The sequence below is a fragment of the uncultured Stenotrophomonas sp. genome, assembly GCF_963519125.1.
GTDB lineage: Bacteria > Pseudomonadota > Gammaproteobacteria > Xanthomonadales > Xanthomonadaceae > Stenotrophomonas.
This window is the reverse complement of the sequence record NZ_CAUQLJ010000006.1, coordinates 1-115,343: the sequence shown is the minus strand read 5'-3', so window position 1 is coordinate 115,343 and position 115,343 is coordinate 1. Positions and strand designations below refer to the sequence as shown.

At 66.2% G+C, this 115,343-nt stretch carries 92 protein-coding genes, 1 pseudogene and 1 riboswitch (1 of these 94 running past the window's edge); of the genes and pseudogenes, 43 read left to right on the top strand and 50 right to left on the bottom strand.

The features are described 5' to 3' along the window. Together RYM47_RS06850 and RYM47_RS06845 are read right to left on the bottom strand one after the other, a co-directional pair. A protein-coding gene (locus RYM47_RS06850; protein ID WP_315386786.1) for a multifunctional CCA addition/repair protein crosses the window boundary here: on the bottom strand, positions 1–1,183 show its 5' portion. It extends 38 nt beyond the left edge of the window; 1,183 of the gene's 1,221 nt are visible here — the first part of the coding sequence; the start codon lies at positions 1,181–1,183; the stop codon falls past the left edge of the window. A 22-nt stretch (positions 1,184–1,205) separates the two neighbouring features. Next, positions 1,206–3,185: a transglycosylase SLT domain-containing protein gene (locus RYM47_RS06845; RefSeq protein ID WP_315386785.1), complete on the bottom strand. Its 1,980-nt coding sequence runs from the start codon at positions 3,183–3,185 to the stop codon at positions 1,206–1,208. A 176-nt stretch (positions 3,186–3,361) separates the two neighbouring features. Here RYM47_RS06845 and RYM47_RS06840 point away from each other — a divergent pair, with 176 nt between their 5' ends. Both RYM47_RS06840 and RYM47_RS06835 read left to right on the top strand, forming a co-directional pair. Further along, positions 3,362–3,769: a biopolymer transporter ExbD gene (locus RYM47_RS06840; protein ID WP_315386784.1), complete on the top strand. Its 408-nt coding sequence runs from the start codon at positions 3,362–3,364 to the stop codon at positions 3,767–3,769. A gap of 250 nt (positions 3,770–4,019) precedes the next feature. Continuing rightward, positions 4,020–6,890: a TonB-dependent receptor gene (locus tag RYM47_RS06835; protein ID WP_315386783.1), complete on the top strand. Its 2,871-nt coding sequence runs from the start codon at positions 4,020–4,022 to the stop codon at positions 6,888–6,890. 108 nt (positions 6,891–6,998) lie between these two features. On the opposite strand, the gene fhuE is transcribed toward RYM47_RS06835, so the two are convergent. Beyond that, complete coding sequence (fhuE, locus tag RYM47_RS06830) at positions 6,999–9,149, bottom strand: ferric-rhodotorulic acid/ferric-coprogen receptor FhuE (RefSeq protein WP_315386782.1); 2,151 nt, start codon at positions 9,147–9,149, stop codon at positions 6,999–7,001. Between the two features lie 283 nt (positions 9,150–9,432). On the opposite strand from fhuE, the gene RYM47_RS06825 reads away from it, so the two are divergent. Together RYM47_RS06825 and RYM47_RS06820 are read left to right on the top strand one after the other, a co-directional pair. Then, positions 9,433–9,912: a VOC family protein gene (locus RYM47_RS06825; protein WP_315386781.1), complete on the top strand. Its 480-nt coding sequence runs from the start codon at positions 9,433–9,435 to the stop codon at positions 9,910–9,912. A 21-nt stretch (positions 9,913–9,933) separates the two neighbouring features. Then, positions 9,934–10,812 (top strand): EamA family transporter, encoded by an 879-nt coding sequence (locus RYM47_RS06820; protein ID WP_315386780.1) that lies wholly within the window; start codon positions 9,934–9,936, stop codon positions 10,810–10,812. A gap of 48 nt (positions 10,813–10,860) precedes the next feature. Here the strand turns inward: RYM47_RS06820 and RYM47_RS06815 are convergent, their stop codons facing one another. The 4 genes from RYM47_RS06815 to RYM47_RS06800 form a co-directional block, all read right to left on the bottom strand. Further along, positions 10,861–11,598, bottom strand: coding sequence for an endonuclease/exonuclease/phosphatase family protein (locus tag RYM47_RS06815; RefSeq protein WP_315386878.1), 738 nt, complete (start codon positions 11,596–11,598; stop codon positions 10,861–10,863). 53 nt (positions 11,599–11,651) lie between these two features. Beyond that, positions 11,652–12,497 (bottom strand): thiol:disulfide interchange protein DsbA/DsbL, encoded by an 846-nt coding sequence (locus tag RYM47_RS06810; protein ID WP_315386779.1) that lies wholly within the window; start codon positions 12,495–12,497, stop codon positions 11,652–11,654. Positions 12,498–12,604: 107 nt separating this feature from the next. Next, complete coding sequence (locus tag RYM47_RS06805; RefSeq protein ID WP_315386778.1) at positions 12,605–13,252, bottom strand: thiol:disulfide interchange protein DsbA/DsbL; 648 nt, start codon at positions 13,250–13,252, stop codon at positions 12,605–12,607. 114 nt (positions 13,253–13,366) lie between these two features. Then, on the bottom strand, positions 13,367–14,158 hold the full coding sequence (locus RYM47_RS06800; RefSeq protein WP_315386777.1) for a c-type cytochrome: 792 nt from the start codon (positions 14,156–14,158) through the stop codon (positions 13,367–13,369). 131 nt (positions 14,159–14,289) lie between these two features. Here RYM47_RS06800 and yihA point away from each other — a divergent pair, with 131 nt between their 5' ends. After that, on the top strand, positions 14,290–14,922 hold the full coding sequence (gene yihA / locus RYM47_RS06795) for a ribosome biogenesis GTP-binding protein YihA/YsxC (RefSeq protein WP_315386776.1): 633 nt from the start codon (positions 14,290–14,292) through the stop codon (positions 14,920–14,922). Here yihA and RYM47_RS06790 read toward each other — a convergent pair whose 3' ends face one another. Together RYM47_RS06790 and RYM47_RS06785 are read right to left on the bottom strand one after the other, a co-directional pair. Further along, positions 14,923–15,897 (bottom strand): MBL fold metallo-hydrolase, encoded by a 975-nt coding sequence (locus tag RYM47_RS06790; RefSeq protein ID WP_315386775.1) that lies wholly within the window; start codon positions 15,895–15,897, stop codon positions 14,923–14,925. It lies immediately after the preceding gene. A gap of 101 nt (positions 15,898–15,998) precedes the next feature. Then, positions 15,999–16,823 carry an AraC family transcriptional regulator gene (locus RYM47_RS06785; protein ID WP_315386774.1) on the bottom strand — a complete coding sequence of 275 codons (825 nt, stop codon included), beginning with the start codon at positions 16,821–16,823 and terminating at the stop codon, positions 15,999–16,001. A gap of 181 nt (positions 16,824–17,004) precedes the next feature. On the opposite strand from RYM47_RS06785, the gene RYM47_RS06780 reads away from it, so the two are divergent. Beyond that, entirely contained in the window at positions 17,005–18,369 is a 1,365-nt protein-coding gene (locus RYM47_RS06780; protein ID WP_315386773.1) for a glutamate--cysteine ligase, read from the top strand. A gap of 52 nt (positions 18,370–18,421) precedes the next feature. On the opposite strand, the gene RYM47_RS06775 is transcribed toward RYM47_RS06780, so the two are convergent. Next, a complete protein-coding gene (locus RYM47_RS06775) occupies positions 18,422–19,474 on the bottom strand; it encodes an NAD(P)-dependent alcohol dehydrogenase (RefSeq protein WP_315386772.1) in 1,053 nt (350 codons plus the stop codon). A gap of 103 nt (positions 19,475–19,577) precedes the next feature. Between RYM47_RS06775 and RYM47_RS06770 the strand changes: the two genes are divergently transcribed. Continuing rightward, positions 19,578–20,486 carry a LysR family transcriptional regulator gene (locus RYM47_RS06770; RefSeq protein ID WP_315386771.1) on the top strand — a complete coding sequence of 303 codons (909 nt, stop codon included), beginning with the start codon at positions 19,578–19,580 and terminating at the stop codon, positions 20,484–20,486. Here the strand turns inward: RYM47_RS06770 and RYM47_RS06765 are convergent. After that, positions 20,462–20,869, bottom strand: a complete 408-nt coding sequence (locus RYM47_RS06765; RefSeq protein WP_315386770.1) for a VOC family protein — start codon at positions 20,867–20,869, stop codon at positions 20,462–20,464. The genes RYM47_RS06770 and RYM47_RS06765 overlap by 25 nt on opposite strands. A gap of 153 nt (positions 20,870–21,022) precedes the next feature. On the opposite strand from RYM47_RS06765, the gene RYM47_RS06760 reads away from it, so the two are divergent. From RYM47_RS06760 to RYM47_RS06745, 4 genes are all read left to right on the top strand, one after another. Further along, entirely contained in the window at positions 21,023–21,862 is an 840-nt protein-coding gene (locus tag RYM47_RS06760) for a hypothetical protein (RefSeq protein WP_315386769.1), read from the top strand. Positions 21,863–21,935: 73 nt separating this feature from the next. Continuing rightward, a complete protein-coding gene (locus RYM47_RS06755) occupies positions 21,936–22,940 on the top strand; it encodes a glycoside hydrolase family 43 protein (RefSeq protein ID WP_315386768.1) in 1,005 nt (334 codons plus the stop codon). A gap of 88 nt (positions 22,941–23,028) precedes the next feature. Next, positions 23,029–23,301 (top strand): DUF2845 domain-containing protein, encoded by a 273-nt coding sequence (locus tag RYM47_RS06750; protein WP_315386767.1) that lies wholly within the window; start codon positions 23,029–23,031, stop codon positions 23,299–23,301. Between the two features lie 97 nt (positions 23,302–23,398). Then, complete coding sequence (locus tag RYM47_RS06745) at positions 23,399–24,346, top strand: helix-turn-helix domain-containing protein (RefSeq protein ID WP_315386766.1); 948 nt, start codon at positions 23,399–23,401, stop codon at positions 24,344–24,346. 25 nt (positions 24,347–24,371) lie between these two features. Here the strand turns inward: RYM47_RS06745 and RYM47_RS06740 are convergent, their stop codons facing one another. The 3 genes from RYM47_RS06740 to RYM47_RS06730 form a co-directional block, all read right to left on the bottom strand. After that, positions 24,372–27,164, bottom strand: a complete 2,793-nt coding sequence (locus RYM47_RS06740; protein WP_315386765.1) for a PAS domain-containing protein — start codon at positions 27,162–27,164, stop codon at positions 24,372–24,374. A 105-nt stretch (positions 27,165–27,269) separates the two neighbouring features. Beyond that, positions 27,270–28,220, bottom strand: coding sequence for a cation diffusion facilitator family transporter (locus RYM47_RS06735; RefSeq protein ID WP_315386764.1), 951 nt, complete (start codon positions 28,218–28,220; stop codon positions 27,270–27,272). Between the two features lie 5 nt (positions 28,221–28,225). Further along, positions 28,226–28,522 (bottom strand): hypothetical protein, encoded by a 297-nt coding sequence (locus RYM47_RS06730; protein WP_315386763.1) that lies wholly within the window; start codon positions 28,520–28,522, stop codon positions 28,226–28,228. 121 nt (positions 28,523–28,643) lie between these two features. On the opposite strand from RYM47_RS06730, the gene frmR reads away from it, so the two are divergent. Genes frmR through fghA form a run of 3 tightly spaced genes read left to right on the top strand, consistent with a single transcriptional unit; the run spans position 28,644 to position 30,908 of the window. Continuing rightward, positions 28,644–28,919, top strand: a complete 276-nt coding sequence (frmR, locus tag RYM47_RS06725; RefSeq protein WP_315386762.1) for a formaldehyde-responsive transcriptional repressor FrmR — start codon at positions 28,644–28,646, stop codon at positions 28,917–28,919. A 31-nt stretch (positions 28,920–28,950) separates the two neighbouring features. Further along, the gene (locus RYM47_RS06720) at positions 28,951–30,060 is read left to right on the top strand and encodes an S-(hydroxymethyl)glutathione dehydrogenase/class III alcohol dehydrogenase (RefSeq protein WP_315386761.1); all 1,110 of its coding nucleotides are present in this window, start codon (positions 28,951–28,953) and stop codon (positions 30,058–30,060) included. 17 nt (positions 30,061–30,077) lie between these two features. Continuing rightward, positions 30,078–30,908, top strand: a complete 831-nt coding sequence (gene fghA / locus RYM47_RS06715; RefSeq protein WP_315386760.1) for an S-formylglutathione hydrolase — start codon at positions 30,078–30,080, stop codon at positions 30,906–30,908. Positions 30,909–30,952: 44 nt separating this feature from the next. On the opposite strand, the gene RYM47_RS06710 is transcribed toward fghA, so the two are convergent. The 7 genes from RYM47_RS06710 to RYM47_RS06680 all read right to left on the bottom strand — a co-directional run bounded on the left by RYM47_RS06710 (position 30,953) and on the right by RYM47_RS06680 (position 37,923). Then, positions 30,953–31,813 carry a PA4780 family RIO1-like protein kinase gene (locus RYM47_RS06710; protein ID WP_315386759.1) on the bottom strand — a complete coding sequence of 287 codons (861 nt, stop codon included), beginning with the start codon at positions 31,811–31,813 and terminating at the stop codon, positions 30,953–30,955. Between the two features lie 131 nt (positions 31,814–31,944). Then, complete coding sequence (locus RYM47_RS06705) at positions 31,945–32,667, bottom strand: M23 family metallopeptidase (protein ID WP_315386758.1); 723 nt, start codon at positions 32,665–32,667, stop codon at positions 31,945–31,947. A gap of 6 nt (positions 32,668–32,673) precedes the next feature. Beyond that, positions 32,674–33,639, bottom strand: a complete 966-nt coding sequence (locus RYM47_RS06700; protein WP_315386757.1) for a L,D-transpeptidase family protein — start codon at positions 33,637–33,639, stop codon at positions 32,674–32,676. 98 nt (positions 33,640–33,737) lie between these two features. Next, positions 33,738–34,073: a hypothetical protein gene (locus RYM47_RS06695; protein WP_315386756.1), complete on the bottom strand. Its 336-nt coding sequence runs from the start codon at positions 34,071–34,073 to the stop codon at positions 33,738–33,740. 105 nt (positions 34,074–34,178) lie between these two features. Further along, complete coding sequence (locus RYM47_RS06690; protein ID WP_315386755.1) at positions 34,179–35,123, bottom strand: DegV family protein; 945 nt, start codon at positions 35,121–35,123, stop codon at positions 34,179–34,181. 128 nt (positions 35,124–35,251) lie between these two features. After that, the gene (locus tag RYM47_RS06685; RefSeq protein WP_315386754.1) at positions 35,252–36,517 is read right to left on the bottom strand and encodes an amidohydrolase family protein; all 1,266 of its coding nucleotides are present in this window, start codon (positions 36,515–36,517) and stop codon (positions 35,252–35,254) included. Beyond that, complete coding sequence (locus RYM47_RS06680; protein WP_315386753.1) at positions 36,514–37,923, bottom strand: amidohydrolase; 1,410 nt, start codon at positions 37,921–37,923, stop codon at positions 36,514–36,516. The genes RYM47_RS06685 and RYM47_RS06680 overlap by 4 nt, the downstream gene beginning before the upstream one ends. Before the next feature lie 160 nt (positions 37,924–38,083). Between RYM47_RS06680 and RYM47_RS06675 the strand changes: the two genes are divergently transcribed. Beyond that, positions 38,084–38,860, top strand: a complete 777-nt coding sequence (locus RYM47_RS06675; protein WP_315386752.1) for an AMP nucleosidase — start codon at positions 38,084–38,086, stop codon at positions 38,858–38,860. Positions 38,861–38,913: 53 nt separating this feature from the next. Next, positions 38,914–39,453, top strand: coding sequence for a DUF924 family protein (locus RYM47_RS06670; RefSeq protein ID WP_315386751.1), 540 nt, complete (start codon positions 38,914–38,916; stop codon positions 39,451–39,453). 89 nt (positions 39,454–39,542) lie between these two features. Here the strand turns inward: RYM47_RS06670 and grxD are convergent, their stop codons facing one another. Next, positions 39,543–40,469, bottom strand: coding sequence for a Grx4 family monothiol glutaredoxin (grxD, locus tag RYM47_RS06665; RefSeq protein WP_315386750.1), 927 nt, complete (start codon positions 40,467–40,469; stop codon positions 39,543–39,545). Positions 40,470–40,527: 58 nt separating this feature from the next. On the opposite strand from grxD, the gene RYM47_RS06660 reads away from it, so the two are divergent. Next, positions 40,528–41,364 (top strand): polysaccharide deacetylase family protein, encoded by an 837-nt coding sequence (locus RYM47_RS06660; protein WP_315386749.1) that lies wholly within the window; start codon positions 40,528–40,530, stop codon positions 41,362–41,364. 258 nt (positions 41,365–41,622) lie between these two features. Here the strand turns inward: RYM47_RS06660 and RYM47_RS06655 are convergent, their stop codons facing one another. The 3 genes from RYM47_RS06655 to RYM47_RS06645 are packed head-to-tail and all read right to left on the bottom strand — an operon-like array spanning position 41,623 to position 44,220. After that, the gene (locus RYM47_RS06655; RefSeq protein WP_315386748.1) at positions 41,623–42,381 is read right to left on the bottom strand and encodes a class I SAM-dependent methyltransferase; all 759 of its coding nucleotides are present in this window, start codon (positions 42,379–42,381) and stop codon (positions 41,623–41,625) included. Further along, positions 42,321–42,944 carry an SGNH/GDSL hydrolase family protein gene (locus tag RYM47_RS06650; protein ID WP_315386877.1) on the bottom strand — a complete coding sequence of 208 codons (624 nt, stop codon included), beginning with the start codon at positions 42,942–42,944 and terminating at the stop codon, positions 42,321–42,323. Before RYM47_RS06650 ends, RYM47_RS06655 begins: the two co-directional genes overlap by 61 nt. A gap of 1 nt (position 42,945) precedes the next feature. Beyond that, positions 42,946–44,220 carry a pyridoxal phosphate-dependent aminotransferase gene (locus RYM47_RS06645; RefSeq protein WP_315386747.1) on the bottom strand — a complete coding sequence of 425 codons (1,275 nt, stop codon included), beginning with the start codon at positions 44,218–44,220 and terminating at the stop codon, positions 42,946–42,948. Between the two features lie 85 nt (positions 44,221–44,305). On the opposite strand from RYM47_RS06645, the gene rsgA reads away from it, so the two are divergent. Both rsgA and RYM47_RS06635 read left to right on the top strand, forming a co-directional pair. Beyond that, entirely contained in the window at positions 44,306–45,397 is a 1,092-nt protein-coding gene (rsgA, locus tag RYM47_RS06640) for a ribosome small subunit-dependent GTPase A (RefSeq protein WP_315386746.1), read from the top strand. 170 nt (positions 45,398–45,567) lie between these two features. Then, positions 45,568–46,809, top strand: coding sequence for a flavohemoglobin expression-modulating QEGLA motif protein (locus RYM47_RS06635; protein ID WP_315386876.1), 1,242 nt, complete (start codon positions 45,568–45,570; stop codon positions 46,807–46,809). Between the two features lie 182 nt (positions 46,810–46,991). Here the strand turns inward: RYM47_RS06635 and RYM47_RS06630 are convergent, their stop codons facing one another. Beyond that, entirely contained in the window at positions 46,992–47,708 is a 717-nt protein-coding gene (locus RYM47_RS06630; RefSeq protein WP_315386745.1) for a hypothetical protein, read from the bottom strand. 777 nt (positions 47,709–48,485) lie between these two features. Between RYM47_RS06630 and RYM47_RS06625 the strand changes: the two genes are divergently transcribed. After that, entirely contained in the window at positions 48,486–48,710 is a 225-nt protein-coding gene (locus RYM47_RS06625; RefSeq protein WP_315386744.1) for a hypothetical protein, read from the top strand. 308 nt (positions 48,711–49,018) lie between these two features. On the opposite strand, the gene RYM47_RS06620 is transcribed toward RYM47_RS06625, so the two are convergent. After that, on the bottom strand, positions 49,019–49,168 hold the full coding sequence (locus RYM47_RS06620; RefSeq protein WP_315386743.1) for a class IIb bacteriocin, lactobin A/cerein 7B family: 150 nt from the start codon (positions 49,166–49,168) through the stop codon (positions 49,019–49,021). A 64-nt stretch (positions 49,169–49,232) separates the two neighbouring features. Next, the gene (locus tag RYM47_RS06615; protein WP_315386742.1) at positions 49,233–49,382 is read right to left on the bottom strand and encodes a hypothetical protein; all 150 of its coding nucleotides are present in this window, start codon (positions 49,380–49,382) and stop codon (positions 49,233–49,235) included. A gap of 328 nt (positions 49,383–49,710) precedes the next feature. On the opposite strand from RYM47_RS06615, the gene RYM47_RS06610 reads away from it, so the two are divergent. The 3 genes from RYM47_RS06610 (at position 49,711) to RYM47_RS06600 (ending at position 56,513) form a co-directional block, all read left to right on the top strand. Continuing rightward, complete coding sequence (locus RYM47_RS06610; protein WP_315386741.1) at positions 49,711–51,831, top strand: peptidase domain-containing ABC transporter; 2,121 nt, start codon at positions 49,711–49,713, stop codon at positions 51,829–51,831. After that, positions 51,828–53,078 (top strand): HlyD family efflux transporter periplasmic adaptor subunit, encoded by a 1,251-nt coding sequence (locus RYM47_RS06605; protein WP_315386740.1) that lies wholly within the window; start codon positions 51,828–51,830, stop codon positions 53,076–53,078. The genes RYM47_RS06610 and RYM47_RS06605 overlap by 4 nt, the downstream gene beginning before the upstream one ends. A gap of 1,140 nt (positions 53,079–54,218) precedes the next feature. After that, positions 54,219–56,513 carry a TonB-dependent receptor gene (locus RYM47_RS06600; protein ID WP_315386739.1) on the top strand — a complete coding sequence of 765 codons (2,295 nt, stop codon included), beginning with the start codon at positions 54,219–54,221 and terminating at the stop codon, positions 56,511–56,513. A gap of 240 nt (positions 56,514–56,753) precedes the next feature. On the opposite strand, the gene phbB is transcribed toward RYM47_RS06600, so the two are convergent. Genes phbB through RYM47_RS06585 form a run of 3 tightly spaced genes read right to left on the bottom strand, consistent with a single transcriptional unit; the run spans position 56,754 to position 60,063 of the window. After that, a complete protein-coding gene (gene phbB, locus RYM47_RS06595; protein WP_315386738.1) occupies positions 56,754–57,494 on the bottom strand; it encodes an acetoacetyl-CoA reductase in 741 nt (246 codons plus the stop codon). 16 nt (positions 57,495–57,510) lie between these two features. Continuing rightward, a complete protein-coding gene (locus RYM47_RS06590) occupies positions 57,511–58,836 on the bottom strand; it encodes a CitMHS family transporter (protein WP_315386875.1) in 1,326 nt (441 codons plus the stop codon). Between the two features lie 27 nt (positions 58,837–58,863). After that, positions 58,864–60,063, bottom strand: coding sequence for a porin (locus RYM47_RS06585; protein WP_315386874.1), 1,200 nt, complete (start codon positions 60,061–60,063; stop codon positions 58,864–58,866). A gap of 168 nt (positions 60,064–60,231) precedes the next feature. Between RYM47_RS06585 and RYM47_RS06580 the strand changes: the two genes are divergently transcribed. The 6 genes from RYM47_RS06580 to RYM47_RS06555 all read left to right on the top strand — a co-directional run bounded on the left by RYM47_RS06580 (position 60,232) and on the right by RYM47_RS06555 (position 65,623). Then, positions 60,232–60,921, top strand: coding sequence for a response regulator transcription factor (locus RYM47_RS06580; RefSeq protein WP_102945101.1), 690 nt, complete (start codon positions 60,232–60,234; stop codon positions 60,919–60,921). After that, positions 60,908–62,293, top strand: a complete 1,386-nt coding sequence (locus tag RYM47_RS06575; RefSeq protein WP_315386737.1) for a sensor histidine kinase — start codon at positions 60,908–60,910, stop codon at positions 62,291–62,293. Before RYM47_RS06580 ends, RYM47_RS06575 begins: the two co-directional genes overlap by 14 nt. Before the next feature lie 38 nt (positions 62,294–62,331). Then, complete coding sequence (locus RYM47_RS06570) at positions 62,332–63,369, top strand: ABC transporter substrate-binding protein (RefSeq protein WP_315386873.1); 1,038 nt, start codon at positions 62,332–62,334, stop codon at positions 63,367–63,369. A gap of 84 nt (positions 63,370–63,453) precedes the next feature. Then, the gene (locus RYM47_RS06565; RefSeq protein WP_311182766.1) at positions 63,454–64,107 is read left to right on the top strand and encodes a response regulator transcription factor; all 654 of its coding nucleotides are present in this window, start codon (positions 63,454–63,456) and stop codon (positions 64,105–64,107) included. 250 nt (positions 64,108–64,357) lie between these two features. Beyond that, entirely contained in the window at positions 64,358–64,885 is a 528-nt protein-coding gene (locus RYM47_RS06560) for a hypothetical protein (protein WP_315386736.1), read from the top strand. A 411-nt stretch (positions 64,886–65,296) separates the two neighbouring features. After that, the gene (locus RYM47_RS06555; RefSeq protein WP_315386735.1) at positions 65,297–65,623 is read left to right on the top strand and encodes a hypothetical protein; all 327 of its coding nucleotides are present in this window, start codon (positions 65,297–65,299) and stop codon (positions 65,621–65,623) included. Between the two features lie 178 nt (positions 65,624–65,801). Here RYM47_RS06555 and RYM47_RS06550 read toward each other — a convergent pair whose 3' ends face one another. Together RYM47_RS06550 and RYM47_RS06545 are read right to left on the bottom strand one after the other, a co-directional pair. Beyond that, entirely contained in the window at positions 65,802–68,450 is a 2,649-nt protein-coding gene (locus tag RYM47_RS06550) for a PAS-domain containing protein (RefSeq protein WP_315386734.1), read from the bottom strand. 56 nt (positions 68,451–68,506) lie between these two features. Further along, positions 68,507–69,673 carry a porin gene (locus tag RYM47_RS06545; RefSeq protein WP_315386733.1) on the bottom strand — a complete coding sequence of 389 codons (1,167 nt, stop codon included), beginning with the start codon at positions 69,671–69,673 and terminating at the stop codon, positions 68,507–68,509. Between the two features lie 260 nt (positions 69,674–69,933). Here RYM47_RS06545 and RYM47_RS06540 point away from each other — a divergent pair, with 260 nt between their 5' ends. After that, on the top strand, positions 69,934–71,289 hold the full coding sequence (locus tag RYM47_RS06540; RefSeq protein WP_315386732.1) for a dicarboxylate/amino acid:cation symporter: 1,356 nt from the start codon (positions 69,934–69,936) through the stop codon (positions 71,287–71,289). A 229-nt stretch (positions 71,290–71,518) separates the two neighbouring features. After that, on the top strand, positions 71,519–73,807 hold the full coding sequence (locus tag RYM47_RS06535; protein WP_315386731.1) for an NADP-dependent malic enzyme: 2,289 nt from the start codon (positions 71,519–71,521) through the stop codon (positions 73,805–73,807). Positions 73,808–74,268: 461 nt separating this feature from the next. Here the strand turns inward: RYM47_RS06535 and RYM47_RS06530 are convergent, their stop codons facing one another. Next, positions 74,269–77,598, bottom strand: a complete 3,330-nt coding sequence (locus RYM47_RS06530; protein ID WP_315386872.1) for a GH92 family glycosyl hydrolase — start codon at positions 77,596–77,598, stop codon at positions 74,269–74,271. Positions 77,599–77,923: 325 nt separating this feature from the next. Between RYM47_RS06530 and RYM47_RS06525 the strand changes: the two genes are divergently transcribed. Genes RYM47_RS06525 through RYM47_RS06515 form a run of 3 tightly spaced genes read left to right on the top strand, consistent with a single transcriptional unit; the run spans position 77,924 to position 80,557 of the window. Further along, entirely contained in the window at positions 77,924–78,121 is a 198-nt protein-coding gene (locus RYM47_RS06525; RefSeq protein ID WP_315386730.1) for a zinc-finger domain-containing protein, read from the top strand. A 14-nt stretch (positions 78,122–78,135) separates the two neighbouring features. After that, positions 78,136–79,248 carry a glycosyltransferase gene (locus tag RYM47_RS06520; protein WP_315386729.1) on the top strand — a complete coding sequence of 371 codons (1,113 nt, stop codon included), beginning with the start codon at positions 78,136–78,138 and terminating at the stop codon, positions 79,246–79,248. 4 nt (positions 79,249–79,252) lie between these two features. Then, positions 79,253–80,557 carry an O-antigen ligase family protein gene (locus tag RYM47_RS06515; protein ID WP_315386871.1) on the top strand — a complete coding sequence of 435 codons (1,305 nt, stop codon included), beginning with the start codon at positions 79,253–79,255 and terminating at the stop codon, positions 80,555–80,557. A 19-nt stretch (positions 80,558–80,576) separates the two neighbouring features. Here RYM47_RS06515 and waaA read toward each other — a convergent pair whose 3' ends face one another. Next, positions 80,577–81,875, bottom strand: a complete 1,299-nt coding sequence (gene waaA / locus RYM47_RS06510; RefSeq protein ID WP_315386728.1) for a lipid IV(A) 3-deoxy-D-manno-octulosonic acid transferase — start codon at positions 81,873–81,875, stop codon at positions 80,577–80,579. Positions 81,876–81,943: 68 nt separating this feature from the next. Between waaA and RYM47_RS06505 the strand changes: the two genes are divergently transcribed. Further along, entirely contained in the window at positions 81,944–82,864 is a 921-nt protein-coding gene (locus RYM47_RS06505) for an LpxL/LpxP family Kdo(2)-lipid IV(A) lauroyl/palmitoleoyl acyltransferase (protein WP_315386727.1), read from the top strand. Between the two features lie 63 nt (positions 82,865–82,927). Here RYM47_RS06505 and RYM47_RS06500 read toward each other — a convergent pair whose 3' ends face one another. The 3 genes from RYM47_RS06500 to RYM47_RS06490 form a co-directional block, all read right to left on the bottom strand. After that, positions 82,928–84,292, bottom strand: a complete 1,365-nt coding sequence (locus RYM47_RS06500; protein WP_315386726.1) for a TolC family outer membrane protein — start codon at positions 84,290–84,292, stop codon at positions 82,928–82,930. Positions 84,293–84,308: 16 nt separating this feature from the next. Continuing rightward, on the bottom strand, positions 84,309–84,956 hold the full coding sequence (locus RYM47_RS06495) for a protein-L-isoaspartate O-methyltransferase (protein ID WP_315386725.1): 648 nt from the start codon (positions 84,954–84,956) through the stop codon (positions 84,309–84,311). 135 nt (positions 84,957–85,091) lie between these two features. Next, positions 85,092–85,763, bottom strand: a complete 672-nt coding sequence (locus tag RYM47_RS06490; protein ID WP_315386724.1) for a TetR/AcrR family transcriptional regulator — start codon at positions 85,761–85,763, stop codon at positions 85,092–85,094. Positions 85,764–85,889: 126 nt separating this feature from the next. On the opposite strand from RYM47_RS06490, the gene RYM47_RS06485 reads away from it, so the two are divergent. Together RYM47_RS06485 and RYM47_RS06480 are read left to right on the top strand one after the other, a co-directional pair. Beyond that, positions 85,890–87,020 carry an efflux RND transporter periplasmic adaptor subunit gene (locus RYM47_RS06485; RefSeq protein WP_315386723.1) on the top strand — a complete coding sequence of 377 codons (1,131 nt, stop codon included), beginning with the start codon at positions 85,890–85,892 and terminating at the stop codon, positions 87,018–87,020. 3 nt (positions 87,021–87,023) lie between these two features. Continuing rightward, on the top strand, positions 87,024–90,191 hold the full coding sequence (locus RYM47_RS06480; protein WP_315386722.1) for an efflux RND transporter permease subunit: 3,168 nt from the start codon (positions 87,024–87,026) through the stop codon (positions 90,189–90,191). Positions 90,192–90,545: 354 nt separating this feature from the next. Here RYM47_RS06480 and leuB read toward each other — a convergent pair whose 3' ends face one another. The 9 genes from leuB to ilvC all read right to left on the bottom strand — a co-directional run bounded on the left by leuB (position 90,546) and on the right by ilvC (position 100,170). Beyond that, positions 90,546–91,607 carry a 3-isopropylmalate dehydrogenase gene (gene leuB / locus RYM47_RS06475; RefSeq protein ID WP_315386721.1) on the bottom strand — a complete coding sequence of 354 codons (1,062 nt, stop codon included), beginning with the start codon at positions 91,605–91,607 and terminating at the stop codon, positions 90,546–90,548. Next, positions 91,597–92,175 (bottom strand): 3-isopropylmalate dehydratase small subunit, encoded by a 579-nt coding sequence (leuD, locus tag RYM47_RS06470; protein ID WP_315386720.1) that lies wholly within the window; start codon positions 92,173–92,175, stop codon positions 91,597–91,599. Before leuD ends, leuB begins: the two co-directional genes overlap by 11 nt. After that, positions 92,175–93,596, bottom strand: coding sequence for a 3-isopropylmalate dehydratase large subunit (gene leuC / locus RYM47_RS06465; protein ID WP_315386719.1), 1,422 nt, complete (start codon positions 93,594–93,596; stop codon positions 92,175–92,177). Before leuC ends, leuD begins: the two co-directional genes overlap by 1 nt. A 46-nt stretch (positions 93,597–93,642) precedes the next feature. Further along, positions 93,643–94,425: a methyltransferase domain-containing protein gene (locus tag RYM47_RS06460; protein WP_315386718.1), complete on the bottom strand. Its 783-nt coding sequence runs from the start codon at positions 94,423–94,425 to the stop codon at positions 93,643–93,645. A 10-nt stretch (positions 94,426–94,435) separates the two neighbouring features. Then, the gene (locus RYM47_RS06455; RefSeq protein WP_315386870.1) at positions 94,436–95,992 is read right to left on the bottom strand and encodes a 2-isopropylmalate synthase; all 1,557 of its coding nucleotides are present in this window, start codon (positions 95,990–95,992) and stop codon (positions 94,436–94,438) included. Continuing rightward, positions 95,986–97,083 (bottom strand): threonine dehydratase, encoded by a 1,098-nt coding sequence (locus tag RYM47_RS06450; protein ID WP_315386869.1) that lies wholly within the window; start codon positions 97,081–97,083, stop codon positions 95,986–95,988. Before RYM47_RS06450 ends, RYM47_RS06455 begins: the two co-directional genes overlap by 7 nt. Before the next feature lie 93 nt (positions 97,084–97,176). Next, a complete protein-coding gene (locus tag RYM47_RS06445) occupies positions 97,177–97,437 on the bottom strand; it encodes an ACT domain-containing protein (RefSeq protein ID WP_070208854.1) in 261 nt (86 codons plus the stop codon). Beyond that, positions 97,421–99,157, bottom strand: a complete 1,737-nt coding sequence (ilvG, locus tag RYM47_RS06440) for an acetolactate synthase 2 catalytic subunit (RefSeq protein WP_315386717.1) — start codon at positions 99,155–99,157, stop codon at positions 97,421–97,423. Before ilvG ends, RYM47_RS06445 begins: the two co-directional genes overlap by 17 nt. Before the next feature lie 38 nt (positions 99,158–99,195). Continuing rightward, positions 99,196–100,170 carry a ketol-acid reductoisomerase gene (gene ilvC, locus RYM47_RS06435; RefSeq protein ID WP_315386716.1) on the bottom strand — a complete coding sequence of 325 codons (975 nt, stop codon included), beginning with the start codon at positions 100,168–100,170 and terminating at the stop codon, positions 99,196–99,198. Positions 100,171–100,665: 495 nt separating this feature from the next. Between ilvC and ggt the strand changes: the two genes are divergently transcribed. Next, positions 100,666–102,384 (top strand): gamma-glutamyltransferase, encoded by a 1,719-nt coding sequence (gene ggt, locus RYM47_RS06430; RefSeq protein ID WP_315386715.1) that lies wholly within the window; start codon positions 100,666–100,668, stop codon positions 102,382–102,384. A gap of 576 nt (positions 102,385–102,960) precedes the next feature. Here ggt and RYM47_RS06425 read toward each other — a convergent pair. Next, positions 102,961–104,532, bottom strand: coding sequence for a BCCT family transporter (locus RYM47_RS06425; RefSeq protein WP_315386714.1), 1,572 nt, complete (start codon positions 104,530–104,532; stop codon positions 102,961–102,963). A gap of 67 nt (positions 104,533–104,599) precedes the next feature. Continuing rightward, positions 104,600–104,701: riboswitch (TPP riboswitch) on the top strand. Positions 104,702–104,799: 98 nt separating this feature from the next. Between RYM47_RS06425 and thiC the strand changes: the two are divergent. The 5 genes and pseudogenes from thiC to RYM47_RS06400 form a co-directional block, all read left to right on the top strand. Continuing rightward, positions 104,800–106,554 (top strand): annotated as a pseudogene (thiC, locus tag RYM47_RS06420) (phosphomethylpyrimidine synthase ThiC); the annotation flags it as partial. Positions 106,555–106,606: 52 nt separating this feature from the next. Continuing rightward, positions 106,607–107,284 carry an ion channel gene (locus RYM47_RS06415; RefSeq protein WP_315386713.1) on the top strand — a complete coding sequence of 226 codons (678 nt, stop codon included), beginning with the start codon at positions 106,607–106,609 and terminating at the stop codon, positions 107,282–107,284. 250 nt (positions 107,285–107,534) lie between these two features. Next, positions 107,535–109,847 (top strand): winged helix-turn-helix domain-containing protein, encoded by a 2,313-nt coding sequence (locus RYM47_RS06410; RefSeq protein ID WP_315386712.1) that lies wholly within the window; start codon positions 107,535–107,537, stop codon positions 109,845–109,847. Between the two features lie 123 nt (positions 109,848–109,970). Further along, positions 109,971–110,852, top strand: coding sequence for a helix-turn-helix transcriptional regulator (locus RYM47_RS06405; protein ID WP_315386711.1), 882 nt, complete (start codon positions 109,971–109,973; stop codon positions 110,850–110,852). A 68-nt stretch (positions 110,853–110,920) separates the two neighbouring features. Beyond that, the gene (locus RYM47_RS06400; RefSeq protein ID WP_315386710.1) at positions 110,921–113,764 is read left to right on the top strand and encodes a TonB-dependent receptor; all 2,844 of its coding nucleotides are present in this window, start codon (positions 110,921–110,923) and stop codon (positions 113,762–113,764) included. Between the two features lie 149 nt (positions 113,765–113,913). Here the strand turns inward: RYM47_RS06400 and RYM47_RS06395 are convergent, their stop codons facing one another. Both RYM47_RS06395 and RYM47_RS06390 read right to left on the bottom strand, forming a co-directional pair. After that, entirely contained in the window at positions 113,914–115,035 is a 1,122-nt protein-coding gene (locus RYM47_RS06395; protein WP_315386709.1) for an HDOD domain-containing protein, read from the bottom strand. 153 nt (positions 115,036–115,188) lie between these two features. Beyond that, positions 115,189–115,343, bottom strand: a 155-nt coding sequence (locus tag RYM47_RS06390) for an inorganic diphosphatase (protein ID WP_315386868.1), incomplete at its 5' end; no start/stop codon positions are given.

The following is a 115,343-nucleotide window of genomic DNA, read 5'->3' as shown; positions in this document are numbered from 1 at the left end:
CCAGGGCCTCGCCGATGGCGGGGCCTTTCAGATGCGTCACGTCCAGGTCGCGCGCCTGCACCGACAACGCAGCCTGGTGCAGGCGCTTCAACGTCTCGCCCTGCGGGTAGGGACGGTCTTCGAATCCCAGCCGGCCACGGGCGTCGGCTTCGCAGCACAAAGCGATGCGCGCAATGCGCTCGGGGCGGCGGAAGCCGTCGAAGCGGCCGAGCAGCTCCAGCACAGTCGCGTCGCGCAGTTCGTCGATGCGGTGCACATTGAGGTGGTCCCGGCACACCGCTTCGGCCAGCTGGCGGTGATCCAGCGGCACTTTCAACCGCTCGCAGAGCGCCCGCAGCGGGGCTAGTCCGCGCTGTTCGTGCATCACGTGGCGCGGCCACTCTTCCTGCGGCGTCAGCGCCTTGCCGAGGTCGTGGGTGAGCGCGGCGAAGCCGACCTGGTCATCGCCCGGGGCCAGCAGCGCGGCCCGGTCGCTGACCATTTCCTGGTGCACGCCGGTGTCCACTTCCGGGTGGTATTCAGCCCGCTGCGGCACGCCATACAGCGCCTCCAGTTCCGGCAGCACCGCGCCGAGTGCACCCGCGTCGTGCAGGGTGCGCAGGAATGCCGACGGCTGGGCCGAGCCGAGTACGCGGCGCAGTTCCTGCCACACGCGTTCGGGCACCAGCGCATCCAGTTCGCCGCTCTCGGCGATCTGCCGCATCAGCTGCAGCGTCTCCGGCGCAACGGTGAAGCCGAGCGGGGCGAAACGCGCCATGAAGCGGGCCGCACGCAGCACGCGCAGCGGATCTTCAACGAAAGCCGGGCCGACATGCCGGAGCACGCGCTGTTCGATATCGCGCACGCCGCCGTAGGGGTCGACCAGCGTGCCAGTGGCCTCATCGCAGGCAATCGCGTTGATGGTGAAGTCGCGGCGCTGCAGGTCCTCTTCCAGCGTCACCGACGGGTCGGCGTCGACCACGAAGCCGCGGTAGCCGCGACCGGACTTGCGCTCCGTGCGCGCAAGCGCGTACTCCTCACCGCTGTCGGGGTGCAGGAACACGGGGAAATCCTTGCCGACCGCCTTGTAGCCCTGCGCTTCCATCTCCGCCTGGGTGGCACCGACCACCACCCAGTCGCGGTCGCCGGGCGGGCGCTGCAGCAGGCGGTCGCGCACGGCGCCGCCAACGAGATAGATCTTCATGGCCGCAATGATGCCACGCCGGTCATTCGCCGGTTTTGTCTGCATCGGCCGGGCAGGTGAGGGCTTTGCGCTTGGCCTGCAGCCGCCCGTTCATGCGGTCGGTCACCGGCAGCGCGTCGCCGTTCAAGCGCCAGTCGTAGATCACGCTGAAAGCCAGGATCCGCGCCACGTACTCGCGGGTTTCCTTGTAGCTGATGGTCTCGATCCAGATGTCCGGGTCGAAGCCCGGGCGCTGCGCCTGCCAGCGTGCGGTCGGGGTCGGACCCGCGTTGTATGCGGCGATGGTGACGTAGGGCAGGCCCTCGTACTTGTTCATCAGCTGGCGCAGGTACGCAGTGCCCAGCGCGATGTTGGTGTCCGGGTCGTACAGGCTGGCGGCGCCGCCGTAGCCGGACAGCCCGATGTTCTTGGCGACGCTGGCCCCGGTCGCCGGCAGCACCTGCATCAGGCCCATCGCATTGGCCGGCGAACGCGCCTTCGGATTGAAGATGCTTTCGGCGCGGATTTCCGCGGCTACCCAGGCCGGGTCGATCGCGTTGCGCGCCGACTCGCGGCGGATCGCATCGTCGTGGTGCAGCGGGAAGCGCAGGCTGTACAGGCGCTGCTCCTCCGGGGTCTTGCCCAGCGAGAACACCGCGCGGTCGAACCAGCCGTTGTCGCGCGCCACTTCCACCGCGATGCGGCGCTGGGTGGTGTCGAAGCGGGTCAGCGCATCGTTCCACTCGGCCACCGCCCAGCCGGAACGTTCGATCTTGAACAGCTCCATCGCGCGCACGATGGCCGGGTCGCGGGCGACCGCAGGCTGCGCCTGCGCGCTGTCGTTCGGCTCCAGCGGGCACAGCGTGTACGTGTTCTGGCCCAGCTGGTCGGCGGCCAGGAAGCCGTGGAAGGTGGCCGAGCGGGCGGCTTCGCGGAACAGCGGCAATGCCTCGTTGCGCTTGCCGGTCTTGTCCAGCATGCGCGCCTCGAAATAGCGCCAGCGCGAGTCGCTGCGCTGCTTCGGGCCCATCTTGCGGATCGCGGCCAGCGTGGCCGGCCAGTCGCCCCGCGACATCGCCTCGCGCGCGCGCCACTCGTGCAGGCGCTCGTCGTAGGCCGAGTCGGGAACCGCGTTGAGCCGGCGCGCCGAATCCGGCCCGTACGAGGCCACCGTCCACAGCGCGATCTGGTACTTCACCTCGGCCTGCTGGGCGGCGCTGAGCTGCAGGGCATCGGCATACTGTGGCAGCTGCCGCTCGGTGGCATCCGGGTCAGCCTTGGCCAGCTTGGCCAGGCCGTCGGTGGCGATGCGTCGGCTGCGCTCGTTGCGCGGCCAGTTCAGCGCGCTGGCGTTGGGCGTGTCCACGAACGCGGCATAGGTGTTGGCCAGGGCCAGGTCGGCGGCGGGCAGGCCGCGCGCGGCGCTGCGCATCACCGCCGGCTGCTGCGCGTCGGCGGCCGCATCGATCCGCGCCCAGCGCAGCTCCGCACTCAGCCCACCCTTCGCATCCAGTACCGCGAACACGGGATCGCAGGCATCGGGCAGCGACTTGCCGGTGCTGCGCCAGATGGCCTGGGCGTCGCTGACCCACTGCGCATCGGCCTTGCCGGTGGCCTGGCGCGCGTTGAGCTGCGCGCAGCGCAGGCCGACGTTGTCGGTCGGCGCCCAGTTGGCGAGCAGGGTCGGCCAGTCCTCGCGGCGGGCCACGGCTGGCAGCCACACACTGCGGAAACTGCTGGCCACGGCCTGGCCGTTGTAGCGCTTCAGGAAGTCCTGCGCCTGCGCGGTGGTCACCGTGTCGATGTTGCGGCGCAGGTTGGCGTACTCCAGCCACGGGTACAGCGGGTGCTTGACCAGCGCGGCGGCCTGGGCCGGATCGAACTGGCCGCGCTCGGCGTTGTCGATGGCCGTCTTCATCTGCGCGCGCTGCGCGTCCAGGTTCTGGGCACCGGCAACGGCGCTCAGCCCGAGACAGGCGAGCAGAGTGGCTGAGCTGACGATATGCAGGGGGAATCGGTTCATGCCGAAAGGATAGCGGGCGCCAGTGAACGTCGGTGAGGGCAAGCCCACTCAAAGATGAACGACACCGATCACCCGCCTGAATGGGTGCAACCAACCGGCGTCCTGTCGGAGTCGCAACAGCCCGGTAGCGCCGGCCGTTGGCCGGCCCACGCATTGTCACCGACAAGGAGCACAGCATGGCCTTCACCGCAGCAGGCAAATCCGGCCCCTTGGCCGAAATCAACGTCACCCCGCTCGTCGACGTAATGCTGGTGTTGTTGATCATATTCATCGTGACCGCCCCGATGGTCTCGATGCCCATTCCGGTCAACCTCCCTCAACCGACCACGATCGCGCCGCCGACCGCGCCGCCACCGCCGATCGAACTGCGCGTGGACGCCAGCAACCAAGTCAGCTGGAACGGCCAGGTGGTCGCGGTGTCCTCCCTGCAGCAGCGCATGCAGGACGCCGCCCAGGCCAACACCGGTAACCTGCCGGAGCTGCGCATCGCCACCGACCCGAACGCCGAATACGACGTGATGGCGAAGGTGCTGGCAGCCGCCAACAACGCGCACATGGAAAAGATCGCGTTCGTGCGGCCATAAGACACCCATCCGGGCCGGTGTCATCCCGGCCCGGTAGAGCCACGCCCTGCGTGGCTGCGATACCAAACGAAGAGGTTGAACCGCCCAGCCACGCAGGGCGTGGCTCTACAGACGCCTTCCAAACATTTGTTTGAAAGTGAAGATTTCATCACACCTTCACCTTTACAGAATGTTTACAAAGGAGACGCTGCCGCGCTTCAAGGGGGAGGCGGGGCGGTCCCAGCTAGCCATTCCTTTGGAGAGAGAGCGAATGAACACCTTGCATTACCGCCCATTGGCGGCTGCCGTAGCGCTGTGCCTGCTGTCCGTCCCCACCCTTGCCACCGCGCAGGATGCTCCCCGCACCACCACCGACCTGGACCGGGTGGAAGTCACCGGTACCCGCATCAAGCGCGCCGAGGTCGAAGGCCAGGTGCCGATCCAGACCCTGACCCGCAGCGAGATCGAACGCACCGGTCTGAACTCCATCGGCGAAGTCCTGCAGCAGCTCACCGGCTCCGGTTCGGCGCTCAACGCCAAGTTCAATTCGTCCGGCAACTTCGGCTTCCCGCCTGACGGCAGTGGCGTCGGCGCCGGTTCGGCCCAGGTCGACCTGCGTCACCTCGGCGCCAAGCGCGTACTGGTGCTGGTCGACGGCATCCGCTGGGTCAACGAATCCTCCGCCTCCGGCGTGGGCGCGGCCACCGACCTCAACACCATTCCGCTGGCGATCGTCGAGCGCATCGAAGTGCTCGAAGACGGCGCGTCCTCGCTGTACGGCTCGGATGCCATCGCCGGCGTGGTCAACATCATCACCCGCCGTGAGTTCGATGGCGGCCAGGTCACCCTGAACTACGGTGAGTACACCAAGGGCGACGGCACCCAGAAGGGCGTCGACCTGGCCTGGGGCACCAGCGGCGACCGTTACACCCTGTTCCTGGGTGCGAGCTGGACCAAGCAGGACGACGTCAAGGCCAGCACCCGCGAACAGTCGCGCTACCCGATCCCGGGCACCGGGCTGTCGTTCGGCAGCTCGGCCACGCCGACCGGGCGCTTCATGTTCACCGACCCGAACACCGGCATTGCCTACAACATCACGCCGAACAACGGCGCGACCAATCCGACCTTCAACGGCGTGGGCGGCTGCGACCGCACCGACGATTACCACTGTTTCACCACGGCGGACCGCTTCAACTTCGCCGAGTACAACCTGCTGCTGACCCCGTCCGAGCGCAAGGGCATCTTCGGTCAGTTCCGCTTCGACATCACCGACAACGTGCAGTGGTACATCAAGGCGCTGGCCAACCGCCGCGAGTCCACCAACCAGGCCGGTCCGGAACCGCTGTTCTTCGGGCCTGACGGCGCTACCGGCAATCCGCTGGCCGACAACATCGTCATTTCCGCGCTCAACCCGTACAACCCGTTCGGCTTCGACCTGGACTCGGGCAGCAACCTGAGCATGATCGGGCGCCGCCCGGTGGAAGGCGGGCCGCGCATCTTCGAGCAGGAAGTGAACACCACGTACTTCGCCACCGGTTTGACTGGCCTGTTCCAGGCGGCCGACCGCAGCTGGTCGTGGGACGTCAACGGCATGTACAGCAAGAACAAGGCCGAGCAGACCAACTTCGGCAGCTACAACATCTACAACGCGAACATCGCGCTGGGCGATCCTGCCGTCTGTGCGGCCACGCCCGGGTGCGTGCCGCTGAACATCTTCGGTGGCCCCGGCACCATCACCCGCCCGATGCTGGACTGGATCCAGCCGGTGGTGCGCGACCGCAGCCAGAACGAACTGAGCCTGTTCACCGCCAACCTGAGCAGCGACCTGTTCACCCTGCCGGCCGGCCCGGTATCGTTCGCCACGGGTTACGAGTACCGCAAGTACGAAGGCGAATACCAGCCGGACCCGATCACGGTGCGCGGGCATTACAACGGCGTGCCGTCGCTGCCCACTTCCGGGTCGTACGACGTCAACGAAGCCTACCTGGAACTGGCGGTGCCGATCTTCGCCAACAGTGCGCTGGGTGACCGCCTCGACCTGAGCCTGGCCGGCCGCTATTCGGACTATTCCACCTTTGGTGGCGAGTTCACGCCGAAGTACGGCCTGCGCTGGCAGGTGACCAACGACTTCGTGCTGCGTACGAGCTATGCCGAAGGCTTCCGTGCACCGTCCATCGGTGAGCTGTACGGGTCCGCCGCGCGTGCAGACCTGCAGCTGTTCGACCCGTGCTCGGTCGGCCTGGGCGGCACCCCGCCACGCGGGAGTGCGGCCAACTGCGCGGCGCTGGGCGTGCCGGTCGGCTTCCAGCAGGCCAACTCGCAGATCTCGGTCACCACCGGCGGCAACGACCAGCTCGACCCGGAAACCTCGCGCAGCTTCAGCGCTGGCTTCGTGTGGAGCCCGTGGTTCGGCAACAACGCGTCCTGGTCGGAGCGCTTCGACGTGGAAGTGACCTTCTACCGCCACAACATCGAAGGCGCGATCCAGGCGATCAACGCGCAGACCCAGCTCGACCTGTGCGTGGACACGCTGGACCCGCTGTACTGCGGCGGCATCACCCGCGCGTCCACCGGTGCGGTCAGCGGCTTCAACAACCGCCTGACCAACCTGGGTTCGATCAAGACCGACGGCTGGGACGTGGACCTGTTCTGGACCCTGCCGCAGAGCGAGATCGGCCAGTTCAAGCTCGGTTGGCAGAACACTTTCGTCGGCCGTTATGAGGCCGTGGGTGCGGCGGGCCAGCGCCAGCCGCAGGAACCGGGCGTGGAAGTCACCGACAGCTCCATTCCGGAATGGACCAGCAACGCCTCGCTGAGCTGGACCCTGGGCAACTGGAACGCGTCGTGGACGGTGCGGCACATTTCCAAGCTCACCGAAGAGTGCGGCGATGCGGCGGCATTCCCGGTGTGCAGCGACCAGGCTGCCGGTACCAATGAGCTTGCCGCCACCACGTACAACGATTTCCAGGTGGGCTACAAGTTCGACTGGATGAAGGGCCTGCAGCTCAGCGCCGGCTTGAACAACGCGTTCGACAAGGATCCGCCGATCTGCCTGTCGTGCTCGTTGAACGGGTATGACGCGTCGACGTATGACATCCCGCGGGGCCGTTACTGGTACGTGCGCGCGGATCTGCGGTTCTAAGGCTGAAAAGCACAGGGGCGCCGATGGCGCCCCTGTTTTGCCGGGCAGGGCCCGGCACTACCGTTGGCTTACGCCTGACGTAGAGCCGGGCTCTGCCCGGCTCACGCTTCAGAACGACCAGGTGAAGCTGATCGATCCGTTGCGACCGTCGCCGAACGCACCGTAGCCGTTGATCTGCGACAGGTACTTCTTGTCCAGCAGGTTGTTGAGGTTGGCCTGCACGCTGAACTGCGGGGCCAGGCGGTAGCGCACGAATGCGCTCACCAGGGCGTAGCCCTCCTGCTCGAAACGGCCGAGCCCCGGGATCGGATAATAGATGCGGTTCTGCCAGTTGACGCCGCCGCCCACGGTGAGCTCCTGCAGCGTTTGCGGCGTGTAGCTGGTGAACAGCTTGATCGACGTCTGCGGCAGGTTGGTATTGATGTCCGCACCGTCGATATCCTTCGCCACGTAGCGCGATGCACCGAAAGTAGCATTCCAGCCCTGGGTCAGCTCACCGTTGACTTCAAGCTCGAAACCCCGGCTGACCGTGCCCCGTGCGGCGATATAGGCGAACTCGTTCTCACTGCCTTCCACAAGCTCGGTGGTGGCTTGGCCAACGTTGTCCTGTTCAATTCGGAACACGGCCGCCGATGCATTCAAGCGGTTGTCGAACCAAGCGGCCTTCACGCCGACTTCGTAGCTCTTGCCGTCCACCGGATCCAGGTAGCTTCCATCTCGCTGCTTGAGCGTCTGCGGCTGGAAGATCTCGGTATAGGCGGCATAGGTCGACCACGTGTCATTGATGTCGAACACCAGGCCTGCATACGGGGTGGTGACCTTGTGGCCAAACCTGCTGACGACAGTGCCTTCGGTCCCGTCGAGCTCCCAGTCACTGTAGCGTGCACCCAGGATCAGCTTCAGCGGGTCAGCCAACGACAGGCGGGTGGCTGCATAGCCTGCCTTCTGCGTGATGGTGCCTTCGCTGGCAAGCGTCAGTGCGTTCCAGTTGGGTTCCGGAAAATCCCCGGTCCAGGCGAGATAGTTATCCAAGGGTGCCCAACCACTTTGGAAATCACCGTAGTTGGCGTACTCGCGCTTGTTGTAGCTCACGCCGGCCATGACTTCATGCTGGCGACCGAACAGCTGGAATGGACCTTCCACGTAGCCGTCCAAAGCGTTGACCTCGCGCTGGGTCTCGTACAGCCCGGCCATGGGCGTGATGCCGGAGCCGTCGTTTTTGTCGAACGCCGCGTAGAACGGGTAGAACAGCTTGTCATCTGCATTGGTTTTGTCGTGCGTCGCGCCAAGACGCACTTTCCAGTCATTGGCGAAACCGTGCTCCAGCGTGGCAAACAGGCGCTTGCTGGTGGTGTCCCAATAGGTCCAGCCGGGATTGGCGGCGAACGATTCGTCGAACGGGGTGCGCGTCCCGTCCGAGAAGAACATCGGGAAGCCGCCCCAGGTGGCGCCGTTGGCACGCTTCTGCTGGTAGTCGTAGCCCACGCTGAGCTGGGTGTCCGGGGTCAGGTCGGCGTCGATCACCGCATAGCCCAGCGTCTTGTGCTGGTCGTACCGGTCCATCTGCGATTCGGTGTCCAGGTAACTGCCGATCACGCGTGCGCGCACCGATCCGCTGGCGTTGAGCGGGGTGGTCACGTCCACGGTGCTGCGGGTGCGGCCCCAGCTGCCCACGTTGACCGAGACGCTGCCGGTGAGCTCGGCACTGTCGGCATGCTTGCGGATCAGGTTGACCGAGGCCGACGGGTTGCCCGCGCCGGTGAGCAGGCCGGTGGCGCCACGCACTACTTCCACGCGGTCATACAGGGCCAGGTCCAGGCCGGAATCGCCGTAGCTCCAGTTCTGCACCATCTGGGTGGGCAGGTTGTCGTACTGGTAGCTGTCGATATAGAAACCGCGCGAGTAGAACTCGGTACGCTCGGTGTCGGACTGGGTGCTGCTCACGCCGGTGGTGTTGGCCAGCACGTCGATGATGTCGTCGAGGTTCTGGTCCTCGATGCGCTGGTGGCTGATGATGCTGATCGACTGCGGGATCTCGCGCGGGGCCAGGTCGAAGCGGGTACCGGCCGAGGTGCGGCGCACCGAATAGCCTTCAGCGCGCTCGCCCTTGACCACGATCTTGTCCAGCGTGGTGGCGTCGGCAGTGGCGTCCTGGGCGAAGGCGGGGGCGGCGGCCAGGGTGGCCAGCGCGATCAGCAGCGCCTGCGGCAGGCGGCCTTGCGGCAAGGTGCGGGACAGCACAGCGGAAGTACGGGTCATCAGCGGTTCCTGAGGCAACGGCGCGCACCAGGCGGCGATCCTCGGATGCCGGGCGCTGCGAAAAGTGGGGGCAGTCAGCGTCTGGCGGGTGCGATGCAACGGCACGGGCGGTGGCAACTGATTGCCGAGGCGCCTCCCTGGCGCAAACGGCATTCAGTAATGGTAATGCGAATCAGTCCCATCCGCAATGTCTACCGGGCGTAGAGGCTGGCCTACCGGGGGTTAACACGGTGCGTCCTACCTTGGCGGCACCCGGGTTCGGCCCGATTCCAGGAATGCCCCGATGATCGCCAAGAACACCCTGTGCCTCTGGTATGACGGCACCGCCGAGGAAGCGGCCGCCTTCTACGCTGCTACCTTCCCCGACAGCGCGGTCACCGCCGTGCACCGTGCGCCGTCGGATTTCCCCTCGGGGAAGAAGGGCGACGTGCTGACCGTGGAGTTCACCGTGGTCGGCATTCCCTGCATCGGCTTGAACGGCGGTCCTGCGTTCAAGCACAGCGAAGCGTTCTCGTTCCAGATCGCCACCGACGACCAGGCCGAGACCGACCGTCTGTGGAACGCCATCGTCGGCAACGGCGGGCAGGAGAGCGACTGCGGCTGGTGCAAGGACAAGTGGGGGCTGTCCTGGCAGATCACCCCGCGCGTGCTGACTGAAGCGTTCAACAGCAGCGACCCGGCGGTGGCCAAGCGTGCCTTCGAAGCGATGATGACGATGAAGAAGATCGATGTGGCAACGATCGAGGCGGCGGTAAAAGGCTGACGACGCGCGTATGCTCGCGCGATGTCCATCTCGCGCTTCTCCACCCTGCTTCCCGTCCTGGCCGTGCTCGGCTCGGTCACATCCCTCGCCGTGGGGACCTCGTTTGCCAAGCAGCTGTTCCCGCTGATCGGCGCGCAGGGCACCAGCGCGTTGCGCGTAGGGTTCTCCGCGCTGGTGCTGCTGGCGGTGTTCCGGCCGTGGCGCCGGGCCACCTCGCGTGCGGATGCCGGCGCGATCCTGCGCTACGGCATCACCCTGGGGGTGATGAACCTGCTGTTCTACATGGCGCTGCGGACCATTCCATTCGGCATTGCCGTAGCCATCGAATTCTGCGGCCCGCTGGCGGTGGCGATGTGGTCCTCACGCCGACCCATCGACTTCGTCTGGGTCGGATGCGCCGCGGCTGGCTTGTTGCTGCTGTTGCCGCTGGGCCACGGCGAGCCATTGGACCTGGTCGGCGTGCTGTACGCGCTGGGCGCGGCGGTGTGCTGGGCGCTGTACATCATCTTCGGCAAGCGCGCCGGCCACCTGCCGGCCGGGCACACCGTTTCGCTGGGACTGTGCGCCGCCGCGCTGGTAGTAGTGCCGGTGGGCGTGGCGCATGCGGGCATGGCGCTGCTGGACCCGAAGATCCTGCTGTTCGGGCTGGGCGTGGCGATCGTGTCCAGCTCCATTCCGATGTGGCTGGAAATGGCCGCATTGAAGCGGCTGCCCAAGGAGACCTTCGGCATTCTGATCAGCATGGAGCCGGCGGTGGCTGCGTTGCTGGCGATGGGGCTGCTGGCCGAGCACCTGACCCCGCTGCAATGGGCAGCAATCGGGTGCACGGTGGTGGCTTCCATCGGCAGCACGGTCACCGCGAAAAGATCGCCCGCGCCCGTTCCAGGCGCTCCCGCTTAGCGCCGGGCTCTGCCCGGCTGCACGCAAGGCCTGCGATCGTCCAGGCGCTCAGCGCAGCGCGCTGCCCGGCACGTCGATCGCCATGGCCAGGGCCAGGTGGTCGGAGAACGCCGCCGGCACCGCTTCGGCGCTGCGCTGCTGCAGGCCGTTGCTGAGCAGGATGTGGTCGATGGCCCGGTCGGGGCGCCAGCTGGGGAAGGTCGGCACCGCGCAACCCGGTGGCTGCAGGGTAGTCTTCTTGTACAGCACCTGCATTTCCGGACGCTCGGCCAGGCAGTTGAAGTCGCCCATCAGCACCGCGTTGGGGTGGTCGGACAGCAGGTCGGCGATGAAGGCCAATTGCGACATGCGCGAGTTGGTCCCCAGCGACAGGTGCGCCACGGCCACCGCCAGCCCCTCGGCGCCTTCGCCGAACTTGGCCAGCAGCACGCCGCGCCCGCCGATGCGGCCGGGCAGGGCGTGGTCCTGTACTTCCACCGGTTCCAGCCGGCTCAGCAGGCCGTTGGCGCTGGAGGCCACCCCGCCCATCCGGCGGTTGGGCTGATGGCTCCAGTAATTGAAGCCAGCGCGCTCGGCCAGGTAGTGGGTCTGGTTGGTGAAGCCCGAGCGCAGGCTGCCGGGGTCGGCCTCCTGCAGGCCGACGATGTCATGGCCGCGGGCCAGCTGGGCGATGGCGTCCAGGCTGGTCCGCTTGCGCCCCGCCGGCAGCGCATGCGACCAGCTGCGGGTCACATAGTCGCTGTAGCGGCGGGTGCTCGAGCCGGCCTGGATGTTGGCCGTGAGCAGGCGCAGGGTCCGCGTGTTGGGGGAAGTCACGACGGTTGCAGGTTCCTGGAAACTCAGTTGCCCTTGGCGGCGCGTTCGCGGGCGATCAGGTGATCGGCGATGCGCAGCATGTCGGGGAAGCTCTTGCCCTTGACCAGGTACTTGCCGTTGACGATCACCGACGGCGTGCCGGAGATCTGGCTGTCCTGGGCGAACTTCTTGGCCTTGTTGGTCTTGTTGGTCACGTTGAAGCCGGACATTTCGGCCAGGAACTGCTTCTGGTCAGCGCCGTGCTTGGCGTAGAAGGCGGCGATCTCTTCCGGGGTATCGCGGCCGCGTTCGCCCTTCAGGCTCTGGTCCACGTGGATCGCCTTGTACAGCGCTTCATGGGTCTTGTCTTCCAGGCCCAGCGCCTGGGCGGCGTAGAACGCCTTGGCGTAGTTGTCCCAGGTACCGCCGAACATGGCCGGCACATAGACGAAGTTCACATCGCTCGGCAGGCCGGCCTTCCACGGCCCGATCAGCGGCTGGAACGCGGCGCAGGCCGGGCAGACGAAGCCGAACACTTCGGCCACTTCGATCTTGCCGGTGGCCGGCTCGAACGGCTTGCCGTTGGCGATCACCACGTAGTCGGTGCCTTCGACCGGGGCCGGGCCGACGGGCTGCGAAGAGGCGGGCGCCGGGGCCGGGGTGGTGGCTTCGGCGGCAGCGGTTTCGGCGGCGGCGGTCTCGCCACTGGCGGCCGGGGCGGTGTCGGTCGGGGTCGCTTCGGTCTGGCCCGGTGCGGTTTCGGCGGCCGGAGCGGTGGCCGGGGTTGCCGGTTCGGTCGGGGCGGCGGTATTGGCGCTGCCGTCCTGGGCCTTGCAGGCGGCAAGGATGGGCAGCAGGGCCATCAGCATGAGGGCGAAACGGGTCTTCATCGAAGCGTCTCCAGCAGGTGCATGGTGGGGCCGGCGCATCGGGCGCCAGCCAGGGGGGAATGATGACACGCGGTCGCCGGGGCGCCGCGTGCAGGGGGTGTGACGGTTCAGCGAGCCTTCGCGGCGCGCTCGCGGGCGATCAGCGCGTCGGCGTTGCGCAGCATGTCGTCGAACGAGGTGCCCTTGACCAGGTACTTGCCGTTGACCAGCAGCGCGGGGGTTCCCGGCACCTTGGTGCGCTGGGCGAAGGCGCGGGCGTACTTGATCTTCTGCTCCACCGCGTCGCTCTTCAGCGCGGCAGTGTAGGCATCGGCCTTGACGCCGTAGGTGGCGTAGAAGCCCGCCAACTCGTCCGGGGACACGTTCTGCATCGGCAGCGAGCTCTGTTCATGCAGGGCCTTGAACATGGCTGCATGGCTGCGCTTGGCCACGCCCAGCTGGTCGGCGGCGTAGTAGGCGCGGGCGAACGAGTCCCAGACGCCGCCGAAAGCGGCCGGCACCGGGGTGAAGCGCACGTCCTTGGGCAGTTTCTTCGTCCAGGCTTCCAGGGTCGGCTCGAAGTGCGCGCAGTGCGGGCAGGTGTAGCCGAACATCTCCACCACCTCGATCTTGCCGGCCAGCGGTGCGAACGGACCGGGCTGCTCGATGACCTCGTAGTCTTCGCCTTCCACCAGCGCGGCGGGGGCGGGCGCGGCCAGGGCCGACAGGGGGCTCAGGGCGAGCAGCAACAGCATCAAACGGGGCATCAGCGACATCTACATCCCTCTTCATCGGAAAAAACAACGCCGGCCCAGTGCCGGCGTGGAGGTGAACATAACCCGCCACCGGGGCGGGGTGCATCTGTCATCGGTCCCGGCAACGGTCCAGGGTTACTGCCGCGCGCCGGTCCGCGGGGTCGCCGCGGCGACGTCGTCCGCACGGTTGTGCAGACCCTGCAGATAGCTGCCCAATGCCTGGATCTCCTGCTCGGTCAGCGACTTGGCGATGCTGGCCATGATCTGGAAGTGCGCCTTGTCGGTTTCCTGGGTCACCCCGGCCTGGTACTCCTGCAGCCGCCGCGCCACGTACGACGCATGCTGGCCGCCGATGTGCGGGTAGGCCGGGCCCGGGTTGCCTGCGCCGGTGGGCCCATGGCAGGCCATGCACGCCGGAATGCCGCGCTGGGCATCGCCGCCGCGATAGAGCTGCTGGCCGATCTCGAAGAACTTCATTCCCTTGTACGGACCTTCGCCGACCGCGCTGTCATCGGCAAGCCCGGCACTGGCCTTCTGCGTTGCGAAATACGCACCGATGTCGCGCATGTCCTGCGGGGTGAGGTCCTGCACGAACGGCACCATCGCGGCCGAAGCGCCGGAGGTGCGCTGCCCGTTGGCGATCAGCGCGATCTGCTGGGCCACGTAGCGTTCGCTCTGCCCGGCGATGCTCGGGTACATCTCCACCGTGGCGTTGCCGTCGGCCGAGTGGCAGGCCGCACAGGCGGCGGCCTTGGCCTGGCCCGCCTTGGGGTCGCCCCAGGTGGTCTTGCTGAAATCGACTTCAAGCGACGCCGTGCGCACCGGTGCGTTGTCCGGCAGCGGGGTCACGGCGGTCTGGGCGACCGCAACAGCGGCCAACAGCGATACAGCAACAGCGGAAACGGCAAGAACGCGAGCATGGCGCATGCGGAAGCTCCGTGTGGACCGGCCTGGCATGTGCAGGATGCACACGCGGGGATCGCCCGATTATCCATGCGCTTTCACGCCAGGGTCAACGCGGCAGTGCGGCAAAACCGGCGGCGTGCGATCCTATGCGCATGTCATTGCTCCTCGAACGCGCCCATTACCTGCTCTCGGCCCACAATATCCGGCAACTTCCGGACGACGTGGGGGCCGAAGTGGCCTTTGCCGGCCGCTCCAACGCCGGCAAATCCAGTGCCCTCAACGCCCTGACCCGCCAGAACAGCCTGGCCCGGGTCTCCAAGACCCCCGGCCGCACCCAGCAGCTGGTGTTCTTCGAGGTCACCCCCGACGCCAAGCTGGTCGACCTGCCCGGGTACGGCTACGCCAAGGTGCCGCTGGACCTGCAGGCGCACTGGCAGGCTTTCATCGACCAGTACTTCCGCACCCGCGAAGCGCTGCGCGGCCTGGTGGTGGTGATGGACATCCGCCACCCGCTCAAGGACTACGACCGCCAGATGCTGGCCTATGCGGTCCGGCGCGGGCTGCCGGCGCACGCGCTGCTGACCAAGGCCGACAAGCTCGGCCGTGGCCAGCAGGGCATCGCCCTGCAGAAAGTGCGCAAGGAACTGCAGTCCGCCTTCGGCGACACGGTCAGCGTGCAGACCTTCTCCGGCCCGGCCCGCCAGGGCGTGGACGAAGCGCGCGCCATCATCGGCGGCTGGCTGGGGCTGAACCCGCCCGCGCCGGACGCGCCCGCCGCCGCCTGATCATCGCGCCGGCAACGGCGCGAACTCGCCCGGCACCCAGGCGAACGCCTCGCCTTCGCGGCGTACGTGGCCCAGGCCCGGGAAGGGCAGGTGGGCACCCGCCACCCACCAGCCGCCGTCGGCCGCCTGCGCCATCATCGCGCGGCGGCTGGCAATCGCCGCATCTCTGTCGCTATCGGCCTCATAGGCCGCCTGTGGCTGCGCGAACTGCACGGCGTGGAAGTGCACGATGTCGCCCCACACCAGCAGCGACTGCCCTTGGCCACCGTCCAGTTTCCAGGACACGTGGCCCGGGGTGTGGCCGTGGCTGTCGAGTGCACTGACCCCGTCGGGCAGCGCCTGGCCTTCGCCGAAGCGACGCAACCGGCCTGCTGCGGCATACGGCGCCACCGCCTTGCGCGCCAGCGCGAAGGCAAAGCGCACGCCCTGTGGTGCCTTGGCTTCGCTGGCAGGGGCCAGCCAGTACGCAGCGTCGGCGTCGGACAGCCACACCGTGGCATTGGGGTAGGCCACCTGGTCCTGTGCGTCGAGCAGTCCGCACAGATGGTCAGGGTGGGCATGGGTGAGCAGCACGTCGTCCACCTCGCCCGGGTCGTAGCCGGCCTTGCGCAGGTTGCCCAGCACCTGGCCCAGGCCCGGACCGAAACACCCGGCGGTGCCGGTGTCGACCAGGGTCAGGTGGTTGCCGCGCTGGATCAGGTAGGCATTGACCGCCGTCTGCAAGCCTTTGCCGTCTTCGGGCACATAGCGATGGTCGAGCAGGCGGGTGACCGCGCCGGGCGCGATGCCGACCAGTTCGCCGCGACCCAGCGCCACGGTGCCGTCGAACAGCGCGGTCACCTCCAGCTCGCCGATCTGCTGGTGGTAGACGCCCGGGACCTGCGCCTCGGGATGGTGCGCGGTGGTCGCGAAGGCGGGAGCGGCAGCAGCCAGCAACAGGGCAGCGAGCAACGGGCGCACGCGGGGGAAGGACATGGCAGTTTCCATACAAAGCGGCAGTGCCGCGGTGCGCTCATGGTGCGCGCGGCGGCCGCTGCGATCCGCTCAGAATGCCGCGCGATCCGCTCGCGCCACGCTCAGCTGTTGCCGATCGCCGTCGGTTCCAGCCCGTAACGCGCGGCGAAGCGCTTGCTGAAACTGCCGAGCGAGCGGTAGCCCACACGCGCCGCGACGGTCTTCAGGGGCAGCCGGGTGGTGTACAGCAGGTTCATTGCATGGGCCAGCCGCGCGTCGACGATCAGCTCGCGCACGCTGGCCTGCTCGTGCGCCAGGCGGCGGCGCAGGGTCGCCCCGCTCAGGCCGAGCTCGGCTTCGAAATCGCGGGACTGCCAGTCGCGCTCGGGCTGTGCGGCGATCAGGTCGCGGATGCGCTCGCCCAGGCTGGGTTCGGGCGGCAGCAGCAGGCTGCCGTGGCCACGCCGGCACAGCGCCAGCACCAGCGAGGCCAGCGCCAGCCGCGCTTCGCTGTACTGCGCATGCTCCAGCGCGGCGCGCCACTGGCGCAGGGTGTCGGCATGCTCGGCCAGCGGCAGCTGTGCGAGTGGATCGCCTGCGTCCGGCAGCGGCTCGTTCCAGAGTACCCGCGCTGCCGCCAGGGCTTCGTTGCACAACGGCACGATCGCGCTCAGGTACAGCCCGGTATGCGGGTCGGGCGTGTTGACCACGTCGATCCGGCAGCGCCGGGTGATCAGGAACAGGTCGCCCGGTGCCAGCTGCAGGGTCTGGTGCGCGGTGGAGACCTGCTTGCGTCCCTGCAGGATGATCGCGAACTGCGGTTGCGGGATCTCCACCGACTGCGCACCATGCTCGCGGCGCGCGGTGATGCAGGCGTAACCGTCTGCACGCTGGCAGTCGGCCAGGCTGGCCATTTCGGCCAGGAGCGGGTCTTGATGCAGGGGCATGTCCATTACCGTGCAGTATCGGGCATCCGCTCCCCACGGGTGGTCAAGTCCCAGCCAATAGGATGCAGAAAACCGTCACGGTGACACGACGGGCGGAACCGCCACGATATAGTGCGCCCTTGCGATGCGGGGTGCCGAGCCCCACATCCCCGTCCAGACCAGAATCCCTGCGAGCCCCCCCTTGTCGAGCCCCAGCCACGTCGCCGAGACGCCGATCACCGACCGCAACGAACTGGTCGCCACATTGGCCTCCGGTGAAAAGCCCAAGGCGCAGTGGCGCATCGGCACCGAGCACGAGAAGTTCGGTTTCCGCCTGGACGACCTGCGCCCGCCCACCTTCGACGGCGAGCGCGGCATCGAAGCGCTGCTGACCGGGCTGACCCGCTTCGGCTGGGCGCCTGTGCAGGAAAACGGCCGCACCATCGCACTGCTGCGCGACAACGCCTCGGTCACGCTGGAACCGGCCGGCCAACTGGAGCTGTCTGGCGCGGCGCTCGAGACCATCCACCAGACCTGCGTGGAAACCGGCACCCATCTCAATGAAGTGGCGCAGGTGGCGTCGGAGCTGCAGCTGGGTTTCCTCGGCATGGGCTTCCAGCCGAAGTGGACGCGCGCGGACATGCCGTGGATGCCCAAGGGCCGCTACCGGATCATGCGCGAGTACATGCCCAAGGTCGGTTCGCTGGGTCTGGACATGATGACCCGCACCTGCACGGTGCAGGTCAACCTGGATTACGCGACCGAAGCGGACATGGTGAAGAAGTTCCGTGTCTCGCTTGCGCTGCAGCCGATCGCCACCGCACTGTTCGCCGATTCGCCCTTCACCGAAGGCAAGCCGAACGGCTACCTGAGCTACCGCTCGCACATCTGGACCGACACGGACGCCGACCGCACCGGCATGCTCGACTTCGTGTTCGAAGACGGCTTCGGGTATGAGCGTTACGTGGATTACCTGCTCGACGTGCCGATGTACTTCTCGTACCGCGACGGCGTGTACCACGACGCCAGCGGGCAGAGCTTCCGCGCTTTCATGGAAGGAAAAATGCCGGTGCTGCCGGGCCAGCTGCCGACCCTGCGCGACTGGTCGGACCACATGACCACCGCGTTCCCGGAAGTGCGCCTGAAGAAGTACCTGGAAATGCGCGGCGCCGATGCCGGCCCGTGGAGCCGCCTGTGCGCGCTGCCGGCGTTCTGGGTCGGCCTGCTGTACGACGACGCGGCGCTGGATGCGGCCTGGGACCTGGTGCGCGATTTCAGCCTGGTCGAGCGCCACGCGCTGCGTGACGGCGTGCCGAAGCAGGCATTGAACCTGCCGTTCCGCAACGGCACCGTGCGCGACCTGGCGCGTGAAGCGCTGAAGATTGCGGTGGCGGGCCTGCAGCGCCGTGCGGCGCGCAATGCCGATGGCCAGGATGAAAGTCATTTCCTGGACGTGCTGCAGGAAATCGTGGACTCGGGCCTGACCCCGGCCGAGCGCAAGCTGGCGCTGTACCGCGGGGAGTGGGGCCAGGACGTGGACCCGGTGTTCAAACAGTTCGCGTATTGAAAAAAACCCCGGCAATGCCGGGGTTTTTTCTTGATGGGTCACGCCGCCGGAATCAGGCCGCCAGCGTCGCCATGTCGATGACGAAGCGATAGCGCACGTCGTTCTTCGCCATGCGCTCCCACGCTTCGTTGACGGTCTTGATGTCGATCACTTCGACGTCGCTGACGATGTTGTGCTCGGCACAGAAGTCCATCATTTCCTGGGTCTCGGCCATGCCGCCGATCGCCGAGCCGGTGATGTGCTTGCGACCGAACATCACGCTGGCGCCCATCAGCGGCGGGTCCAGTTCGGTCAACACGCCCACCAGGCACATGGTCGCGTCGCGCTTGAGCAGCGACATGTACGGGTTGGTGTCATGGCTGACCGGAATGGTGTTGAGCAGGAAGTCGAAGCTGCCGGCGTGGGCCTTCATCTGCGCCGGGTCGCGCGACACCAGCACTTCGTCGGCGCCCAGGCGCTTGGCGTCGGCACCCTTTTCCGGCGTGGTGGTGATCATCACCACGGTGGCGCCCATCGCCTTGGCGAACTTCACGCCCATGTGGCCCAGGCCGCCCAGGCCGATCACGCCGACCTTCTGGCCGGGGCCGACCTTCCAGTGGCGCAGCGGCGAATAGGTGGTGATGCCGGCACACAGCAGCGGGGCGGCCGCCTTCAGGTCCAGCTTCTCAGAGACCTTCACCACGAAGCGCTGCTCGACCACGATGTGGTCCGAGTAGCCGCCAAAGGTCGGCTGGCCGCTTTCGCGCTCGGTGCTGTTGTAGGTGAAGGTGGCGCCGTTGTGGCAGTACTGCTCCAGGTCCTGGTCGCAGGCTTCGCAGTGGCGGCAGGAGTCGACCATGCAGCCGACGCCGGCGAAGTCGCCGACCTTCAGACCGGTCACGCCGGTACCGACCTCGGTCACGCGGCCGATGATTTCATGGCCCGGCACCATCGGGAACTTCGAGCCGCCCCAATCGTCGCGGGCCTGGTGCAGGTCGGAATGGCAGATGCCGCTGTAGAGGATCTGGATGCGGACGTCGCCGGCACCGACCGGGCGGCGCTCGAAGGAGAACGGCACCAGCGGCGCGGTCTGGTCGTGTACGGCATAGCCGTGGGCGAGGGACATGGGGGATCCTGGGATTTATGGAAAGGCGCTTTACAATACGCCCCAATCCGATAGGTATACAGTCCGGATATCGGCATGATTCATCAAGGCAGACTGCACAATCGTGGCCACTGACAATCTCACGCATCTGGCCGCCTTCGCTGCGGTGGCGCGACACCGCAGCTTCCGCCGCGCCGGAGCCGAGCTGGCGCTTTCAACCTCGGCGGTGAGCTATGCGATCCGCGCGCTGGAAGAACGCCTCGGGGTAGGGCTGTTCCATCGCACCACCCGCAGCGTGGCCCTGACCGAGGCCGGCCAGCGCCTGCTCGACCGGCTGCAGCCGGCGCTGGGCCAGGTGCACGACGCGCTGGAGGAAATGAACCACTTCCGCGCTGCGCCGGCCGGCCTGCTGCGCATCAATGCGACCCGTGCCGCCGTGCACACGCAGCTGGGTCCGCGCCTGGCCAGCTTCCTGCGCGCACACCCGGACGTGCGGCTGGAAGTGGCGCAGGACGACGGGCTGGTGGATATCGTCGCCGAAGGCTACGACGCTGGCGTGCGCCTGCACGAGTTCGTGCCTGAAGACATGGTTGCGGTGCCGTTGGGCCCGCCGCTGCGCGGCCTGATCGTCGCCTCGCCGGCGTACCTGCGCGATCGCGCGGTGCCGCAACATCCACGAGACCTGGTCGACCACGAATGCGTGCGCTTCCGCTTCGCCGGCGGGCATCTGTACAAGTGGCAGTTCGAGCGCGACGGCCAGGCGCTCGACATCGATGTGCCGGGGCGACTGACGCTCGGCGACCAGCACACCGTCCTGCAGGCCGTTCTGGATGGGCTGGGGCTGGCGTACGTGCTGGAAGACGCGGCGCGGCCCTACCTGGACGATGGCCGCCTGGTGGCGGTGCTGCAGGACTGGAGCGAACCGTTCGCCGGGTGGGTGCTGTACTACCCGCGCCAGCGGCAGATGTCCTCGGCATTGCGTGCGTTCGTGGACATGCTGCGCGACGCCTACGCCTCGCAGATCTCGTCGTAGCCGCGACCCAGGAACTGCAGCAGGCAGAAGCCGTGGCCGAACGGATCGGCCAGCAGGGCGATGCGGCCCCAGGCATGCGTTGCCGGCGCCTTCTCGACCCGTGCGCCGACCGCAACCGCACGCGCCAGCGTGGCATCCAGGTCATCCACGACCCAGTCCAGGTGTACGGGCGTCCAGTGCCGGCGGTAATCGCGGCGGTCGCGCACCTGCGGCGTGGCGGCGCTGCCCGCAGCCTTCACCAGCAGGTAGATCGGCGCCGGCCCGCCCAGCAGTTCCACCCCGTCGTTCCCGAAGCGCCTGCCCGGATGCAGGTCGAAGGCGCGCGTGTAGAACGACAGCGCGGCATCGAGATCGTCGACATCGATGTTGACCAGGAAGTCCATGCCCTCACCATACCCCACCCCTTGGGGCTACGTAGATTTACTGCCGCCTACTGCACGAATTCATCTTTCAAATCCACGGCAACGGAGCAACCATGGCGTTACCGGGCGGACGCCGAGTATGCGGTCCGAGACCGGCCTACCCGGAGATCCACCATGTTGCTCTCCCTGCCGCTCCGCAGAACCGCCATCGCCTTCTGCGCCTCCGTCACCGGCCTGCTCGCGTTCGCATCGCATGCCCATGCGGTAGAACCGCTGGACACCTTCAGCGCGCACATCAGCGGTTACATCACTTCGTTCGATACCGAGATCCGCGCCGACGGCGAAGGCAAGCGCGGCACCGAGATCGACCTGCATCGCGACCTGGGCCTGGGTGACGACAACCTTGTCGCCAACGTAGGGTTCACCTGGCGCCCGTGGGAGAACCACGAGTTTGCGGTGTCCTGGTACACCCAGAGCGCCGATGCCACGCGCACGATCGAGCGCGACATCGAGTTCGACGGCACCCTGTACGAAGCGTCCAGCCGGATCCGTACCGACGTGGACATCGACGCCTACGAAGCCTCGTATACCTGGTGGGCGGCCAACGAAGACCAATGGGCGCTGGGCCCGCGCGTCGGCCTGATCTGGTACCGCATGGAACTGGGCATCGACCTCGACGTGGACGCGGGCGGCAACCAGGGCGGGGCGTCCGCGAAAAGCAAAGTGTCAGCCGATGTGCCCGCGCCGATGATCGGCGGCGGCTGGCGCTGGACCCCGGCGGACGACTGGCGCCTGTCCGCCGACGTGGGCTACTTCACCATCAGCGTCGACGACATCGACGGCGACATCTACTTCGGTCGAGCGGGTGTCGAGTGGTTTCCGTGGGAACGCGCCGGCTTCAGCCTGGACTACACCTACACCCGCATCGAAGCGAACGCGGAAAAGGAAAGTTTCACCGGCAACGTTGACTTCACCGACGCCGGGCTGCGGCTGGGCTTCGTGTATCGCTTTTGATCACCGGGTCACCCCGCCGGCGATTAAATCGATCTAAACTCAACCCTCATCGACCAGTTCGGGAGGGCAGGGCATGACGTTTCGTAGCACGATGATCGCCGCAGCAGTGGTGGCAGCCGTTTCATTCGGGGCCGCAGCGGCCCCTGCAGCACCGGCCGCCGCGCCGGCCATGTCGGGCAATCCGATCCTGCCGGGCTGGTACGCGGACCCGGAAGCGGCCGTGTTCAACAACCAGTACTGGATATTCCCCACCAGTTCGCGCGAGTACGCCGACCAGACCTCGTTCGACGCGTTCTCCTCGTCGGACCTGGTGACCTGGAAAAAGCACCCCGACGTGCTGAAGATCGAAGCGGTGTCTTGGGCGCGTGAGGCGATGTGGGCGCCTTCGGTGGTCGAGAAGGGCGGCAAGTACTACTTCTTCTTCTCCGCCAACGACATCAAGAACGACCAGGAGCTCGGCGGCATCGGCGTTGCCGTGGCCGACAAGCCGGAAGGCCCGTACCGCGACCTGCTCGGCAAGCCGCTGGTCGGCGCGTTCCACAACGGGGCGCAGCCGATCGACCAGTTCGTGTTCAAGGACGACGACGGCAGCTGGTACATGCTCTATGGCGGCTGGAAGCACGCCAACATCGTGCGGCTGAAGGATGATTTCACCGGCGTGCTGCCCTTCGCCGACGGCACCGTGTTCAAGGAAATCACCCCCGCGCCCGAGTACGTGGAAGGCTCGCTGATGTTCAAGCGCGACGGCCGCTATTACTTCATGTGGTCCGAAGGCGGTTGGGGTGGGCCGGACTATTCGGTGGCCTACGCCATCGCCGATGCGCCTACCGGCCCGTTCAAACGCATTGGTCGCATCCTGCAGCAGGACCCGGCCATCGCTACCAGCGCGGGTCATCATTCGGTGATCCATGCCCCGGGCAGCGACAACTGGTACATCGTCTATCACCGCCGTCCGTTGGGGGACAAAGCGCGTGACCATCGGGTCACCGCCATCGAGCGCATGTCTTTCGACGCGCAGGGACATGTCCTCCCGGTGAGGATCAGCCATGAGGGCGTTCCTGCCGATCCGCTGCGTTGATGCTTGAGCCACGCACGATACCCCCGGGGGGCTGGTTGTGGCACAGTCGGCCCCGGGGCGTGCCTGCCCCGGCACAAGGAGTATCAGGATGATCAACCGCAACGCATGGCTGCTGGCGCTGTGCCTGCTGGCCGCCCCGGCACTGGCCGACAACGTACGCTTCGACCGTGGCCTGGTGAATTCCGGCGACGACGCCGGCAAGGTCAGCCAGGTAGCGGGACAGCCGGACCGGGTGGTGCAGCTGGAAAGCAACGAGGGCGGCAACATCGGCGAGCGCTGGGAGTACTACCAGCCGCGCAAGACCGTCCAGATCACCTTCCGCGAAGGCAGGGTTTCCTCGATCCGGGAAATCTTCAACTAGCGGAACGTAGACGTCGGGCAGCGTCCTTCACGGGGGGGATCGCCGCAGCCTGGCAACAAGCACGTGCAGGACCTCCCCTCCGATCACGGCGACGCCCATGCCGCTGCTGAGATTCACCGATTTCGAAGCCTACACGGACGCGCTCGCCGGCGTGGATGGGGTCATGCGTGTGGTGGGCCCCGGACGGGCCGAGTGGACGCTCGAGCTGCTTGACGCCGGTGAAGTTGTTGCGATGCTGGGCAGCGACGGAGCGCCGGTGTTGTACAACGGCCTGAACCAGCAGGACCGTTACCTCGTCTATATCTCGCTGTCGGGCAGCGATGCCGCCATGCAGGGCCTGGATACCTCCGACGAGCAGTTCATCTGGTACCCGCCTGGCGCCGAAGTGCACGGGTACTCGCGCAGGTCATCGCGCTTCATCGCCCTGAGCATGGAGGTGGCAGCGGTAGTGCAGCGTGCGCGCGCAGTCGCCGGGCTGTTCGATGACCATGTGGCGTGCATCACGCCGGTGAACATCGGGCGCGTGGAAGTTACCCAGATCATCACCCTGGTCACGCGCGCACTGAAGATCGACCGCGATGCCCCCTCCCTGTTCGAAGCACCCAGTGTGCGCAAGGCCTTCAGCGGCCAGATCATCCACGCGCTGCTGCGCTGCATGGTGCTGGACAACCCTGACGCGGTGCAGCGCTCGCGCGGGCGACCGCCGGTCCCGCGCAATGAAATCATCCGCCGCAGCCTGGACCATATCCACAAGGCGATCCGTGGCGAGGCGGTGATCGGCGATCTGGTGCTCAGCGCAGGCACCTCGCAGCGTTCGCTGAACCGCGCCTTCGACGAAGCCTTTGGCATGGGCCCGCAGCAGTACTACATGCTCGAACGCCTGCACGTGATCCGCAAGGCGCTGCGCGAGGCCAGTCCCGGTGACACGGTCACCAGCATCTGCACCCGGTTCGGTGTCTGGGACCAGGGCCGTTTCGCCGGCATGTACCACCGCACCTTCGGCCTGCTGCCGTCCATCGAACTGGCGGCAGCGCTTTCCCGGTAGTGCCACGCCCTGCGTGGCAGAAACCCTACTGCGCCTCCAGCACGGCCCGCACCCGCGACGCCAGCGTCTCGACACTGAACGGTTTGCCGATCACCTGTACCCCCGGGTCGATCACCCCGTCGCGCTCCAATGCGTTGCGGCTGTAGCCGGTGGTGAACAGCACTTTCAGATCCGGTCGCCGCCGCAGCGCTTCATCAGCCAGCTGGCGGCCGTTGACCTCCGGCATCACCACGTCGGTGAACAGCAACGCGATATCCGGATGGCCGTCCAGCAGCGCCAACGCCGGCGCCGCGCCTTCGGCGGACAACACGTCGTAGCCCAGGGCGGTCAGCGCCTCGACCGAGAACTGGCGCACCGTAGGCTCATCTTCCACCACCAGCACCAGTTCGCGGCCGCCATCGGGCACGGCCGGAACCGCGGCAACGGGCGCATCCACCGCTGCGGCATCGGTCAACAGGCGAGGCAGATACAGCTTCACAGTCGTGCCCTCGCCAAGCTCCGAGCACAGTTTCACGTGTCCGGAAGACTGCTTCACGAAGCCATACACCTGCGACAGACCCAGGCCGGTGCCCTGGCCGACCTGCTTGGTGGTGAAGAATGGATCGAACGCCTTGGCGATCACCTCCGGCGACATGCCCGCGCCGTTGTCGGCCACGGTGACCAGGATGTACTCGCCACGCGGAACGCCCGGATGCGTCCCGGTGCTGGCTGCGTCCACCGTGCAGTTGGACGTTTCCACCACGAGCCGCCCGCCACCGTGCATCGCGTCGCGCGCGTTCACGGCCAGGTTGAGGATGACGTTCTCCAGCTGGTTGGCATCGGCGAACGTCAGCCACAGAGTGGAGGCCAGCGTGGTTTCCAGTCGGATGCTGGCGCCAAGGGAATGCGCGAACAGTTCTGCCATGCCCGCCACCAGCCGGTTGGCATCCACCGGCACCGGCTGCAGCGGCTGCTGCCGCGAGAACGCCAGCAGCCGCTGGGTCAGCTGTGCGGCACGGTTGGCGCCATCAATGGCCATGTCGATATACCGGGTGAGCAGCGGGTCGCGCTCGCCCAGGCGCATGGCGAGCAGGTCCAGCGGGCCGATCACTGCCGCCAACATGTTGTTGAAGTCGTGTGCGATGCCGCCGGTGAGTTGCCCCACCGCTTCCATCTTCTGGCTCTGCCGCAATGCGTCTTCCACCCGGGTGCGCTCGGCCACTTCTTCAGCCACGCGGCTTTCCAGATGTTCGTTCAATTCCTGCAGGCGCGCTTCGGCCTGCTTGCGCGCGGTGATGTCGATCGCCACGCCAACCAGCCGCACGCAGCGTCCGCCTTCGAAATGACCGCGACCGGTGGCGGCCACCCAACGCACCACGCCGTCTTCCTTGCCCACTGCGCGATATTCGACGTCGTAGAGCGCGCGTTGCGCGGGGTCTGCCGCCGCGCCCAGTGCTGCGTGTACGGCATCGCGATCCAGCGGATGCAGGCCGGCATCGAAATCCTGCATGCTCACCTCGACCTGTGGCGAAATGCCGAACATCGCCTTGGTGCGTGGCGGCCAGATCAGGACGTCATTGACCAGGTCCACGTCCCAGAAGCCCATGTCGCCGGCGTCGGTTGCAAAGCGCAGGCGCTCCTCGCTTTCGGCCAGTGCCGCTTCGGCGGACTTGCGGGCGGTCAGATCCAGCATTGCCCCGATCATGCGCAGCGGTTCGCCCTCCGCGCCGCGCAGCACCGCACCACGGTCCAGCACCGAGGCGTAGCTGCCGTCGGCACGGCGGAAGCGGTACTCGCCGGACCAGGTCGTGCCGTCGCCGTCGATCACCTGGTGGATGTCGGCATCGATCCGGGCGCGGTCGTCGGGGTGGATGTGGTCCAACCACCACTGCGCATCGGTTTCCATGGTGGTGTGGCCGAACAGGGTGGCCAGAGCCTCGTTCCAGATCACCTGGCCGTCGGACATGCGCCAGTCCCAGATCGCATCGTTGGTGGCGCGCGCGGCCAGCCGGTAGCGTTCCTCGATCTCCTGGTGGCGCGCCTCGGCATCCTTGCGCGCGGTGATGTCCAGCGAGGTGCCGATCAAGCCGACCACGTTGCCATCGGCATCGCGCAGCGGTGCCTTGGTCGAGAGCCAGTGCGCGCGCCGGCCGTCCGGGAAGCTGACCGCTTCCTCCAGCTGCTCGGACTGGCCGGTGGACATGATGCGTTCGTCGGCAGCCATCACCGCCGCTGCCTGTACCGGGTCCTTGAGCAGCTCGGCATCGGTACGGCCCACGTAAGATTCCGGTGGAACGCCGATCAGCTCGGTGGTGCCCCGGTTGCCGATGAGCAGCCGGCCCTGGCGATCCTTGGCGTACACCACGCCAGGTGCGGCTTCCACGAACGAGCGCAGCAGTGCCTGCGCCTCGTTGCGCTCGGCTTCGACCTTGAGGCGCTCGTCGATGTCGATCAACACGCCGTGGAATCCGAGCGGCTGTCCTGCCGGACCCATGTCGACGCGGCCAATCGCTTCCAGCCAGCGGTACTGCCCGTCGGCATTGCGGGTGCGGTACTGGTGCGCGTAGCGACCGCCGCGCGCCATGGCGCCATTGATCGCCTCCACCAGTCCGTCATGGTCGTCAGGGTGCACCGAGCGCAGGATCTGGCCCAGCGGCAGCTCGCGCTGGTTGGTACCGATCTCCAGGCCAAAGGCGTGGGCGAGACCGTCGTCCACGGTGACGCGGTCGTTGGCGATATCCCAGAACCAGGTTCCCACGATGGCGCCGGCAGCCAGCGCCATTTCCACGCGTTCGGTGTCGCGCCGGCGGTGGTGATCGGTGGGGTCCGTTACGTTCAAGGGGAGCTCGTGGGCCGAGGGCAGGCGGAGGCCGGCTAGATTATCTGATCGTGCGTCAGGCGCATGAACACGTTCTTCGCTGCGGGGCCGCGCGAGCTGAAGGCTTCATCCCGGATCGCCCAGTGCCGCGCGGCGCGCGCGGAACACCTCGGGCGTCTGCGGCTTCACGAACAGCGCCACCAGTTCCGGGTACTCGGCCTTCACCGCCTGCTCGATGCGGGTGATGCACGCCTCGATCTGTGGGGTGCTGCGATCGTCCTCGAACTCGGCACTCAGCATGGCCACCACCTGCTCCGGCCCCATCTGCATGGTGGTCACGCCGTTGGCATTGCGCAGGTCGGGGTCGGTATTGGCCACGGCCATGATCCGCCGGGCCACACTCGGATGGGCCGGCTCGCCGACCAGCAGGCCCTTGGTCTCCCGGGCCAGCAGGAACGCGGTCATCGCCAGTACGCCGGCGATGCACAGCGAGGCCACGCCATCCAGTTCGGGCATGTCGAACCACTGCGCGGCGGCCAGGCCCGCGGCGGCGAACGCCAAGCCGAGCAGCGCGGCGCTGTCTTCCAGCAGCACGGTGAAGGTGGCCGGGTCCTTGCTGCGCCGGAACGCCTCGAAGTAGCCCATGCTGCCCTTGGTGACGCGGAACTCGCGCAGCGCCACCCACCAGGAGATGCCTTCGAACACGAAGGCGACGCCGAGCACCGCATAGCTCAACGCGTGGTTGGTGGCCGGTTCCGGATTGCGGATATGCAGGACGCCTTCATACGCAGACACGCCGGCACCGGCCGCGAACACCAGCAGTGCGACGATGAAACTCCAGAAGTAGAGCTCGCGACCGTAACCGAACGGGTGCACCGTGTCCGGCTTCTTGTCGGCCCGATGCAGCCCGTACAGGAGCAGAACTTCATTGAGCGTATCCACCAGCGAATGCACGCCCTCGCTGAGCATCGCCGAGCTGCCTGAGATGCCGGCGGCGATGAACTTGGCGATGGCGATGCACAGGTTGCCGACCAGGGCGGCGTAGACAACCAGGCGCGAACCGGACGGTGCAGCCATGGTGCTCAGGAACGGAGCGTGACCACCGGCGTGCGGCTGCGCATCTGGCCCAGGGGCGCGCGCGCAGGGGCAGGTGCGGCGCTGGCATCCAGGCGTGCGTGGCTGATCGCCTGGTGCGAACCGCAGCTTTCGCAGCGGAACAGGGCGCCGCCGGGCAGGTGGATCAACTGGCTGCCGCCGCACGAGGAGGTTGTGCCGCATTGGCCGCAGCCGACGGTAAGCGCCAGGATGCGTTCGACGGCGCCTGCAGCGGAATAATTGGCCTCGAAGGCGCGGACAACGAAGGTGGGGGCGTCAGGCATCGTCGGTCCGCGAGGTGGTGGGGTGGAACGAGCATCCATGGTCCGCCGTGACGGCCTCGTGCAGCACCGCCCAGCAGGCTGTGTATACTATCCCCCAGTATAGTTCTCTGGCCGTTCTGCCGTGCCTCATTCCCCGGAAGAAAAGAAGAAGGTCCTCGCCCGCGTGCGCCGCATCCGCGGCCAGTGCGATGCGTTGGACCGCGCGCTTGAGGCCGGCGCAGACTGCGGCCCGGTGCTGCAGCAGATCGCCGCGATCCGCGGGGCGGTCAACGGGCTGATGTCCGAAGTGATGGAAGCCCACCTGCGCGAAGAATTCGGCCAGCCGGCCCAGTCCGACGACCAGCGCGCCGAGCGCGTACGCGACATGAGCGCGTTGATCCGTTCCTACCTGAAATAAGCATCCTGTTCCCTGTATTGGAGTGTTTCCGATGAAATCCCGTGCCGCTGTTGCCTTCGCCGCTGGCGAACCGCTGAAGATCGTCGAGATCGACGTTGCCCCGCCGCAGAAGGGCGAAGTACTGGTGCGCATCACCCACACCGGGGTCTGCCATACCGATGCCTTCACCCTGTCCGGCGACGACCCGGAAGGTCTGTTCCCGGCCGTTCTGGGCCATGAAGGCGCGGGCATCGTGGTGGAAGTGGGCGAGGGCGTGACCAGCGTAAAGCCGGGCGACCACGTCATTCCGCTGTACACCGCCGAATGCGGTGAGTGCCTGTTCTGTACCTCGGGCAAGACCAACCTGTGCGTGGCCGTGCGCGCCACCCAGGGCAAGGGCGTGATGCCCGACGGCACCACCCGCTTCAGCTACAACGGTGAGCCGATCTACCACTACATGGGCTGCTCCACCTTCAGTGAGTACACGGTTGTTGCCGAAGTCTCGCTGGCGAAGATCAATCCGGAAGCCAACCCGGAACACGTGTGCCTGCTGGGCTGCGGCGTGACCACCGGCATCGGCGCGGTGCACAACACCGCCAAGGTGCAGGAAGGCGATTCGGTGGCGGTGTTCGGCCTCGGCGGCATCGGCCTGGCCGTGATCCAGGGTGCGCGCCAGGCCAAGGCCGGCCGTATCTTCGCCATCGACACCAACCCGTCCAAGTTCGAGCTGGCCAAACAGTTCGGTGCCACCGACTGCATCAACCCCAAGGATTTCGACAAACCGATCCAGCAGGTGATCGTCGAGCAGACCACCTGGGGCGTGGACCACACCTTCGAATGCATCGGCAACGTCAACGTGATGCGTGCGGCACTGGAATGCGCACACCGCGGCTGGGGCCAGTCGGTGATCATCGGCGTGGCCGGTTCGGGCCAGGAGATCTCCACCCGTCCATTCCAGCTGGTGACCGGTCGCTCCTGGAAGGGCACCGCGTTCGGCGGCGTGAAGGGGCGAAGCCAGCTGCCGGGCATGGTCGAGGACGCGATGAAGGGCGACATCGAGCTGGCGCCGTTCGTCACCCACACCATGGACCTGGAGCAGATCAACGAGGCCTTCGACCTGATGCATGAAGGCAAGTCGATCCGTTCGGTCGTCCACTTCTGATCACGGCGGAGCCTTCCATGGAACGCATTGAACACCGCGCCGCCTTTGGCGGCTGGCAGGACGTGTACCAGCACCGCTCGGCGGTGCTCGGGTGCGAGATGAAGGTGGCGGTGTACCTGCCGCCGCAGGCGGCCAGCCAGAAGCTGCCGGTGCTGTACTGGCTGAGCGGGCTGACCTGCACCGAGCAGAACTTCATCACCAAGGCCGGCGCGCAGCGCTATGCCGCCGAGCATGGGGTGATCCTGGTCGCGCCGGACACCAGTCCGCGCGGTGACGATGTGGCCGATGCGGAGGGCTACGACCTGGGCAAGGGCGCGGGGTTCTACCTCAATGCCACCGAGCAGCCGTGGGCGGCGCACTACCGCATGTACGACTACATCGTGGACGAGCTACCCGCGCTGATCGAAGCCCACCTGCCGGCCACCGATGCACGCAGCATCAGCGGGCATTCGATGGGCGGGCATGGCGCACTGGTGATCGCGCTGCGCAATCCGGGACGCTACCGCAGCGTGTCGGCGTTCTCGCCGATCGTGGCCCCGACCCGGGTGCCGTGGGGAAAGAAGGCGTTCCTGGCGTATCTGGGCGAAGATCGTGCTGGCTGGGCGCAGTGGGATGCCAGCGAGCTGGTGGCCACGGCGACCGAGAAGCTGCCGCTGCTGGTCGACCAGGGCGGTGGGGATGAGTTCCTCGACAGCCAGCTGCAGCCGCAGTGGTTGCAGGCGGCGTGCACGGCGGCGGGGCATCCGCTGCAGTTGCGACTGCAGCCGGGGTATGACCACAGCTATTACTTCATCAGCAGCTTTATCGGTGAGCATGTCGCGCACCATGCGAAGGCGTTGTACGGCTGATTCTGCGCGTACCGGGCAGCCACGCCCTGCGTGGCTGCAACCCATCAATCGTCCATTTCTTCCGCAGCTTCCCGCCCCTGCTGCCGGATCAACGCTTCCTCGCGCGCGTCATTGATCGCATGGCGCACGCTGTCCAGGTCGATGGTCGATTCGTCATGCACGAAGGTCCCAGTCAGCTCGCTGTCCGGCCGCAGGTCACCCCCCTCGAACAGCGCCCACATCTCTTCCCCGTACCAGGTGTCCAGCAACTCCGGCGCCGAACGCCCCAGGTAAGCGGTCAGGTTGTTCACATCGCGCAGCAGCATGCTGCGCGCGGCGTTGTTGCCACCGGCGCTGACCACCTGCGGGAAGTCGATCACCACCGGGCCATCCGGCCCCACCAGCACGTTGTACGGCGACAGATCGCCGTGGATCAGGCCGCAGCACAGCATCAGCACCACCTGCCGCACCAGGATCTGGTGGAATTCCCGTGCCTGGTCGGGCTCAAGCTCCACTTCGCCCAGCCGCGCGGCAGAGAAGCCCTCGGCGTCGGTCACCAGCTCCATCACCAGCACGCCATGGAAGTAGCCATACGGCACCGGCACGCGTACCCCGGCGTCGCGCAGCTGGTACAGCGCGTCCACTTCGGTGTTCTTCCAGGCCGTTTCCTGCTGCCTGCGGCCGTACTTGCTGGCCTTGCCCACCGCACGCGCCTCGCGGCTGCCACGCACCTTGCGGCCTTCCTGGTACTGCACGCGCTGCTGGAAGCTACGCTGCGCCATGTCCTTGTAGACCTTCGCACAGCGCACATCGTCGCCGCTGCGCACCACGTACACGGCCGCTTCCTTGCCGCTCTTCAGCGGCCGCAGTACCTCGTCGATGACGCCGTCTTCGATCAGCGCCTGCAGGCTTTCGGGTGTCTTCACGTAGTCTCGGTCAGGGGGCGGCGCCAGCGCGCCAGCCAGCAAGGGAAGGGGCGGGGATTCTCGCACCTTCGTGGCGGCCGGGCCAATCGACGGGGCCCCCGCCGGTTCAGCCAGGCCCTGCGGACGTGGGCTCAGGGCAGGGCCTGGCCGCCGTGCAGCACGGGATAGGGGTTGAGCGACTCGCCCTTCCACCACTGCTTCTCCGGCCCCAGCCGGTGGATCTCGAAGTGCAGGTGCGGGGCGTCCGGGCTGGCATTGCCGGTGTGGCCCACGTAGCCGATCACCTCGCCGCGCTTTATGGTTTTCTTCTCGGCCAGCCCATCGGCATAGCGCTGCAGATGGGCGTAGTAGTAGCAGTATTTCCCGCTGGGCTCGAACTGGTAGACGGTCAGGCCGCCGCGTTCGCTGTCGAACAGCTTTTCGACCGTGCCGTCGGCCACCGCCAGCACGGGGGTGCCCTCGGCGGCGAGGATATCGATGGCGTCATGCACCCGCCCTTCGCTGCGCGCGTCGGTGAAGGTGTCCTGCAGCTGCGCGGCGGTGATGCCTTGGACAGGCAGCAGCAGCGCCGAGGGCGCTGCGGAGGCGGCGGCGGCGGTAGAGCCAGGCCCTGCCTGGCTGTCTTTCGGCACCTCAGGCGTTCCCGCCAGCCCGGCAGGGCCCGGCGCTACCGGGTGGGGGTCAGGCGTTACGGGCAGCCGGGCAGGGCCCGGATCTACCGCCGGGGTAGGCTCCGACGCCACCGGGCCCACCGAGGTAGCGGAATCCTGGCGCGTTTCACCACTGCCCGAAGCCAGCAACCACCATCCGGCCACCCCGATCACCACGCCCAGCGCCAGCAATCGCGTCAGCATCGTCGTTTACTCCTGCATGATGACGGGCACCGACGCGTCCACCGCGTCAGCGACCCGAAGGGCGTCCCAGTTGGTCATGCGCACGCAGCCGTGCGATTCGGTCTTGCCAACATGGCCCGGCTCCGGCGTGCCGTGCAGCCCGTAATGCGGCTTGGAAATGTCGATCCAGACCTGGCCGACCGGATTGTTCGGCCCCGGCGGAATCGTCGCCTTCCTGTCACCCTTCTTCGCATCCCAGAACAGCTTGGGGTTGTAGTGGAAAGTCGGTTCGCGCGAGATGCCCAGGATCTTCCACTCACCGATCGGCAGGGGATCATGCTTGCTGCCGGACGACACCGGCACCTGCGCGTATACCTTGCCCGCCGCGTCATACAGGCGCAGGGTCGAGTCGGATTTGTCGATGACCAGCTTGGCCGCCTTCGGCAGCGCCGTCGGCGCGATGTTCGGCACCTGGATCTGGCTGCCGGCCTTGCCCAGGTCCACCCCCGGGTTGAGGGTCTGCAGCAGCTTGGGATCGGCATGGAAACGCTCGCCCAGCGACTCGGCCACCGAGGTAAACCCAAGGGCTTTCAGCTTGGCCTGGTCGGCCGGCTTCTTCGGCACCGGCTGGAATGGCCCGGCTACGTCTTCGGCCGTGAGCGTATACGTGGCGAGAGGCCCGGCAGCATCGGGCTGCAGCGCCTGCCAGGTGGCATCGTCCAGCTCGCCGGTCACCTTCAACCCCTTCGCGGCCTGGAATCCAGCCACTGCGCGCTTCTGGTTGGAGCCCAGCAGCCCGTCGATCTGTCCCGGGGAGAACTGCGCCCTGTCCAGCAGCACCTGCGCGTGCAGGTCCGAGCGTGGTCCCGTGGCGACGGTGTTGCTTTCGGCGATTGGCGCGGGAAGCGTGGCTGACGCCTGCGCCATGACCGGCGATGCGGCAGCGAGGGCCAGGGCAAGCAGGGAAACGGAAGCAGGCAGTCGCGGCAGCATCGGGTAATCCGGAATGGGTTCATCATCACCATGCCGGAGCGCGCTGCGCAGAATCCGTGAAAAGCCTGACGGAACGCTGACCGTCAGGCGGTGACCCATCAACGAACGTCGCGCAGTTCCCAATGATGCCCGGCGAGCAGGCGCAGGCGCTCCTTGAACACGTCGCTGTTGATCGTGGTGGTGACGACCAGATTGATGCGCAGGTCCTTCTGTTCGCCGGTCACGGTGGCGGCAGGATCGGTCGCGCCCCACTGCGATTCGACCGCATCCGGGTCGGGCTGCTTGGCGCGCCAGCGATCGAACAGGGTCGTGTTGCGCAGGGCATCCTGCAGCTCCTCGGCGAAGCCGGCAGCGCTCTGCGAGTGGAAGGAAAGATCGGAATCGTTGCCGCGGGCCTTGGATGGGTCCGGCAGGCTGATGTAGTACTGCGACATGGTGGCCTCCGTTGAATGCGGGAAGATTCGCAGAATCCGGGTGCATCCGGCGTGCAGAAACGGCCGACGTGGCGGACCTTCGCAGGGAAGGTCCGGCCGCCTGGCTCAGGCAGTAAACGTATGCGGCTCGTCAGCAAACCCCACCGTGACCGCGCCCTTGCCCACGTTGACCATGCCGGTCAGGCTCATCACCGATTCGTACAGGTCCACGCCGTGTGCCTTGCAGGTCTCGCGCAGGCTGGCGTAGCCCGGCAGCGCCTGCAGGTCGGCCAGTTCGCCGCCGTAGCTCACGCACACCGTGGGCGACAGCAGCCCGCCCTTGACCCGCTGGCCGACGAAGTCGAACAGCTTCTGCACCGCGTTGTCGAAGCCCTTGATCTTGGCCACCGGCCCGGTGGTGCCGCGGTAACCGTGCAGCACCGGCTTGATGTCCAGTGCGCTGCCCAGCGCTGCGCTGATCAGGCCCACGCTGCGGTCGCCCTTGTGGCGGGCGCGGGCGCGCATGTAGTACAGGTCGCGGGTGACCATGTAGCCGTGCACGTTCTGCGACAGCTGCTCCAGGCGCTCGCGGATCTGCTGCACGCCGGCACCGCTGTCGCGCAGGCGCACCGCTTCCACCGCGGTGATGCCCTGGGCCGCGAACAGGTTCTGGGTGTCCAGCACGCGCAGTGCGAACGGCGAGTTGTAGCCTGCCGCCTGGCGCACCGGCTTGTAGTCGTTGAGGATCGCGAAGCTGGCCTGCATCGCGTTGTCGTAGATCGGACTGCGGGTCTTGGTGATCGTCATGCAGAACACATGGTCGTAGTCGATCACCAGCTTGCCCAGGAACAGGTCGCGGATCTGCGCGACGCTGAAGGGAATGGTTTCAGCCTCGGCGCCGTTCTCGGCAACGTGGGCGTGCAGGAAACTCAGGGTGGCCTGCTCGTCGCGGTGGTCGGCCAGCACGGCCTCGCCAATCCGGACGGTAATGGGCAGCACCACGATGTTGTGTTGCTGGATGAAGTCCTGCGGTAGATCACAGGCAGAGTCGACCACGATTCCGATGCGCATCCTGTTTGCCCCCTCCAGGCAGGGTGTCCGTTCGAAAATGTGAAAGCTATCTCAAAACGCGTCCGCTTACCTGACCGCGCGGGTCAGCTTGGGCGATGCCGGCTGGGGGCCGGCATCGCCACCCCACCTTACCGCGAGTACGCCCGCGGTTCGCTGCCGGCCGGCGCCACATAGCGGTCGCGCAGCTCGGTCTGGCGCGACCGCATCGGCACCGCCCGGCCACCCAGCCAGACCTGCTCGGCGTAGTGGCCCACGTCCAGCGGGTCGCCTTCCCACAGCACCAGGTCGGCCAGCTTGCCCGGCTCGATACTGCCCAGCTTGTCGCCCACCCCCAGCGCCTGTGCCGGCACCCGGGTCAGACCGGCCAGGCCGTCCTGCCAGGGCAGCCCGTTGGCAACCGCGTTCCCCGCCAGCTGGCGCATCTTGCGCGCATTGTGCGAAGGGTCGTCGCGCTGGGTGAAGCTGACGGGCACGCCGGCGGCGCGCAGGCGTGCGGCGTTTTCCAGCGTGGCGCCGAGCTGGTCGAAGCTGGCCGGCAGGTTGCCGAGTGCATCGACGAACACCGGGACCCCGGCCTGCGCCAGCTGCGGCGCCACCCGCCAGGCTTCCGCGCCGCCGGCGATGGCGATCTTCACCTTCTCGCGCGCGGCCCAGCGCAGCAGCTGGCGGATGTCGGCGGCGCGGTCCACTTCGACCACCAGGCGCCCCTGGCCGGCCAGGTAGCGGGCCAGCGTGGCGCGCCCGGCCGGGGTCAGCAGGGCATGCGGCGAATCCACCGGCACCCGGCCACGCGCTTCGCTGATCATCTGCTCCAGCAGCATCCACTGCGCGGCACGCGAGTTACCGGTGAGTTCGGCGGCGGCCGAGCCCAGCCGCAGGTACAGCGCCAGCGGCCCGATCGGGTCGGCGCTGCCATCCAGCCGCATCACCCCGCCCTGGCCGGCGACGAAGCCACCGCCGCTGTTGGCGCCCAGCGCGGTGAAGCCGATGCCGTCCAGCCGCGCCACCGGGATCAGCACCGATGACGGGTTGTAGGCCAGGGTCACGTCGAATTCCGGGCGCAGCGGCTGGTCTTCCAGCTTCAGCGTGCTGTCCACCGTGGTCGACTCGCCGGACACCTCTTCGATACCGATGTCGGTGATCCCACCAAACAGCGCCGGGGTCAGCGGGCGACCGTTGGCCTCCACCACGGTCGCCCCGGCCGGTGCGGCCAGGCCGGGGCCGACCGCGCGGATCACTCCGCCCTGGACCAGCACGTCGGCATGTTCCAGGCTGCCGCGCGCGCTGGCGGTGTGTACCGTGGCGTTGCGGACCAGCAGGTCCTGCGCCCAGCTGGACGGCGCGGCGGCGAGCAGCGCCAGCGCGAGTAGTGACGCCTTCGAACGCGCGGTCATGGGCGAGCCTCCTGGCCGAGCATGAAGTCCGACAGCGGCTGCCGGCGCGCGTCCTGGCGGTCATAGACCTGGTGGCCGTCGATATAGACCTTCTCGGCCAGCGCGTAGGAACTGAAGGGGCTGCCGTTCCAGATCACCACGTCGCCCATCTTGCCCACCTCCAGGCTGCCGGTCTGTTGCTCGATGCCCATCGACCTGGCCGGGTTCATGGTCAGCCAGGCGATGGCGTGCTCGGGCGTGATCGGCATGCCGGCGCGGCGCGCATTGGCGATCACCTTGGCGGCTTCCTGGTTGAGGCGCTGGATGCCTTCGGGCGAATCGGAGTGGACGATCGCGCAGCTGTTGGCCGGACGATCGACCAGTGCGATGTTGTCCTGGATGCCGTCGAAGGCTTCCATCTTGAAGCCCCACCAGTCCGCCCAAAGCGCACCGCACACGCCTTCGGCGGCGAGCCGGTCGGCCAGCTTGTAGGCCTCGGTGGCGTGGTGGAACGCGGCGACCTTGAAGCCGAATTCCTTGGCCAGATCCAGCATGGTGGCCATTTCATCGGCGCGGTAGCAGTGGATGTGCACGCGGATGTCGCCGTCGATCACGCCGGCCAGCGTGTCCAGCTTGAGGTCGCGCTTGCCGCCGGAATCGCCGGCGCTGTCGCCCTTGTCGCTGCCACTGAACCAGCGCTTCTTCTTGACCGTCTTCGGCGAGTTCTTGGCCAGGTATTCGCTGGCGTCGATGAAGGCCGCACGGTATCCGGCCACGCTGCCCATGCGGGTCTGCGGTGCCACGCCCTTGCCGCTGCCGTAGACGCGCTTGGGGTTCTCGCCGCAGGCCATCTTCATGCCCCACGGCGCGCCCGGGAACTTCATCGCCTGGTAGGTGGTGGCTGGCACGTTCTTCAAGGTCACCCCGCGCCCGCCGACCAGGTTGGCCGAGCCGGGCAGGATCTGCAGCGAGGTCACCCCGCCGGCCAGCGCCGCGGCAAAGCCGGGGTCCTGTGGCCACACCGAATGCTCGGCCCAGACGTTGGCGGTGACCGGTGCGGTCATTTCATTGCCGTCGGCATGCGCGCCCACGCTGGGACTGGGGTACACGCCGAGGTGCGAATGCACGTCGATGATGCCGGGCGTGACCCACTTGCCGCTGGCGTCCACCTGCACCGCCCCGGCGGGGGCTTCCAGCGCGGTGCCCAGCGCCGCCACGCGGCCATCGCGCAGCAGCAGGTCGGTGCGTTCCAGGCGCTGCCCGGTGCCGGTCAGCACGGTGGCATTGCGGATCAGCACCGGCGCCGAGGGTATCGGCGCATAGGTGCTGGGGTAGGGGTCCTGGGTGAAGCGCGATGCGGCCGGCGCCGAAGGCGCAGCCAGTGCAAACAGCGCCAGGCCCAGCCCGACGGTCAATCGTGTACGCATGTTGTCCCCGATGCGGCGTGGAATTTCCTCCGTGGACGCTAGCGGCTGGGCGTGGCCTTGCCAAGTGACCAAGCGCACGGTGCGACCGTTTCCAGCTTGCTTATTCGTTCGAGCGCATGACAATTGGCGCACGAAAGTAGAGACGGAACGGAACCGGGCAATGAAGAACAAACAGGAAATCGTCGAAAACTGGCTGCCGCGCTATACCGGCGTGCCCTTGGACCAGTTCGGCCCGCACGTACTGCTGACCAACTTCAGCGGCTACCTGCACGTGTTCTCCCACCTCACCGGCGCGCCGGTGCAGGGCATGGACCGGCCGATGGCCAGCGTGACCCACGACGGCATCACCCTGATCAACTTCGGCATGGGCAGCCCCAATGCCGCCATCGTGATGGACCTGCTGTCGGCGGTGATGCCCAAGGCGGTGCTGTTCCTGGGCAAGTGCGGTGGCCTGAAGCGCAAGAACCAGCTGGGCGACCTGATCCTGCCGATCGCGGCGATCCGCGGCGAGGGCACCTCCAGCGACTACCTGCCGCCGGAAGTGCCGGCGCTGCCGGCCTTCGCGCTGCAGCGGGCGGTGTCCACCACCATCCGCGACCTGGGCCACGACTACTGGACCGGCACCGTCTACACGACCAACCGGCGGGTCTGGGAGCACGACGAGGCCTTCAAGGAGCGGCTGCGGCTGATGCGCTGCATGGCCATCGACATGGAAACGGCCACCCTGTTCGCGGCCGGCTTCGCCAACCACATCCCGATCGGGGCGTTGCTGCTGGTCTCGGACCAGCCGATGATTCCCGACGGGGTCAAGACCGAGGCCTCCGACGCCAAGGTCAGCTCGCAGTTCGTCGAAAACCATATCCAGATCGGTATCGAGGCGCTTAAGCTTATACGGCGCAACGGCAAGTCGGTCCGACACCTGCGCTTTGACGAGTGATGGCATTGGCAGGGGTGGGCGCCGGGATGGCGCGCCGCCCGCAGGGGCAGTGAATGGACGTTGCAGCGAAAGTGGTGGAATTCTGGCGCGACGCGGGACCGGAAAAATGGTTCGCGCGCGATGACGCGTTCGATGCGCGTTTCCGCGGGATGTTCCTGGAGGAACACTTCGCGGCGGCCAAGCGTGCGCGCGAGCACTGGTTGGCGTCGTCCGAGGGCGCGCTGGCGCTGATGATCCTGCTCGACCAGTTCCCGCGCAACTGCTTCCGCGACACCGCCCATTCCTATGCCACCGACGGGCTGGCCCGCCACTACGCCATGCGCGCGGTGGAAGAGGGGCTGGACCTGGAGCTGGTGCCGAAGCTGCGTGCTTTCATCTACCTGCCGTTCGAGCATTCCGAAGACCCGCAGGACCAGGAGCGGTCGGTGGCGATGTTCGATGTGCTGGGCGATGTGGAATACCTGAAGTACGCCGAGCTGCACCGCGACATCATCCGGCGCTTTGGGCGTTTTCCGCATCGCAATGCGGTGCTGGGGCGGATGCCTACGGCGGAGGAGTTGGATTTCCTGGCCGAGGGTGGGTTTGCCGGGTGATTCAAATTCACGCATGACACGCGTGGCGTGTCACTACGAAAAACGCCGGCACTTCTGCCGGCGTTTTTGTTTAGCGCTTCAAGCGTCGATCAATACTTCGGCACGCTGTTGTCCACCGCATCCGACCAGGCGTCGATGCCGCCGGTGATGTTGTGGACCTTGCTGAAGCCCAGGGCGCGGAACTGCTCTGCGGCCTGCGCGCTGCGGCCACCGTGGTGGCACAGGAAGGCCAGCGGGGTGTCCTTGGGCAGGGCTTCCAGACGGGCACGGGTGTCGCCGTCGAAGGTTTCGAACGCACCGTCGATGGCGGCGATGGCGCGCTCGTCGGCCGGGCGCACGTCCACGATGGTCACGCTGCCGGCGCGGCGCTGGTCATCGGCGTCGCGCACCGACAGTTCCTGCACGGCCTTCGGCGCATTCGGGTTGTCGATGGCCAGGCCCTTGCCGCGGATATCGTCCACCCAGTCGATGGTGATGCCGTCGGCGCGGCGCGCGCTGGCCAGGTCGAACTGCACGCGCAGGCCGTTGGACTCGGCGGCAATGGCGTTGTCGTCGTGCGGGGCCAGCTGGAAGTTGGGCTGGAAGCTGGCGTCGATGCCCAGCTGCAGCGAAGCACCCGGGGCGTCGGCCAGCGCGCCACGCAGCATTTCCACGGCAGCCGGAGTCACCGTGATGCGCGGCGGGGTACGGTCCGGCGCGGCCAGGCCGAGCACGCTGCTCAGCTCACCGCTGCTGGCCATCTGCAGGATGATGTCGCTGCCGCCGACCAGTTCGCCTTCGATGTACAGCTGCGGGATGGTCGGCCAGTCGCCGTAGGCCTTGATGCCTTCGCGGATCTCGGCGTCGGCCAGCACGTTGACGTGCGCGAACTCCACGCCCAGGTCCTGCAGGGCGCCCACGGCCTTGGCCGAGAACCCGCACTGCGGCATGGTCGGCTGGCCCTTCATGAACAGCACGACGCGGTTGGCGGTGAGGATGGATTCGATGCGCGAGCGCAGGGCGGGATCAAGGGACATGGCGTTCAGGGTCCGGAGTTTCGAACCGCTCATTCTACGCCGCATGGCATCATGGGGCATGACTGTCCCGGAAACGTTGCATCGCATTCCCCGCCGCCCGTGGCGCTGGCTGCCCTGGCTGGTGCTGTCCCAGCTGGCCGTGGTGCTGGCCTGGTGGGCCTGGGGCTGGGCCGTGGGCCTGGCGCTGATGGTGGCCTCGCATGCGCTGTTCCTGGTGCCGGTGTTCCTGCCCAACAGCCGCTTCTACGCACCGGTGCTGAGCCGCCTGCCCGGGCCGACTCAGCAGGTGTGGCTGACCATCGACGACGGCCCCTCGGCCGAGACGCCGGCGGTGCTGGACCTGCTCGACCGCTACCAGGCCAAGGCCACCTTTTTCATGGTCGGCGAGCGCGCCGCCGCCGAGCCGGCGCTGGTGCGCCAGGTGCTGGCGCGCGGCCATGACCTGGGCAACCACAGCCACAGCCACCCGCAGACCCGGTTCTGGCGGCTGGGGCCGGCGACCATGGCCGGGGAGATCGCGCAGTGCCAGCAGGCCCTGGCCGGGATCGCCGGCCACCCACCGCGCTGGTATCGCTCGGTGGTGGGCATGACCAACCCGTTCGTGGCCCCGGCACTGAAGCGCTGGAACCTGACCCGGGTCGGCTGGAGTGCGCGCGGCTTCGACGGCGTGGACTGCGAACCCCAGCAGGTGGTCGACCGTGTCGTGGCCGACCTGCGTCCCGGCGCGATCGTGCTGCTGCACGAAGGCGCCGCGCACGGTCACAACCTGGCGATCATTGAAGCGGTGTTGCAGGCCGTGCAGGCACGGGGTCTGCAGGCGGTGCTGCCGGATGCGCCTGCTCCCACTGCTGGTGAACCCAGCTCCCCAGTGAGGCCTGCGCCCACAGCAGCGTGATCGACAGGCCCAGCGCCAGCACCCCGGTGACCCGGCGCCGCTGGTGCTGCAGCGCGCTGCCGATGCCCAGCAGCAGGCCCACGGTGGTCACGCCCAGGCCGACGAACAGCATCACCAGCACCGCCACAGGCACCTCCTGCATGTCCGCGTAGCGGGGCAGGTGGGCCACATGCGCGATGACGCCGAAGAACACCAGCGCCACCAGGCTCACCACCAGCGCCGCGATGCCCAGCGCGGAATGCCGTGGCCCGGAAGCGGTCACGCCGCGTCTCCGCGCACGCCAACCACCAGCCAGTTGTTGAACGGCGTGTTGCCGTACAGCGGCGTCATCTGCAACTGCAGCCCGGCCGCTTCCAGCGGTGCGCGCACGCTGGCGGCATCCGGGTAATGGCGCGGGCGCGTGCCCATCCAGCCCACCATATGGGCCAGCATGTCGGTGACACGGGTGGTGCGATCACGGCCGCTGTTGTCGGCCAGCGTGGTGCGGATCACCAATCGGCCGCCCGGCGCTACCCGCGCTGCCGCATCGCGCAGCAGCACCGGTTGGGCCTCGGCCGGCAGATACTGCAGCACGTCCAGCAGGGCCACGCTGCCGTGGTGATCGGGCAGGGCAGCGCTGGCATCCACGCATTCGAAACGCGCATCGGCCAGCGTGGCGCGTGCACCCGCGCGCTGTGCGCGGGCAATCTTGTCGGCGTCGATATCCACGCCGAGGTACGGCTGGTCGCGTCCGTGCTGGCGCAGCACATGCGCCAACAGCCCCAGCCCGCAGCCGATGTCCAGCAGCGGTCGCGAACACGGCGCCAGCGCCGCCAGCACGCCCGGGTACAGCGGGTCGCTGCCGAGCTTGCCGCGGCTGTAGTAGTAATCGCGGCGGTTGCCGAAACGTTGCGCCGGGCGGTACGCCTCGGCGATGCGGTGGGCCTGTTCCCTGGCCAGTGGTGATGCGTCCGTGCTCAGCGTGCTGCCCCGTCGTCCAGGAGAGTGCGCGCCACCGGCAAGGCCAGGCGCGTCCATTCGGTATACATCGCGGCCGAGGGATGCAGGCCATCTTCGACCAGCATCGCCGGTTCCGCGCCGCGCTCGCGACTGACCGCGGTGATGTCCACGAAGGCGACACCGTGGTCGGTGCAGATCGCCTGCGCGGCCGCGTTGTAGGCATCCAGCTCGCGCGCGATCTGCGCGGGATCGCGCTTGTTCTCGCGCGCGAACGGCGTTACGCCCCAGTCGGGAATCGCCAGCACGAGCACACGCTTCGGGCGGTTGTCGGCAAACGCGATCGCGCGCTGCAGAAGCGCAGTGAAGCGCGGGCGATATTCGTCCACGCTGCGCCCACGGTACTGGTCATTGACCCCGATCAGCAGGCTGACGAAACCGAACGGACCTTGCGGTGCGACGGCATCGATCCCAGCGTCCAGTTCGTCGGTAGTCCAGCCGGTGGTGGCTATGATCTGCGGCTCGGCCACCACGTGGCCGGCCTCCTGCAGCGCCGTGGCCAGCTGCACCGGCCAACGCCCGGCCGGGGCCACGCCTTCACCGATGGTGTACGAATCGCCGAGCGCCAGGTAAGACACCGCCACCTCAGGCCACCGCACTGCGCGGCTTGAGCGGCACTACTTTGGTATTGGCTTCAGCGCGACGCGCCAGCGCCCGGTCGATGCGCGCGAACACATCGCGCATCACCTCGGCCTCGGGCAGCAGGGTCACTCGGAAGTGGTGGCGGTAGGGCACGTTGAAGCTCGAGCCCGGCACCACCAGCACGCCTTCCTGGTTCATCAGGTCCAGCGCGAAATCATGGTCGTCGAAGCTGCGTGCCGCGTCGCCCACCACCGCCGGGAACGCATACAGTGCACCGGCCGGGGCCACCAGCGAAAGGTGCTCGCTGGCGTTGCAGGCCTCGATCACCGCACGGCGGGTTTCATACAGGCGGCCACCGGGCGCGCACAGCGCCGACACGGTGTCCGGCCCGTTCACCGCCGCATCGATGGCGTACTGGCCCGGCACGTTGGCGCACAGGCGCAGCGCGCTCAGCAGGTCCATCGCCGCGCGGAACTCGCCCAGGCGCTCGGCGGCGCCGGACAGCATCGCCCAGCCCACCCGCCAGCCGCAGGCGCGGTGCACCTTGCTCAGGCCGCTGAAGGTGATGCACGGGTGGTCACCGGCCAGCGGGGCCACCGGCTGGAACTGCGCGCCGTCGTACAGGATCTGGTCGTAGATCTCATCGACCATCAGCAGCAGGTTGTGTTTGGCCGCCACCGCCACGATGCGCTCCAGCAGCTCGCGCGGGTAGCTGGCGCCGCTGGGGTTGTTCGGATTGATCAGCACGATCGCGCGGGTACGCGAAGACACCAGCGACTCGATCTCCACCGGGTCGGGCTGGAAGCCATTCTCCGGCGCGCAGCGGTAGTACACCGGTCGGCCATCGTTGAGGATGGTCGCCGCCGACCACAACGGGTAGTCGGGCGAAGGCACCAGCACTTCGTCGCCCGGGTTGAGCAGGGCGCGCAGGGAAAGGTCGATCAGCTCGCTCACCCCGTTGCCGATGAACACCCGGTCCGGGTGCGCGTCGGGGGCGCCACGACGGGCATACGCGGCGGCAATCGCCTCGCGTGCCTCGGGCAGGCCCTGCTGATGGGTGTAAGGGTCGGTACGGCCCATGTCGTCGGCAATGGCGCGCTGCAGGTGTTCCGGCGCGCGGAACCCGAAGTTGCCCGGGTTGCCGATGTTCAGCTTGATCAGCTTGCGTCCCTGCGCCTCCAGCTCCCGCGCTCGCCGCGCCAGTTCGCCCCGGATCTCGTAGCGGACTTCGGACAGGCGCTCGCGGGTGGCAAGCGGCTTCAGCGGGGGCGTGGACATGACTGGGCCGTGGTTTCGGGCATGGAAATCGCATGGTAGCGGAAATGCTGCGGTGCGGTTGCGGCCCTTCGCCTAGAATGGGGGCATGAGCGAACCGATCGACTTCCACGCCCTGCAGACCATGGGCTGGCCCTGGGCAGGCGCCCCCGAGCTGCCGGCCTGGCAGGCCCTGTTCGACGCCCACCCGCAGGCCCGCCCGGGCCGGGTGGTCGAACAGCACCGCACCGGCTACGTGGTGGCCGACGCCCCCGGCGCAGCGATCAAGACCGAATCGCCCGCCGAATGGCAGCGCCCGCGCTTCCCCAGCCACGAACGTGCAGCGGTGGGCGACTGGGTGCTGCTGGAAGGCAACCTGATCGTGGCACTGCTGCCCCGGCGCACTGCGATCAAGCGCGGCGCGGCCGGCGAGCACTACCACCAGCAGGTGATCGCGGCCAACATCGATACCGTCTTCATCGTCTGCGGGCTGGATTCGGACTTCAACCCGCGCCGGATCGAGCGCTATCTGATGCTGGTCGGCGGCGGTGGCGCGCGTCCGGTGGTGGTGCTGACCAAGGCCGACCAGACCGAATACAGCGAAGACGCCCTGGCCGTGCTCGAAGAACTGGCCGCCCAGGACATCCCGCTGCTGGCCATCAACGGCCGCGACCCGGCCAGCGCCAGCGCGCTGCTGCCGTGGCTGGGCGCTGGCCAGACTGTGGTGCTGGTCGGTTCCTCCGGCGCCGGCAAGTCGACCCTGACCAATACGCTGCTCGGCTACGAGCTGATGAAAACCGCCGAAGTGCGCGGCAACGACTCCAAGGGCCGCCACACCACCACCCACCGCGCGCTGATTCCGATGCCGTCCGGCGCCTGTCTGATCGACACCCCCGGCATGCGCGAGCTCAAGCCCACCGGTGAAGAAGCGCTGGGCGAAGTGGGCTTTGCCGACGTCGAAGCGCTGGCCGAACAGTGCCGCTTCCGCGATTGCGCCCACCAGCGCGAGCCCGGCTGTGCCGTGCGTGCGGCCATCGACTCGGGTGAGCTGGACGAAGAGCGGCTGCTGAACTACTTCAAGCTGAAGGAAGAAGTGGCCGCGGCCGCCGCCAAGCTGGCGGTGCGCCAGGCGCAGCAGGCGCTGGAGCGCAAGCATGTAAGCAAAGGCGCACAGTGGCGCCCGCCAGGCAAAAAACGCTGACGATCTTCCGGTAGAGCCACGCCCTGCGTGGCTGCTGTTCGCGGACCCACTGCCGCTTTGGGTGTGCCATGCAGCCACGCAGGGCGTAGCTCTACGCAAGGGAGGGGCCGACATCGCCGGTCGACCCTGCTAATGTCCGCGTCATGAGCATCGCTCCTCACCGCCCGCCGATGACCGTGGACCGGGATGTGGCCCACCACACGGCGCTGGACGCCCGGCTGGTGGAGGCAGTTGGCGGCATCCGCCTGCTGACCCTGACCAGCTGGCCGGCGGCGCTGCAGGCCCCGTTTCTAGCCAGCGTGGCGCGTGGGCAGCCGGTCCTGCCGGTGCTGGAATATCCGAAGCTCGATTTCACCGACACCCGCCGCGAATTGGCAGCGCTCAGTGCCCAGTGCGACCTGAGCCACCCGCTGGGCCTGTACATCCAGCGTTCGGCACACAGCTGGGACCTGGCAGCCGGGCTGCTCGAATCGCTGGGTACCGCTGAGGTGGACCGCTACTCAGTGGAGCTGTTCGGCTCGCCCGAGCAGCCGCTTCCCGGCAATGGTCCCAGCACCCGTGAAGCCGCCCGCCATTTCATCCAGATCGCGCAGGAACTCGATCATGAGCTTCTGGCTCCGGAAGAGCAGGTGCCGGTGTCGGCCACCGCATTGCAGCTCCAGCTGCAGAGCGACCTGGACGCTTTCTTCGAATCGCGCATCATCAGCGTGCAGCTGGACCCGGAACTGATCTCCAAGGCCGCCGCCGGCCCCACCCGTATCCGCCTGCGCACCAGTGCGCGCTTCAGCGCCTACGACCGTGCGCAGCTGTTCCACCATGAGGCGCTGGTGCATTCACTCACCGCGCTCAATGGGCGCGAGCAGCCGCACCTCCCCAGCCTGGCGCTGTCCTCGCCGCGCGTGACCGCGACCCAGGAAGGGTTGGCCACGTTCGCCGAGCAGATCACCGGCAGCATCGACATTGAACGGCTCAAACGCATCAGTCTTCGCACCGAAGCCATCGCCATGGCGCGCGAAGGTGCGGACTTCATCCAGGTGTTCCGTTACTTTTGCGACGCGGGCCAGAGCAACGAAGAGAGCTTCGCCTCTGCGCAGCGCGTGTTCCGAGGCGTGCCGGCGACCGGCGGTGCAGCTTTTACCAAAGACACCGTTTACCTGCGTGGCCTAGTGTCGGTGCACACATTCTTCCGCCACATGCTGGCCGAAGACCGCCTGCAGAATTGCCGCTGGCTGTTCGCGGGGAAGATGTCGCTGACCGATGCGATTGATTTCGCGCCGCTGTTCGAAGAAGGCATCCTGCGCCCGCCACGCTGGTTGCCGCATTGGATGAGCCGGGCGAATGGGTTGGCGGGGATGCTGGCGTTCTCGTTGTTTGCTAATCGCATCCGGATGGATCAGCTGGCGGCGGAATGAGCCGCCGCTACGCGCAATGCTGCACCCCTTCGTTTCGATGTCCGCTCTTGGCCGAAAGCAGACATGCGCGCTTGGCACGCTTCTGGTCCGGCCGACAAACCTTTGCGTCGACCGGTTCGATCCAGTGCCAGCTGTGAACATTCGGCCAGAGGCCGAATGTTCGCTAGCTTCGGCTCAGATCCTTAGGGACGCGGATTGGGCTGACCGCTCTTGGCCATTGTACGATAGAGCGACATTGCCCTCTCGTCGATATTCACCTGATCGATCCTGCCCAGGTCGGGATACCGACGGTGCATTTCGACCGACGCCTTCGTGTCGCCCAGTATGTAGGCAACTCGAAGGTATGCAGCAGAGTCGATCATGTCCTCCAGCCCGGGCGTGTTCTGAAAGATGCTCGACATGCCGTAGTAGCCATAGATGCTCCCGTTGCGAATGGCGTCGTGGACATACTGAGTGCCGGTTTTGGTGTCACCCGCCGCAGCCATTCTTTGTCCAAACGATACCATTGCGGCGAGATCACCCGCATCCGCTTCACGGCGGAGCTGATCGTCGGAAAGACCCTTGAAGTGCTTAAGCTGCTCGGAAGAGGGGTATCCGTTAGCACGGAGCCAATCTGCCTCTTCTTTGTTGCGAGCACCGAGCATTTCAAATGCGCAGGCTGCGCCGACACAACGGTAGGCCAGATCAGCAGCCAGCCACTCCGATTCAGGAGAAGCCTTGGCCTGTACAGATGCGGTAGCGTTAGCCTCCTTTTTAACAGCCGGCGCTGCTTGCTTCGGCACTTCAATAGCCCGGTCGTCAATGGGCTTGCTACATCCTGCTGCCAACATCACAATTGCTACAACACCGGCCAGTCGAGCTTTGCGATTCGGCTCTCTTGTGGATTTCTTCGTCGTCATGGCGCCATACAATGATTCTGTTCCATTTGCTACAACCAGGGAGAGCAGGTGGTGTCTGTTTAGTAATATTTGACTTGAGGATGCGCACAGACCAAAGTTGGTTATTTTTACTCAAGGCTGAGATAGAGGTCGAGTTCTATGCAGTGGGTAGAGTGTAGAAAGTGATTATACGTGTCTCTTCATCATGCCCGCTTCTAGCCGGAAGCGTTCAACGATATCGAAATGCAATTGCCCACAGACGCCTGGGCGATTCACCTCAACTTACGTCGCCATAGCCAAAGTAGGCCGAAGAGAAGCGCAAGAGCGAGTAAGTAGACTCCGAAGTTCCCAACTAGCCATCCTACGTAGGATCCAAGTTTGAACATCGAGCTGTGCTCGGTTGCGGAAGGAGGCCGAGCCGCAAGTAGCCACGGAATGAAAGACCAAAACGCGTTGATAGCTGAAGCTGACAAAGTCATAGGTTCCGTTCTTGCGTTGAGTATAGGTTGCAGTTGTTACGCTAATGGCCTCTCCAGCTGTTAAGGCCATGCTGAGGACAGCCTCGTTCTTTGGCACTTCGACACAAGGGGGTTGGGAGGGATCCAAGGGGGACTTTGTCGAACCGTAGATGTTGCAACCCTTAAGAGGTTCCACAACCGGTTGCGACCGGCGCGAGATCCGGTCGCTTGCCGAGCTCCCTCCGACTGCATATGATCAGTCTCGCATCGACTGAAGCGCCACCCTGGTTGGCGGCAAGCTTGGCGAGCTTCCATAACGCACCGATAGAAGGATCTACCAATGAATGCAGTCTCTCGATCTAAAACGACACCCATCCTTGTGCTGCTTGCCGTGCTAGCAGTTGCGAATGCAGTTGACTTCATTTTCTACGGTCAGCACTTTTACAACCTTGCAGCACTGATCGGCCTGTCAGTAGCCGCCCTCGGCGTCGCGAAGGACCGTAAGGTGCTCGTTAACTGCGGTGCATTAGTGGCCATTGCAGCGATAGCGGCAAAGTACATCTGATTCTGCCGTGAGCAACGCGCGGTCAACCGCGCGGCCTAATATTCATGGAATCGCCCAAGTTAGCGGACAAGACCCCTCGGGCGTTGGTGCGCGTTCGCTTAGAATCGCACCGACGCTTAGAAAGGGTATCTTCGGCCTCGCAGAATGCCGGGATTTCTCTGATCCGAAGCGCCAGGATATCTGGCTGAAAAATCTAAGGCTAAGACGGAAAGGAGCGATGCAGGCTTCAGGCGGGCGTTGCGCGAAAAAGCCTAGATTTCAGAGCGGGACAGCCGCGTCTCGAGTCGCGACCGCCCCGCAACTATCGGTTACAGCTTACGCGGCTCCGCGTTCTCGTAACCTTCCTTGAAGCCTTCAACGAAGTCGGTCGCCGCGTCATACACAGCGATAGCCGCCAGGACGTGGGCCCAGATGCCGCCCGAAACCTGCTCGATTTCGTTGTTCTCAAGAGTACGCATTGCTCATTTCCTTATGCAAAGTAGGTAGTCGAAAGGTGCTGACGGTTAGCCGCCGCACCGCAAATCACATGCGAGACTTGGTCAAGTTGCCCGCATGGATTGCCTCGATATTGGCCTCATACCAAGCGTAGGCCTCACCGGCCTTTTCGCCCAGATCGCTCCAGAAGCCAGCACCAGAGATCTCTTCCATTTCGACTTCAGTAATCTCACGCATACACATTTCCTTATTGGTGATTGATTGAAAAGCTTGGCAATCGCACCTCCAGGTGCGATTGAGAGATCAAGCCGCTAGGCGGCAAGTTCATCAAGCTCAGAGCAAGCACTGCGGCGCACGCCGTACTCTAGGTAGGACAGAGGAGGCGCACAGAACGCTTCTACGCCTATCGTGCGGGACGACGAGCAGTCGAGTACTCGCAGCGCCCTTATCGCACGTGCAGTTTTGGACTGTCAACAGTGTAGGTGGGTTGATGTGTGGATCTCTTGCCCCTCGCCATGGAGCCATCGTATATTCGGCCGACTGACAAGGAAGACAGTAGTACGCAATGGAACCCATCATCCAGTCTGAGTCTGCGGAATGCGGGCTCGCCTGCTTGGCGATGATCGCAGATCATCACGGCAACGGAATTGGCCTTCGCGAGTTGCGCCGCCAGCATCCATCCTCTCTGAAGGGCGCAACGCTTGCGCACGTCATGAAGGTGGCTGAGCGCATTGGATTAGGAGCGCGAGCACTGCGTCTCGATCTTGAGCAACTGGATCAGCTAAGGCTTCCTGCAGTCCTCCACTGGGATCTCAATCACTTCGTCGTACTGAAGAGCGTTGGCCGAGGGCGGGCTGTGGTGTTCGACCCAGCGTTTGGAAGGAAGACGCTCAAGCTTGAGGAGCTTTCCAAGCACTTCACGGGCATTGCGCTGGAACTTGCACCGGCAGCAAGCTTTAGGAAGATGCCGGCGGCCCCATCCATTGCGATCTCAGATCTCACGGGAAAGATTGACGGCCTCTGGCGATCCCTCTCATTGGTACTGCTTCTCTCGTGCGCATTGCAGGTGTTCGTTCTGCTGGCACCATTCTTCATGCAGTGGACTGTGGACCAAGTCCTGATCGCGGCTGACAGCAGCTTGTTGACGGTGCTCGGGATAGGCTTTGGGCTTGCGCTTCTCTTACAGATGCTTATTGCGTTCGTTCGCGGCTCAGCGGTGATCTACCTCTCGAATCGTCTTGGAGTCCAGTGGGCCTCGAATGTCTTTTCGCACCTCATCAAGCTGCCAATAGACTTCTTTCAAAGGCGGCATCTGGGCGACGTCACTTCGCGGATGAGCAGCGTTCAAGCTATTCAGAAGACAATTACAACGAGCTTCGTCGAGGCCATCGTTGACGGATTAATGGCCGTAGTGACGCTTGCCATGATGTTCCTCTACAGCTGGAAGCTTGCGCTCGTCACGCTCTTGGCAGTGGCCATGTACCTTGGCGCCAGGTCAGCTGCGTTCAAGGCGCTTAGAAATGGCTCCGAGCAACAACTTATGGCGTCTGCGCAGCAGCAAAGCTACTTGATGGAATCGATTCGCGGTATTCAATCGATAAAGATTGGGGGCAATGAGGTATCGCGAAAGGTGAGCTACGCCAACTTACTGCATAAGACCACTAACAGTGAGGTTTGGCTCGCTCGATATGCCCTTGCGTTCAATACGTCAAGTCAGCTCATCTTCGGCCTTGAGCGCATTGCGGTGATCTGGATAGGCGCACTGCTCGCCATGCAGAACGTATTCTCGGTAGGCATGCTCATCGCATACTTGGCGTACAAGGACATGTTCGCCCAGCGGGTTTCCGGCCTGATCGACAAGTTCATTGAGTTTAGGATGCTGAGACTGCATGGCGAGCGTTTAGGCGAGATCGCGCTGACGCCTCCGGAGCTCGAGCAAGGTGACCTGGGTACATGCGATCCTCCAGGCGTCATGTCGATCGAATGCATTGACCTAGGTTTCAGGTATTCGCCGGACGAACCTTGGATCTTTAGAGGGTGCAACTTCCGCATCGACCATGGACAATCGGTAGCTATTACTGGTCCATCTGGGTGCGGAAAGACAACTCTCCTGAAGGTAATGCTAGGTCTACTGACGCCAACCGAGGGGACTGTTCTTATTGGGGGTATTCCTCTTCACAAGATCAGCCAGCAACGCTATCGCAGTACTGTTGCCGCTGTCATGCAGGATGACCAACTCTTCGCTGGAAGTGTGGCGGAGAATGTTGCGTTTGGCGAAGATGGCTTGGATCAGCCAGGGATTTCCCGTGCGTGCAATCTTGCCGCAATTCACGAGGAGATTGTGGCAATGCCTATGGGTTACCATACTTTGATCGGCGATATGGGTACGAGTCTCTCAGGTGGACAGAAGCAGCGTGTAATTCTGGCGAGGGCTCTTTACAGCAACCCGAGGATCCTCTTCCTCGACGAAGCCACGAGCCATCTCGATGTGACCAGAGAGCGTTCTGTGAGTCTTTCCATTCATCGCTTGGATCTCACTAGGGTCATCATCGCCCATCGCCCCGAAACGATAGCCACTGCGGATCGGGTACTTGTCATGAGCGAAGGCATGGTCGTAGACGCGCCGGCTACACCTGCCAAGGAAGAGTTCAAGGGTGCCGAATCCCCTCTGGAGCTCGCCGTATGAGTGGTCTTTTTCGAAAGGAAATATTCGAAGCACGTCGCGCAGGCTGGCTCGGCGGGATATCGCTAGTTCAGCCGGTCCGGGCATGGATCGTTGCGGGAATGGCGGCGATTGCTGCTTGTTTGGTTTTGAGCTTCCTGTCCTTCGGTGAGTACACACGACGATCGCGCGTTGTCGGCGAACTAACCCCTGACCTTGGTCTTTCTACCGTGGTGGCGCAGGCCGCAGGCGTTGTAACTGAGCTAAAGGTTGATGAGGGCGACCAGGTTTCTGCACACTCCCCGCTGCTGCTACTAACCGCATCGAGGGTTACGGCCTCCGGGCAGGATGCCTTGGACACGCTACGCTCTCAGCAGGACGTCCAGCGGAGAAGTGTTGTCGCTGGTCTTGAATCTCAAAGCGAGCAGCTCCGCGTTCAAACTGCTGGCCTGGTAAGGCAGCGCGATGCGCTCCGGCTTGAGCTGAATCAGATTGCCAGCGAAGTGGAGTCTAGAAGAGCGCAAGTACGGATCGCCCAGGATATCGTAGCGAGGTACAAGAAGGTCTCCGACGAACGTTACGTCAGCGTTCTTCAACTGAACCAACAGGAGCAATCTGTTCTCGAGCTTGTGAATGCGCAAAAATCGCTTGAAAGGCAGGGTACGACTATTGGTCGTACACTTGCGCAGGTAGAGCAGACGTTAGCTGAGGTGCCGCAGCAACAAGGGGCAGCAAGCGCTCGAGCGGCGGGAGAACTGGCTGTTCTAGCGAAAGAGGCCTTCCAGGTGGAGGCAAGTGGAGAGATGCTTATCCGCGCGCCTGTTAGAGGCCTTATCGCAAATCGTTTGGTGGAGGTCGGACACGCCGTGGAAGCGGGACAGCCTGTGATCAGTGTCCTGCCTCACGGTTCCAAGCTGCGGGCCCAACTGATGGTTCCAAGCTCCGCGATCGGCTTCATCAAGGTAGGGGACAAGGTGTTGCTTCGCTATCAAGCTTACCCGTACCAAAAGTTCGGCAGTCACGTAGGACACGTATATCGAATCTCCCGAAGTGCTGTTCTTGCAAAAAAGGGACAGGGCGAGGAGGGTGAAGCTGTCTATCGGGTTCTTGTGTCGCTCGATCAACAAAGCGTCCTAGCATACGGGAAGCCAGAGTTGCTTCGACCCGGGATGCGATTGGAGGCCGATGTTATGGGTGAGCGCAGGCGGCTGTACGAGTGGGTTTTGGAGCCTCTGTATTCCGTTGCAGGGCGGACCAACGAATCTGGCTGAGGCCGAACGGCAGTGCTGCGTGGTTCATCGGCGCGGCCCTGAACGCTGCCTTGGCGCGCCACAACTCACTCACCGCTCTGTTGTGCAGCCTCCGATGCTGGAGCCGCCAAACGATTGTGCCGGGTGAATAGTCCATCATTGTCTAACTCCAAAGCTTCGAGTGTCCGCTTCTGGCCGAAAGCGGACGAGCGCGGGAGGAGCGGGATGATGTCTAGCGCGCCGGATCAGCCAACGCGCGGTGAGCATGGCCGCGCGCAGCGACAGGGGCCAGCTTGGCGGCGCTGTTTAGCAACGTCCGAAATTGAGTCGTGCCGGACTGACACTCCGGCATGACTGATGAGGAAGGGTGGCCCCCGATCAAGATCGGCTTCTGGCCACACTCAACACACACTCCCGAGGTGTTCCATCGACCTGTACAACCAGCGATGTCTGACCATTCTCCGCTCGATAAAGTAGTCTGTTGCCCCCCTTTTGGCCGGCAGGTGCGTGCGGGTTGGGTGGGGCAAAGAACGCCTTCATCCCGTACTTTTTCCGAAGGCCGGAAAGCGGATAGCAACTGGTTTGCGCCAATTGGACATAGAGGAAGTTTGTCCCGGCCGTCAGGTAAGGGGCAATCCTGAACTCCACAAACTCTATTTCAATCCCGTCACTGCTCAATATTGGAGCGGATCGAAATGCAATGTTCGCAGAGTCGCTACGGCCCTCCTGCTGGAACTGCGACGCACCTATTCCAGCGAATAGCGAGAACCCAACGGGGAACGGCTCTTCCACAATCCTCTGTATAAGCACATCCATCCGCTGACTGCTCCTGTGCGAGTGGGTCTCTGCCGCAGATCCGGACAGAGGCAACATCACCATTGCCGCAAGCAGGAGCAAGCTACGCAGGTCGTTTCCATCTTTGATCATCATTTACGTCCGTTATAACCCTGATTGAGGATGTTAGCGAGGATGGTTGGTGTGCCACCAATTCTCATCCCTTATCCACATTGCCAGCCTCCACGGCCAACGGTTCGCCATTCCATGATCAAGGTCGCACTTTGGATTACCCGAGTCGGAACGTAAGAATCCCTTAATCTTCCCCTAGCACCATGGCGACGCACCTGCACCATGCAGGCCATCTCCATCTTGCAACGGACCCCCATGCTCAACCGACCCCTGACGATCGCCGTAGCGATCGCGCTGTGCGCTGCCAATGCAAATGCTGCCGACGTAGATGCCTCGCTCAGCGCCGACTCGGCCGCTACCGCCCGCACCTTGGACGCCGTTTCTGTCATCGGCCAGGGCGAAACCCGCCAGGTGCAGCGCATCACCATCGCTGACAAGCAGGTGTTGCCGCCCGGTACCAGTGCACAGAAGATCCTCGACCGCCTGCCCGGCGTGTCGGTGCAGTCGAATGACGCCTTCGGCGCCAACGAGGAGTCCCAGACCATCAGCCTGCGCGGCTTCGACAAGAGCCGCCTGGGATACACGCTGGATGGCCTGCCGCTGGGCGACAACAGCTACGGAAACTACAACGGCCTGAGCATCGCGCGTGCGCTGATCGCCGAAAACCTGGCCGGCGCCGAGCTCTCGCAGGGCATCGGCTCGCTGGGCGTCGCCTCCACCAGCAACCTGGGCGGCACCATTCAGTACTTCTCGCAGGACCCGTCCACCGAGTTCGGCGGCCGTGCCAGCGTCACCTTGGGTGACGACAACCAGCGCCGTGGCTACCTGCGCGTCGACACCGGCGACCTCAACGGCTTCTCGGGGTATGTCTCCGGCGTGCACCAGGACGCTGACATGTGGGCCGAGCCGAACCAGAACCAGACCACTCGCCAGTTCAACGCCAAGGCGGTGTGGCAGGTTGGCGACCACCGTTTTGGCGCCTTCGCGGCCACCTCGCGGGTCAGCCAGGCCAACTACGCCTATCTGTCCAAGAGCATGCTGGAGCGCGGCCTCGGTTGGGACTGGAACATCTACGCACCGGACTGGGACCGCGCACTGGCTGCCGCATACTGCGCGCCGGCGACCTACAACGCGCAGCGCTGCGCCTTCAGCGGCGGCGTCAACAGCATCGACGATGCCTACTACCAGAGCCGCGCCTTGCGCGACGACAACCTGTACTCGCTCGATGCCGACTTCGCACTGGGCGACACGGCCCGCCTGAAGCTGCTCGGGTACCACCATGAGAACCGCGGCCAGGGTCACTGGTGGGCGCCGGGCCAGCCGTCCAACCCGGGCACGCCGCAGGCGCTGCCGATCTCCATCCGCAGCACCAACTACACCATCAACCGGCAGGGCATCACCGCCGCGCTGAGCTGGCAGTGGGGTCTGCATGAGCTGGAAGCAGGGCTGTGGTATGAGCGCAACGACCACAACGTGGAGCGCAACTTTTACTACATCACCGGCCCGTTCCTGGACGATGGGTACCTGAACTACCCGAACCGCCGCCTGTTCGACCAGGACTACGACATCCGCACGCGCCAGTTCTACGTACAGGACCGCATGCGCTTCATGGATGACCGTCTGACCGTGGATGTGGGCATCAAGAGCCCGAATACCCGCATGACGGCGGTCTCAAAGCCGGGCACCGAAGCCAACTATGCCTCGGGCACGCTCACTGCGAAGGAATCGGTGCTGCCGCAGGCAGGTATCGGTTTCAAGCTTAGCGAGCGCAATGAGGTGTTCGCCTCTTATGCGGAGAACATCGCCGCGTTCGTCGGCGGCGGCAGTGGCGGCCCGCTGCAGGTCTCGCCGGAATCCTTCGCCGCCAGTGTGGACGACCTGGAGCCGGAGAAGTCGCGCACCCTGGAAGCAGGCTTCCGTACGTTCGGTGAGAAATACCAGGCGTCCATTGCGGCTTACCACGTGATGTTCGACAACCGCCTGCTGTCACTCAACCCGTGCACGAGCATTGAGGTAGGCACGCGGCCAGAGTGCATCACGCGCTTCATCAACGTCGGTTCGGTGAAGAGCCAGGGTGCGGAGCTGACCTTCATCCTGAAGCCGGTCGAGGGGCTCCAGTGGTACAACGCGGTGTCGTGGAACAAGACCACCTATAAGGATGATTACATCTCGGGTGGCGTGGTGGTGCCGGTGGCCGGGAAGATCACTGTGGATACGCCGCAGCAGATGGTGTCCAGCGAGATCAGCTGGAACCGGGACGGCTTCTTCGCCAGCCTGCGGGGGAAGTACACCGGCAAGCGGTATTACACGTATACCAACGACCAGTCGGTGCCGGGTGTGACCACGTTTGACGCGGGCATGGGGTATTCGTTCGGGCCGGGGATGGGGCTGCGGGATGTCAAGGTGGCGCTCAATGCCACCAACCTGACCAACAAGCGATATGCGGGGCAATTGAGTTCGTTCGCGCCGACCGACCCGAATGGCACCCGGTACGCGATCCACGCCAGCGCGCCGCGACAGTTGTTCATGACCTTAAGCGCGGAATTCTGATGACGCCAATGGGCACGTAACAACGGGTACCCACGTAACCCGCTTCAAATCCCAATGGGCCCGTAACAACTCGTAGAGACACGCCATGCGTGTCCACCGCGCGCAGCGCGGCCCAAGCATCCGAAGACGCGGCACCGCCGGTTGGGACAATCCAACCGGCGTTTAGCCCGTCCGAAGACGCCCATCAGGCGTTCATGTCGCCTGAACGAAGCGCGGACACGCATGGCGTGTCCCTACGCTTCAGAACATGTGCAGCCCACCGTTCACGGCATAGTCCGCCCCGGTCACATACGCGGCGTCATCCGATGCCAGCCACGCGCACAGGCTCGCCACCTCTTCAGGCTTGCCCAACCGCCGGATCGGCACCGATCCAGCCAAGCGGTCCAGCACATCCGGCGGGAAGCTGCTGATCGATTGGCTGGCGATATACCCGGGCGAGATGGTGTTAACGGTCACCCCACGCGTGGCCACTTCATTGGCCAGCGCCCGGCTGAAGCCATGCATCGCCGCTTTCGCAGTAGCAAAGTTCACCTGGCCGATCTGGCCCTTGTGCGCGCTCACCGAACCGATGTTCACGATCCGGCCCCAGCCGCGCGAGGCCATGCCATCAATCACCTGCTTGGTGATGTTGAACAGCGCATGCAGGTTCGAGCCCATCACCGCATTCCAGTCATCCTGGCTCATCTGCCGGAACAGCACATCGCGGCTGCCACCGGCATTGTTGACCAGCACGTCGATCTCACCGACTTCGGCCTTCACCTTGGCGAAGGCGGCCACCGTGGACTGCCAGTCGGCCGCGTTGCCTTCCGAGGCGATGAAGTCGAAGCCCAGCTCGCGCTGTTCGCGCAGCCAGCCGGCCATGCGTGGCGAGTTCGGCGCGCAGCCGGCAACCACCGTGTGGCCGCTGCGGGAAAGCTTCTGGCAGATGGCGGTACCCACGCTGCCCATGCCACTGGTGACGTATGCAATGCGAAGAGTCATTTCAATAGCTCCAGGATCAGGCCGCGAAGGGATACAGCGCACACAGCAGGCTGCCGAACATCAGCACCAGCGAGACCATCACCGCCCACTTCAACGTGAACTTCTGGTGGTCGGCGAACTCAACCTTTGCCAAGCCAACCAGCAGGTAGGTCGAAGGCACCAGCGGGCTGAGCAGATGCACCGGCTGGCCGGCCAGCGAGGCGCGCGCCATTTCCACCGGGGTGATGCCGTAGTTGCCGGCGGCCTCGGACAGGATCGGCAGCACGCCGAAGTAGAAGGCGTCGTTGGACATGAAGAACGTGAATGGCATCGAGGCCAGCGCGGTGATCACCGCCAGGTACGGGCCCCACGCATCCGGAATGACTGCCAGGAAGCTGTGCGACATCGCCTCCACCATGCCGGTGTTGTTGAGGATGCCGGTGAAGATGCCCGCCGCGAAGATCAGCGACACCACTGACAGCACGTTGCCGGCGTGGTTGACCACGCGGCGGCGCTGCTCGGCCAGGTTCGGGTAGTTGATCACCAGCGCGATCGCGAAGCCGACCATGAACAGCACCGGCATCGGCAGCACGCCCATCACCAGCGCGGTCATCAGCGCCAGGGTCAGGGCCAGGTTCACCCACAGCAGCTTCGGACGCTTGGTGTCTTCGGCATCTTCCACGGTCGGCAGCGAACCGTCATCGGACACGCTCGAATCCATCCAGCTGCCACCGCTCGGCAGCTTCACCACGCCGAGGCGGCGGCGTTCCTTCAGACCCAGATACCAGGCCAGCAGCAGCACCGAAGCACACGCCAGCACCATCGCCGGGATCAGCGGCACGAACACATCGGCCGGGTCCACGTGCAGCGCGGTGGCCGCGCGCGCGGTCGGCCCGCCCCACGGGGTGAGGTTCATTACGCCGCCGGCCAGGATGGTCACGCAGGTCATGTTCAACGCGTTCATGCCCAGGCGCTGGTACAGCGGCAGCATGGCGGACACGGTGATCATGTAGGTGGTGGAGCCATCGCCATCCAGCGAGATCAGCATCGCCAGCGCGGCCGTGCCCAGCACGATCTTCATCGGGTCGCCCTTGACCAGGCGCAGGATGATGCGCACCAGCGGGTCGAACAGGCCGGCGTCGATCATCACGCCGAAGTACAGGATGGCGAACATCAGCATCACGCCGGTGGGCGCGATCTTCTTGATGCCGTCCAGCATCATCTGGTCGATGCCCGCCCCGAACCCGCCCAGCAGCGCGAACAGGATGGGAATGGTGATCAGCGCGACCAGCGGCGACAGTCGTTTGCTCATGATCAAATACATGAACGTAATGACCATGCCAAAACCGAGGATGCTCAGCATCATCTGCGGGTTTCCTTGCAAGGGGGGTTAGAAATCGAACTGCAGGCGGCCGGTGACCGCACGGGTGTGGTCCACGGTGGCTGCGGCCAGGTGGTCGCGGTTGCGGCTGTCGATCAGGTTCAGCATGAAGCGCAGGTTCGGGCGCATGTACCAGTTGCCGCCCAGCGTCCACGCCTCGGTGCGTGCGTCGATCAGGTCCGGCTGGCCGAACAGGTACTGCTCGCCGCGCATCTGGTCATAGCGCAGCGCCAGCTCGAACGCGCCGGCCTTGTGCCGGATGTCCTTGATGCGCGCGAACCGCCCGGTCTTGCGGTCGTAGCCGCGCGACTCGCCGGTCACGAACCAGCTCACCATCCCGTAGCCGGCAACCACGGTGCCGCGTTGGCTGCCGTCATCGAAGGTGGCGCCACTGAACTCGCCCTGCCAGCTGAGCGGGCCTTGCACCTGCGCGTACTCCAGCGACCACTTGTTCACGTCGGTGTCGCGGCCGGACGAGAAGTCGATCAGGGTCAGGCGGCTGTTGTCGGAGAGGTGCCCGGCCGGGCGCGGGCGTATCCGCAGGGCCGGCACGCCGTTGGCGCCGGGCGTGTCGTAGCGCTCGTGGGCCAGCGAAAGGCCCAGGTGCAGCACGTCGCCCGCCGTGGCGCCGGGCGCCCAGGTGGCGCGGCCACCCGCGGCACGGCCCTTCACCTGCCACGCGTCGATGCTTTCCAGGCTGTAGGCGCTGGCCGCCCAGGTCATGTCGCCCTTGGCGGCCTGCCAGGACGCGCCCAGCCGGTACAGCGGCGCCAGCGTGGTGCCGGCGTTGCCGCGCTCCAGGAAGCTGCCGTAGTTGGAGCCGGTGCGGTCGTCCAGCGAGAAGAACTGCTTGAACTGGCCAATGCTGAGCTTGCCGCCGCTGAAGTCGCGGCTGACGTAGACGTCCTTGGCTTCCACCTGGTCGCCGGAGAAGTCCGCTTCCAGCTTGTAGTCCACCACGAAGAACTTGCCGGAGACGTCCAGCCAGGCGCGGCGGATCTCGGTGTCGTCCTTGTTCGGGGTGCCTCGTGAATCGTTGTCGAAGTCGGCGAAATCCAGGTGCAGGCGGCCGCCAAGGGTGGCGGTGACCGGGCGGTCTTCGCCGGTGTCGTCGGCCGCCCAGACCGGGGTTGCGGCCAACAGCAGGGTGCAGGCGGCCAGCCCGCGGCAGCGCAGGAGTTGGTGGTGCATGAACCCTCCCAGGTACATGGCGTGGGAGGGCAGGGCACCAGTGCCGCGCATTCCCGCAGGTTGTCGATGGCGCAGCCTAGATCGGGGAAGCTGTCATCCACCTGTCGGCGCCTGTTGCAGCGCAGCGCAACCCACGAAACACGCCGCTCGCGCTAGGATTCCCGCACCGTTCCCCATTCCTGCCCCATGCGCATCCTGCTGGTCGAAGACAACCCGGACCTGGCCGACGCCATCGTTCGCCGCATGCGCCGCAGCGGCCACGCGGTGGATTGGCAGAGCGACGGCCTGGCCGCCGCCAGCGTGCTGCGCTACCAGAGTTTCGACCTGGTGGTGCTGGACATCGGCCTGCCCAAGCTTGATGGCCTGCGCGTGCTGGCCGGCATGCGCGAGCGCGGCGACGCCACGCCGGTGCTGATGCTCACCGCGCGCGACGGCATTGAAGACCGCGTGCAGGCGCTGGACGTGGGCGCGGATGATTACCTGGGGAAGCCGTTCGACTTCCGCGAATTCGAAGCCCGCTGCCGCGTGCTGCTGCGGCGCACGCGCGGGCAGGCCAGCGAAGTGGTGCAGATTGGCGGCTTCCAGTTCGACAACGCTTCGCACCGGGTAAGCCTTGATGGGCAGCCGATTGAACTGCCCAACCGTGAGTACCGCCTTCTGGAAATCCTGATGGGCCGGTTGGGCCATGTAGTGGGCAAGGATGAGATCGGCAACGGCCTGTTCGGCTTCGACGACGAGGCCGGTCCTAATGCCATCGAGCTTTACGTCGGCCGCCTGCGGAAGAAGCTGGCTGATGCGCCGCTGCGCATCGTGACCGTGCGCGGCAGCGGCTACCTGCTCGAAGCCATCGACGGCGCGCCTGATGCCCAAGGCTGACACCCGCGCGCCCAGCTCGCTGCGGCGCACGCTCACCCTGTACCTGGGTGTGCTGCTGGCAGTGTTTGCAGTGGCGTTGTTGTTCGCCGCGCGCGACTACGGCCAGCGTGCCGCCAATCGTTCCTACGACCATCTGCTGGTTTCTTCCGCGCTGTCCATCATCGATTCGGTGGCGCTGGTGGACGCGCAGTGGCAGGTGGATCTGCCGTATGCCTCGCTCGATCTGCTCGCGATGGCGTCGGATGACCGGGTGTTCTACCGCGTGTATGACGCGCGTGGCCGCACCGTTACCGGGTACCCAGACCTGCCGCCACCGCCGCGCACGCCCACCGACGAACCCCAGTTGTTCGACGCGCAGTACAGCGGGGAAACCGTTCGGTTCGTGGTGGTGTCGCGGCGTGTTTCCTCGCCCTCGGCCCAGGCTGAAGTGCGGGTGCAGGTTGGCCAGACACGCTTGGCGCGTGAAGCGGTGGCGCAGGAGATCGTCAACCGCGCGTTGATCGCCATCGTCGTGCTCTCGCTGCTGTCGCTGGCACTGGTGGCCTTCGGCGTACATCGTGCATTCCGCCCACTGGTGAAGGTGGAGCGCGAACTCTCTCGCCGCGAGCCGTCCGACCTGAGCCCGTTGGACGCCCGCGTACCGCGCGAAATGGACCAGATGGTCGCCGCCTTGAACCGCTTCATGGCGCGCCTGTCCACCAGCAATGAAACCCTGCGCGCCTTCATGGCCGAGGCCGCCCACCAGATGCGCACCCCGTTGGCCGCGCTGCGTGCACAGGCGCAGCTCGCACTGGACGACGAAGACCCCGAAGACATGCACCGCAGCCTGGTCGCCATCGACCGCAACGCCACCCACATGAGCCGCCTGCTCAACCAGCTGCTCAGCGACGCCAGCGTCATCCACCGTTCCAACCTGCAGCGCTTCGCCCCGGTGGACATGGTGGAAACCGTGCATCAGGCCCTGCATGAAGCCCTGCCACAGGCGCTGCCGACCCCGCGCGTGCAACTGGCGGTGGGCGTGGCGTCCAGCCGTGTGCAGGGCGATGCGCTGCTGCTGCGCGAAGCGATCAAGAACCTGATCGACAACGCCATCAAGTACGGCGGCGATGGCCCGCTGCAGGTGGCGCTCACGGAAGAAGCGCAGCACTGCGTCATCACCATTGCCGACCATGGCCCGGGTATTCCGCCCGGCGACGCCGAGCGCGTGTTCGAGCGCTTTGCTCGCGGCGAAGAAGCCCCGGCCGGCGGGGCAGGGCTCGGCCTGGCGATCGTCAAGCGCGTGGTGGACAGCCACGGCGGCCATATCGACCTGAGTAACCGCCCCGGTGGCGGGCTGGTCGCCACGATTCGTTTGCCGAGGCTGCACGCATGATGCGCACTACCCTCATTCCTGGCGCGTTTGCGCGGGTGATGCTCCCGTTGGGCATGGCGCTGCTGCTCATCAGTGGCCATGCGTGGGCTGCACCCGGAGACATCCAGCGCTTCCCGGCCAACGGCACCGCCACGTCGGAACTGCGCATCCACGGTTCGACAGACATCGAAGTCTTCAGCACCGTCATCGCCGATTACCAACGCCTGTACCCGGGTACCGAGATCGTCTACGAAGACGTCATCACCCAGGACATGTACGCCCAGTACCTGCGCGAGAAGAACCGCCCGGACGGCCCGGACATGCTGATCAGCAGCGGCATGGACCTGCAGGCCAAGCTTGTCAACGACGGCTACGCCCTCTCGCACCGTTCGCCGCAGACTGAAGCGCTGCCTTCGTGGGCACAGTGGCGGCATGAAGCCTTCGGCATCAGCTACGAACCGGTGGCGATGGTCTACAACACCCGTACCCTGCCAGCCGCCCGCGTCCCACGCACCCGCAGTCAGCTGCTTGAACTGTTGCGCGCCCCGGACGCCCCGCTGGCAGGCAAGGTGGGAACTTACGACGTAGAGCGCAGCAGCGTGGGCTACCTGCTCGCCACGCAGGACGGTCAGCGCGGCAGCATGGCGGGTGCGCTGCTTGGGGCACTCGGCGACAACCAGGTGCAGCTGGAGGAGCGCACCGGCGTTCTGCTGGACAAGGTAAGCAGCGGCCAGCTCTCGCTGGTCTACAACGTGCTGGGCTCGTACGCGCAGGCGCGCATTGATGCCGGTGCCCCGCTCGGCATCGTCGAACCGGAGGACTACACGCTGGTGGTGCTGCGCACCGCTGTGATCCCGCGCACGGCCCACAACGCCACCGAAGCACGGCGCTTCCTCGATTACCTGCTCTCACCACGTGGCCAGCAGGTGCTCTCGCGCGAAGCCAGGCTGATGTCGATCATCCCCGACCAGCGCAGCCCGACGCCCGGTCGTAGCTACCGCCCGATCCTGCTGGGCCCGGGGTTGCTGGTCTATCTGGATGGTCTGAAGCGGCGGCAGTTCCTGGACGCCTGGAAGGGCAGCACGCAGCCCCGCTGAAACTCCACGCGCAACACCCCGGTAGATCCACGCGCTGCGTGGATGCTCTTCGCGCCAACCCAAAGCGCCCCCTACAATGCCCCCATGAGCGAAATCACCATCCTCGTGGCCGACGACCACCCGCTACTCCGCGCCGCCGTGGTCCACTCCCTGCGGCAGGCCCTCCCGGCCGTCCAGGTCATCGAGGTCGCCAGCGCCCAGGCTTTAGAGGCTGCCCTCAATCAGCACCCGGAAATTGAACTGGTCCTCCTCGACCTCACCATGCCCGGCGCCCGGGGCTTCTCCTCACTCCTGCACGTACGCGGCTCGCACCCGGACATCCCGGTGGTCATCGTCTCCTCCAACGACCACCCCCGCGTCATCCGCCGCGCCCAGCAGTTCGGCGCCGCTGGCTTCATCCCAAAATCCGCCCCGGCAGAAACCATCGGCCAGGCCGTAGCCGCCGTCCTCGACGGCAGCCTCTGGTTCCCCGCCATGGCCGCAGAGCGCTCCGAATCCGACGCCCTGCTCGCAGCCCGCCTCGCCCAGCTCACGCCGCAGCAGTTCCGCGTCCTGCTCTCCCTCGCAGACGGCCTGCTCAACAAGCAGATCGCCTACGAACTGGGCCTGGCCGAAAACACCGTAAAGGTGCACGTAACGGCCATCCTCAAAAAGCTCGAATGCCACAGCCGCACCCAGGCCGCCGTGCTGGTAAAGGCGCTGGAACCGGAAGGCGACGCAGGCGCAGACCTGACGTAGAGCGCAGCTGTATTCTGCGGTTAGTTGCGTCGTCACACCCTTGGTAGAGCCGGCCTCTGCCCGGCCACTTCCGGCGCCGGTAGCCCCGACAACGGCCCCGGAATCGGCACCGGTGGGGTAGCACCGGTAGGGTCGCACCCCAGTCGACCGCCGACCCTGCACCCCGCCGCGATAGGGCATGATCCAAACCGAAGACAGGCTTCTCTGTCTGCGATCAAACAAAGCCGCAACGACCTCAAGGAAGAGCCCCATGCCGCTAACCGGCGAACAGATCTTCGTAAAATGCCTCCGGACCGCCCTGCTGGCTGGTACGGTCTACATCCTGTTCGCCCTGGGCGAGCTAATGCTCACCATGACCTGCAACCAGGAACAGTACCCAGGCGCTTTCCTCTGGCCATGGCTGCTCTCCCTGCTGGTCCTGGCGATCTACTCGAAGTTCGATTTCATGCGGACAGGGCTGTTCAAAGCCAACGTGATTGCCGTTCGCGTGGCAGCAGCCGTCCTGCTGTCAACCGAGCTGGTCGTAATCGCACACCTAAGCACCCAGCTCTCAACATGCCAAGGCGCCGATGACGGCATGATCGTGGCCCCGGGCTTCTTTCTGCTGGTCTATACGGCGATAGCGCTGTCACTGTTGTTCGGAGATGCCTGGCTGGGCGTAATTCGCAACATCATCCGCCTTGGCAAAAGGCCATTCGATCTATCGTCGGCGGATGACGAAGACCCGGTAGAAGTAATTCGCAACGCTTCGCGGCGCGGGAGAAGGCGCAAGCGTTGACGGGCAAGCGCTCTTCTTCTGTATGGGTGGAGCGCGGGTTCGCTACTCCACGTGGGTGAAAAATGTGCTGTCGTCCGTTGAAGGCGACTTGAACTCTTGAGGGCGTTCGACCTTCGAAGCATTGCCACGCGTTACGTCGATTGAGTGTCGATCACGACGTTCAGTAGTGCGTGCCTATCGAAACCTCAATATCATTCCAAACAAGCAATTTCACTTTGCGTACGGCGTGGCGCATGGTGTTGCCTCGGAGCCTGAACACTCCTCGAAAACAACAGTGTGGACGTCCCATGTCGGGAGGGTGGCGGAATACAACACCTTCGCGGGAATACGTCATGCCGTGTGTTTTCGAGCGGTTTCAGCCTCCCGACTCCCTCGCCATTCCGGCGAGGGGGACTTCCACGGAGGTGGCAAATGCGTCGTTCGAATTCCGAAGTTCCCTCAACCGAGCAACCCCAGACCCGCATCGGCATGTATGTGCCGGATACGCTGCGAATTGGATCGCTTAGTCATCCAGGCGGTGTGCCAATGCCCGACGGTGGGCGCATTCCGTGCCTGATGTTGCGTGGCATGTGGATGGAGCGGTTTGAGCTGCCGGTGGGCGGGAAGGTGATCGTGGAGGTGGAGCCGAAGCGGATCACGTTGACGTTGGATGAAACGCCGATTCCGGTGCCGTACCGGTATCGGGATCATGTGCCGAAGAGGCAGCGTCGGGCGACGGATGCCGATGGGCAGGCGTGATCGGTAGGGTCGCATCCCAATCGACCGCCGACGATGGTTGTGCGATCGATAGGGCATGACCTGCGGCGGAGAGGCGCGTTTTTGATTTTAGGTCATGCCTTCGTCGCACGTATCACCGTTACGTGCAGTCGACTGGGGTGCGACCCTACCAATGCAGTGCCACGGTTGCTTTGATCCCTTATGCCCTGTGCCGCACCAGCAACTGCGTCATCAACGCCCGCAAGGCCGGCGGGCGGACAGGCTTGGACAGGAAGCCCCAACCGTTTTCCGCTGCATGTGCCTTCAGCGCGTCGTCGCGTTCGGCGGTGACCAGGATCACCGGCGGGCGCGCCTGCCACAGTTCGCACAGTTGTTCGTACAGGTCCGGCCCGTGCCACTGGCCCATGCGTACGTCCAGCAGCAACAGCTGCGGCACGTTGAAGGTAGAGGCGATTTCCAGCGCAGCCTGCGGGCCGTCCGCCAGTTCCACCACACAACCCCAGCGTTCCAGTAGCGCGCGGGTGGCGGCGCACACGCGCGGGTCGTCGTCGATGCTCCATACCCGGCACTGGCGCAGCGGGCTGTCATCGCCAGCGTCGACCGGGGCCACGGCCGCGGGTGCTGGCGCAGGAATCGCCGCCGCATCGCCCAGCGCCACGGTTACCGCGAACACGCTGCCCTGACCCAAGGTAGAGCGCAGGCTGATGCGGTGGCCGAGCAGGCGGCCGATGCGCTCCACAATCGCCAACCCCAGCCCAGCGCCGCGCTCCTGATCCACGCCATCGTCGAGCCGGCGGAACTCTTCGAAGATCTCACCCTGCAGGCTCTCTGGAATGCCCGGACCCTGGTCGTGCACTTCAATCCGCAGCTGGTCGCCCACGCGCCGGCAGCCGATCAATACACGCCCGCGTGGGGTGTAGCGCAGTGCGTTGGAAAGGAAGTTCTGCAGGATGCGGCGCAGCAGCGCTTCATCGCTGATCACCACGGCGCGCGTGTCCACCCAGTCCAGCTGCAGGCCTCGGCTTTGCGCCGCGATGCCGAACTCGCGGGCCAGAGTTTCCAGCAGGGGCGAGAGCGCAAACGCGCGCACATGCGTCTGCAGCGTGCCCGATTCCAGCCGGGAGATATCCAGCAGGCTGTTGAGGATGGAATCCTGCGCGGCCAGAGCGGCGTCCACATGCTCGCTCAGCTCGCGCGCGTCGCCACTTAACTTGCCGCGCAGCACCGAAACAAACATGCGTGCAGCATTCAACGGCTGCAGCAGGTCATGCACGGCCGAGGCCACGAAGCGGCTCTTGTAGCGGTTGGCCCGTTCGGCTTCACGGCGCGCTTCGTCCAGGTCGCGGGTGCGTTCGGCCACGCGGTGTTCCAGCGCGTCGGCCAGCGAGCGCAGTTCGCGTGCGGTGTTCTTGTAGGCGGTGATGTCGGCGTAGCTGGTGACGAAGCCGCCATCCGGCAGCGGATTGCCGCGGATCTCCAGCACGGTGCCGTCGTCTTTCTCGCTCTCGCGCATGTGCGGGCGGCCGCTGCGCAGGTGGTTCAGACGACGCTCGATGGCTTCGTCGATCGGCCCTGGGCCGAGCAGGCCGCGGCGGGCGTTGAAGCGGAACGCTTCTTCAATCGGGCGGCCCACCTGGATGAGGTCCGGCGGGAAACGGAACAGTTCCAGGTACCGCACATTCCACGCCACCAACCGTTGCTCGCTGTCGATCACCACCACGCCCTGCGGCAGGTGGGCGAGGCTGCGGGCCAGGCCGCTGTCGGCCTGCTGGGCGGCCTGCAGGATGCCGTCCTGCGCGGTGCGGAGTTCCTGCGCATGCTGCTGCAGCACCGCTTCCAGTTCCAGGCGGCTGCGCTGGCGGTGCGATGCAAGGCGGCGGCGCTGCTGCACGAACAAGGTAAGGAAGCACAGCGCCAGCCAGATACCACCGGCTGCCAGTGCGGTGCTGCGGCCCACGGCGGCGCTGGCGCCGGCGTCGTGCAGCAGGTGCAGCTTCCAGTGCGGGTCGATCAGTACATAGGTCTGCCACAGCACCGGGCGGGGCAGGGAGGGTTGTTCCAGCCGCACCATGCGGCCGCCGTCCTCCAGCAGATTCAACGTGCGCGCACGCAGCGGCTGCAGCGTGCGGTCGGCGTACTGGCGGGTGGCGAGCATTTCGCGGCGCTCGGCCGGCGCCAGCGGGCGCAGCAGGCGGTAGCGCCAGTCATCGTGGTTGGACAGGAACACCACGTCGTGCGCGTCGCTGGCCATCACGATGTCGGGGCTCTGCAGCCATTCCTGCTCAAGCGCGCGCAGTTCGATCTTGATCGCGATCACGCCGAGCACGCTGCCGTCGGTGTCGCGGATCGCCTGCGAGAGGAAGTATCCCGGCACGGCGGTGGTCATGCCGATGCCGTAGAAGCGTCCGCTGCCCTTGGCCATGGCCTGCTGGAAATAGGGCCGGTAGCTGTAGTCTTCGCCCACGTTGGTGGTGGGCTGGTCCCAGTTGCTGGCGGCCACCGCTACGCCATGGCGGTCGATCAGCGTGAGGGTGGAGGCACGGGTTACGTTGTTGGCCTGCTGCAGTTTCAGGTTGAGACGCTGGCGCGCCGCATCATCCAGCGGCTGGCGCAATGCCTGCTGCAGGTCCGGGTCCAGCGCCATCACCTGCGGCAGGGTGCCGAAGCGGTCGATGCGCTGCTGCAGGGTCTGGGCGTAGAGGTCGAGCTGGCGGCGCACCTGCGTGCTTTCGGCCGCAAGGGCGCGCTCTTGCGCGTAACGGCCGGCAACAAGGCCGGCCAGCAGCGTCCCGCCCACCATGACCAGCAGGGTCAGCAGCAGCGGGCGGTAGCGGGAGACGCGATACATGGCGTCAGTTTACGGTGTACCGGCGGGTGCACGTTGCGTGCACCCGCCGCGCGACATCAGAAGTGAACCTGCGCCCGAAGTTCGAAGATTTCCGGCTTGGTCCGCACGCCGCGACGGCTGGCATCAGCCCACACGTAGTTCGCCTGGAACTTGAAGTGGCTGGTCAGGTACCAGTTCGCACCCACGGTCCAGTCGTGCTGGCGGCCACCGAACACGTCGGCGTCGTCCAGGTCGATGCGGCTGTAGCGGGCCAGCAGTTCCACCGCGCCGTAGTTGTGGGCGGGCTTCACGTTGGCCACGGCGCCGGCGTTGTACGGCCGCGATTCGCCGGTGACGATCCAGCTGGCCATGGCGTACTGGCCGTCGCCGGTGTAGTCCGGCTTGCCGTCACGGGTGACGGTGGTGCGCAGCGCTTCGGCCTGCACCGAGAACGGACCACGGATCCAGATACCTTCCACGCCGGTACGGCGGATCTGGTCGGCGGTGACCAGCGCGCCGGAATCGACCAGGCGGATGTCGGTCAGGCCGGCTTCCGGGCGGGCGCGCAGGCGGGCGCTGGCTTCATGGTGCACATCGCGGCCGTCGCTGTAACCGCGCGGGTTTTCCTGCGAATAGGCCAGGCCGAGGTGGATCACGTCGCCGGGTGCCTTCACCGGGGTCCACACGCCGCGCACGGCCTGGGTGGTGCCCGGGTTGTCGCCCTGCAGATCCTTGCCACCGTAGGCGCCGACCTGCATCAGGTAGGCCGGGCGCTCCAGCACCCATTCGGCACCGGTGCGGCGGCCGGCGTAGAACGCCTGCACGGGCAGGGCGGTTTCCACGAAGCTGCCGGCGCGCGAGGAGGTGTTGGCGTCCAGGCCGACCGGGGTCTTCATGTAGCCGAAGCGGAAGCGGCCGACGTCCTTGCCGAACAGCGCCTTGCTCTCGAAGCGGAAGAACACGTCCAGCCAGGTGTCGGACTGGAAGTCGTAATACACCATGGCGTCGTACACGCCCTTCTTCTTCAGGGTGGCGCCGAATTCCTTGCGGCGCACGGCGTCGTCGTCTTCAAAGGCGTTGTTGCCGGAGAAGTCGTTGAGGTCGTAGGCGATATTGCCGGTGGCGGCCAGTTCGGTGCCGTCGCTGAAGGCTACCTTGGTGGGCCAGTTGTCCCAGTCTGCGGCGGACGCAGCGAGTGGGGCGGAAAGGGCGGTCAGTGCAACAAACAGGGGGGTCAGGCGCATGGAGTGGGTCTGGCTTCAAAAAAGTGGGGCAGTACAAGAACGGCCGCGAGCGGGAAAACTGAGGGGCCACAAGGCCCGGAACGACACGGCCACCCGCCGCCGTGGGGGCGCGGTGCCGTTGCAGTGTAGGCACTGGGACTAGCTGAACAGGGGGGCTAGTACCAATAGGTTATCTGCGTGGCGATGCAGCCGGCGTAAAAAGACCACGCCCGATGCCGCCCCCTGCGGCCGGCATCCCCGTGACACTGCCGGAGTTTCCCATGCACATTCCCACCGCTGCCCCCCTGGCAGCCAAGCCGTTGCCGTTCTATCGCCAGCTGTATTTCCAGGTGGTGGTGGCGATCGTGCTGGGCGCCATCCTTGGCCATTACGAGCCGGCCTTCGCCGAATCGCTCAAGCCGCTGGGCGATGGCTTCATCAAGCTGGTGAAGATGATCATCGCCCCGGTGATCTTCCTGACCATCGTCACCGGCATTGCCGGCATGACCCACCTGCGTACCGTGGGCCGGGTGTTTGCCAAGTCGATGGCGTACTTCCTGTTCTTCTCCACCCTGGCGCTGATCGTGGGCATGGTGGTGGCGCACGTGGTGCAGCCGGGTGCGGGCATGAACATCAACCCGGCCGACCTGGACCAGACCGCGGTGCACAGCTACGTGGAGAAATCCCATGAGCTGACCCTGACCGGGTTCGTGATGGACATCATTCCGGCCACGCTGGTCAGTGCGTTCGTGGATGGCAACATCCTGCAGGTGCTGTTCGTGGCGGTGCTGTTCGGTATTTCGCTGGCCCTGGTGGGCGAAAAGGGTCGCCCGGTGCTGACCTTCCTGGAGGCGCTGACCGCCCCGGTGTTCCGCCTGGTGCACATCCTGATGAAGGCCGCGCCGATCGGTGCGTTCGGTGCCATCGCCTTCACCATCGGCAAATACGGGGTGGGCTCGCTGATCAACCTGGCCTGGCTGGTGGGCTCGTTCTACCTCACCGCGTTCCTGTTCGTGGCGGTGATCCTGGGCCTGGTCTGCCGCCTGTGCGGCTTCTCGGTGTTCAAGCTGGCGCGTTACCTCAAGGCCGAACTGCTGCTGGTGCTGGGTACCTCCTCGTCGGAGTCGGCGCTGCCGTCGCTGATGGAGAAGATGGAACGCGCCGGGTGCAGCAAGTCGGTGGTGGGCCTGGTGGTCCCGACCGGCTATTCGTTCAACCTGGACGGAACGAACATCTACATGACCCTGGCCGCGCTGTTCATCGCCCAGGCCACCAACACCGAACTGACCCTGGGCCACCAGATCGCCCTGCTGCTGGTCGCCATGCTCAGCTCCAAGGGTGCCGCTGGCGTTACCGGTGCCGGCTTCATCACCCTGGCCGCGACCCTGGCGGTGGTGCCGGAAGTGCCGGTGGCCGGCATGGCGCTGATCCTGGGCGTGGACCGCTTCATGAGCGAATGCCGCTCGCTGACCAATTTCATCGGCAATGCCGTGGCCACCGTGGTGGTCTCGCGCTGGGAGGGGGCGCTGGACCGCAACCGCCTGCAGCTGGCGCTGGATGGCCGCGAAAGCGAACTGCCGCCGCTGATCGATGCCGTGCCGCTGGCAATGACCGAGGCGCTGCCCGCCAAGGGCTGATCCGGGTGTGTGGTACTGCGGGGCCGGTCACGACAGTGGCACGGCCCCGCAGCGTTTCAAGGCGTCCCACGGCTGTCATCGCCAGCGCCGAAGCTGTGCTCTGGTAACGTCGCATACGCCATGGAATTGTGCGGTCGCAGCATCACTGCGACAGCATAGCGACAGGTCCGACCGCTCCAACGGGGGTATGATCCCCTGTCCCTTCTGCCCATTCATGTAACCCACATCGATGTCCAACGAAGATTTCAAACAGGCCGCCCTCGATTACCACCGGATGTCTCCGCCCGGCAAGATCAAGGTTTCCGCTACCAAGCCCATGCTGACCCAGCGCGACCTGTCGCTGGCGTATTCGCCGGGCGTGGCGTACGCCTGTGAAGCGATCAAGGCCGATCCGCAGCAGGCCAGCGAGCTGACTGCCCGCGGCAACCTGGTGGCGGTGATCTCCAACGGCACCGCGGTGCTGGGCCTGGGCAACATCGGCGCACTGGCCGGCAAGCCGGTGATGGAAGGCAAGGGCGTGCTGTTCCAGAAGTTCGCCGGCATCGATGTGTTCGACATCGAAGTGGACGAGAACGACCCGGACAAGCTGGTCGACATCATCGCCTCGCTGGAGCCGACCTTCGGCGGCATCAACCTGGAAGACATCAAGGCACCGGAGTGCTTCATCGTCGAGCGCAAGCTGCGCGAGCGCATGAAGATCCCGGTGTTCCATGACGACCAGCACGGCACGGCGATCATCGTCGGTGCCGCGGTGCTGAACGCCATGGCGATCACCGGCAAGAAGATCGAAGAAGTGAAGCTGGCGACCACGGGCATGGGCGCGGCCGGCATTTCCTGCGTGAACATGCTGGTGCAGCTGGGTCTGAAGCCGGAGAACATCCTGGCCTTCGACCGCGAGGGCGTGATCCACACCGGCCGTACCGACCTGGACCCGGAAAAGCTGCGCTATGCGCGCAACACCGACAAGCGCACCCTGGCCGAGATCGTCGACGGCGCGGACATCTTCCTGGGCCTGTCGGCACCGGGCATCCTGACCGCCGAGATGGTCAAGACGATGGCGCCGGACCCGGTGATCTTCGCGCTGGCCAACCCGACCCCGGAAATCATGCCGGAACTGGTGCGCGCTGCGCGTCCGGACGCGATCATCGGTACCGGCCGGTCGGATTACCCGAACCAGGTCAACAACGTGCTGTGCTTCCCGTACCTGTTCCGCGGTGCGCTGGACGTCGGCGCGACCGCGATCAACGAGGAAATGAAGATCGCCTGCGTGCGCGCCATCGCCGCGCTGGCCCGTCGTGCGGCCACCGACATGGGCTCGGCCTACGGCGGCGAGACCCCGAGCTTCGGCCGTGAATACCTGATTCCGCGCCCGTTCGACCGCCGCCTGCTGGTGGAGCTGTCGGCCGCCGTGGCCCAGGCCGCGATGGACTCGGGCGTGGCCTCGCGCCCGATCGACGACATGGGCGCCTACCGCGACAAGCTGGCCCAGTTCGTCTACCGCACCAGCCTGATGATGAAGCCGGTCTACGACCGCGCGCGCAGCGACAAGCAGCGCGTGGTGTACGCTGAAGGCGAAGAGGAAGTGGTGCTGCAGGCGGTGCAGAACGTGGTCGACGACGGCCTGGCGCACCCGATCCTGATCGGCCGCCCGGAAGTGATCGAATCGCGCATCGAGCGCCTCGGCCTGCGCCTGAAGATCGGCGAGAACGTTGAAGTCACCAACATCAACGACGACCCGCGCTTCAACGAATACTGGCAGTACTACCACGGCCTGACCGGCCGCCGTGGCGTGACCGTGGCCGCGGCGAAGAACCTGATGCGTTCGCGCCCGACCCTGATCGCGGCGGTGATGGTGGCCCGTGGCGAAGCCGATGCGATGCTGACCGGCATCGTCGGCCGCTTCCACAAGAAGCTGGGCTACGTGCGCAGCGTGCTGCCGCTGGAGCCGAAGGTCACCTCGACCTCGGCGATGACCGGCGTGATCAACCAGCAGGGCGTGTTCTTCTTCGTGGACACCCACGTGCAGGAAGACCCGACCGCCGAGCAGCTGTGCGAAGCGACCCTGCAGGCGGCCTACCGCATGAAGCTGTTCGGCATCGAGCCGAAGGTGGCGCTGCTGTCGCACTCCAACTTCGGCAGCCATGATTCGAAGGACGCGCTGAAGATGCGCCAGGTGCGTGAGCTGCTGCTCAAGCGCAACCCGCGTCTGAACGTGGACGGTGAAATGCAGGGCGACACCGCGTGGGACGAAGCGCTGCGGCAGAAGCTGCTGCCGGGCTCGACCCTGCAGGGCCGCGCCAACCTGTTCGTGCTGCCGAACCTGGAAGCGGCCAACATCGCCTACAACCTGGTGCGCGTGTTCACCGACGGCGTGGCGATCGGTCCGATCCTGATGGGCGTGGCCAAGCCGGCGCACATCCTCACCACCAGCGCGACCTCGCGTCGCGTGCTGAACATGACCGCCATTGCGGCGGTGGATGCGCAAATCAGGAAGACGCTGGAGGCGGAAAAGGCCTAAGGCCTTTTTCGGTTCCAGCGTGGAACGTGCAGCGCACGTTCCTGTTTCGCGCAGCGAAACACTTACGTGGTGGCTACCGACCGCTGGTCGGTAGACCTTGAAGAAGGGATCGGTGCGACGCACCGATCCCTTTTGCATTTGACGTTCTGCCATGTCCCCGCAGCCGCACCGTAACCCGGGTGCAACCTCGCGCTGGCCCAATATGCCCACGCGGCCCGGCTTGGCGGTGGTCTTTGAGACCCTGCCACCCCGGGCCCGACCACTTCCTCCCCCCTGGAATGGCGCCATGCGCATTCGTCCTGCAAAGCGGTACTTCAAGCAGCTGTTCGCGTTGTACGCCGGCCTGGTAGGCGCGCGGTAAACCGGGCATGCCGTGGAGCCGGGCAGAGCCCGGCTCTACGGTGGCCGCCGCGTAGCGACACGCCACGCGTGTCCCAGGCGGTCCCAGCCCGTTCAGCCCATCAAGGCGCCAACAGCTCCACTTCCGCCAACTGCGCCCGCCCGGAACCTTCCACCCGCAACCGGTACTCGGCGTACTGGCCCGGCTTGGCAATCCGGAACGGCCGGGTCTGCTGCGACCACTCGAAGCTCTCACCCGTACGCTGATCCAGGGTGGTCCATGCGCCGCCTGCCTTGCGCGCCTCGAGCGTCCACTTCGCCCCCTTGATCGCCGAATTCCCGCTGGTCAGCGTGTACATGGTCGGCGCACCCTCGGCCACGCCGGTGAACACCACGGTCCCCGCGCCACCAAACGGCACCACCGTACCTGCGTCATCATCGATCAGCGCCGCCAGCTCGCGCCCATTCTCCGCCGTCGCCCGCGCGCCCTTGCCCAACAGGTCATGCAGGATCGCCGGGCGCTCACCCCTTGCGGTGAGCGAGCGCGGCGCATCATCCGGCCCCGTGCCCCACTTGGACGGCGCCGGACCCATCTCGAAGTCCAGCGTCGCGCCCTTGGCGATCACATCGTGCGGCACCCAGGTCCGGGTCCACGGCTTGCCGTTGATCTTCAGCGACTGCACGTAGATGTTGCGGTCCGAATTCTCCGGTGCGTTCACCGTCAGCACCGCGCCACCCTGCAGTTCCACCTTGGCATGCTTGAACGCCGGTGACCCGATCGCATACTCCGGCGAGCCCATGCGCAGCGGGTACAGGCCCAGCGAGGCCAGCACGTACCATGCCGAGGTCTCGCCATTGTCTTCATCGCCCGGGTAGCCCTGGCCGATCTCGCTGCCCACATACAGGCGCGACAGGATCTCGCGCACATGCTGCTGGGTCTTCCACGGCTGCCCCGCGTACAGGTACATCCACGGAATGTGGTGCGAGGGCTGGTTGCTGTGCGCGTACATGCCCATGCGCACGTCGCGCGCTTCGGTCATTTCATGGATGGTGCCGCCGTAGGAACCGGAGAAGGCCGGGTCTGCGGTTTCCGGCGTGCTGAAGAACGTATCCAGCTTCTCGGCCAGTTTGGCGCGGCCGCCGTACAGGCCGGCCAGGCCTTCGCCGTCGTGCGCGGCGGTGAAGGCAAAGGTCCAGCCGTTGGATTCGGTGTAGTCGTGGCCCCACACGCGCGGGTCGTATTTTTTCGCATCCACGCGCCAGCTGCCGTCTTCGTTGCGACCCTGGAAGAAGCCGGCGGCGGGGTCGAACACGGTGCTGTACACACCGGCGCGCGCACGGAAGTACGCCGCTTCGGTGGCGTAACGCTCACGCGCGGCGGCAGTGCCGGCGCGCTTGGCCAGCGCCTCGGCCATGTTGGCGATGCCGAAGTCGTTGAGCGCGCCTTCCATCGTCCAGGACATGCCTTCGTGCACGTCCGCACTGGCGTAGCCTCGGAAGGTGGAGCGGTCCATGCCCTTGCGGCCGACATGGCGATCCGGCGGCACCACCGTGGCGTTCTTCAGTGCGGCCTTGTAGGCCTCGTCCGGGTCGAAGCCGGTGATGCCCTTGAGGTAGGCGTCGGCGAAGGCCACGTCGGAGCTGGTGCCCACCATCAGGTCGGCATAGCCCGGCGAGGACCAGCGCGCCACCCAGCCGCCGGCGCGGTACTGCTCCAGGAAGCCCTGCACCAGCGCGCCGGCGTCGTCCGGAGTAAACAGCGCATACGCCGGCCATGTGGTGCGGAAGGTGTCCCAGAAGCCGTTGTTGACGTACACCTTGCCGTCGCGGATCGGCGCGAAGCTGCGCGAGGCGCTGCCGTCGGTGTTGTTGTCCTCGGCGCTGGCCTGGCTGGCGTAACGCCAGTCCGGTGCCGCAGCGGTGCCTGCATTTTCGAAGCCCGAGTTCGGGTACAGGTACAGGCGGTACAGGCTGGAATACAGCGTGGTTTTCTGGTCGTCGCTGGCCTGGCCGATGTCGAAGCGGGCAAGGCGCTGGTCCCAGGCGTCCTGCGCGCGCGCTGCAACGCTGTCCAGGGTGTCGTCGCTGGACAGCTCCAGCGCCAGGTTGTGGCGGGCCTGCTCCACCGAGATGAGCGAGGTGGCGATGCGCATGTTCACGCGGCGGTCGCTGCCAAGGTCGAACTTGATGTAACCGGTGGGACGGCCGCTGTCGATGCGGCCGCTGCTGCGCCATGGCGTGTCGAAGCTGGCGACCACGTACATGCGGGTGGCGCCGTTGGACAGGCCGCTGCGCACGTCGGTGTAGCCGGACAGGGTCTGCGTGGTCGCGTCCAGGGTCAGCCCGCCCCGCGCATCCACGTTGTCGAACAGCAGGTTGGCGTCGCCGTCCTTCGGGAAGTCGAACTGGAACAGGGCGGCATGGTCGGTCGGCGCAATGGCGGCGGCGATGCCGTTGTCGAAACGCACCGCATAGCGATACGGGCGCGCGCTTTCGTTGTCGCGGTCGAAGGCGAGGGCGCGCTTGGCGCGGTCGGCCTCGGGCACGCCACGGCTGGCCGAGGGCATTACCTGGAACGTCTGGCGGTCGCCCATCCACGGGCTGGGCTGGTGGCTCAGGGCCAGCGCCTGCAGCTGCGGGCGGTTGGCGGCGTTGTTCTGCTCGTTCCAGCGGTACAGCCAGTTCAGCGCGCCGGCGTCGGTGACCGGGGTCCAGAAGTTGAAGCCATGCGGCACCGCCGTGGCGGGGAAGTTGTTGCCGCGCGAGAAGGTGCCATTGGCCTGGGTGCCACGGGTGGTGAGCACCCAGTCGGACGCGCGGGTCGGCACGGTGCGCGGCTGGCTGTCCAGGCGCACGTCGTCGATCCAGCCCGACACCGGGGCGTTTGCCGTGCTGGCCAGGGCCAGCTCCACGCCGACCACGCGGCGACCGCGCAGGGCGGGCACGTCGCCCAGGCGCACTGATTTGTGCGCCCACTGCTGCGGGTACAGGGTCTTGGAGTCGCCTTGGGCCTTGGCGCCGAGCGCGATGCCGTGAATGTCGCGTGCGTCGCTGGCCGAGACGCGGCTGCCGTCGTCCAGCACCAGGTCCAGCGAGACGTAGGTGGAGGCCACGGTGTCGTCCCCGACGATTTCCGGCAGCACCAGCCAGGACAGGGTGGTATCGGCATCGACGGTCACGTCGGTGGCGAACAGCTGGGTGCTCGCGGTGCCGCCGGCGCTGGCGTAGTGCAGGGCATGCAGGCCGCTGTAACCGACCCCCGGCTTGGCCGCGTAAGGCGCCGTCGGGCCTGCGCCGATCTTCACCTGCACGCCGTTCTGGCTGGCCTGCGGGGCCGGTTCACCCGGCTCGAACGAGGTCTGCAGGCCCTGCGCGAAGGCGGGCGAACAGGCCAGGGCAAGCGCGAGCGGAAGCAGGGCGCGGCGGGCAGGACGGGGGTGCGGCAGGGTCATGCAGGGATCTCCCGGGTGGGACAGGCGGCAGGGCAAGCCCGCATCGGCGACCTCGGCAGACAGCAGCGCGCCGGCCGCCCGGGGAGGGCAGTCGAAGCGATGCAGGTCCGGCGGGGGACGGGCCATGCGATCGGGTGTTTGATCGGAACGCGTCCGATCCTGCAACACCCGGCGCGGCTCCGCAAGTGAAATTAGTTCGATCTAAACCCCGGAAAATCGCATTTCGTGGGTTTCGCCCGGAACCCGCGCGCTGGACCGGCGGCGGCGCGCGGTACGCCCCGGGTGCTAGAATCGACGCCCTCGCAATCCCTTTCGTGTCCACGCCATGAGCCATACCGCCACCGCGCCCGCCAATGCTGAAAAGCGTTACACCGTGCACCGCAGCGACCTGCCGCTGAGCTGCCCGACGCCGGAAATGGCGCTGTGGAACTCGCACCCGCGCGTGTACCTGCCGATCGAAGACGAGCCCAGCGGCGAAGCCGCGTGCCCGTACTGCGGTTCGGTCTTCGTGCTGGCCGACTGAGCAGGCACGACCGGATGCGCCGACTGACCGTGGTGCAGCTGCTGCCGGCGCTGCACTCCGGCGGGGTCGAGCGCTCCACCCTGGAAATTGCCGCCGCGCTGGTCGCGGCCGGGCACCGCGCGATCGTGGTGTCGGCCGGTGGCCGGCTGGTGGAACCACTGCTGGCCAGTGGTGCCGAACACCTCACCCTGGACATCGGCCGCAAGTCGCTGTGGACGCTGCGCCACGTGCGCACGCTGCGCAACCTGCTGGCGGAAACCGGCGCGGACATCGTGCATGCACGCTCGCGGCTGCCGGCCTGGCTGGGGTTGTATGCGGTGCGCAACCTGCCTGCCGCTACGCGTCCGCACTGGGTTACCACGGTGCACGGCCTGAATTCGCCCAGCCGCTACAGTGCGGTGATGACCAGTGGCGAGCGGGTGATCTGCGTGTCCGACGCCGTGCGCGAGTTTGTCCGCACTCATTACCCGAGCGTGCCGGCCGAACGCCTGCAGGTGATTCCGCGCGGCGTGGACGTGGCGCAGTTCCCGCGCGTGGGCCGGCAGGACCGTCGCCCACGGCTGGCGGTGGCCGCGCAGCACCCGGCGTTGTCCGGCGATGCGCCGCTGCTGCTGTTGCCTGGCCGTGGCACCCGCCTCAAGGGCCATGGCCACGCGCTGACGCTGCTGGCCGGGCTGCATGCCGCCGGCGTACCGGCCAGGCTGTGGATGCCGGGCACCCGCGAGCCGGGGCGCGAACGCTATGTGGAAGCGCTTGAGGCGCAGGCACGCCAGCTGGGCATCGCCGATGCGTTGCTGATGACGCCGCCCACCTCGCGCATTGCCGAGGCGTATGGCGCCAGCGATCTGGTCCTGCAACTTTCAGACAAACCCGAAGCATTTGGCCGCACCGTGGTCGAAGCGCTGTCGGTGGGCCGACCTGTACTGGGTTGGAACCATGGCGGCGTGGGTGAGCTCCTGCAACAACTCCAGCCATCGGGCGCGGTACCCTTGGGCGACGCCGAGGCCCTGCTGGCGCGTGCGCTGCAGTTGCTGGCGCAGCCGCCGGCGCTGCCTTCGCGTATTCCGTTCACCCTGCAGGCGATGCAACGTGACACGCTCCAGCTCTATTCCTCCCTCGCTGGCTGAGCCGCTGAAGGCGCCGGGTTCGCCGGGCTTCCGTGCGGGCCGCTGGGCGCCGTGGTGGGTGATCGCCTTCGTGGCGCTGCTGCCATTGCCTGGCATAGCCGAAACCGTGCTGGGGCTGGGCGCGATCTATGCCGCCGCGCGCATGGTGCAGCTGCGCCTGCAGGGCAAGCAGCGCATGCTCAGTAGTCCGGCATGGGCGCTGACCAGCATCCTGTTCCTGGGCTATTGGCTGCCGCAGGCGTTTTCCGCCTTCGATGCGATCGACCCGGGCACGGCGTGGCGCAAAACGGCGGCCGGGCTGCGCTACCTGCCTTTCATGTGGCTGGTGGCGATTGCCGTGGCCACGCCGGAGCGACGCGCGCTGACCTTGAAGGGCATTGCGGTGATCACCGGGGTCTGGACACTGGATGGGTTGGCGCAGGCCGCGTTCGGCACCAGCCCGTTGTTCTGGTCGATGGATCAGTTGAAGTGGGCGATCAGTGGCCATGGGTTGTGCCCGCCGGCGGAAATGGCGGCGGCGGATCGGTTGAGTGGCGTGCTGGGCCCGTGCAACCTGAAGTTCGGCCAGGTACTGGCGAGTCTGTCGCCGTTCCTGTTGTTTGCGGTAGCGTCGCGGTTTGGTCGCTGGGGTTGGATGGTGGCGGCTGCGGCGCTGGGCGTGGTGCTGGTCATGGCGGGTTCGCGCGCGGCATGGCTGACCTATGCGCTGGTGCTGGTGTTCTCGGGCTGGCGCCTGCTCGGTGCACGCGGGCTGCTGGCCTGCGTGGCAGTGGGGCTGGTCGTGGCGATTGGACTGGGCGTGGGTTCGTCGCAGGTGCGTGATCGCCTGGAGCGCACGGCGATGGCGTGGGAAGGCGAGACCGATGGCGTCAACCAGGCATTGTCTGGACGCGCGCAGATCTGGGCGGCGGCCGGGTGCATGATCGAGGAGCATCCCATCAACGGCGTAGGTGCCCGCGGTTTCCGCGACGCGTACCCGGAATGCAATCCGCGCCCGGAAGCGCAGGAAGTGTGGGGCGCAGGCCCGGCGCTGCATGCGCATCAGATCCTTCTGGAGATCCTGGCGGAAACCGGCGTGCTGGGCCTGCTGTTGTGGCTGGCCGCCGCAGCGCAGGCGTGGCGCGCCTGGCGCTTCGCACCGAAGGAAGCGCGCGAACGCGCGCGGCCTGCGATGCTCGCGTTGGCGGTCACCGTGTTCCCGCTCAACACCCACTTGGCGTTCTATTCCACCTTCTGGGGCGGTCTGACCCTGTTGCTGGCCGCGTTGTACGCAGGCAGCCTGCTCGCAAGCGACGAACAGACCCGGTAGAGCCACGCAGGGCGTGGTTCTACCGCAGCGGCGGCGGCAGTTTCGGGGCTATCAATTCCACCGTGCGCTTCAACGCACCGCGACCATTGCTGACCAGCGCGCACCCGGCACTGGCCATGTCTTCGCGGGCCTGCGGATCGCGCAGCAGCGCGAGCAGGGCGTCGCCCACGCCGGCCACGTCATCGGCAATCATCACCGCGCCGGCTTCGCGCATGCGCCGGGAGATCTCGGAGAAGTTGTGCAGGTGCGGGCCGGTCACCGTGGCGGTACCCATCGCGGCCGGCTCCAGCAGGTTGTGCCCGCCGATCGGCTGCAGGCTGCCACCGACGAAGGCGACCTGCGCGCAGCCGTAGAACGCCATCAGCTCGCCCAGCGTATCGATCACGAACACATCGCTGTCGGCCTGCGGCCACTGCTGCTGGCGTCGCGTGCTGACCTTCCAGCCTTGTTCGCGGGCCAGCGCTTCGACCCGGGGGAACCGCTCCGGATGGCGCGGCGCCCACAGCAGCAGCAGGCCGGGGACCTCCGCACGCAGGCGGCGGTGCAGGTCGATGGTGGCCTGCTCCTCTCCCTCATGGGTGCTGGCGGCGATCCACACCGGGCGCGTGCCGGGCACGGCCGCGTGGAAGTGGGCGGTGAACTCGCGCACGTTCGGGGTGGCGATGTCGAACTTCAGGTTGCCCAGCGGCTGCACCTGTTCGGGCAGGGCACCGAGCTGGATGAAGCGCTCGGCATCGTCGGCCGACTGTGCGGCCACGCAGGTCACTGTGCGCAGGGTGCGTCCGATCAGCGGGCGCAGCAGACGGTAGCCGCGCAGTGAGCGTGCCGACAGGCGCGCGTTGAGGATGTACACCGGAATGCCACGGTCGCGGCAGCCGAACAGCAGGTTCGGCCACAGCTCGGTTTCCAGGATCAGCGCCAGGCTGGGCTTGAAATGTCCCAGGAAGCGGCCGACGCTGCCGGGCACGTCATACGGCAGGTACACGTGGTCCACCGCATCGCCCCACAGCGAGCGCACGCGTTCCGAGCCGGTCGGGGTGATGGTGGTGATCACCCAGCGGATGTCCGGGCGCAGCTGGCGCAGCGCGTTGACCAGCGGCGCGGCCGCGTTCACTTCGCCCACGGACACCGCATGCAGCCAGACCCGGGGCTGGGCGCTGGAATGCGGGTAGGAGGCATAGCGCTCGTCCCAGCGCTGGAAGTACTCGCGCACCCGGAAACCCCGCCAGACCAGGTGGTACACGGTGATTGGCAACAGCAGGTACAGCACGACCGAATACAGGCCGCGCAGGATCCATTCGACAGGGCTTTTACGCATGTACGGAGGATACGGGAGCCGCACCGGGAAAGACATGCGCGGCCGCTGCATGACTTAGAATCGGGGGCATGTCCGATAACGCTTCCACCGCCACCCGGCCGTCCCTGCGCAATCCCCGGCACTGGCCCACCTTCGCCTTCATCCTGGCCGCCTTCGTGATCGCCCGGCTCCCGTGGGGCCTGCAGCGTGTGCTGGGCCGTGGCGTGGGTACCGTGGCCTACCACGTGGCCAGCAGCCGCCGTCGCGCGGCCGAGGTGAACCTCAAGCTGTGCTTCCCCGAAAAGGACGACGCCTGGCGCCAACGCCTGCTGCGCGACAGCTTCGACGCGCTGGGCGTGGGCATCTTCGAATTCGCCCGTGCCTGGTGGGGCAGCATCGACAGCATCCGCCCCAAGGTTGAGGTGGAAGGGCTGGAACACCTCAAGCGCATGCAGGCCGAAGGCCGTGGCGTGCTGCTGGTGTCGGGCCACTTCATGACCCTGGAGATGTGCGGTCGGCTGTTGTGCGACCACGTGGATCTTTCGGGCATGTACCGCAAGCACCGCAACCCGGTGTACGAGTGGGCGGTGAAGTTCGGTCGGCTTCGTTACGCCAAGGCGATGTATGCCAACGAAGACATCCGCGCCACTGTGCGGCATCTGAAGAAGGGCGGCTTTCTGTGGTACGCGCCGGACCAGGACATGCGCGGCAAGGACACCGTGTTCGTGCCGTTCTTCGGGCACACCGCTTCGACCATTACGGCCACGCACCAGCTGGCGCGCATGACCGGGTGTGCGGTGATCCCGTACTTCCATCGACGCGAAGGTGGGAAGTATTTCCTGAAGATTGGTGCGCCGCTGGAGAACTTCCCGAGCGAAGACGTTGAAGCGGATACCGCGCGGGTCAACCAGGCCATTGAAGCGATGGTGCGTGAAGCGCCTGACCAGTACCTGTGGATCCATCGGCGGTTCAAGCGGCAGCCGGGTGGTAGAAGCGACTACTACAAATAATCGCGTCCGGTACAAAAAAGCCACCCTTCCGGGTGGCTTTTTCGTTTCCGCATTACACCGCGATCAGTTGTTGACCGTGGTGCTCGGCGTCGCCGCCTGCTGGGTCAGCAGGCGGTTGATGTCCTGCAATTCGGCAACATCCAGCACGCCCACCGCCTGGCCCAGCAGCAGCCGGTTCTGCAGGAAGGTGTAACGCGCGTTGGCGTATTCGAGCTGCGCCGCGAACAGGATGCGCTGGTTCTGGATCACGTCCAGCACGGTGCGGGTACCCACTTCCAGGCCAACCTGCGAGGCGTCATAGGCGCTCTGCGCCGAGACCACGGCCAGGCGACGCGCTTCCACTTCGCTGATGCCGGCCTTCAGGGTCTGGTAGGCGTTGCGGGTGTTGCGGTCCAGGGCACGCTTCTGCTGCTCGTAGCCGTCCTGGGCGATGTCGCGTTGGGCCAGGGCCTGGCGCACGCCGGACTGGGTGGCGCCGCCGGAGAAGATCGGCACGCTCAGGGTCAGGCCGATGCTGTTGCTGCGCGCATCCGGGCTGAAGTTCGAGCCGCTGCCGACCACGTCGCCCCAGCTGGCCTGGCGGCCGGCGCTGGCACCCAACGACAGGGTCGGGTAGTGGCCACCACGTGCGGCCTGGACGCTGGATTCCGCGGCGCTGACCTTCAGTTCCTGCGCCTTCAGCGCCGGGTTCTGCTCGACCGAGCGGTTCACCAGCTCGTCGACGGTGGCGTACTTGGCCGGCAGTTCCGGACGGAAGTCGGCCGGCAGCGCACGCAGGTCGGTAACCGGCTGGCCGGTCAGCTCAGTCAGTGCCTGGTAGGAATCGGCCAAGGTGTTCTGCGCCACGATGGTGTTGGCGCGGGCCTGGTCGTACTGGGCGCGCGCTTCATGCACGTCGGTGATCGGGGCGAGGCCCACTTCCAGGCGCTTGTCGGCGAAGTCGAACTGCTTCTTCGCAGCCGCTTCGTTGGTCTCCGCGGCCGAGAGCGATTCGATGCCCACCAGCACGTTGAAGTACGCCGCCGAGGTGCGCACGATCAGGTCGTCGTTGGCCGAATCCAGGGTGAAGTCCGCGGCCTTGCTCAGCTCGCGCTGCGAACGCAGGTTGGAGATCTGGGTCCAGTTGAACAGCGTCTGCGACGCGTTGACGCCGTAGTTGCGGTTCTTGGTGGTGTACGAATTCGAGCTGATGTCGTGGTTCGGGTTGGTGCGGTTCTGCGTCAGCGACGCCTCGCCGTTGATCTGCGGCAGCAGTGCGGCACGCGCCTGCACGGCGCCTTCCTTGTCGAACAGACGGGTCGATTCTGCGGCAGACAGCTGCGGATCGCCATTGCGCGCCATTTCGTAGACCTGCAGCAGGTCGGCGGCAGAGGCGGTCATGGGCAGCAGTGCGGCGGCCAGCGCAATAGCGAGGGATCGGCGGATCATTGCGGCTTCCTTGGACTCAGAGTTGGAACTGGGGTGCCGGCGCGGCACCGCGCAGGTAGTCGATATCGGTTTCAAACAGGGAATCGATGCTGCCGTCAGCCTTGACCAGGACCGCTTCCATCACCGGCGACTGCCCGCGGATCACGTACAGGCGACCGTTCGGACGCAGCCACTGGGTAAAGCGGGCCGGGATGGTGTCGACCGCAGCGGTGACGCAGATCGCGTCGAAGCGGCGTTCGGTATCCCAGTTCAACGCGTCGGCGGTTTCAATGCGGACGTTGGTGCCCAGGCCCTTGGCGTCCAGGTTGGCGCGCGCGGTGGCAGCCAGTTCCGGCTGGATTTCCAGGCTCAGCACTTCGCGGGCCAGCGCGCCCATGCAGGCACTCAGGTAGCCGCTGCCGGTGCCGATTTCGAGTACTTCGTCGCCGGGCTGGAGGTCCAGCGCCTGCAGGGTGCGGCCTTCGATGACCGGCTTCATCATCTTCTGGCCGAAGCCAAGCGGCAGTTCCACGTCCGTGTAGGCCAGCTTGCGGTGCGTTTCGGCGACGAACGCCTCGCGCGGCAAACGTGCCAGTACGTCGAGCACACGGATGTCCAGCACGTCCCAGGGACGGATCTGCTGTTCAACCATCAGTTCGCGGGCGTGGGCGTAATCGATCGTCATGAGGTTCTAATCCAGCGCAGTGGGCCGGCCATTTTACCGGTGCCGGGAGCCGGCGGCGCACTGGGAGCATCGCTGCCGTCGCGCCGGGGTCGCAGTGCCGGAAGTCACCGCGACCTCCAGCCATTCATGTTGGTGTCACCGCGCGGGGCGGGTGGCGTAGGCCCTCAGGAAGAAGGCGACGCTTTCCTCCACGTGGGTGGTCGCATCGCACTCGGCCGGGACCGGTCGCAGCCCGCACATCATATGCGTATGCAGCTCGCCTTTGATGAGGGTGAAGAACTGCAGGGCGGCGGTGTGGAAGTCGCTGATCTCCAGCTCGCCGCGTTCGGTGCGGGCGCGCAGGAACTCGGCCAGGGCGTCGCTGGTGCGTTGCGGGCCGGCTTCCCAGAACATTTCGCGGATCCGGTCGTCGGTGTCCGGCGCCATCATCACCCGCTGCACCGCCACCGCGGCCGGCGAGGTGATCATGTTGAAAAACGCCCGGCCGATGCCCAGCAGCTGCTCGCGCAGGGCGCCTTCGGCGTCGGTGACGAACAGCGCGTCGGGCAGCATCTCGACGCAGGTCGACTTCACAGCTTCGGTGAACAGCGTCTCTTTGTCGCCGAAATGGCTGTAAACGGTGAGCTTGGAGACCCCGGCCTGGGCCGCGATGCTGTCCATGCTGACGCCGCCGTACCCCTGTTCGACGAACAATGCCTTGGCCGCCTCCAGGATTGCCGCGCGCTTGCCCAGATCCTTCGGGCGGCCGGGTCCTGCGGCCTTGACAGCGGGCTTGGACGAGGCGGCGGAAGCAGTGGGTTCGGTCATGCAAACAATACTAGACCAATCGGTTCGATATTTATACTATACCGACTGGTTCACTATTATCCGTCGTGGAATAGAGTGTCGCGTTCCACGCGGTCTTCCCCCCGGTACTTCAAGGTCCGAGACCTCATGAACAAGTTGCAATGGATGGGCAGTGGCCTGCTGGCGTTGATGCTGGCAGCGTGTGGCAAGCAGGACGCCGAGCCGGCCGCACCAATTCCGGTGCTGGTGGTGCAACCGGGCACCGTGAGCGGCCAGGAAGTGGCCGCGTATCCGGGCGAGGTGCATGCCCGTGAGGAAAGCCCGCTGTCGTTCCGGGTGGGCGGCAATCTGATCAAGCGCCATGTCGACGCCGGCCAGCGCGTGCGCAAGGGCGACCTGCTGGCCGAACTGGACGCCGCCGACTTCGCCGCCCAGGCCAGTGCGTCGCAGGCGCAGCTGGCTGCCGCGGAGGCCGACCTGGTGCGTGCCCGCGACGACCAGAAGCGCTACGCCACGCTGGCCGAGCAGCAGCTGGTGAGCAAATCCACCCTGGACGCGCAGACCGCCGCGTTCAAGGCTGCGCAGGGCCAGGCCAACGCCGCCCGCGCCAACCTGTCGGTGGCCCGCAACCAGACCGGCTACGCGCAGCTGCGCGCGCCGGCCGACGGCGTGATCGCCAGCCGCCAGGCCGAAGCCGGGCAGGTGGTCGGCGCCGGGCAGACCGTGTTCACCCTGGCGGCCGATGGCGGCCGTGAAGTGCTGATCGCGCTGCCGGAAAGCAGCATCCGCGACTACAAGGTGGGCCAGGAGGTGCAGGTCGAGTTGTGGAACCGTCCGGGCCAGATGCTACCGGGCACGATCCGCGAGATCGCGCCGGCCGCCGACGCGCAGGCGCGCACCTATGCCACCCGGGTCAGCCTGGCGCCGGAAGCGCTGGCCGAAGTGGAACTGGGGCAGAGCGCGCGCGTGTTCGCCGCCGCCGGTCGCAGCGGCACCCTGCAGCTGCCGCTGGGCGCGGTGCTGCGTGGCGCCAATGGCGCGCCCAGCGTATGGGTGGTGAACCCGGCCAACGGTGCACTGAAATCCACCCCCGTCACGGTGGGCGCGTATGGTCCCGAGTCGGTGCCGGTGCTGACCGGCGTCGCCGCGCAGGACTGGGTGGTCGCCGCCGGCGGGCACCTGCTGCGCGAAGGCCAGGTGGTGACCCCGGTTGACCGGCAGAACCGGCCGGTGCTGAAGCCGGCTGCCGCGCCGGCCGCCGCGGCCAAGGCGCACTGACCCGTGCGCCGCTTCAATCTTTCCGAATGGGCGCTGGGCAACCGCGCGCTGGTGCTGTTCGCCATGCTCGCCTTCGCCATCATCGGCGCCTGGTCGTACAAGCACCTGGGCCAGTCCGAGGATCCGCCGTTCACCTTCAAGGTGATGGTGGTACGCACGCTGTGGCCGGGCGCCACCGCCGAACAGGTCTCGCGCCAGGTCACCGAGCCGATCGAAAAGGCACTGTTGAACACCGGGCAGTACGAGTTCATCCGCTCGTATTCGCGCCCGGGCGAGTCGCAGGTGATCTTCGTGGCGCGCGACAGCCTGCGCTCCAAGGCCATTCCGGACCTGTGGTACCAGGTGCGCAAGCGGGTGGGCGACATCAAGCCGACCCTGCCGCGCGAGATCGTGGGGCCGTTCTTCAACGATGAGTTCGGCGACACCTTCGGCAACATCTATGCGTTGACCGGGCAGGGCTTCGACTATGCGGTGATGCGCGATTACGCCGACCGCATCCAGCTGGAGCTGCAGCGCGTGCCGGACGTAGGCAAGATCGAGCTGGAGGGCCTGCAGGACGAGAAGATCTGGATCGAGCTGTCCAACACCAAGCTGGCCACGCTGGGCGTGTCGCTGCAGCAGGTGCAGCAGGCGCTGGCCGACCAGAACGCGATCACGGCCACCAGTTTCTTTGAAACCCCGACCGACCGCGTGCAGCTGCGCGTGACCGGCCAGTTCCAGAGCGTGGACGACATCCGTCGCTTCCCGATCCAGGCCGGCGACCGCACCCTGCACCTCGGCGACATCGCCGAGATCAAGCGCGGCTTCGCGGATCCTGCGTCGCCGAAGATGCGCTTCATGGGCGAGGACGCGATCGGCATTGCGGTGGCGATGAAGGACGGCGGCGACATCCTCAAGCTGGGTTCGACCCTGGACGCGGAGTTCGAACGCCTGCAGAAGACCCTGCCGGCCGGCATGCAGCTGCGCAAGGTGTCCGACCAGCCGCATGCGGTGGAAGAGTCGGTGGGCGAGTTCGTGCAGGTGCTGACCGAGGCCGTGGTGATCGTGCTGCTGGTCAGCTTCTTCTCGCTCGGCCTGCGCACCGGCTTGGTGGTGGGCGTGACCATTCCGCTGGTGCTGGCGATGACGTTCTTCGTCATGCACTACTTCGACATCGGCCTGCACAAGATTTCGCTGGGTGCGCTGGTGCTGGCGCTGGGCCTGCTGGTGGACGATGCGATCATCGCGGTGGAGATGATGGCCACCAAGATGGAACAGGGTTACGACCGCCTGCGTGCGGCCAGTTTTGCCTGGGAATCGACTGCGTTCCCGATGCTGACCGGTACGTTGATCACTGCGGCTGGCTTCCTGCCGATTGCCACGGCGGCATCGAGCACCGGTGAGTACACCCGCTCGCTGTTCCAGGTGGTGACCATCGCGCTGGTGGTGTCGTGGATCGCGGCGGTGCTGTTCATCCCGTACCTGGGCGACAAGATGCTGCCGGACCTGTTCAATCCGCAGCCGCCGAAGCCGGGCAGTTTCGCGGCGCGCTGGCATGCGCGTCGGCAGGCGTGGGGCGATCGCTTCCCGGCGCTGTCGCGCTTCATCGTGCCCAAGCAGCATGCGCACGACCATGATCCGTACCAGCGGCCGTTCTACACGCGCTTCCGGCGGTTCCTGGACCGCTGCCTGCGCCACCGCTGGTGGGTGATCGCGGCGACGGCGGCGCTGTTCGTGTTTTCGCTGCTGATCTTCCGCTTCGTGCCGCAGCAGTTCTTCCCGGATTCGACCCGGCCGGAACTGATGGTGGACATCGAGCTGGCCGAAGGTGCGTCGCTGCAGGCGACACAGGCGCAGGCGCACAAGCTGGAAAAGCTGCTGAAGGGTCGGGAGGGGATCAGCAATTACGTGGCCTATGTGGGCACGGGGTCGCCGCGCTTCTATCTGCCGTTGGACCAGCAGCTGCCGGCGACCAACTTCTCCCAGTTCGTGGTGTTGACGGAGAACGCGGAGGCGCGTGAGGCGACGCGCAGCTGGTTGCTGAAAGAGGTGATTCCGCAGTTCCCGGACGTGCAGATGCGCGTGACCCGGCTGGAGAACGGGCCGCCGGTGGGCTACCCGGTGCAGATGCGTATTTCCGGTGAGCACATCGAGCAGGTGCAGGCGATCGCGCGCAAGGTGGAAGCGAAGGTGCGTGAGAACCCGCACGTGATGAACGTGAACCTGGACTGGAGCGAGCCGAGCAAGGTGGTGCGGCTGGTGATCGACCAGGACCGTGCGCGGGCGCTGGGGGTGAGTAGTGCGCAGGTGAGCCAGCTGCTGGGCACGTCGTTGTCGGGGATGAGCGTGAGCACGTACCGGGAGGGCAACCGCCTGATCGAGATGCTGCTGCGCGGTCCGGACAATGAGCGGGTACGGCTGGACATGCTGGGCAGCCTGGCGATTCCGACGGCAAGTGGTACGTCGGTGACGTTGTCGCAGGTGGCGCGGCTGGAGTATGTGTTCGAGGACGGGATCATCTGGCACCGCAACCGGTTGCCGACGGTGACGGTGCGTGCGGACATTGGAGATGGCAAACAGCCGCTGGACGTGGTGCAGCAGTTGCTGCCGACGCTGGAGGGTATCCGGGCGGAGTTGCCGTCGGGGTATCTGCTGGAGACGGGTGGCACGGTGGAGGATTCGGCGCGTGGCCAGAATTCGATCAAGGCGGGCATGCCGCTGTTCCTGATCGTGGTGGCGACGTTGTTGATGCTGCAGCTGCGCAGTTTCTCGCGGGCGGCGATGGTGCTGGTGACTGCTCCTCTCGGGATCATCGGGGCGACGCTGTTCCTGCTGCTGTTCCGGGCGCCGTTCGGGTTCGTGGCGTTGCTGGGGACGATTGCGCTGGCGGGGATGATCATGCGCAATTCGGTGATCCTGATCGATCAGATCCAGCAGGACATCGATGCGGGGCATGACCGCTGGCACGCGATCATCGATGCGACGGTGCGCCGGTTCCGCCCGATCGTGCTGACGGCGCTGGCGGCGGTGCTGGCGATGATTCCGCTGTCGCGCAGTGCGTTCTATGGGTCGATGGCGATTTCGATCATGGGCGGGCTGATCGTGGGCACGGTGCTGACGCTGGTGTTCCTGCCGGCGTTGTATGCGGCTTGGTTCCGGGTGAAGCCGGATGAGGCTGGGGAACAGGCGTGATCATTGCGGCGCGAAGAGCGGCGCTTTGATTCATACGTGCTGGGGCGGCCGCCGGGCAGCCCCGCTCCGAGACACGCCGTGAACCCGTCCTTGGGGGCTGCTAGAAAACATCCATGTTTTCTAGCGTCTCTCCGGGGGCTACCCGGCGGCCGCCCCCGATGGTTGGTCGCGGGCGGTTGGGAAGGGCTGACACGCGTGGCGTGTCACTACGCGGTGTGTTGCCGACATGTGCGAACGTGCATGGGCTGCATTGGTAGGGTCGGTTCCCAAACGACCGCACGGAACTGCACAACGTTCTTTAACGCATGACCCTTGATCGAAACGGTGGTGCCGGCCAACGGCCGGCACGTTTTCTTATTTCAACCGCGCCAACACGGCGGCGGTGGCCTGCGTGGTCGACACGGCCTGGCCTTTTGCCGCCAGGTCGGCGGTAAACACGCCATCATCCAACGCGGCATGCACGGCGGCCTCTACGGCGGCCGCTTCTGCTTCCAATCCCAACGAATGGCGCAGGAGCATTGCTGCGCTGAAGATGGTGGCATACGGGTTGGCAATACCCTTGCCGGCAATGTCCGGGGCCGAACCGTGGATGGGTTCGTAGATGCCTACGGCGCCGGGTTCGCCCAGCGATGCCGACGGCAGCAGGCCCAGTGACCCCGCCAGCATCGAGGCTTCATCCGTGAGGATGTCGCCAAACATGTTCTCGGTCACGATCACGTCGTACTCGCGCGGCTTGGCCAGCAGGTGCATGGCCATGGAGTCGACCAGCTGGTGTTCGAGGGCGATCTCCGGGAACTCTTCGCGGCCGATGCGTGCGGCGACGTCGCGCCACAGGCGCGAGGTCTCCAGTACGTTGGCCTTGTCCACCGAGGTGACCTTGCCGCGCCGCTGCTGGGCCAGGCGGAAGGCGCTGCGCATGACGCGTTCGATCTCGCCGACGCTGTAGCTGCACAGGTCGCTGGCGGTGTCGGCAGTGCGGGTCTTTTCGCCGAAGTAGATGCCACCGGTGAGTTCGCGCACGACCACGAAGTCGACGCCTTCGAGCAGTTCGGCCTTGATCGGCGAGGCGCCAAGGGCGGCGGGATGGGTGCGGACCGGGCGCAGGTTGGCGTACAGGCCGAGCGCTTTGCGGATGGCCAGCAGGCCCTGTTCGGGTCGGACCTTGGCGTTGGGGTCGGACCACTTCGGGCCGCCGACGGCGCCGAGCAGGATGGCGTTGGCCTGGCGGCAGGCGTCGAGGGTGGCGGCCGGGAGTGGTTCGCCGTGGCGGTCGATGGCGATGCCGCCGATGTCGTGCTCGCTGAAGGTAAAGGTGTGGCCAAAGCGTTCGGCGACGGCGCCCAGTACCGCGACGGCGGCAGTGGCGACTTCGGGACCGATGCCATCACCGGGTAAAACGACAATCTCAGCGTGCATGTTCACTCTCGTAACGTTCGATGTCAGGGGTACGGCCCAGCAGATAGCCCAACTGATCCACGCCTTCCAGCAGGCAGGTCTGCGAGAAGCCGTCCAGCGGGAAGGTGTAGACGCGGCCATCGGGCGTGCGCAGTTCGCGCGCGGCGATGTCCACGGTCAATGCGTCGTCGGGGCGCTGCATCAGGGTCTGTACGTCGGCTTCACCCAGCACGATCGGCAGCAGGCCGTTCTTCAAGGCGTTGCCACGGAAGATGTCGGCGATCTCGCTGCTGACGATGGCGCGCAGGCCCAGGTCAGCCAGCGCCCACGGTGCGTGCTCGCGGGAGGAGCCGCAGCCGAAGTTGCGGCCGGCCAGCAGGATGCTGCGCCCGGCGTTGTGCGGCTGGTTGAAGGCGAACGCCGGGTTCGGCGTGCCGTCGGCCTGCCAGCGCCAGTCGTTGAAGGCGTGCTTGCCGAGCCCGGCGCGTTCGGTGGTGGACAGGAACCGCGCCGGAATGATCTGGTCGGTGTCGATGTTGGTCTCGCGCAGCACCACGCTGGTCGAGGTCAGGGTACGGAAGCCGCTCATCAGGCCACCTCCTGCGCGGCGTACAGGTCGCGCGGGTCGGCCACGCGGCCGTTCACGGCGGCCCAGGCGGCGGTCATCGGTGAGGCCAGCAGCGTGCGCGAGCCCGGGCCCTGTCGGCCTTCGAAGTTGCGGTTGCTGGTGCTCACCGCCAGTTGACCGGGGGCAACCAGGTCACCGTTCATGGCGATGCACATCGAGCAGCCCGGTTCACGCCATTCGGCGCCGGCGGCGCGCACGATGGCGTGGATGCCTTCCGCTTCGGCCTGGCGCTTGACGATTTCCGAGCCGGGCACCACCAGCATGCGCACGCCGGCGGCCACGTGGCGGCCCTGCAGGACCTGCGCCACTTCGCGCATGTCGCTCAGCCGACCGTTGGTGCAGGAGCCGACGAACACCACGTCGACCGGGGTGCCGGCCAGGGTCTGCCCGGCGTGGAAGTGCATGTAGTCCAGGCCCTTCTGGTCGGCGGCGTCGTTGGCGGCCGGAATAGGCGCGTCCACCGCGATGGCGGTACCGGGATGGGTGCCCCAGGTCAGGGTCGGGCGGATGTCGGCGGCGTCGATGTGCACCTCGGCGTCGAAGTGCGCGCCGTCATCGCTGCGCAGCTGCTTCCACTGTGCTACCGCTACGTCGAATTCAATGCCCTTCGGTCCGCGCGGGGTGTTGGCGACCCAGTCGAAGGTGGTCTGGTCGGGCGCGACCATGCCGGCGCGGGCGCCGGCTTCGATCGACATGTTGCACAGGGTCATTCGCTGCTCCATGTCCATCGCGGTGATCGCGCTGCCACGGAACTCCAGCACGTGGCCGGTGCCGCCGTTGACCCCGATCACGCCGATGATGTGCAGCACCACGTCCTTGGCGCCCACGCCCGGGGCCAGCGCGCCGTCGACGGTGATCGCCATGGTCCTGGCCTTGCGCTGCAGCAGGCACTGGGTGGCCAGCACGTGGCCCACCTCGCTGGTGCCGATGCCGAACGCCAATGCCCCGAAGGCACCATGCGTGGAGGTGTGGCTGTCGCCGCAGACGATGGTCATGCCCGGCTGCGTGAAGCCCTGCTCGGGGGCGATCACGTGCACGATGCCGCGGTTGGCGGAATTGAGGTCGAACAGTTCGATGCCGTGCTCGGCGCAGTTGCGCGCCAGCATCGCTACCTGGGCTTCCGAGGCGGCGCTGGCGTAGGGCAGGTTGCCGTCCGCGTCGGCCGGCAGGGTCGGCGTGGAGTGGTCCATGGTGGCCTTGGTCCGGTCCGGGCGGCGCGGGGAGAGGCCGCGCTCGCGCAGTTCGGTGAAGGCCTGCGGCGAGGTCACTTCATGGATCAGGTGCAGGTCGATGTACAGCACGGCGGGCGCGCTGTCCGATTCGGGCACGACCACGTGGGCGTCCCACAGTTTGTCGTACAGGGTGCGGGGAGCTGGGGTCATTGGATGGCCTTGCTGGTTCATATGACGATAGTGCGGAAAGATCGAATCAGGAAGCGCGCAGCCGCGCGTCGAAGCGCAGCCGTACGTAGTCGGCGGTCCACTGCCCGTGCGCACTGCGCTGGCTGGGTGCGAGCAGTGCCACGGTGTCGTCGATCACGCGCTGGCGCTGGGCGCTGTCCAGGCCAACCAGGAACGGTGAGGCGAAGGTGCGCAGCCAGCCCTGCATGCCGGTCGGCAGCACGGTCGGGCGCGGCAGGCATTCGATGTGGCGTACCTGGAAGCCATGCGCGCGCAGGCGATCGGCGTACTCGTCGGCGCTCGGGAAGTACCACGGGAACGCGGGCACGACATGACCGTTGCTGCACAGCGCGGCCTGCAATGCGCTGGTGACCGCAGCCACGTTGCCCTGGCCGCCCATCTCGGCGACGAAGCGACCGCCACTGCGCAGGGCGCGACGCACGCCATCGATCACCTGGTCAGGCTCGCGCATCCAATGCAGGGCGGCATTGCTGAACACTGCATCGAAGCAGCGCTCGAAGGTCATCGCGTGCGCGTCCATCAACCGAGCGTCCAGCCCGCGCGCGCGGGCGCCCCCGATCAGCTCCGGCGAGCTGTCCACGCCCACGACCGTTGCACCGCTGAGCGCCAGGTCGAACGTGAGCACGCCGTCGCCGCAGCCCAGGTCCAGGATGCGCTCGCCGCGCTGTGGGTCGAGCAGGCGCGCCACCGCGCCGCCGAGCACTGGCACGAAGCCGGCGTCGATGGCGTAGTCGTGCGCATTCCATTGCTGGATTGCTTCCGGGACAAACGGCGAGTCGAAGGCACTCATGCAGGATTCCTCAGGCGGCGGCGGTAGCCGCCGTGTGTTCGGTACTGGCCTGGCGCTGGCGCAGCAGGCGGTTGGCCACGTCCAGCCAGGCCAGCGCGGAAGCCTCGATGATGTCGCGGCTGGTGCCGGTCCCTTCGTACTCCACGCCGTCGTGGCGCACGCTCAGGTTGGCTTCGCCGCGCGCGTCGGCGCCGATGCCCACGCTGTGCACGTGGTAGCTGTCCAGCATCAGCTGCACGCCGGTGGCGGCGGCCAGCGCGCCGAACAGCGCATCCACCGGGCCGTCGCCCTGTGCGGTCTCAGCGACGCGGTTGCCGTCCGGGTCGGACAGCTCCACCAGCGCGTTGGCACGGCTGCCAACATCGCTGATGGTCATCGAAGCCAGGCGGTAGCCGTTCTGGGTGGAGCTGCCCTGCATCAACACCTGCAGGTCGGCGTCGGTGACCACGCGCTGCTGCTCGCACAGCGACTTGAACTGCTCGAACACCAGCTTCAGCTCTTCTTCCTCCAGCCAGAAGCCCAGGGCGCGCAGGCGCGCTTCCACGGCGGCGCGGCCACTGTGGCGGCCCAGCACCATCTGCGAGTTCTCCCAGCCCACGTCTTCCGGGCGCATGATCTCGTAGGTACCGCGGTGGCGCAGCATGCCGTGCTGGTGGATGCCCGACTCGTGCGCGAACGCATTGGCGCCCACGATCGCCTTGTTGCGCTGGACCGGCATGCCGACCAGACGCTGCAGCAGCTGCGAGGTGGAGACGATGCGCGGGGTGTTGATCCGGGTGTCCTCCTCATAGAAGGCGTTGCGTACCTTCAGCACCATCGCCAGTTCCTCCAGCGAGCAGTTGCCGGCGCGCTCGCCGATGCCGTTGATGGTGCACTCCACCTGGCGCGCGCCGCCTTCGATGGCGGCCAGCGAGTTGGCCACGGCCAGGCCCAGGTCGTTGTGGCAGTGCGCGCTGAAGATGATGCGGTCGCTGTCGGGCACCCCGGCGATGACCCGCTGGAACATGCCGCGGATCTCTTCGGGGGTGGTGAAGCCCACCGTGTCGGGCAGGTTGATGGTGGTCGCGCCGGCGGCCACCGCCACGCGGGCGACTTCAATCAGGAAGTCTTCTTCGGTGCGGGTCGCGTCTTCGGCGGAGAATTCCACGTCGTCGATATAGCTGCGCGCCAGGCTGACATGTTTGTGCACCGACTCCAGCACCTGCTCGCGGCTCATGCGCAGCTTGTGCTCGCGGTGCAGCGGGCTGGTCGACAGGAACACGTGCAGGCGCGCGTTGGCGGCGGCATCCAGGGCGCGGGCCGAGGTTTCGATGTCGCCCGCCAGGCAGCGCGACAGCACCGCCAGGGTCGGGCGCCGCACTTCGCGGCCGATCATCGCCATCGCGTCGCGGTCGGACTGCGAGCTGGCCGGGAAGCCGGTCTCGATGATGTCCACGCCCAGCTCGTCGAGCGCGCGGGCCATCACCAGCTTCTGCTGCGGGCTCATGCTGCAGCCGGGCGACTGCTCGCCGTCGCGCAGGGTGGTGTCGAAAATTCGAATTCGGGGGGAGTTGGGCGTGGTCACCAGGAGGTCTCCTCGACGGCAAGGTCGGATGGCAAGGCAGGGGAAGGAAGAATGGAAGAAGGTGGGGGTGGCGCGAGCACGGTCGGTAGGGGCGGCCGTGTTCGCTCGCTGGCGCGGCGGCGCGGTTTGCGCGGCGCGCGCGGGCGGATGTCGGAGAGCAGCTGGGCCAGCACCATTGCGTCGATGTTGCCGCCGGACACCACCGCGCACTTGCGCCGGCCGGCGACGCGGCGGCCGGCCGCCAGGGCCAGCGCGCCAGCACCTTCGGCGATGATGTGTTCTTCCAGCGCCAGCCGCACCAGGGTTTCGCGCAGCTCGGCTTCGCGCACGATCACCACGTCGTCCAGCAGCGCGCTGCACAGGCGGCGGGTCAGCTGACCGGGAATCTTTACCTTCACGCCGTCGGCCAGGGTGGCCACCGGCGCTATCTCACGGCTGTCGCCACGGATCGCGCGGGCCATCGAATCGACCCCTTCGACCTGGGCGCCGACGATGCGCACGCCCTGCGATTTCAATGCCAGCGCTACGCCCGAGGCCAGGCCGCCACCGCCGATCGGCACGATCACCACGTCCGGCGCGTGCGCGGCCAGTTCGATCCCCAGCGTGCCCTGGCCGGCGATCACGTCCGGGTCGTCGAACGCGGACAGGAAGCGGTAGCCGTGCTGTTCGGCCAATGCCCGCGCGAACGCGTAGGCCTCGTCATAACTGTTGCCATGCTGGCGCACGGTGGCGCCCCAATGCGCAACGCCGGCAATCTTGGTGGCCGGTGCGCCATGCGGCATGACCGTAATCGCCGGAATATCCAGCCGGTAGGCCGACCACGCCACGCCCTGCGCATGGTTGCCGGCCGAGGCGCAGATGACCGGACGGTCGTCGCCGCGTTCGCGTCCGGCCAGCAGCGCATTCAACGCACCGCGCACCTTGTACGACCCGGTGCGCTGCAGGTTTTCCAGCTTAAGCCAGGTGCCGAACCGCTCTGCGTAATGCAGCGGGGTCGGCGGAAGGAACCGGCGCAGCCGCGCCTGCGCGGCCAGCACGTCGGCGACGCTTACGTCGCCTACATCGGGTTCCTGGGGGGAACGGCTAGAGGGCATGTTCATGGCACGCAGGCACGACACGGTCGCGCGACGTCGACGGGCCTGCGAGAAGACCCCTCCGTACCGGCACCGTAACCACGGTGCGGGCGTTCACGCCGATACTCCAGCGCCGGGTTCCAGCGCGCTGATCCGCACCGACACGCAGTCGTAGATCTTCTCGATCTGGCGGCACAGGGTTTCCGGCGGACGGGTGCTGTCCACCACCAGCTGCAGGTGCCAGCGGCCATCGTCGGCGGCATTGGGCGCGCCGACGATCGCGCGCGGCGCGAAGCCGCGACGTTCGGCCATGCCGATCACGCGCAGCAGCGCGCCTTCGGCCGGTACCAGCACCAGGTCAAGCCGGTATTGCATGGGGGAACTCCTGCGGCTGGTGGGCGGGGTTGCTTTCCAGCATGGTGCTGTTGGCATTGTTGGGTGGCACCAGCGGCCACACGTTGGCGCGCGCGTCGATGGCCACGTGCAGCAGGGCCGGGCCGGGTTCGGCCAGCAGCGCAGCCAAGCCGCCTTCAACGTCGTCACGTGCTTCGATACGCGTGGCCGGAATGCCGAACACCTTGGCCAGGGCGGCGAAGTCCGGGTTGTCGGACAGGTCGATCTCGCTGTAACGCTCGGCGAAGAACAGCTCCTGCCACTGCCGCACCATGCCCAGCGAACTGTTGTCCAGCAGCACGATCTTCACCGGCAGGCGGCAGCGGGCGATGGTGGCCAGCTCCTGCACGTTCATCATGAAGCTGCCATCGCCGGAGACCAGCACGACGGTGCGCTCGGGGCAGGCGAACTGCGCGCCCATCGCTGCGGGCAGGCCGAAGCCCATGGTGCCCAGCGCGCCGCTGGTCAGGTGGTTGCGCGGATGGTTGAAACGGCAGTGCTGTGCCACCCACATCTGGTGCTGGCCGACGTCGCAGGCGATGATCGCGTCGGCCGGGGCGACTTCGCTCAGGCGCTTCAGCAGTGCAGGGGCATAGATGTGCGCACCGGGGGCGTCATAGCGGGCGGCGAAGCGCTCACGGTGGGTCGCGCAGCGCTTGCGCCACGCCTCCTGCGCCGGCGCCGGGCTGACCAGTGCGGCCGTCAGCGCACGCAGCGCGGTGCCGACATTGCCCGGTACCGCCACATCGGCGGTGCGCAGCTTGGAGATTTCGTAGGCGTCGGCGTCGATATGGATGACCCGTGCGAACGGGGCGAACTCGTTCAACTTGCCGGTGGCACGGTCGTCGAAGCGCGCGCCGACCACCACCAGCAGGTCGCTTTCCTGCACCGCCATGTTGGCCGCGCGGGTGCCGTGCATGCCCAGCATGCCCAGGTAGTGCGGGTGCTGCGCCGGCAGCCCGCCCAGGCCACGCAGGGTCAGCACGGTGGGAATGGCGGTGGCGTTGACGAAGGCGCGGAAGTCTTCGACCGCGTCGCCCAGGGCGACGCCGCCGCCGGCGTAGATCACCGGCTTTTCGGCGGCCTGGATCGCGGCGATGGCGGCGGCCACGGCCTCGTCCTGCGGGGCGGCCGGTGGGTTCACCGTTTCCGGCATGTGCGCCGGCAGGTGGCTGGCGTCGGCGATCTGCACATCCTTGGGCAGGTCGATCAGCACCGGGCCGGGGCGGCCTTCGCGCGCAATGCGGAAGGCTTCACGGACCACGCGCGGCAGGTCGTCGACCGAACGCACCAACCAGCTGTGCTTGACGATCGGCAGGGTCAGGCCGAACACGTCCAGTTCCTGGAACGCGTCGGTGCCCAGCAGCGGGGTGGCGACCTGGCCGGTGATGCAGACCATCGGCACCGAATCCAGCATCGCATCGGCGATGCCGGTGACCAGGTTGGAGGCGCCCGGGCCGGAGGTGGCCACGCATACGCCGACCCGACCGCTGGCGCGGGCGTAGCCGTTGGCGGCCAGGGCCGCGCCCTGCTCGTGGCGGACCAGGATGTGCTTGAGCCCCGAATCCACCAGGGCGTCGTAGAAGGGCATGATGGTGCCGCCCGGATAGCCGAACAGCGTATCGACGCCCTCGGCTTCCAGGGCCTGCGTCAACCAGCGTGCGCCGTTGCGGGGCGCGGTGCTGTGTGCGGAGGTGTTCATGCGGTGACCTTTGCGAAAGCGGTGGGGGAGCCGCGCGGTTACGCGGCTTGACTTTGCAACCAGACCATCTTGGCGCGCAGTTCCTTGCCTACCTTCTCGATCGGGTGTTCCAGATCCGCCTGCTTGAACTTGTTGTAGTTCGGCAGGCCCGCTTCGTACTCGGCCACCCAGTTCTTGGTGAAGGTGCCGTCCTGGATGTCGGCCAGCACCGCCTTCATGCGCTCCTTGGTACCGGCGTCGATCACCCGCGGGCCGCTCACGTAGTCGCCGTACTGCGCGGTTTCAGAGATGAACTCGAGCATGCGGGTGATGCCGCCTTCGTAGAACAGGTCCACGATCAGCTTCAGCTCGTGCAGCACTTCGTAGTAGGCGATTTCGGGCTGGTAACCGGCTTCCACCAGCGTTTCGAACCCGGCCTGGACCAGCGCCGAGGCGCCGCCGCAGAGCACGGCCTGCTCACCGAACAGGTCGGTTTCGGTTTCTTCCTTGAAGGTGGTCTGGATCAGGTTGGCGCGTGCACCGCCCAGGCCGGCGGCGTAGGCCAGCGCGTACTCGGCGGCCTTGCCGCTGCGGTCCTGGTAGACCGCCCAGATGCACGGCACGCCACGGCCGATTTCGTACTCGCGGCGGACCAGCGCGCCCGGGCCCTTCGGCGCGACCAGCACCACGTCCAGGTCGTCGCGCGGGGCGATCATGTTGAAGTGCACGTTCAGGCCGTGCGCGAACAGCAGCACCGCGCCCTGTTTCATGTTCGGCGCCAGCACGTCTTCGTAGAGTTTCTTCTGGACCATGTCGGGTGTCAGCACCGCGACCAGGTCGGCGTCCTTCACGGCGTCGGCCGGTGCCTTCACGGTGAAGCCGTCGGCCTGCGCCTTGACCTCGGTCGGGCCGCCCGGGCGCAGGCCGATGACCACATCGAAGCCGGACTCACGCAGGTTGAGGGCGTGGGCGCGGCCCTGGCTGCCGTAGCCGACAACAGCGATCTTGATCTGGGGCAGGTCGTTGGTGCTCATGGGGGAGGTCCTTTTGGAGGAAGAAAATCGAAGGGTTCTGAAACGAAAAAACCCGCACCTGGGTGGGTGCGGGTTTCGATGGATACCTGGCAGTTCTACTTACACGCCGGTCCGTCCCGCACCTGTTGGTTGGGTAATAAGTACGAGGACAAGAAGCGAACGGATGGAGGCCGCGCCGGGTCCGGCGTGCTCGATGGATTCGCGAATGGGCGTGTGGCGCTGCAACATGTGATCGAGAAAACCACAGCGGTTTTGCGGCTGTCAACCGTGGAAAGGGAATTTCCAACAGTTTCGCCTGTATCCAGCGCAATGCCTTGTCGCGCAAGGATGGTTGCGGGTGAAAGCGTTCCGATGAACCCGAATTCAAGTATTGAAGCGGGGTTTCCGCGCGGAATATCGGCCTCCACGCCTGTGTACATGACCATTGTCGGATGTGCGAAACCGGCTGCTGCGGCGACCATCGACCGGTTGCTTCCCATACTGGAATCCCGATCCGTGACCCGACCCCTTGCCCGTGCCGTACTGGCGACCGCGCTGCTGTGCGCGCTGCCGCTGTTCTCTTCCGCTGCCGACCGGGTGACCGGGCGGGAGTTCGCGACCCGCTCGGAGGTGATCGCGCCGCATGCGATGGCGGCCACCTCGCAGCCGCTGGCCACGCAGATCGCGCTGGAGGTGATGAAGGGCGGCGGTTCGGCGGTGGACGCGGCAATCGCGGCCAATGCGGCGCTGGGCTTGATGGAGCCGACCGGGAACGGGGTGGGCGGGGATCTGTTCGCGATCGTGTGGGACCCGAAGACGCAGAAGCTGTATGGCTACAACGGCTCGGGCCGATCGCCGAAGTCGCTGACCCTGGCGGAGTTCCAGCGCCGTGGGCTGAAGGACATTCCGGCCACCGGTCCGCTGCCGGTGTCGGTGCCTGGCGCGGTGGATGGCTGGTTCGCGCTGCATGAGAAGTTCGGGCGCAAGCCGATGGCCGAGAACCTGGCGCCGGCGATCCGCTACGCGCGCGAGGGCCATCCGGTGGCGGAGGTGATCGCGTATTACTGGGACCGTTCGGTGCCGAAGCTGTCGCAGTACCCGGGCTTCAAGGAACAGTTCACGATCAACGGGCACGCGCCGCGCAAGGGCGAGATGTGGAAGAACCCGAACCTGGCCAACACGCTGGAGCAGATCGCAACGGGCGGCCGCGATGCGTTCTACAAGGGCGATATCGCGCGCACGATCGGCACGTACTTCAAGGCGAACGGTGGTTACCTGAGCTATGAGGACATGGCGAGCCACCACGGTGAGTGGGTGGAGCCGGTGAGCAGCAACTACCGGGGCTATGACGTGTGGGAGCTGCCGCCGAACAGCCAGGGCATCGCGGCGCTGCAGATCCTGAACGTGCTGGAAGGCTACGATTTCTCGAAGATTCCGTTCGGCTCGCCGGAGCATGTGCATCTGTTCGTGGAGGCGAAGAAGCTGGCGTTTGCGGACCGGGCGCGGTTCTACACGGACCCGGCGTTCCAACCGGCGCCGGTGCAGAAGCTGGTGTCGAAGGAATACGCGGCGGAGCGGCGCAAGCTGATTTCGATGGACAAGGCGCTGCGCGAGGTGCAGCCGGGCACGCCGAAGCAGCTGGAGGAGGGCGACACGATCTACATGACGGTGGCGGACGCGGACGGGATGATGGTGTCGCTGATCCAGTCGAACTACCGGGGCATGGGCAGTGGCATGGCACCGCCGGGGCTGGGTTTCATCCTGCAGGATCGCGGTGAGATGTTCGTGCTGCGCAAGGACCATCCGAATGGCTACGCGCCAGGCAAGCGTCCGTTCCAGACCATCATCCCGGGGTTTGTGACCAAGGACGGGAAGCCGTACATGAGTTTCGGGGTGATGGGCGGTGCGATGCAGCCGCAGGGCCATGCGCAGATCGTGATGAACATGGTGGACTTCGGGATGAATCTTCAGGAGGCGGGTGATGCGCCGCGCATCCAGCATGAAGGTTCGACCGAACCGACCGGCCAGGCCACGGCGATGAGCGACGGTGGCGAAGTGAACCTGGAGACGGGCTACCCGTATGAAACCGTGCGTGCGCTGATGCGCAAGGGGCATCGGGTGACGTTTGCCGACGGCCCGTATGGCGGCTATCAGGCGATCATGCGCGACCCGGAAACCGGCGTGTATTACGGTGCTTCGGAAAGCCGCAAGGACGGGCAGGCAGCGGGGTACTGACGGCTGCGGTAGAGCCGGGCTCTGCCCGGCTGCTGTTGGATTCAGGCGAACAGCCCAGGGGTGCGCGGTTTCCCTGGCTTGGGCCGCCCGGTGTCGGTTTGCGGGGTCGCCGCAAGTACGTCCCTGTAGGCTAAGCGGACGCCATCCATGGCGCCGATTCCCCCGCAAACCGACCCCGGTCGACCCTTTGACAGGTGGCCGGTGGCCACGGGAAACGCGGGTGCCGGCCGTTGGCCGGCGTCGCGATGCCGATCATTTTCATGCGTTACCGAACGCGGATGATTTCACGGCGGTCGTTTGGGAACCGACCCTACCAAGCCTTGCCGTCGCGAGATCACGCGCCATCACCAGACCGCGCACCCGCGTAGGGACACGCCATGCGTGTCTGCCGTTTCCAACCGCACACGACCCTGTATGGGGGCGGCCGCCGGGTAGCCCCCGGAGGGACGCTAGAAAACATGGATGTTTTCTAGCAGCCCCCATGGATGGGTTCACGGCGTGTCCCGGAGCGGGGCTGCCCGGCGGCCGCCCCTGCACGGATCAATGAGACGCTGCTTTAGAACTCAACAGAAGCGATCAAGTATCAGCCCGCGAAGCCTCATCCCGCGTCTCTTCCTGCGCGGCGATCTCGCGTTCGATCCAGGCGTCCATCATGCGGCGCGCGCGTTGGGCGCGCCGGCGCTGCAACTGGTATTCGGTGTTCAACACCCGGTACAGCGAATAGATCACTGCCAGCATCAACAGCGCGAAGGGCAGGGCGGCGATGGTGATCATGCCCTGCAGTGCATCCAGTCCGCCGGCCAACAGCAACACGCCCGCAATCAGCGCAATCGCCACGCCCCAGGTCATCTTCCGCGACAGCGGCGGGTCGCCCGCTTCGTCGGTGGACATGCTGGCCAGTACCAGCACCGCCGAGTCGGCCGAGGTCACGAAGAAGATCATCAGCAACACCAGCGCGATCACAGACAGGACGGTCGGCATCGGCAGGCTGTCGAACATGGTGAACAGCACCGTTTCGTAGCCGTTGCCCAGGGCCTGCACCAGGTCCACGTGGCCGAAGATCTGCGACCACAACGCCGTGCCGCCGAATACCGAGAACCACAGGAAGCCCAGCACGCTGGGCGCGATCACCACGCCGAGCACGAACTCGCGGATCGTGCGCCCCAGCGACACGCGCGCAATGAACGAGCCCACGAACGGCGCCCACGCGATCCACCAGGCCCAGTAGAAGATCGTCCAGTCCGCCACCCACGTGCTGCCGGAGAACGGCGACATCCGCAGGCTCATGGTGACCAGCTGGTTCAGATACGAGCCGATGGTGGTGGTGAAGGTGTCGAAGATGAAGCCGGTAGGGCCCAGCACCAGGACCAGTGCCAACAGCAGCGCGGCCAACGCCAGGTTGATGTTGGACAACCATTTGATCCCGCGCTGCACGCCGCTGGTGGTGGACGCCATGTAGAGCACGAATGCCACTGCAATGATGGTCAACTGCGACGGAATGTCGGCACGGATGCCAAACACCCGCTCCAGGCCGGCCGCGATCTGGATGGTGCCGAACCCCAGCGTGGTGGCCACGCCGATGGCAGTGGCCACGACGGCGGCAACGTCCACCACCGTGCCGATCCAGCCGCGGTGGTGCGCGCCGATCAGTGGCTGCAGCAGGTCGCTGATCTGGCCGCGGCCGTTGCGGTTGAACTGGAACCAGGCCATTGCCAGTCCGATCAACGCGTAGATCGCCCACGGATGCAGGCCCCAGTGGAAGAACGCATATCGCATTGCCGCACGCGCCGCTTCCATGCTCTGCGGCGGCAGGCCTTCGGGTGGGGTGACGAAGTGCGAGACCGGCTCGGCTGCGCCCCAGAACACCAGGCCGATGCCCATGCCCGCCGCGAACAGCATCGACATCCAGCTGGCGTTGGAGAACTCCGGTTCGGCGTCTTCGCCGCCGATGCGCAGGCTGCCCAGTCGGCCAAACGCCAGGTACAGCAGGAACGAGAGGGTGATGAACACCACCAGCAGGTACAGCCAGCCGGCCCCGCGAACGATGTGTACCAGCCCGCCGCGCACGATGTCGTTGAACGCGTCCGGGGCGATGCCGGCGGCCAGCACCAGGGCCAGCACCAGCGCTATCGAGAGTCGAAATACCATGTGCCACAGTGTAGCCACGGTCGCATGAGACCCCTGTTCACGTTGGGCCGTGACTGTGCTCTAATCCGCCCCGAAGCGGGGGTACCGCGGCCCTGGGGCCACGGTTGAGACAGTCCCATCGAACCTGATCCGGTTGATACCGGCGTAGGGAAGCTTCGCTACAGCAGCGGCATGCCGCACGGACCCCGTGCGCCATGTGCCTGCCGTGCGCCGCCGCTTCGTCCCCGTTCCGCACACCCCGTGCGGGCGAGTACCCAGGACGATGTCGTGAACGCACAAACTTCCAGCCTGCAGCAGCAGGCCCAGCAACTGTCCGCCTCGGTCACCCGGGCGATCCCCGGCTCGCGCAAGATCCACGTATCCGGCTCACGCAGCGACCTGCAGGTGCCGATGCGCGAAATCGCGCTGAGCGGTGACAACGCCCCGCTGACTGTCTATGACACTTCCGGCCCGTACACCGACCCGGAGGCGGTCATCGACCTCTCCACCGGCCTGCCCGCGCTGCGTGCGGGCTGGGTTGACGAACGAGGCGACACCGAACTGCTGCCACGACTGAGCTCGGCGTTTGGACGCTCGCGGGAAATCGACGCCCGCCTCGACGCGGTACGCTTCCCTTCGCGCCTGCAACCGCGTCGCGCGCTGGCCGGGGCCAACGTCACCCAGATGCACTACGCGCGGCGCGGCATCATCACCCCGGAAATGGAGTTCGTGGCGATCCGCGAGAACCAGCGGCTGGAGCAGGTGCGCGACCAGGCGCTGCTGGCGCAGCATCCGGGGCAGTCGTTCGGCGCGGCCATCCCCGCCGTGATCACCCCCGAATTCGTCCGCTCGGAAATCGCGCGCGGGCGTGCGGTGCTGCCCAACAACATCAACCACCCCGAAAGCGAGCCGATGATCATCGGCCGCAACTTCCTCACCAAGATCAACGCCAACATCGGCAACAGCGCGGTGTCCTCGGGCATCGCCGAAGAAGTGGAGAAGCTGGTCTGGGCGATCCGCTGGGGGGGCGACACGGTGATGGACCTGTCCACCGGCAAGCACATCCATGAGACCCGCGAATGGATCCTGCGCAACTCGCCGGTGGCGATCGGGACGGTGCCGATCTACCAGGCGCTGGAAAAGGTCGACGGTCACGCCGAAGCGCTGAGCTGGGAGGTCTTCCGCGACACCCTGGTCGAACAGGCCGAGCAGGGCGTGGACTACTTCACCATCCATGCCGGCGTGCTGCTGCGCCACGTGCCGCTTACAGCGAAACGCGTCACCGGCATCGTCTCGCGCGGCGGCTCGATCATGGCCAAGTGGTGCCTGGCGCACCAGCGCGAGAACTTCCTGTACACGCATTTCGAAGAGATCTGCGAGATCATGAAGGCCTACGACGTGACCTTTTCGCTCGGCGATGGCCTGCGCCCGGGCTGCATTGCCGACGCCAACGACGCCGCGCAGTTCGGTGAACTCGAAGCGCTGGGCGAACTCACGAAGATCGCCTGGAAGCACGACGTGCAGACCATGATCGAAGGGCCCGGCCACGTGCCGATGCAGCTGATCAAGGAGAACATGGACAAGCAGCTGCACGAATGTGGCGAAGCGCCGTTCTACACGCTGGGACCGCTCACCACCGACATCGCGCCGGGCTACGACCACATCACCAGCGCGATCGGTGCGGCGATGATCGGCTGGTACGGCACCGCCATGCTCTGCTACGTCACCCCCAAGGAGCATCTGGGCCTGCCCAACCGCCAGGACGTGCGCGACGGCATCATGGCCTACCGCATCGCCGCGCATGCCGCCGACCTGGCCAAGGGCCATCCCGGCGCGCAGGTGCGCGACAACGCGCTGAGCAGGGCGCGCTTCGAGTTCCGCTGGGAAGACCAGTTCCACCTCGGCCTGGACCCGGAGAAGGCGCGTGAATTCCATGACGAAACCCTGCCGAAGGACGCGCACAAGGAGGCGCACTTCTGTTCCATGTGCGGGCCGCATTTCTGTTCGATGAAGATCACCCAGGACGTGCGCGACTACGCCGCGGCGGCAGGGCTGAGCTAAGCTCCGGGCATCACACCGGGCCCGGGGACCGACCATGGCGATAGCGCGCACCACCAAGTGGCTGGCCATTGCCCGCCGGCATCCGTCGGCGTGGCTGCTGGCCGTACAGCTGCTGGGCGTGCTGCTGTATCCGGCCATCGACGAGTCCGGCGCCGGTCGCGCGCTGTTCGGCGCGTTCGGCATCGCCGTACTCGGCCTGGCGATCTGGGTGGTGCGGCGCAGCCCGCTGGGCATGTGGCTGGCGCTGGTGCTGGCCATTCCCTCGGTGGTGTTCTCCATCGCCGGCGTGCTGCTGGGGCGTCCGGCGCTGGTCACCACCGCGCAGTTGCTCGAATGCCTGCTGTACTTCTATACGGCCGGCAGCCTGATCGCCTACATGCTGCAGGACCACAAGGTCACCCGCGACGAACTGTTCGCCGCGGGGGCCACCTTCACCCTGCTGGCGTGGGCGTTCGCCTTCGCCTTCGCGGTCTGCCAGCAGTGGTATCCGGGCAGCTTCGTCGCCACCAGCGAATCCGAGCTGCGCACATGGATGGAGCTCCTTTATCTGAGCTTCAGCTTGCTGTCAGGGGTCGGGTTGAGCGATGTGGTGCCCATCCACCCGCAGGCGCGTGCGTTGGTGATGCTCGAGCAGTTCGCCGGCGTGATGTACGTGGCGCTGGTGGTGTCGCGCCTGGTGGGCCTGACCATGATCCGGAATGCACGAAACTGAATCCGCACTAAAAGTTTGCTGAATCGCAGATAAAAAAATCGCGCCCGAAGGCGCGAATGATGGAGCAAATTGTATGGATTCGTCGGCGAGAGAGGGCCTGATGTCTTCCCGACGCACAGGCGCCGTTTAACCTGCTTAGGCTAGTATTCGCGCGCTTCAGTGTTTTTGCGCTTTGCGCTGATGCCATTTGCGGAATCTGGCGGTTCGGTCGCTGCGTTCCAGTTGTTCAGTTGTCGCACGCAGCACCGGAATGAACGTCATAGAGAGTGAGACACCCGCTGCCGACCGTATCCGGATCGGCGATTGCACCATCACGCTGTCCTCGCGTGAAGTGGTGGTTGACGGCGCGCGCCGTCCGCGGCGGCTGACGCCCAAGGCGCTGGGTGTACTCAAGGTGCTGATGCGCGTGCCCGGTGCGGTGGTGACCCGCGACGAACTGTTCGCCGAGGTCTGGCCCGACACGCTGCCCACAAATGATGTACTGACCCAGGCCATCACCCAGCTGCGCAAGGCGTTCTCGCGCGACGACGGGGCCGGAACGGCCTACATCGAAACCATCGCCAAGACCGGCTACCGGCTGCTGCAGCCGGTGTCGGTGCTGACCGAGCCGCTGGCCGACATTGACAGTGCGCCCGGTGAAGACGAGCGCGACGCGCTGGCTGCGGTGTTCGCCGCACCCGCGCTTTTGTCCGCGCCGCGTCCGCGCAGCCGCTGGCGGCGGACCCGTCGCTACGTGTTCCTGGCGATCGGCCTGGCCATGGCCGTGGCGCTGCTGGTGCTGACCGCGCTGCTGTTGCAGCGCCAGTCCGGCGCACCGGCGCCGAGCGGCGTGCTGGAGGACGGCAGCCGGGTGGTGGGCAGCCCGCAGCGCCCGTACCGCCTGATCACCGCTACGGCGGGCTTTGAGACTTATCCCACGGTGTCGCCGGACGGCTCGCAGGTCGCCTACGAGGCCGACGACGCCAGCGGCGGCGGCAGCGCGATCAAGGTGCAGACCTCGGGCAATGCACCGGCGCGCCTGCTCACCGACACCCCGGCCGCGCATTCGGACCGCTTTCCGAACTGGTCGCCGAACGGTCGTGACATCGCCTTTGCCCGGTTCGGGCCCGAGGCCAGCTGCGAAGTGCTGATCGCCAGTGCGACCGGCGGTGCGATCCGCCACGTCACGCGCTGCGACGGCACCGAACTGCTGAGCTTCGACTGGACCCCGGACGGGCGGGGCCTGGTGTTTGGTTCGCTGTCTGGTCGCCATGCGCACCGCGGCATCCGCGTGCTGGATATCGCCAGCGGCGCCTGGACGCCGATCGACTACCGGGTTGCCGACGACAGCTTCGACTATGCGCCACGGTTCTCGCCCGATGGGCGCTGGATCGTGTTCGTGCGCAACCCGCAGATCGGCGACCTGTGGCGCCTGCCCGCCACCGGCGGCGAACCCGAACAGCTCACCAGCGATTCGGCCGAGATCCGCGGCTGGGCCTGGCGCGGCGACAGCCGCCATATCGTGTTCGGCCGGCGTGTCGACAGCGAGGCGCGCCTGTACGAACTGGACACCGAAACGCGCACGCTGCGCGATGTCGGACTGGACGACGCGCAGTCGCCTGCGCTGTCGCGGCACAACAACATGCTGGCGTTCGTGCACCGCAAGGCGCAGTTCGGCCTGTTCCGCGTGCCGGTCAAGGAGGGGCGGCCGGGCACGCCTGAACGCCTGTTCCCCTCCAACGGCCGCGATGGCCAGCCCATGCTTGCGCCCGATGGCCAGCAACTGGTGTTCACCTCGGATCGGTCGGGGAATTACGGCCTGTGGTGGGCCGACCTGGGCCGGCCGGAATCGCTGCGCCCAGTGGAAGGGCTGCGCCCGGAAACCCGCCAGTCGGCCGACTGGTCACCCGACAGCCGGCACCTGCTGGTCTCCGGCCGCGATGCACAGGCACAGCCGGTGATCTACGAAGTCTCGCCGCGCGACGAGCAGATCGTGGCGTTGCCGGTACCGGTGGCGCAACCGCTGCAGGCCCTGTACGCCGGCGACAGCGACCACATCCTGGTGGTGGAACGCGATCACGACGAGCGCATGCGGCTGTCGTTGTTCGATCGCCGCGTCGCACCGTGGAAGTTGCTCGGCAGCGTGGACGGCGTATCCCAGGCGCGGCTGGATCCCGCCAACCAGCGCGTATTGTTTACCCGCTTGTCCGCAGGCGGCCTGTGGTCGGCCAACCTGCAGCTGGATCCGGCCAGCGTGCAGCAGGTCAGCGAAGACCGCCCGTCGCGCTGGCGCTACCGCACGTGGGCCGTAGCCCGGGATGGCAGCCTCGATTACCTGTCCAGCCGTGCCGACTGTTCCACCGTGTTCGCGCGCATCAACGCGCCCTCCAACGGCGAGGAAGTGTGCCTGGATGCCCATCGGCTCAGCGCGGGCAACGGCTTCAGCGCGCAGCCCGACGGCAGCGCCGTGTACCTGGCCCTGGCGGTCGCCGATGGCGCCGATATCGGCGTGATGACGCTGCCCGAGCCGTCGCGACCGGTGTTCTCGGCTGCGCCCAACCTGTTGTTCTGGAAAGGAAAGTAGTCGTCGTACTTTCTTCGTGATCGCATCGTGACGAATTCGGATCAATCTCGTCGAATCTTCCTGACGCACCTGACCTGATTTGGCAAAACGGGAGCCCTGTTACGGCAAACCCCGGTGTACGTCATGCGTCAGCTTTCCCTGGCCGATCGCGGCCAATCGCTTTCCCTGGACAAGATCGTCGACGACGGTCCGCTGCCGACCTGTCTCGGTGTTGCCCGACTGGGCAGCCTGCAGACCGCCGGCACCACGTTCACCGTGTGGATGCAGCTGCGTGGCAGCGCCTGGGTCGAATCCAAGGAAGGCCGCTTCCGTCTGCGCCAGCGCGAATGGATTGCGTTCGAGAAAGAGTCCAAGCCGATGATCCAGGCCGGCCGCGATGGCCTGTGCATTGGCCTGAGCCTGACCCCGGACGCGCTGCGCGCGCTGGGCGAACTGGCCGACTGCAGCCTGTACGCCGGCCGCGGCAGCATGTCGCGCAGCGAAGTGCGGGTGGCCCTGCGCCTGTGGCGCGATGCATTGGCCAGCGGCCAGCCGGCGCAGGCACTGCGTCCGGTACTGCTGCACCTGGCCGCCATGCAGCGCGGCATGGCTACCGGCGTGCAGCGTTGCCCGGGCCGTTCGCGCATCCGCAAGCGCCAGGTGTTCGGGCGCATGCAGCGTGCGCGCCTGTACCTCGAAGGCAACAGCCACCGCGTGGTGCGCATCGGTGAACTGGCCGAGCTGACCAACTTCTCCAGCTGGTACCTGTCCAAGACCTTCCAGAGCCTGTACGAAGAAAGCCCGCAGTCGCTGTCGGCGCGCCTTCGCCTGGAACGCGCGGCGGATCTGCTGCGCGACACCGACATGATGATCGGTGAAGTCGCAGCGGCGAGCGGTTTCGACAACTGCTGCAGCTTCGCGCGTGCGTTCCGCGCCCGTTATGGCCAGTCTGCGTCGGGCTTCCGTCAGACCGGTGGATCGCTTCCGCCAAAGTCGGCAAACAGTCCGGTGGCATCGCGCAAATAATTAACGGTAACGCAATCGTAACTTTCCGAGGCGGTTTAACACGCTACTAACGTACCTTGGAGAGATTGATGAATTTTCGTACTCCCGCAGTGCGGCTCGGCCTTCTGCCGGCCGGTATTGCGCTGGCGCTCGTGCCGAGCTTCGCTTCGGCACAGGAAGCAGCCTCCGGCACCACTGACCTCGATCGCATCTCGGTCACCGGCTCGCGTATTCGCGGCGCCAACATGGAGACCCAGCAGCCGATCCTGACGATGACCCGCGAATCCCTGGAAAAGCAGGGCTTCTCGAACGTCGCTGACGTGCTGAACAACCTGACCTCGGCCGGCTCGCCGGCCATCTCGCGTTCGGACTCGCTGTCCTCGGGCGAGAACGTGGGCGGCTATTACGTCGACATCCGCAACCTGGGCGCCCAGCGCACCCTGGTGCTGATGAACGGCAAGCGCCTGGGCGCCACCACTGCCGGCTACCAGGATCTGAGCCAGATCCCGATGTCGGCGGTCGAGCGCATTGAAGTCCTGAAGGACGGCGCTTCCTCGATCTACGGTTCCGACGCCATTGCCGGCGTGGTCAACGTGATCACCCGCAAGAACTTCGACGGCGGCGAAGCCAACGTCTACATCGGCCAGTACGACCAGGGCGATGGCCAGAACCAGCAGTACTCGATGACCCTGGGTGCTACCGGTGAGCGTGGCAGCCTGACCCTGTCGGCCGAATACGCCAAGCAGGATCCGGTGTGGGCCAAGGACCGTTGGTACAGCCGTGATGGCGGCCGTGGTCCGAACTCGGTCGCTGCCGACGGCAGCCCGATCAGCCAGTACGGCAGCTGGTGCAACCCGCTGCAGGTGAACTGCGCCGACTCCAAGACCGCCGTGTGGAAGACCCTCAACGCCGGTGGCAACCCGAACAACCCGAACGACTATCACACCCTCACTGCCGAGGAGTACGCCAACTCCAACCAGCAGATGAGCCTGCTGACCGGCGTCGAGCGCAAGTCGCTGTACGTCAACGGCACCTACGACTTCACCGACACCATCAGCCTGAACACCGATGTGCTCTACAACGAGCGCAACACGTTCCAGCAGATTGCCGGTTATCCGTACCAGTCGTCTTCGTTCGGCACCCCGCTGGCCGCCGACAGCGCGTTCAACCCGGTTGGCCAGAATGTCGACTTCCGTCGCCGCCTGTGGGAAGTGCCGCGTACCACCGACAGCCAGCTGAAGACCCTGCGCTTCGCGCCGACCGTCAGCGGCTACTTCGAGCTGGCCGGCAAGACCTTCGATTGGGACGTCGGCGCCCTGTGGAACCGCAACGAGTCGATCAAGACCCAGCGCGGCGACATGAGCCTCATCGCTTCCGAGCAGGCCCTGGGTTCGTCCTTCATCAACGCGCAGGGCGTGGCACAGTGCGGTACCGCTGCCAACCCGATCGCGCTGGGCGACTGCCGTCCGTGGAACCCGCTGCTGCCGTACGGCGTTGCAGGCCAGGGTTCGCTGGCTGACCCGGAACTGCAGGACTTCCTGTTCCCGACCTACACCACCCGTGGTGTCACCAAGACCACCAGCTTCACCGCCAACCTGGCCGGTTCCATCGTGACCCTGCCGGCCGGCGACCTCGGCTTCGCCGTGGGCGTGGAGCACCGCAAGGAAGAAGGCAGCTATGTGCCGGACGCCTTCGCACAGTCGGGCATGTCCACCGGCCTGGGCCAGAAGCCGACCCAGGGCGAGTACGATCTGAACGAGGTCTACCTCGAACTGAACGTGCCGATCCTGGCCGACATGGCGTTCGCCAAGGAACTGACCCTGAACGTTGCCAGCCGTTACTCGGACTACAGCAACTTCGGTGGCACCACCAACAGCAAGTTCGGTCTGACCTGGCGTCCGATGGACGAGCTGCTGGTCCGCGGCACCTACGCCGAGGGCTTCCGCGCTCCGACCATCGCCGACCTCTACGGCGGCCTGAGCTCGAGCTTCGAGCGTTACACCGATCCGTGCGCCGTGGGCGTTTCGGGCAGCGTGGCCGGCAATGCCGCCTGCCTGGCCGGTGGCGCTCCGGCTGACTACGTGCAGCTGGGCCAGGGCAACGTCCCGTGCTCGACCACGCCGTGCCAGTCGGGTGACCAGTTCATCTCGGGTGCCAACCCGAACCTGTCGCCGGAAACCTCGAAGAGCAAGACCGTGGGTCTGGTCTGGAGCCCGCGTTGGGTGCAGGGCCTGGACGTCTCGCTGGACTGGTACCGCTACGAAATCAGCAACATGATCATCGACGACTCCGTCGATCGGATCCTGCGTGACTGCTACGTGCTCGGCGATGCAAGCCGTTGCGGCAGCGTGACCCGTGCCGCCGATGGCCACATCAGCGCCATCACCTACGGCACCGCCAACCTCGGCAAGATGGACACCGAAGGTTACGACCTGGGCATCAAGTACCGCCTGCCGGAACTGAGCATCGGTCAGTTCAGCATCGACTGGCAGACCAGCTACCTGTCCAAGTACGACGAATCGGCGCAGAACGCTGAGGGCCAGGACATCATGATCGGCCGCGTGGCGCAGGATGCCCTGTTCCGCGTGCGTTCGAACCTGAATGTCAACTGGGCGCTGGGCGACTTCGGTGTCAACTACACCGCACGCTACTACTCGGGCCTCAACGAAGACTGCATCGCGATCGGCTGCACCGATCCGGACCGCATCGCTTACGGCGAGACCGCTCCGCTGCGCAAGACCGGCTCCAACACCTTCCACGACCTGCAGGTCAGCTGGAAGGCACCGTGGGATGCCACCATCGCCCTGGGCGCGAACAACGTGTTCGACCACAAGGGTCCGCTGATGTACTCGCAGCAGAACTCGAGCTTCGCCTACTACGGCGGTTTCGATATCGGCCGCTTCCTGTACATGAAGTACACCCAGAAGTTCTGATCCATCGAACCACTGGTGCAATAAAAAGAGGGCGGCCCGCAAGGGCCGCCCTCTTTGTTTGCCCGGACCGCAGGCAAAAAAAAACCGACCTCAAAAGGTCGGTTTCACCGGTAGGGCCGGGCTCTGCCCGGCGCCACGCAAACCCAGCATCAAGCGTCAGCCGTAGCCAACCCCATCAACCCATTGGCATGGTCGCGCCACTGCGGCAACTTGCCCAGCACACCCGCGCGCTGCAGGTACTCCTCGTCCACCGGCTCGCCGTTGACCAGCGCCAGCGCCACGTGCACCGCGCCGGTCACCCAGAAGCTGCGCGTGTTCGAACGCTGCGGCTGCAGGTGGAACGCCACGGCTTCGATGATCGGCATCGGAAGACCCCACAGGCCCAGCAGGTACGCACCCGCTTCGCTGTGGCCCGGACGCGGATCGGCGTCGCTGGCCGGCTCGGTGCGCTCATTGCGCACGCCCGGCAGCAGCAGGCCGATATCAGCAAGAAGTGCTGCGGTAGCGCCCAGTTCGGCACTGGACTCGGGCAGCAGCTTGGCGGCCAGCCGCGAGGCCAGCAGCGCGCGCTGCTGCAGCGCATTGCGCTCGGCACCGGACAGGGCCGAGGCCGAGAACACCTCGCTTCCCAGCACCAGGTCGCGCAGCGTGGCCAGGCCCAGGCGGGTCACTGCGCTGCGCAGGTCGGAAATGGTCCGCCCGCTGTTGAAGAAGGCCGAGTTGGACAGCTGCAGGACCTTGGCCGCGATTGCCGGGTCGGCCGAGACCAGCTTGGCCACGTCGGCGGTGTCGGTGTCGTCGTCGTGCTCCAGCGCCTGGGTCAGGCTCAGGTACAGGTGCGGCGGCGAAGGCAGCTTTTCGATGCGGCCGATGGCGCTGCGCAGGCGTTCGCTGTCGAGCAGCTCGCGCAGCTCTTCCAGGCTGGTCAGCGCTTCAAGCAGCACTTCCGGAGACAGTGGCAACGGCAGGAAGCGGTGGGCCACGCCGATCAGGCGCGCCGGCGGCGGCCGGTTGCCCTGCGGCGCTTCGACCAGCGCGATGCGGATCGTCTCCGGACGCAGCGTCCGGATCTGGCCCAGCAGCGTGGTCGCGGTGAGATCGGGCAGGGTGGGGCAGGCAATGACCGCATCGACCGGCGAGGCCGACACGATGCTCATGGCCGTCTGGCCATCTGCGGCGGTCAACGGCTGCCACTCTTCCCCAAGATCGGCAATGAAATCCAACAGCTCAGCCGACAGGCTGGCTTCGTCCCCAACTAACAGAATACGCACGACACAATCCCCTGGGTGACCACGGTGAAACCCACCGTGGACGGTGTAGAAGTCGCAATGTACCCAATTCGGCACAAACAGTGATGCGCCTCATTGTAAAAACGTGATGCCCATCGCTCCGGCGCCAGGCACCGGAGCGGGGCTCATCCCGTCTCAGCTGGCGCTGGACAGGTAGCGCTGGTGCGCTTCGACCAGGATCTGCCTGGCTTCGGCGGCGCCGCCCCAGCCGTCCAGCTTGACCCACTTGCCCTTCTCCAGGTCCTTGTAGTGCTCGAAGAAGTGGCCGATGCGCTCCAGCCAGTGGCTGG

Bases quoted from the DNA above. Each gene is read 5' to 3' on its own strand.
- grxD (WP_315386750.1), bottom strand. From the start codon at position 40,469: ATGTCCCTTGATCCCGCCCTGCGCTCGCGCATCGAATCCATCCTCACC.
- RYM47_RS06785 (WP_315386774.1), bottom strand. From the start codon at position 16,823: ATGCCCCTGCATCAAGACCCGCTCCTGGCCGAAATGGCCAGCCTGGCC.
- RYM47_RS06625 (WP_315386744.1), top strand. From the start codon at position 48,486: ATGAATGCAGTCTCTCGATCTAAAACGACACCCATCCTTGTGCTGCTT.
- RYM47_RS06585 (WP_315386874.1), bottom strand. From the start codon at position 60,063: ATGTACCTGGGAGGGTTCATGCACCACCAACTCCTGCGCTGCCGCGGG.
- RYM47_RS06555 (WP_315386735.1), top strand. From the start codon at position 65,297: ATGCGTCGTTCGAATTCCGAAGTTCCCTCAACCGAGCAACCCCAGACC.
- ilvG (WP_315386717.1), bottom strand. From the start codon at position 99,157: ATGAACACCTCCGCACACAGCACCGCGCCCCGCAACGGCGCACGCTGG.
- RYM47_RS06820 (WP_315386780.1), top strand. From the start codon at position 9,934: ATGTCCATCTCGCGCTTCTCCACCCTGCTTCCCGTCCTGGCCGTGCTC.
- RYM47_RS06690 (WP_315386755.1), bottom strand. From the start codon at position 35,123: ATGCGCATCGGAATCGTGGTCGACTCTGCCTGTGATCTACCGCAGGAC.
- RYM47_RS06670 (WP_315386751.1), top strand. From the start codon at position 38,914: ATGGACGTTGCAGCGAAAGTGGTGGAATTCTGGCGCGACGCGGGACCG.
- ilvC (WP_315386716.1), bottom strand. From the start codon at position 100,170: ATGAGCACCAACGACCTGCCCCAGATCAAGATCGCTGTTGTCGGCTAC.
- RYM47_RS06485 (WP_315386723.1), top strand. From the start codon at position 85,890: ATGAACAAGTTGCAATGGATGGGCAGTGGCCTGCTGGCGTTGATGCTG.
- RYM47_RS06535 (WP_315386731.1), top strand. From the start codon at position 71,519: ATGTCCAACGAAGATTTCAAACAGGCCGCCCTCGATTACCACCGGATG.
- RYM47_RS06460 (WP_315386718.1), bottom strand. From the start codon at position 94,425: ATGAGTGCCTTCGACTCGCCGTTTGTCCCGGAAGCAATCCAGCAATGG.
- RYM47_RS06755 (WP_315386768.1), top strand. From the start codon at position 21,936: ATGACGTTTCGTAGCACGATGATCGCCGCAGCAGTGGTGGCAGCCGTT.
- RYM47_RS06570 (WP_315386873.1), top strand. From the start codon at position 62,332: ATGCTCCCGTTGGGCATGGCGCTGCTGCTCATCAGTGGCCATGCGTGG.
- RYM47_RS06635 (WP_315386876.1), top strand. From the start codon at position 45,568: ATGACCGTGGACCGGGATGTGGCCCACCACACGGCGCTGGACGCCCGG.
- RYM47_RS06845 (WP_315386785.1), bottom strand. From the start codon at position 3,185: ATGAACCGATTCCCCCTGCATATCGTCAGCTCAGCCACTCTGCTCGCC.
- RYM47_RS06790 (WP_315386775.1), bottom strand. From the start codon at position 15,897: ATGTCCTTCCCCCGCGTGCGCCCGTTGCTCGCTGCCCTGTTGCTGGCT.
- RYM47_RS06655 (WP_315386748.1), bottom strand. From the start codon at position 42,381: ATGGACGCGCCTGGCCTTGCCGGTGGCGCGCACTCTCCTGGACGACGG.
- RYM47_RS06705 (WP_315386758.1), bottom strand. From the start codon at position 32,667: ATGCTGACGCGATTGCTGGCGCTGGGCGTGGTGATCGGGGTGGCCGGA.
- rsgA (WP_315386746.1), top strand. From the start codon at position 44,306: ATGAGCGAACCGATCGACTTCCACGCCCTGCAGACCATGGGCTGGCCC.
- RYM47_RS06800 (WP_315386777.1), bottom strand. From the start codon at position 14,158: ATGCGCCATGCTCGCGTTCTTGCCGTTTCCGCTGTTGCTGTATCGCTG.
- RYM47_RS06525 (WP_315386730.1), top strand. From the start codon at position 77,924: ATGAGCCATACCGCCACCGCGCCCGCCAATGCTGAAAAGCGTTACACC.
- RYM47_RS06660 (WP_315386749.1), top strand. From the start codon at position 40,528: ATGACTGTCCCGGAAACGTTGCATCGCATTCCCCGCCGCCCGTGGCGC.
- RYM47_RS06600 (WP_315386739.1), top strand. From the start codon at position 54,219: ATGCTCAACCGACCCCTGACGATCGCCGTAGCGATCGCGCTGTGCGCT.
- RYM47_RS06775 (WP_315386772.1), bottom strand. From the start codon at position 19,474: ATGTCCCTCGCCCACGGCTATGCCGTACACGACCAGACCGCGCCGCTG.
- RYM47_RS06805 (WP_315386778.1), bottom strand. From the start codon at position 13,252: ATGTCGCTGATGCCCCGTTTGATGCTGTTGCTGCTCGCCCTGAGCCCC.
- RYM47_RS06685 (WP_315386754.1), bottom strand. From the start codon at position 36,517: ATGACCGCGCGTTCGAAGGCGTCACTACTCGCGCTGGCGCTGCTCGCC.
- RYM47_RS06450 (WP_315386869.1), bottom strand. From the start codon at position 97,083: ATGCCCTCTAGCCGTTCCCCCCAGGAACCCGATGTAGGCGACGTAAGC.
- RYM47_RS06680 (WP_315386753.1), bottom strand. From the start codon at position 37,923: ATGCGTACACGATTGACCGTCGGGCTGGGCCTGGCGCTGTTTGCACTG.
- RYM47_RS06610 (WP_315386741.1), top strand. From the start codon at position 49,711: ATGGAACCCATCATCCAGTCTGAGTCTGCGGAATGCGGGCTCGCCTGC.
- RYM47_RS06840 (WP_315386784.1), top strand. From the start codon at position 3,362: ATGGCCTTCACCGCAGCAGGCAAATCCGGCCCCTTGGCCGAAATCAAC.
- RYM47_RS06500 (WP_315386726.1), bottom strand. From the start codon at position 84,292: ATGATCCGCCGATCCCTCGCTATTGCGCTGGCCGCCGCACTGCTGCCC.
- RYM47_RS06630 (WP_315386745.1), bottom strand. From the start codon at position 47,708: ATGACGACGAAGAAATCCACAAGAGAGCCGAATCGCAAAGCTCGACTG.
- RYM47_RS06720 (WP_315386761.1), top strand. From the start codon at position 28,951: ATGAAATCCCGTGCCGCTGTTGCCTTCGCCGCTGGCGAACCGCTGAAG.
- RYM47_RS06575 (WP_315386737.1), top strand. From the start codon at position 60,908: ATGCCCAAGGCTGACACCCGCGCGCCCAGCTCGCTGCGGCGCACGCTC.
- RYM47_RS06810 (WP_315386779.1), bottom strand. From the start codon at position 12,497: ATGAAGACCCGTTTCGCCCTCATGCTGATGGCCCTGCTGCCCATCCTT.
- leuB (WP_315386721.1), bottom strand. From the start codon at position 91,607: ATGCACGCTGAGATTGTCGTTTTACCCGGTGATGGCATCGGTCCCGAA.
- RYM47_RS06590 (WP_315386875.1), bottom strand. From the start codon at position 58,836: ATGCTGAGCATCCTCGGTTTTGGCATGGTCATTACGTTCATGTATTTG.
- RYM47_RS06530 (WP_315386872.1), bottom strand. From the start codon at position 77,598: ATGACCCTGCCGCACCCCCGTCCTGCCCGCCGCGCCCTGCTTCCGCTC.
- RYM47_RS06545 (WP_315386733.1), bottom strand. From the start codon at position 69,673: ATGCGCCTGACCCCCCTGTTTGTTGCACTGACCGCCCTTTCCGCCCCA.
- RYM47_RS06735 (WP_315386764.1), bottom strand. From the start codon at position 28,220: ATGGCTGCACCGTCCGGTTCGCGCCTGGTTGTCTACGCCGCCCTGGTC.
- RYM47_RS06765 (WP_315386770.1), bottom strand. From the start codon at position 20,869: ATGGACTTCCTGGTCAACATCGATGTCGACGATCTCGATGCCGCGCTG.
- RYM47_RS06490 (WP_315386724.1), bottom strand. From the start codon at position 85,763: ATGACCGAACCCACTGCTTCCGCCGCCTCGTCCAAGCCCGCTGTCAAG.
- leuC (WP_315386719.1), bottom strand. From the start codon at position 93,596: ATGACCCCAGCTCCCCGCACCCTGTACGACAAACTGTGGGACGCCCAC.
- RYM47_RS06425 (WP_315386714.1), bottom strand. From the start codon at position 104,532: ATGGTATTTCGACTCTCGATAGCGCTGGTGCTGGCCCTGGTGCTGGCC.
- RYM47_RS06615 (WP_315386742.1), bottom strand. From the start codon at position 49,382: ATGCGTGAGATTACTGAAGTCGAAATGGAAGAGATCTCTGGTGCTGGC.
- RYM47_RS06550 (WP_315386734.1), bottom strand. From the start codon at position 68,450: ATGTATCGCGTCTCCCGCTACCGCCCGCTGCTGCTGACCCTGCTGGTC.
- RYM47_RS06745 (WP_315386766.1), top strand. From the start codon at position 23,399: ATGCCGCTGCTGAGATTCACCGATTTCGAAGCCTACACGGACGCGCTC.
- phbB (WP_315386738.1), bottom strand. From the start codon at position 57,494: ATGACTCTTCGCATTGCATACGTCACCAGTGGCATGGGCAGCGTGGGT.
- RYM47_RS06700 (WP_315386757.1), bottom strand. From the start codon at position 33,639: ATGCTGCCGCGACTGCCTGCTTCCGTTTCCCTGCTTGCCCTGGCCCTC.
- RYM47_RS06505 (WP_315386727.1), top strand. From the start codon at position 81,944: ATGTCCGATAACGCTTCCACCGCCACCCGGCCGTCCCTGCGCAATCCC.
- RYM47_RS06580 (WP_102945101.1), top strand. From the start codon at position 60,232: ATGCGCATCCTGCTGGTCGAAGACAACCCGGACCTGGCCGACGCCATC.
- RYM47_RS06695 (WP_315386756.1), bottom strand. From the start codon at position 34,073: ATGTCGCAGTACTACATCAGCCTGCCGGACCCATCCAAGGCCCGCGGC.
- RYM47_RS06405 (WP_315386711.1), top strand. From the start codon at position 109,971: ATGCGTCAGCTTTCCCTGGCCGATCGCGGCCAATCGCTTTCCCTGGAC.
- fghA (WP_315386760.1), top strand. From the start codon at position 30,078: ATGGAACGCATTGAACACCGCGCCGCCTTTGGCGGCTGGCAGGACGTG.
- RYM47_RS06605 (WP_315386740.1), top strand. From the start codon at position 51,828: ATGAGTGGTCTTTTTCGAAAGGAAATATTCGAAGCACGTCGCGCAGGC.
- RYM47_RS06400 (WP_315386710.1), top strand. From the start codon at position 110,921: ATGAATTTTCGTACTCCCGCAGTGCGGCTCGGCCTTCTGCCGGCCGGT.
- RYM47_RS06560 (WP_315386736.1), top strand. From the start codon at position 64,358: ATGCCGCTAACCGGCGAACAGATCTTCGTAAAATGCCTCCGGACCGCC.
- RYM47_RS06520 (WP_315386729.1), top strand. From the start codon at position 78,136: ATGCGCCGACTGACCGTGGTGCAGCTGCTGCCGGCGCTGCACTCCGGC.
- RYM47_RS06645 (WP_315386747.1), bottom strand. From the start codon at position 44,220: ATGTCCACGCCCCCGCTGAAGCCGCTTGCCACCCGCGAGCGCCTGTCC.
- fhuE (WP_315386782.1), bottom strand. From the start codon at position 9,149: ATGACCCGTACTTCCGCTGTGCTGTCCCGCACCTTGCCGCAAGGCCGC.
- RYM47_RS06540 (WP_315386732.1), top strand. From the start codon at position 69,934: ATGCACATTCCCACCGCTGCCCCCCTGGCAGCCAAGCCGTTGCCGTTC.
- RYM47_RS06730 (WP_315386763.1), bottom strand. From the start codon at position 28,522: ATGCCTGACGCCCCCACCTTCGTTGTCCGCGCCTTCGAGGCCAATTAT.
- RYM47_RS06835 (WP_315386783.1), top strand. From the start codon at position 4,020: ATGAACACCTTGCATTACCGCCCATTGGCGGCTGCCGTAGCGCTGTGC.
- RYM47_RS06675 (WP_315386752.1), top strand. From the start codon at position 38,084: ATGAAGAACAAACAGGAAATCGTCGAAAACTGGCTGCCGCGCTATACC.
- leuD (WP_315386720.1), bottom strand. From the start codon at position 92,175: ATGAGCGGCTTCCGTACCCTGACCTCGACCAGCGTGGTGCTGCGCGAG.
- RYM47_RS06410 (WP_315386712.1), top strand. From the start codon at position 107,535: ATGAACGTCATAGAGAGTGAGACACCCGCTGCCGACCGTATCCGGATC.
- waaA (WP_315386728.1), bottom strand. From the start codon at position 81,875: ATGCGTAAAAGCCCTGTCGAATGGATCCTGCGCGGCCTGTATTCGGTC.
- RYM47_RS06750 (WP_315386767.1), top strand. From the start codon at position 23,029: ATGATCAACCGCAACGCATGGCTGCTGGCGCTGTGCCTGCTGGCCGCC.
- RYM47_RS06415 (WP_315386713.1), top strand. From the start codon at position 106,607: ATGGCGATAGCGCGCACCACCAAGTGGCTGGCCATTGCCCGCCGGCAT.
- RYM47_RS06565 (WP_311182766.1), top strand. From the start codon at position 63,454: ATGAGCGAAATCACCATCCTCGTGGCCGACGACCACCCGCTACTCCGC.
- RYM47_RS06495 (WP_315386725.1), bottom strand. From the start codon at position 84,956: ATGACGATCGATTACGCCCACGCCCGCGAACTGATGGTTGAACAGCAG.
- RYM47_RS06760 (WP_315386769.1), top strand. From the start codon at position 21,023: ATGTTGCTCTCCCTGCCGCTCCGCAGAACCGCCATCGCCTTCTGCGCC.
- RYM47_RS06445 (WP_070208854.1), bottom strand. From the start codon at position 97,437: ATGCAATACCGGCTTGACCTGGTGCTGGTACCGGCCGAAGGCGCGCTG.
- RYM47_RS06620 (WP_315386743.1), bottom strand. From the start codon at position 49,168: ATGCGTACTCTTGAGAACAACGAAATCGAGCAGGTTTCGGGCGGCATC.
- RYM47_RS06825 (WP_315386781.1), top strand. From the start codon at position 9,433: ATGATCGCCAAGAACACCCTGTGCCTCTGGTATGACGGCACCGCCGAG.
- yihA (WP_315386776.1), top strand. From the start codon at position 14,290: ATGTCATTGCTCCTCGAACGCGCCCATTACCTGCTCTCGGCCCACAAT.